The 115343-nt window shown below is 60.7% G+C and carries 107 protein-coding genes, 1 tRNA gene and 2 pseudogenes (1 of these 110 running past the window's edge); 42 read left to right on the plus strand and 68 right to left on the minus strand.

Translation table 11 applies throughout. The features are described 5' to 3' along the window. Positions 1-157 precede the first annotated feature (157 nt). From dctM to IFT99_RS19100, 8 genes are all read right to left on the minus strand, one after another. The gene (gene dctM / locus IFT99_RS19065; protein ID WP_065989499.1) at positions 158-1441 is read right to left on the minus strand and encodes a C4-dicarboxylate TRAP transporter large permease protein DctM; all 1284 of its coding nucleotides are present in this window, start codon (positions 1439-1441) and stop codon (positions 158-160) included. Further along, complete coding sequence (locus IFT99_RS19070; protein WP_192134340.1) at positions 1441-2073, minus strand: TRAP transporter small permease; 633 nt, start codon at positions 2071-2073, stop codon at positions 1441-1443. The genes dctM and IFT99_RS19070 overlap by 1 nt, the downstream gene beginning before the upstream one ends. Before the next feature lie 120 nt (positions 2074-2193). Next, the gene (locus IFT99_RS19075; protein WP_065989489.1) at positions 2194-3192 is read right to left on the minus strand and encodes a TRAP transporter substrate-binding protein; all 999 of its coding nucleotides are present in this window, start codon (positions 3190-3192) and stop codon (positions 2194-2196) included. Between the two features lie 182 nt (positions 3193-3374). Next, complete coding sequence (locus IFT99_RS19080; protein WP_192134342.1) at positions 3375-4199, minus strand: HpcH/HpaI aldolase/citrate lyase family protein; 825 nt, start codon at positions 4197-4199, stop codon at positions 3375-3377. Positions 4200-4267: 68 nt separating this feature from the next. Then, positions 4268-5467: a CaiB/BaiF CoA transferase family protein gene (locus IFT99_RS19085; RefSeq protein WP_192134344.1), complete on the minus strand. Its 1200-nt coding sequence runs from the start codon at positions 5465-5467 to the stop codon at positions 4268-4270. 44 nt (positions 5468-5511) lie between these two features. Further along, on the minus strand, positions 5512-6861 hold the full coding sequence (locus tag IFT99_RS19090) for an MmgE/PrpD family protein (RefSeq protein WP_192134346.1): 1350 nt from the start codon (positions 6859-6861) through the stop codon (positions 5512-5514). A gap of 10 nt (positions 6862-6871) precedes the next feature. Then, complete coding sequence (locus IFT99_RS19095; protein WP_192134348.1) at positions 6872-8035, minus strand: acyl-CoA dehydrogenase family protein; 1164 nt, start codon at positions 8033-8035, stop codon at positions 6872-6874. 64 nt (positions 8036-8099) lie between these two features. Then, positions 8100-8939 carry an FAS1-like dehydratase domain-containing protein gene (locus tag IFT99_RS19100; protein ID WP_192134350.1) on the minus strand — a complete coding sequence of 280 codons (840 nt, stop codon included), beginning with the start codon at positions 8937-8939 and terminating at the stop codon, positions 8100-8102. Positions 8940-9067: 128 nt separating this feature from the next. Between IFT99_RS19100 and IFT99_RS19105 the strand changes: the two genes are divergently transcribed. Next, complete coding sequence (locus IFT99_RS19105; protein WP_192134352.1) at positions 9068-9976, plus strand: LysR family transcriptional regulator; 909 nt, start codon at positions 9068-9070, stop codon at positions 9974-9976. Positions 9977-10094: 118 nt separating this feature from the next. On the opposite strand, the gene IFT99_RS19110 is transcribed toward IFT99_RS19105, so the two are convergent. From IFT99_RS19110 to deoC, 7 genes and pseudogenes are all read right to left on the minus strand, one after another. Further along, positions 10095-11177: an Ig-like domain repeat protein gene (locus tag IFT99_RS19110; protein ID WP_192134355.1), complete on the minus strand. Its 1083-nt coding sequence runs from the start codon at positions 11175-11177 to the stop codon at positions 10095-10097. Between the two features lie 471 nt (positions 11178-11648). Further along, positions 11649-11759, minus strand: a pseudogene (locus IFT99_RS26925) (cupin domain-containing protein); the annotation flags it as partial. A gap of 105 nt (positions 11760-11864) precedes the next feature. Continuing rightward, entirely contained in the window at positions 11865-12941 is a 1077-nt protein-coding gene (locus tag IFT99_RS19115) for a hypothetical protein (protein ID WP_192134357.1), read from the minus strand. A gap of 630 nt (positions 12942-13571) precedes the next feature. Beyond that, positions 13572-13952: a cupin domain-containing protein gene (locus IFT99_RS19120; protein ID WP_342214634.1), complete on the minus strand. Its 381-nt coding sequence runs from the start codon at positions 13950-13952 to the stop codon at positions 13572-13574. A 666-nt stretch (positions 13953-14618) separates the two neighbouring features. Next, the gene (locus tag IFT99_RS19125; RefSeq protein WP_192134359.1) at positions 14619-15458 is read right to left on the minus strand and encodes an AraC family transcriptional regulator; all 840 of its coding nucleotides are present in this window, start codon (positions 15456-15458) and stop codon (positions 14619-14621) included. A 67-nt stretch (positions 15459-15525) separates the two neighbouring features. After that, positions 15526-16479 carry an alpha/beta hydrolase gene (locus IFT99_RS19130; protein WP_244657024.1) on the minus strand — a complete coding sequence of 318 codons (954 nt, stop codon included), beginning with the start codon at positions 16477-16479 and terminating at the stop codon, positions 15526-15528. A gap of 173 nt (positions 16480-16652) precedes the next feature. Further along, entirely contained in the window at positions 16653-17333 is a 681-nt protein-coding gene (gene deoC / locus IFT99_RS19135; protein WP_192134362.1) for a deoxyribose-phosphate aldolase, read from the minus strand. Between the two features lie 130 nt (positions 17334-17463). On the opposite strand from deoC, the gene deoR reads away from it, so the two are divergent. Continuing rightward, positions 17464-18234, plus strand: coding sequence for a DNA-binding transcriptional repressor DeoR (gene deoR / locus IFT99_RS19140; RefSeq protein ID WP_065989462.1), 771 nt, complete (start codon positions 17464-17466; stop codon positions 18232-18234). A 217-nt stretch (positions 18235-18451) separates the two neighbouring features. Here the strand turns inward: deoR and IFT99_RS19145 are convergent, their stop codons facing one another. From IFT99_RS19145 to IFT99_RS19165, 5 genes are all read right to left on the minus strand, one after another. Further along, the gene (locus IFT99_RS19145; RefSeq protein WP_192134364.1) at positions 18452-19537 is read right to left on the minus strand and encodes an aldose 1-epimerase family protein; all 1086 of its coding nucleotides are present in this window, start codon (positions 19535-19537) and stop codon (positions 18452-18454) included. Next, complete coding sequence (gene fucP, locus IFT99_RS19150; RefSeq protein WP_192134366.1) at positions 19534-20865, minus strand: L-fucose:H+ symporter permease; 1332 nt, start codon at positions 20863-20865, stop codon at positions 19534-19536. Before fucP ends, IFT99_RS19145 begins: the two co-directional genes overlap by 4 nt. 67 nt (positions 20866-20932) lie before the next feature. Continuing rightward, complete coding sequence (rbsK, locus tag IFT99_RS19155; RefSeq protein WP_192134368.1) at positions 20933-21853, minus strand: ribokinase; 921 nt, start codon at positions 21851-21853, stop codon at positions 20933-20935. Positions 21854-22190: 337 nt separating this feature from the next. Further along, positions 22191-23141, minus strand: a complete 951-nt coding sequence (locus IFT99_RS19160; protein WP_192134369.1) for a DUF979 domain-containing protein — start codon at positions 23139-23141, stop codon at positions 22191-22193. Then, entirely contained in the window at positions 23138-23866 is a 729-nt protein-coding gene (locus IFT99_RS19165) for a DUF969 domain-containing protein (RefSeq protein WP_192134371.1), read from the minus strand. Before IFT99_RS19165 ends, IFT99_RS19160 begins: the two co-directional genes overlap by 4 nt. Positions 23867-24193: 327 nt before the next feature. Between IFT99_RS19165 and IFT99_RS19170 the strand changes: the two genes are divergently transcribed. Beyond that, positions 24194-25120: a LysR family transcriptional regulator gene (locus IFT99_RS19170; RefSeq protein ID WP_192134374.1), complete on the plus strand. Its 927-nt coding sequence runs from the start codon at positions 24194-24196 to the stop codon at positions 25118-25120. A 6-nt stretch (positions 25121-25126) separates the two neighbouring features. Here IFT99_RS19170 and IFT99_RS19175 read toward each other — a convergent pair whose 3' ends face one another. Then, positions 25127-26014, minus strand: coding sequence for a LysR family transcriptional regulator (locus IFT99_RS19175; RefSeq protein WP_192134376.1), 888 nt, complete (start codon positions 26012-26014; stop codon positions 25127-25129). 118 nt (positions 26015-26132) lie between these two features. Between IFT99_RS19175 and IFT99_RS19180 the strand changes: the two genes are divergently transcribed. Then, entirely contained in the window at positions 26133-26618 is a 486-nt protein-coding gene (locus tag IFT99_RS19180; RefSeq protein ID WP_065989700.1) for a multidrug/biocide efflux PACE transporter, read from the plus strand. Between the two features lie 100 nt (positions 26619-26718). After that, positions 26719-27156, plus strand: a complete 438-nt coding sequence (locus tag IFT99_RS19185; protein WP_192134378.1) for a carboxymuconolactone decarboxylase family protein — start codon at positions 26719-26721, stop codon at positions 27154-27156. Positions 27157-27171: 15 nt separating this feature from the next. Here the strand turns inward: IFT99_RS19185 and IFT99_RS19190 are convergent, their stop codons facing one another. Then, entirely contained in the window at positions 27172-28323 is a 1152-nt protein-coding gene (locus IFT99_RS19190; protein ID WP_065989436.1) for an MFS transporter, read from the minus strand. 785 nt (positions 28324-29108) lie between these two features. On the opposite strand from IFT99_RS19190, the gene rarD reads away from it, so the two are divergent. After that, positions 29109-29993, plus strand: coding sequence for an EamA family transporter RarD (gene rarD, locus IFT99_RS19195; protein WP_192134380.1), 885 nt, complete (start codon positions 29109-29111; stop codon positions 29991-29993). A gap of 24 nt (positions 29994-30017) precedes the next feature. Here rarD and zapE read toward each other — a convergent pair whose 3' ends face one another. Both zapE and IFT99_RS19205 read right to left on the minus strand, forming a co-directional pair. Then, positions 30018-31139 carry a cell division protein ZapE gene (gene zapE, locus IFT99_RS19200; protein ID WP_192134382.1) on the minus strand — a complete coding sequence of 374 codons (1122 nt, stop codon included), beginning with the start codon at positions 31137-31139 and terminating at the stop codon, positions 30018-30020. A gap of 9 nt (positions 31140-31148) precedes the next feature. Then, complete coding sequence (locus tag IFT99_RS19205; RefSeq protein ID WP_192134383.1) at positions 31149-32357, minus strand: MFS transporter; 1209 nt, start codon at positions 32355-32357, stop codon at positions 31149-31151. A 204-nt stretch (positions 32358-32561) separates the two neighbouring features. Between IFT99_RS19205 and IFT99_RS19210 the strand changes: the two genes are divergently transcribed. Then, entirely contained in the window at positions 32562-34007 is a 1446-nt protein-coding gene (locus tag IFT99_RS19210; protein ID WP_192134385.1) for a SulP family inorganic anion transporter, read from the plus strand. Between the two features lie 27 nt (positions 34008-34034). Here IFT99_RS19210 and IFT99_RS19215 read toward each other — a convergent pair whose 3' ends face one another. Next, on the minus strand, positions 34035-34595 hold the full coding sequence (locus tag IFT99_RS19215; protein WP_192134387.1) for a cysteine hydrolase family protein: 561 nt from the start codon (positions 34593-34595) through the stop codon (positions 34035-34037). A gap of 185 nt (positions 34596-34780) precedes the next feature. Between IFT99_RS19215 and IFT99_RS19220 the strand changes: the two genes are divergently transcribed. From IFT99_RS19220 to IFT99_RS19265, 10 genes are all read left to right on the plus strand, one after another. After that, the gene (locus IFT99_RS19220) at positions 34781-35530 is read left to right on the plus strand and encodes a 3-oxoacyl-ACP reductase family protein (protein ID WP_192134389.1); all 750 of its coding nucleotides are present in this window, start codon (positions 34781-34783) and stop codon (positions 35528-35530) included. Positions 35531-35695: 165 nt separating this feature from the next. Beyond that, positions 35696-35785 (plus strand) — tRNA-Ser (locus IFT99_RS19225). Between the two features lie 470 nt (positions 35786-36255). Beyond that, positions 36256-36750, plus strand: a complete 495-nt coding sequence (locus tag IFT99_RS19230) for a helix-turn-helix domain-containing protein (protein WP_065989425.1) — start codon at positions 36256-36258, stop codon at positions 36748-36750. A gap of 67 nt (positions 36751-36817) precedes the next feature. Then, on the plus strand, positions 36818-37252 hold the full coding sequence (locus tag IFT99_RS19235; protein WP_065989424.1) for a DUF4124 domain-containing protein: 435 nt from the start codon (positions 36818-36820) through the stop codon (positions 37250-37252). A gap of 165 nt (positions 37253-37417) precedes the next feature. After that, positions 37418-37828 (plus strand): YybH family protein, encoded by a 411-nt coding sequence (locus IFT99_RS19240; RefSeq protein ID WP_192134391.1) that lies wholly within the window; start codon positions 37418-37420, stop codon positions 37826-37828. Between the two features lie 183 nt (positions 37829-38011). Further along, a complete protein-coding gene (locus tag IFT99_RS19245; RefSeq protein WP_192134392.1) occupies positions 38012-39514 on the plus strand; it encodes a purine-cytosine permease family protein in 1503 nt (500 codons plus the stop codon). A 227-nt stretch (positions 39515-39741) separates the two neighbouring features. Beyond that, positions 39742-40035 (plus strand): DUF6388 family protein, encoded by a 294-nt coding sequence (locus IFT99_RS19250; protein ID WP_065989420.1) that lies wholly within the window; start codon positions 39742-39744, stop codon positions 40033-40035. 132 nt (positions 40036-40167) lie between these two features. Next, positions 40168-40857, plus strand: a complete 690-nt coding sequence (locus tag IFT99_RS19255; RefSeq protein ID WP_192134394.1) for a crotonase/enoyl-CoA hydratase family protein — start codon at positions 40168-40170, stop codon at positions 40855-40857. A 150-nt stretch (positions 40858-41007) separates the two neighbouring features. Beyond that, a complete protein-coding gene (locus IFT99_RS19260; RefSeq protein ID WP_192134396.1) occupies positions 41008-41763 on the plus strand; it encodes a lysophospholipid acyltransferase family protein in 756 nt (251 codons plus the stop codon). 92 nt (positions 41764-41855) lie between these two features. Beyond that, a complete protein-coding gene (locus IFT99_RS19265; protein ID WP_065989417.1) occupies positions 41856-42827 on the plus strand; it encodes a magnesium and cobalt transport protein CorA in 972 nt (323 codons plus the stop codon). An 880-nt stretch (positions 42828-43707) separates the two neighbouring features. Here IFT99_RS19265 and IFT99_RS19270 read toward each other — a convergent pair. From IFT99_RS19270 to IFT99_RS19340, 15 genes are all read right to left on the minus strand, one after another. After that, positions 43708-44430 (minus strand): amidotransferase, encoded by a 723-nt coding sequence (locus tag IFT99_RS19270; RefSeq protein WP_192134398.1) that lies wholly within the window; start codon positions 44428-44430, stop codon positions 43708-43710. A gap of 149 nt (positions 44431-44579) precedes the next feature. Then, the gene (locus IFT99_RS19275; protein WP_192134400.1) at positions 44580-46721 is read right to left on the minus strand and encodes a 3-hydroxyacyl-CoA dehydrogenase NAD-binding domain-containing protein; all 2142 of its coding nucleotides are present in this window, start codon (positions 46719-46721) and stop codon (positions 44580-44582) included. Positions 46722-46788: 67 nt separating this feature from the next. Then, entirely contained in the window at positions 46789-47994 is a 1206-nt protein-coding gene (locus IFT99_RS19280) for an acetyl-CoA C-acetyltransferase (protein WP_192134402.1), read from the minus strand. A gap of 857 nt (positions 47995-48851) precedes the next feature. Continuing rightward, positions 48852-49703, minus strand: a complete 852-nt coding sequence (locus IFT99_RS19285; protein ID WP_065989410.1) for a transglutaminase family protein — start codon at positions 49701-49703, stop codon at positions 48852-48854. Next, positions 49700-50659 carry an alpha-E domain-containing protein gene (locus IFT99_RS19290; RefSeq protein ID WP_065989404.1) on the minus strand — a complete coding sequence of 320 codons (960 nt, stop codon included), beginning with the start codon at positions 50657-50659 and terminating at the stop codon, positions 49700-49702. The genes IFT99_RS19285 and IFT99_RS19290 overlap by 4 nt, the downstream gene beginning before the upstream one ends. Positions 50660-50671: 12 nt before the next feature. After that, positions 50672-52081, minus strand: a complete 1410-nt coding sequence (locus tag IFT99_RS19295; RefSeq protein WP_065989403.1) for a circularly permuted type 2 ATP-grasp protein — start codon at positions 52079-52081, stop codon at positions 50672-50674. A gap of 460 nt (positions 52082-52541) precedes the next feature. Then, complete coding sequence (locus IFT99_RS19300) at positions 52542-52880, minus strand: ribonuclease E inhibitor RraB (protein ID WP_065989401.1); 339 nt, start codon at positions 52878-52880, stop codon at positions 52542-52544. 249 nt (positions 52881-53129) lie between these two features. Next, positions 53130-53366, minus strand: a complete 237-nt coding sequence (locus IFT99_RS19305; RefSeq protein WP_065989399.1) for a hypothetical protein — start codon at positions 53364-53366, stop codon at positions 53130-53132. Positions 53367-53535: 169 nt separating this feature from the next. Then, positions 53536-55608 (minus strand): LTA synthase family protein, encoded by a 2073-nt coding sequence (locus tag IFT99_RS19310; protein ID WP_192134404.1) that lies wholly within the window; start codon positions 55606-55608, stop codon positions 53536-53538. A 270-nt stretch (positions 55609-55878) separates the two neighbouring features. Further along, positions 55879-57090 (minus strand): type II toxin-antitoxin system HipA family toxin, encoded by a 1212-nt coding sequence (locus tag IFT99_RS19315; protein ID WP_446731144.1) that lies wholly within the window; start codon positions 57088-57090, stop codon positions 55879-55881. Continuing rightward, a complete protein-coding gene (locus IFT99_RS19320) occupies positions 57087-57338 on the minus strand; it encodes a helix-turn-helix domain-containing protein (protein ID WP_192134406.1) in 252 nt (83 codons plus the stop codon). Before IFT99_RS19320 ends, IFT99_RS19315 begins: the two co-directional genes overlap by 4 nt. A 127-nt stretch (positions 57339-57465) precedes the next feature. Then, positions 57466-58326: a polyamine aminopropyltransferase gene (gene speE / locus IFT99_RS19325; protein WP_192134408.1), complete on the minus strand. Its 861-nt coding sequence runs from the start codon at positions 58324-58326 to the stop codon at positions 57466-57468. 200 nt (positions 58327-58526) lie between these two features. After that, positions 58527-58718: a PLDc N-terminal domain-containing protein gene (locus IFT99_RS19330; protein WP_037009073.1), complete on the minus strand. Its 192-nt coding sequence runs from the start codon at positions 58716-58718 to the stop codon at positions 58527-58529. 109 nt (positions 58719-58827) lie between these two features. Continuing rightward, positions 58828-59352 (minus strand): hypothetical protein, encoded by a 525-nt coding sequence (locus IFT99_RS19335; RefSeq protein WP_192134410.1) that lies wholly within the window; start codon positions 59350-59352, stop codon positions 58828-58830. A gap of 67 nt (positions 59353-59419) precedes the next feature. Continuing rightward, positions 59420-59956 carry an ankyrin repeat domain-containing protein gene (locus IFT99_RS19340; RefSeq protein WP_244657025.1) on the minus strand — a complete coding sequence of 179 codons (537 nt, stop codon included), beginning with the start codon at positions 59954-59956 and terminating at the stop codon, positions 59420-59422. Between the two features lie 511 nt (positions 59957-60467). Between IFT99_RS19340 and IFT99_RS19345 the strand changes: the two genes are divergently transcribed. Continuing rightward, positions 60468-60746 (plus strand): DUF3509 domain-containing protein, encoded by a 279-nt coding sequence (locus IFT99_RS19345; RefSeq protein WP_065989389.1) that lies wholly within the window; start codon positions 60468-60470, stop codon positions 60744-60746. Positions 60747-60914: 168 nt separating this feature from the next. On the opposite strand, the gene IFT99_RS19350 is transcribed toward IFT99_RS19345, so the two are convergent. The 6 genes from IFT99_RS19350 to aroC form a co-directional block, all read right to left on the minus strand. Next, entirely contained in the window at positions 60915-61631 is a 717-nt protein-coding gene (locus tag IFT99_RS19350; protein WP_065989388.1) for a helix-turn-helix transcriptional regulator, read from the minus strand. 322 nt (positions 61632-61953) lie between these two features. Continuing rightward, positions 61954-62637, minus strand: a complete 684-nt coding sequence (gene mtnC, locus IFT99_RS19355; RefSeq protein ID WP_192134412.1) for an acireductone synthase — start codon at positions 62635-62637, stop codon at positions 61954-61956. Positions 62638-62643: 6 nt separating this feature from the next. Continuing rightward, entirely contained in the window at positions 62644-63189 is a 546-nt protein-coding gene (locus IFT99_RS19360; protein ID WP_065989385.1) for a 1,2-dihydroxy-3-keto-5-methylthiopentene dioxygenase, read from the minus strand. Positions 63190-63299: 110 nt separating this feature from the next. After that, a complete protein-coding gene (locus IFT99_RS19365) occupies positions 63300-63914 on the minus strand; it encodes a methylthioribulose 1-phosphate dehydratase (protein WP_192134414.1) in 615 nt (204 codons plus the stop codon). After that, a complete protein-coding gene (locus IFT99_RS19370) occupies positions 63911-65065 on the minus strand; it encodes an MFS transporter (RefSeq protein ID WP_192134598.1) in 1155 nt (384 codons plus the stop codon). Before IFT99_RS19370 ends, IFT99_RS19365 begins: the two co-directional genes overlap by 4 nt. A 31-nt stretch (positions 65066-65096) precedes the next feature. Next, positions 65097-66188, minus strand: a complete 1092-nt coding sequence (gene aroC / locus IFT99_RS19375) for a chorismate synthase (protein ID WP_065989382.1) — start codon at positions 66186-66188, stop codon at positions 65097-65099. 127 nt (positions 66189-66315) lie between these two features. On the opposite strand from aroC, the gene IFT99_RS19380 reads away from it, so the two are divergent. Both IFT99_RS19380 and IFT99_RS19385 read left to right on the plus strand, forming a co-directional pair. Further along, positions 66316-67311: an alpha/beta hydrolase gene (locus tag IFT99_RS19380; protein WP_192134417.1), complete on the plus strand. Its 996-nt coding sequence runs from the start codon at positions 66316-66318 to the stop codon at positions 67309-67311. A 128-nt stretch (positions 67312-67439) separates the two neighbouring features. Further along, complete coding sequence (locus IFT99_RS19385) at positions 67440-68240, plus strand: hypothetical protein (RefSeq protein ID WP_065989380.1); 801 nt, start codon at positions 67440-67442, stop codon at positions 68238-68240. Positions 68241-69746: 1506 nt separating this feature from the next. Here IFT99_RS19385 and prmB read toward each other — a convergent pair. Continuing rightward, on the minus strand, positions 69747-70655 hold the full coding sequence (gene prmB / locus IFT99_RS19390; protein WP_065989379.1) for a 50S ribosomal protein L3 N(5)-glutamine methyltransferase: 909 nt from the start codon (positions 70653-70655) through the stop codon (positions 69747-69749). 253 nt (positions 70656-70908) lie between these two features. On the opposite strand from prmB, the gene IFT99_RS19395 reads away from it, so the two are divergent. The 3 genes from IFT99_RS19395 (at position 70909) to IFT99_RS19405 (ending at position 72754) form a co-directional block, all read left to right on the plus strand. Next, a complete protein-coding gene (locus IFT99_RS19395) occupies positions 70909-71532 on the plus strand; it encodes a cysteine hydrolase family protein (protein WP_065989378.1) in 624 nt (207 codons plus the stop codon). 234 nt (positions 71533-71766) lie between these two features. Further along, on the plus strand, positions 71767-72087 hold the full coding sequence (locus IFT99_RS19400; RefSeq protein ID WP_192134419.1) for a hypothetical protein: 321 nt from the start codon (positions 71767-71769) through the stop codon (positions 72085-72087). Positions 72088-72193: 106 nt separating this feature from the next. Then, positions 72194-72754, plus strand: coding sequence for a Smr/MutS family protein (locus IFT99_RS19405; protein ID WP_065989376.1), 561 nt, complete (start codon positions 72194-72196; stop codon positions 72752-72754). A gap of 470 nt (positions 72755-73224) precedes the next feature. Here the strand turns inward: IFT99_RS19405 and IFT99_RS19410 are convergent, their stop codons facing one another. Further along, entirely contained in the window at positions 73225-73425 is a 201-nt protein-coding gene (locus tag IFT99_RS19410; RefSeq protein WP_244160372.1) for a hypothetical protein, read from the minus strand. Positions 73426-73660: 235 nt separating this feature from the next. Between IFT99_RS19410 and folE the strand changes: the two genes are divergently transcribed. Both folE and IFT99_RS19420 read left to right on the plus strand, forming a co-directional pair. Continuing rightward, the gene (folE, locus tag IFT99_RS19415) at positions 73661-74206 is read left to right on the plus strand and encodes a GTP cyclohydrolase I FolE (protein ID WP_065989346.1); all 546 of its coding nucleotides are present in this window, start codon (positions 73661-73663) and stop codon (positions 74204-74206) included. Between the two features lie 79 nt (positions 74207-74285). Continuing rightward, positions 74286-74651, plus strand: a complete 366-nt coding sequence (locus IFT99_RS19420) for a glutathione S-transferase N-terminal domain-containing protein (RefSeq protein ID WP_192134421.1) — start codon at positions 74286-74288, stop codon at positions 74649-74651. Between the two features lie 265 nt (positions 74652-74916). Here the strand turns inward: IFT99_RS19420 and IFT99_RS19425 are convergent, their stop codons facing one another. From IFT99_RS19425 to IFT99_RS19435, 3 genes are read right to left on the minus strand one after another with little or no spacing between them, the layout of a single operon-like run. After that, positions 74917-75303, minus strand: coding sequence for a lysozyme inhibitor LprI family protein (locus IFT99_RS19425; protein ID WP_192134423.1), 387 nt, complete (start codon positions 75301-75303; stop codon positions 74917-74919). Between the two features lie 33 nt (positions 75304-75336). Continuing rightward, positions 75337-75939, minus strand: coding sequence for a glutathione S-transferase family protein (locus IFT99_RS19430; protein ID WP_192134425.1), 603 nt, complete (start codon positions 75937-75939; stop codon positions 75337-75339). Between the two features lie 60 nt (positions 75940-75999). Further along, positions 76000-77166 carry an aminotransferase-like domain-containing protein gene (locus IFT99_RS19435; protein WP_192134427.1) on the minus strand — a complete coding sequence of 389 codons (1167 nt, stop codon included), beginning with the start codon at positions 77164-77166 and terminating at the stop codon, positions 76000-76002. An 81-nt stretch (positions 77167-77247) separates the two neighbouring features. Between IFT99_RS19435 and IFT99_RS19440 the strand changes: the two genes are divergently transcribed. Continuing rightward, complete coding sequence (locus IFT99_RS19440; protein WP_192134429.1) at positions 77248-77691, plus strand: MarR family transcriptional regulator; 444 nt, start codon at positions 77248-77250, stop codon at positions 77689-77691. 128 nt (positions 77692-77819) lie between these two features. Then, the gene (locus IFT99_RS19445) at positions 77820-79010 is read left to right on the plus strand and encodes a benzoate/H(+) symporter BenE family transporter (RefSeq protein ID WP_192134431.1); all 1191 of its coding nucleotides are present in this window, start codon (positions 77820-77822) and stop codon (positions 79008-79010) included. Positions 79011-79046: 36 nt separating this feature from the next. On the opposite strand, the gene IFT99_RS26930 is transcribed toward IFT99_RS19445, so the two are convergent. The 3 genes and pseudogenes from IFT99_RS26930 to IFT99_RS19455 form a co-directional block, all read right to left on the minus strand. Beyond that, a complete protein-coding gene (locus IFT99_RS26930) occupies positions 79047-79928 on the minus strand; it encodes a methyl-accepting chemotaxis protein (protein ID WP_446731145.1) in 882 nt (293 codons plus the stop codon). Continuing rightward, positions 79908-81017: pseudogene (locus IFT99_RS26935) on the minus strand (HAMP domain-containing protein); the annotation flags it as partial. The pseudogene IFT99_RS26935 and the gene IFT99_RS26930, both read right to left, overlap by 21 nt. Positions 81018-81182: 165 nt before the next feature. Beyond that, positions 81183-82112 carry a S66 peptidase family protein gene (locus tag IFT99_RS19455; protein ID WP_192134435.1) on the minus strand — a complete coding sequence of 310 codons (930 nt, stop codon included), beginning with the start codon at positions 82110-82112 and terminating at the stop codon, positions 81183-81185. Between the two features lie 727 nt (positions 82113-82839). Here IFT99_RS19455 and IFT99_RS19460 point away from each other — a divergent pair. The 3 genes from IFT99_RS19460 to IFT99_RS19470 all read left to right on the plus strand — a co-directional run bounded on the left by IFT99_RS19460 (position 82840) and on the right by IFT99_RS19470 (position 84889). Beyond that, on the plus strand, positions 82840-83154 hold the full coding sequence (locus IFT99_RS19460; RefSeq protein ID WP_192134437.1) for a hypothetical protein: 315 nt from the start codon (positions 82840-82842) through the stop codon (positions 83152-83154). An 88-nt stretch (positions 83155-83242) separates the two neighbouring features. Beyond that, a complete protein-coding gene (locus tag IFT99_RS26600) occupies positions 83243-84013 on the plus strand; it encodes a TIR domain-containing protein (RefSeq protein ID WP_192134439.1) in 771 nt (256 codons plus the stop codon). A 45-nt stretch (positions 84014-84058) separates the two neighbouring features. Beyond that, the gene (locus IFT99_RS19470) at positions 84059-84889 is read left to right on the plus strand and encodes a TIR domain-containing protein (protein WP_192134441.1); all 831 of its coding nucleotides are present in this window, start codon (positions 84059-84061) and stop codon (positions 84887-84889) included. A gap of 274 nt (positions 84890-85163) precedes the next feature. Here IFT99_RS19470 and IFT99_RS19475 read toward each other — a convergent pair whose 3' ends face one another. The 5 genes from IFT99_RS19475 to IFT99_RS19495 form a co-directional block, all read right to left on the minus strand. After that, entirely contained in the window at positions 85164-85610 is a 447-nt protein-coding gene (locus IFT99_RS19475; protein WP_192134443.1) for a GNAT family N-acetyltransferase, read from the minus strand. A gap of 121 nt (positions 85611-85731) precedes the next feature. Next, the gene (locus IFT99_RS19480) at positions 85732-86205 is read right to left on the minus strand and encodes a T6SS immunity protein Tdi1 domain-containing protein (RefSeq protein ID WP_197986047.1); all 474 of its coding nucleotides are present in this window, start codon (positions 86203-86205) and stop codon (positions 85732-85734) included. A gap of 151 nt (positions 86206-86356) precedes the next feature. Then, positions 86357-87148 (minus strand): enhanced serine sensitivity protein SseB, encoded by a 792-nt coding sequence (gene sseB, locus IFT99_RS19485; protein WP_244657026.1) that lies wholly within the window; start codon positions 87146-87148, stop codon positions 86357-86359. Positions 87149-87342: 194 nt separating this feature from the next. Then, positions 87343-88815 (minus strand): mechanosensitive ion channel domain-containing protein, encoded by a 1473-nt coding sequence (locus tag IFT99_RS19490; protein WP_192134447.1) that lies wholly within the window; start codon positions 88813-88815, stop codon positions 87343-87345. 92 nt (positions 88816-88907) lie between these two features. Continuing rightward, positions 88908-89669 carry an SDR family oxidoreductase gene (locus IFT99_RS19495; protein ID WP_065989312.1) on the minus strand — a complete coding sequence of 254 codons (762 nt, stop codon included), beginning with the start codon at positions 89667-89669 and terminating at the stop codon, positions 88908-88910. Between the two features lie 251 nt (positions 89670-89920). Between IFT99_RS19495 and IFT99_RS19500 the strand changes: the two genes are divergently transcribed. The 3 genes from IFT99_RS19500 to IFT99_RS19510 all read left to right on the plus strand — a co-directional run bounded on the left by IFT99_RS19500 (position 89921) and on the right by IFT99_RS19510 (position 93066). Then, entirely contained in the window at positions 89921-90925 is a 1005-nt protein-coding gene (locus IFT99_RS19500) for an NADP-dependent oxidoreductase (RefSeq protein WP_192134449.1), read from the plus strand. Positions 90926-91061: 136 nt separating this feature from the next. Further along, a complete protein-coding gene (pssA, locus tag IFT99_RS19505; protein WP_192134451.1) occupies positions 91062-92405 on the plus strand; it encodes a CDP-diacylglycerol--serine O-phosphatidyltransferase in 1344 nt (447 codons plus the stop codon). A gap of 4 nt (positions 92406-92409) precedes the next feature. Next, positions 92410-93066: a TetR/AcrR family transcriptional regulator gene (locus tag IFT99_RS19510; RefSeq protein WP_192134453.1), complete on the plus strand. Its 657-nt coding sequence runs from the start codon at positions 92410-92412 to the stop codon at positions 93064-93066. Between the two features lie 433 nt (positions 93067-93499). Here the strand turns inward: IFT99_RS19510 and IFT99_RS19515 are convergent, their stop codons facing one another. The 4 genes from IFT99_RS19515 to IFT99_RS19530 form a co-directional block, all read right to left on the minus strand. After that, complete coding sequence (locus IFT99_RS19515; RefSeq protein ID WP_192134455.1) at positions 93500-97081, minus strand: molybdopterin cofactor-binding domain-containing protein; 3582 nt, start codon at positions 97079-97081, stop codon at positions 93500-93502. Continuing rightward, positions 97078-97596 (minus strand): (2Fe-2S)-binding protein, encoded by a 519-nt coding sequence (locus IFT99_RS19520; RefSeq protein WP_192134456.1) that lies wholly within the window; start codon positions 97594-97596, stop codon positions 97078-97080. The genes IFT99_RS19515 and IFT99_RS19520 overlap by 4 nt, the downstream gene beginning before the upstream one ends. A 260-nt stretch (positions 97597-97856) precedes the next feature. Next, on the minus strand, positions 97857-98315 hold the full coding sequence (locus IFT99_RS19525; RefSeq protein WP_065989299.1) for a MarR family winged helix-turn-helix transcriptional regulator: 459 nt from the start codon (positions 98313-98315) through the stop codon (positions 97857-97859). Positions 98316-98602: 287 nt separating this feature from the next. Next, positions 98603-99652 carry a 2,5-dihydroxypyridine 5,6-dioxygenase gene (locus IFT99_RS19530; RefSeq protein ID WP_192134458.1) on the minus strand — a complete coding sequence of 350 codons (1050 nt, stop codon included), beginning with the start codon at positions 99650-99652 and terminating at the stop codon, positions 98603-98605. A 359-nt stretch (positions 99653-100011) separates the two neighbouring features. Here IFT99_RS19530 and IFT99_RS19535 point away from each other — a divergent pair, with 359 nt between their 5' ends. The 5 genes from IFT99_RS19535 to IFT99_RS19555 all read left to right on the plus strand — a co-directional run bounded on the left by IFT99_RS19535 (position 100012) and on the right by IFT99_RS19555 (position 105410). Next, on the plus strand, positions 100012-101160 hold the full coding sequence (locus IFT99_RS19535) for an FAD-dependent monooxygenase (RefSeq protein WP_192134460.1): 1149 nt from the start codon (positions 100012-100014) through the stop codon (positions 101158-101160). Then, on the plus strand, positions 101157-101975 hold the full coding sequence (locus tag IFT99_RS19540; protein ID WP_192134462.1) for an alpha/beta fold hydrolase: 819 nt from the start codon (positions 101157-101159) through the stop codon (positions 101973-101975). Before IFT99_RS19535 ends, IFT99_RS19540 begins: the two co-directional genes overlap by 4 nt. A gap of 35 nt (positions 101976-102010) precedes the next feature. Further along, positions 102011-102658: an N-carbamoylsarcosine amidohydrolase gene (locus tag IFT99_RS19545; RefSeq protein WP_192134464.1), complete on the plus strand. Its 648-nt coding sequence runs from the start codon at positions 102011-102013 to the stop codon at positions 102656-102658. Positions 102659-102829: 171 nt separating this feature from the next. After that, positions 102830-104143, plus strand: coding sequence for an MFS transporter (locus IFT99_RS19550; RefSeq protein ID WP_192134466.1), 1314 nt, complete (start codon positions 102830-102832; stop codon positions 104141-104143). A gap of 190 nt (positions 104144-104333) precedes the next feature. Then, positions 104334-105410: a nucleoside hydrolase gene (locus tag IFT99_RS19555; RefSeq protein ID WP_192134468.1), complete on the plus strand. Its 1077-nt coding sequence runs from the start codon at positions 104334-104336 to the stop codon at positions 105408-105410. 53 nt (positions 105411-105463) lie between these two features. Here IFT99_RS19555 and IFT99_RS19560 read toward each other — a convergent pair whose 3' ends face one another. Continuing rightward, complete coding sequence (locus IFT99_RS19560) at positions 105464-106441, minus strand: aldo/keto reductase (protein ID WP_192134470.1); 978 nt, start codon at positions 106439-106441, stop codon at positions 105464-105466. Positions 106442-106781: 340 nt separating this feature from the next. On the opposite strand from IFT99_RS19560, the gene IFT99_RS19565 reads away from it, so the two are divergent. Further along, positions 106782-107117 (plus strand): hypothetical protein, encoded by a 336-nt coding sequence (locus tag IFT99_RS19565; RefSeq protein WP_192134472.1) that lies wholly within the window; start codon positions 106782-106784, stop codon positions 107115-107117. 65 nt (positions 107118-107182) lie between these two features. On the opposite strand, the gene ligD is transcribed toward IFT99_RS19565, so the two are convergent. Together ligD and ku are read right to left on the minus strand one after the other, a co-directional pair. Then, complete coding sequence (ligD, locus tag IFT99_RS19570) at positions 107183-109858, minus strand: DNA ligase D (protein WP_192134474.1); 2676 nt, start codon at positions 109856-109858, stop codon at positions 107183-107185. A gap of 60 nt (positions 109859-109918) precedes the next feature. Beyond that, positions 109919-110836 (minus strand): non-homologous end joining protein Ku, encoded by a 918-nt coding sequence (gene ku / locus IFT99_RS19575; protein ID WP_065989284.1) that lies wholly within the window; start codon positions 110834-110836, stop codon positions 109919-109921. Between the two features lie 279 nt (positions 110837-111115). Between ku and IFT99_RS19580 the strand changes: the two genes are divergently transcribed. Then, positions 111116-112300 carry an MFS transporter gene (locus IFT99_RS19580; protein ID WP_192134476.1) on the plus strand — a complete coding sequence of 395 codons (1185 nt, stop codon included), beginning with the start codon at positions 111116-111118 and terminating at the stop codon, positions 112298-112300. 101 nt (positions 112301-112401) lie between these two features. Here the strand turns inward: IFT99_RS19580 and IFT99_RS19585 are convergent, their stop codons facing one another. Both IFT99_RS19585 and IFT99_RS19590 read right to left on the minus strand, forming a co-directional pair. Continuing rightward, on the minus strand, positions 112402-112572 hold the full coding sequence (locus IFT99_RS19585; RefSeq protein WP_192134477.1) for a hypothetical protein: 171 nt from the start codon (positions 112570-112572) through the stop codon (positions 112402-112404). 146 nt (positions 112573-112718) lie between these two features. Further along, on the minus strand, positions 112719-113453 hold the full coding sequence (locus IFT99_RS19590) for an alpha/beta hydrolase (RefSeq protein WP_192134479.1): 735 nt from the start codon (positions 113451-113453) through the stop codon (positions 112719-112721). 228 nt (positions 113454-113681) lie between these two features. Between IFT99_RS19590 and IFT99_RS19595 the strand changes: the two genes are divergently transcribed. Together IFT99_RS19595 and IFT99_RS19600 are read left to right on the plus strand one after the other, a co-directional pair. Further along, positions 113682-114125: a hemerythrin domain-containing protein gene (locus IFT99_RS19595; protein WP_065989270.1), complete on the plus strand. Its 444-nt coding sequence runs from the start codon at positions 113682-113684 to the stop codon at positions 114123-114125. 618 nt (positions 114126-114743) lie between these two features. Further along, positions 114744-115343, plus strand: partial view of an RHS repeat-associated core domain-containing protein gene (locus IFT99_RS19600; protein ID WP_244657027.1) — the 5' portion only. 3924 nt of this gene lie beyond the right edge of the window; only the first 600 of its 4524 coding nucleotides appear in the window; the start codon lies at positions 114744-114746; its stop codon lies off the right edge, out of view.

Genomic DNA, 115343 nt, shown 5'->3' on the forward strand with positions numbered 1-115343 from the left:
GACAAGCTGCTTAAGATCTAAAGCGACAACTACGTTGACACACACCGCTTTTTAAAAGTAACTCGCCGAAGGCGAAACAGTCTGCCCTTAGGCAGACCGCCGTAGACCTTGATCTTGATCTTGATCTTGATGTAGCTCTAAGGACGAGTCCCCTCTCTCATGGCATCCCCAGCCAGTTAGGCAGCGCCAGCGAGATATAAGGCACGTAAGTCACCAGCAGCAGGAACACCAGCAGGATCGACAACCACGGCAGCGCCGCTCGGATGGTCTCGCCCAGTGTCAGCCCCGTCACCGCAGACGTCACGAACAGGTTCAGCCCCACCGGTGGGTGGACCAACCCGATCTCCATATTGACCACCATGACGATCCCCAAATGAATCGGGTCGATGCCGAGTTTCATCGCGATTGGAAAGAAGATCGGCGCCAGGATCAGGATGATTGCCGAAGGCTCCATGAAGCTACCTGCGACCAGCAGCACGATGTTCACCATGATCAGGAAGCCGATCGGTGTCAGGCCTTCGGAAATGACCCAAGCGGTGATCTGCTGCGGAATCTGCTCCGTGGTCAGGACGTGGGCGAACAGCATGGCGTTGGCGATGATGAACATCAGCATGATCGACAGCCGGCCCGACTCCAGCAACACCTTCGGGCAGTCCTTGAAGCTCATGTCCTTGTAAACGAACAGCGCGATGAACGCCGAATAGACCGCCGCCACTGCCGCCGCTTCGGTCGGCGTGAACATACCGCTGTAGATGCCGCCGAGGATAATGACCAGCAGCATCAGGCCCCAAAACGCCCGTTGCGCCGTGTGCAGCCACTGGCGGAAGGTCACCCGTGGCTGGGCCGGGAGTTTCTTGACCCGGGCGACGATGTAGATCACCACCATCAGGATCACGCCGAGCAGGATCCCGGGCACCACACCGGCAATGAACAGCTTGCCGACCGACGTTTCCGTCGCGGCGGCGTAGACCACCATCACGATGGACGGCGGAATCAGAATGCCCAGCGTACCGGCGTTGCAGATGATGCCCGCGCCGAATGCCTTCGGGTAACCGGAACGCACCATGCCGGCGACCGCAATCGACCCCACGGCCGCCACGGTGGCGGGCGATGAACCGGACAACGCCGCGAACAGCATGCACGCCAGCACCGCCGCAATCGCCAGGCCGCCGCGAATGTGGCCGACGCAGGCGTTGGCGAAGTCGATCAGCCGTTGCGCCACCCCGCCGGTGGTCATGAAGGCCCCGGACAAGAGGAAGAACGGAATCGCCAGAAAGGTGTAGCTGTCGGAGGTTTCGAACAGTTTGATCGCCAGCGAACTCAACGAGTCCGGGCTGAACAGCAGGATCGAAACGGCGCCGGACAATCCCAGGGAAATAGCGATAGGCACGCCCAGGAACATGAAAACGAATAGCAGCAGGAACAGGCAGATAACGGTCATCAGTGCTGCTCCTCGGCAGGGTTGGCGAGTTTGCTCGCTTCAGCCGCTTCGTCGGCCAGACCCAGACCGGTCTGCCGGTGCGTCCAGATGCGGTAAAGGATTTCCAGGTAGCGCGCGATCACCAGAGCAAAGCCGATGGGCACGATGACGGCGATGTAGGCGACCTTGATGCCGAACCGATCAAGGTCCTCGGCACCGATGCCGGCCATGAACAGCGCTGCGACCCACTTGTAGCTGGCGACGAGGAACAAGCCGGCGTACGCCAGGCAACAGGCGCAGGCCAGCATCGCCAGAATCCGCTGGACCGGCTTGCTGGTTTTCTTGACCAGCGCGTCGACACCCAGGTGGCCCGCCGTGCGCACGCCGTAGGAAATCCCGAAGAAGATCAGCCAGCCAAACAGGGCTTTGGTCAGCGCCACGCTCCAGGTCATGCCCTGGGCGTAACCCATCAGGTGGTCGCCGATGCCGGCGAAGAAATCGCTGCTGACGGCCCATTGATCGCTGAGGGAATAAAACAGGGTGTAGATGTTGTTCAACGCCACGTAGACGAACGTCACGAGGGTCATGGCAGCCAGCAGGAAGGCGATGATACCCTCCTCCAGATGCTCCCAGAATCGCGTCAGCGGGTGCATAAGCATTCTCCGAACGAAGCCGAATGTAGCCGGGCATGGCGACGGCCGTGGAGGCGGATCACCCGCGAAACGGGTGGCCGCCGGGCCGTCACGGTCTGTATCGAGAAGCGAAGGAAGGGCTCAAGGCGCCTTGTTCGAATCGTCGGCAGCCTTGATCAGGTCGGCACCGATTTCTTCGGAGAACTTGTCCCAGACCGGCTTCATGGCTTCACGCCATTTCGCGCGCTGCTCAGGGGTGAGCGTCACGATTTCGCTGGTCTTGGCGTCGATGATTTTCTGCTTGGCCGTCTGGTTCAGCGCTTCGGCCTGCTTGTTCACCTCGACCGTCACCTGATCCATAATGGTTTGCAGTTCGCCACGCACGTCCGCCGGCAAGCCGTTCCAGAACTTGGAGTTGGTGATCACCATGTAGTCGATCAGGCCGTGGTTGGACTCGGTGAAGAACGGCTGCACCTCGTTGACCTTCTGGCTTTCGTAGTTCGACCAGGTGTTTTCGGTGCCGTTGACGGTGCCGGTCTGCAGGCCTTGATAGACCTCGGCGAAGCTCATCTTGCGCGGGTTGGCGTGCAGGGCGACAAATTGGGCTTCGAGCACGCTGGAGGCCTGAACGCGGAATTTCAAGCCACGGGCATCTTTCGGTTCAACGAGCTTCTTGTTGGCGGAGAGTTGCTTGAGGCCGTTGTGCCAATACGCCAGACCGTGAATGCCTTTGTCGTCCATCGCGGTCAGCAACGCCTTACCCTGGGGACCCTGCTGAAAGCGGTCAACGGCAGCGAGGTCGTTGAACAGAAACGGCAGATCGAAGATCTGCACTTTCTTGGTGTACTGCTCGAATTTCGCCAGTGACGGCGCCAGCATCTGCACGTCGCCGAGCAGCAGGGCTTCCATTTCCTTGCCGTCGCCGAACAGCGAGGAGTTGGGGTACACCTCGACTTTGACTTTGTCTTTCAAGGCCGGGTCGGCGGCGACCATCTTCTGGAAGAGCAACGCGCCCTGCCCCTTCGGCGTGTTTTCCGCCACCACGTGGGCGAACTTGATCGTGATCGGATCAGCGGCCTGTGCAAGGCTGGCCACAGACACTGCGGCCGCGCAGAAAAGCGCTTTGGTCAGCTTCAACATCGATATCACCTTTTTATTTTTGTATGAACTTATGTTGGCAGGAGCAGGTGGAGCCCATGAGCATAGTGCAACTCCACCATGACGAAGCTCCGGTGTTTAGAGAATCTGCTTTTGTGAAAGCCGGCGTTCGGGGTTGCTGAACGCGATCCAGCTTTCCACCGGCGCCCCGGCGGCGACTGCGTTCACCCCGCCGCCAGCGCCAGCAAACGTTGGGCCCTCAGCAACACCGGCGCGTCGACCATGTGCCCGTCCAGCTGAAAGGCTCCCGCCCCCTTGGCCGCCGCGCTGGCGTTGATCACCTTTTGCGCCCAGTTCAAGTCATCAGCGCTGGGGGCCAACGCGGCGTGGATCACCGGCACTTGCGCCGGATGGATGCACAACGCGCCGCCGTACCCCATGTCGTAGGCGTGGCGAATGGCGCGGTGCAAACCTTTCGGGTCGCCGATGGCCGGGTGCACGCCGTCCAGCGGTGGCAGCAGGTCCGCGCCCCTTGAATGCAGTTGCACCGACATCCGCGCCTGGTCGAGAAACATCTGTGCAGCGTGGGTGCCGCTATTGAGGTTCAGGTCCAGGGCCAGGTCGAGCCCGCCGAACGACAAACGCTCGACCCCCTTGGCATGGGCGATCTGCTCCAGGGCCAGCAGGCCCTTGGCGCTTTCGATGATCGGCAGAACCGGTTTGCCTGTCTGCCAGACCGCCGCGACGTGAGCAGCAGTCTCGACTTTCGGCAGCAGCACCCCGGCCACGCCCGCGTGCTGCCGGCAAAACGCCAAGTCATCGGCATGTTCGGCATGAGTCGGCGCATTGACCCGCACCCACACAGAGGCTTGGGGGTTGTCGTTCAGGAAGGCCGCGAGATTGTCCCGCGCCTGGCGCTTGAGAGGTTCTTCGACGGCGTCTTCGAAATCAACGATGACGGCATCGGCGCCGGCCGCCAGCGCTTTGGCAAAACGATCGGGGCGACTGCCGGGGACGAACAGTGCGGAGCGGATGTTGGTGTGGGCCATGTGGGTGTCCTGAGAGTGTCCTGTGGGAAGGGATGCGCTGCGCAAAAGAGCCTTTTGCAGATCGGGCGCTAGACCACCCCGCCCGCCGCCATCCGCGCCTGGTCTTCAGCCGAAAACCCCAGCTCGCCGAGGATGCTGCCGGTGTGCTGCCCCAGGCCCGGCACGCCGTCCATGCGCGGCGTGAACGCGGTGTTGTGGCCCGGCGGCAGCAGCGACGGCAGCGGGCCGGACGGGCTGTCGACTTCGCACCAGCGGTCACGGGCCTTGAGCTGCGGATGGTCCCAGACGCCCTGCATATCGTTGACCCGGGCGTTGGCGATCTGCGCGTCTTCCAGACGAGCAACCACGTCATCGACGCTCAAAGACGCGAAGCCGTCGACGATGATCTGCCGCAGCGCCTCGCGGTTTTCCGAGCGCTTGAAATTCGCGGAAAAGCGCTCGTCGGTGGCCAGCGCCGGATCGAGCAGGACCTTCTCGCAGAACACCGCCCATTCGCGCTCGTTCTGCAGGCCCAGCATGATCGTGCCGCCCCCGCCGGTGGGAAACGGCCCGTAAGGATAGATCGTCGAGTGGGACGCGCCGGCCCGTGGCGGTGGGGGCGCGCCGTGGTAGGCGTAATACATCGGGTAACCCATCCACTCCACCAGGCTTTCCAGCATGCTGACGTCGATGCGGCTGCCCTGCCCGGTTTTGTCCCGCAGCATCAGCGCCGACAGAATCCCGGTGTAGGCGTACATCCCGGCGGCGATGTCGGCGATGGAGCAACCGGCCTTGGCCATCTCGTTTTCCCCGGGACCACCGGTGACCGACAAAAAGCCGCCCTCGCTCTGGATCAACAGGTCGTAGGCCTTCTTCTTCTCGTAGGGCCCGCCTTCGCCGTAACCCGAAATGTCACAGACGATCAGGCGCGGGAAACGTTCGTGCAGGGCTTCGAACGACAGGCCCATACGGGCAGCGGCGCCCGGCGCCAGGTTTTGCACCAGCACGTCGGCCTTGCCGAGCAACGACTCAAGAATGTCGCCGGCCTGGTCCTGCTTGAGGTCCAGGGTGAGGCTTTCCTTGGAGCGGTTGGTCCAGACGAAATGCGAGGCCAGGCCGTCGACGCGCTGGTCGTAGCCACGGGCGAAATCGCCGACGCCGGGGCGCTCGATCTTGATCACGCGGGCGCCCAGATCCGCCAGTTGGCGTGTGCAGAACGGCGCCGCGATGGCGTGTTCAAGGCTGACGACGGTGATGCCGTCCAAAGGACGCGGGGGTTGTTGAGTCATGTTCGAAAACCTCTTCGTGCCCACCTGCAGGAGCGCGCTTGCGTTTAGATCAGATCGTTCAAATCCTGCGCATCGCGCAGCTGCCACACCCGCCGGATCAACGCCGTGCCCTGCTCCGCCGTGCGTGCGCCGGAGAACGCCAGCAGGCGCTGAACCTTGTCCTCCAGCTCAGGCCGCGACAGGGTGTTGCCCGGATCGCCCTTCGGCTCATCGATGCCAGCGCTCAACACCCGGCCATCGGTGGTGGTCACGATCACCCGCCCCAGCCAGCGCGCTGGATAAGCGCCGTCGACCTCCGGGTCCAGTTCCATCGTCACTTTTTCGCGGAAGGCCGCAACGTCGGCATCGCTCAGGGCCAGGTCGCGGAATTCGATCAACTGCGCGCTGCCGTGAACCGCAATCAACCCGAGCACTGCGCCCATGGAAAACTTCGCCTGATGCACGGTCTGCGGCACATCGACCCGGCCGAGCACATCGATGGCGCCCTGATGAACCCGGGTGACGACCTTGGCGATCTGCCCATGGCGCAGGCCTTCGCGCTGCATCAGGTGCAGCAGGGCATCGGCCGCCGGATGGGTGTGGCGGCACGAGGCGTGAAACTTGAATGAGGTCTCCACCAGCGCCCACCGGCTGCCGAGGCGGTCGGACAGCCTGGCGGGATCACTGTCGCTGGACATCCCCGCCGCCATGCCCTGATCGCCTTCGAGAATATTCCGTGCGCCGGTCAGGCCGTCTTCGGTGAGGTACGCCGCCAGCAGGCCATCGGCCGCCGCCTTGGCGGTGTGCAGCTGCTTGGAATCGGCTGCGTCACGGAGAAATTCCCACAGCCCGGCGGCCTGGGTGCCCGCCGTGCCCAGCAGATTGATGAACTGCTCTTTGTCGAAATTCAGCAGCTTGCCGACGCCCACCGCAGCGGCCAGGGTGCCGACCGTCGCGGTGGTGTGGAAGATGCGGTAGTGGGAGCGGCCCATGAATTCGCCGATGCGGATGCCGGCTTCATAACCGGCGACCGACGCCAGCAGTAAATCCTGGCCGGTTTTGTCGAGGTCCTGAGCCGCTGCGAGCACGGCCGAGAACACCACCGTCGCCGGGTGCAGCACTGAGCTGTTGTGCAGGTCGTCCTGCTCGACCAGGTGCGAAGACGCACCGTTCACCAGCGCGGCGAAGTACGCCGAAGTGCCGCGACCGCTCACCAGAATCTTCGCCTTGCCCTGTTGCGGGCCCATGCGTTCGGCGTAGCGCTCGAACAACGGAATCGGCCGTGCGCCCTGGCTGGCCAGCGCCGAGCCGATCCAGTCGAGGAACAGGTCTTCGGTTCGGTCCAGCACGACGCCGGGAATTTGCTCGTAGGTCAGCTCGGCGAGGAAACCCGCCAATGCCTGGGTATGGCTCATTTCGGCGTCCTCAAAAGCTGCGCGGCAGGTCGAGCAGGTGCTCGGCAACGTAGGAAAGAATCAGGTTGGTGGAGATCGGCGCGACCTGATACAGACGGGTTTCGCGGAATTTGCGCTCCACGTCGTACTCGCAGGCGAACCCGAATCCGCCATGGGTTTGCAGGCACGCATTGGCCGCTTCCCACGACGCTTTTGCCGCAAGGTATTTGGCCATGTTGGCGCTGGCACCGGCGTTCTTGCCGTTGTCGTATTCCTCGCAGGCACGCCAGCGCATCAGGTCCGCCGCTTCGATTTCGATGTGCGCTTCGGCGATGGGAAACTGCACGCCCTGGTTCTGCCCGATCGGGCGGCCAAACACCACGCGATCACGGGCGTAGGCGGCGGACTTCTCGATAAACCACCGGCCGTCGCCGATGCATTCGGCGGCGATCAGCGTGCGTTCGGCATTCAGGCCGTCGAGGATGTAGCGGAAGCCCTTGCCTTCCTCGCCGATCAGGCTCTCGGCGGGGAGTTCGAGATTGTCGAAGAACAGCTCGTTGGTCTCGTGGTTGACCATGTTGGCGATGGGCTGAACGGTCAGGCCGTTGCCGATGGCGTCGCGCAGGTCAACGATGAAGATCGACATGCCTTCGGACTTTTTCGTCACCTCGGCCAGCGGCGTGGTGCGCGCCAGCAGGATCATCAGGTCGGAATGCTGCACGCGGGAGATCCAGACCTTCTGGCCGTTGATCACGTACTTGTCGCCCTGCTTCACCGCCGTGGTCTTGATCTTGGTGGTGTCGGTGCCGGTGCTCGGTTCGGTCACGCCCATGGATTGCAGGCGCAGTTCGCCGCTGGCGAGCTTGGGCAGGTAGTAGCTTTTCTGTGCGTCGCTGCCGTGACGCAGCAGGGTAAACATGTTGTACATCTGGCCGTGCACGGTGCCGGAATTGCCGCCGCAGGCGTTCACTTCTTCAAGGATCACCGAAGCTTCCGCCAGGCCCAGCCCGGAGCCGCCGTACTCTTCGGGAATCATCGCCGACAGCCAGCCTTCGTCGGTCAGCGCCTTGACGAAGGTGTCCGGGAAGCCTTTCTGTTCATCGATCTTGCGCCAGTATTCGGCCGGAAACTGGGCACACAGCGCGCGCACGCCGTCACGTATGGCATTGAGGTCTTCGTTTTCGTAAGGGTTCATGGTGTCCACTCGCATCGGCCGGCGGCCACGGAATCGGCGCGCCTGGCTGTATAGAAAGAAGGGTTCAGTCAAAAACGACTTCGGCGCTCTGGGCGACGCCGGCGTCATTGCCAGCCCACAGCTGCGCCTTGCCCGGCTCGACGATTCGCCCGCCAACGCGAAACGCCGCAGGCACGTTGAGCGGGCGTACGCCGCGATAGGCGAAATGCCGCACGCGCTTGTCGGGATGGGCGCGAATGAAGGCGCGCAGGTTGAACGTGGCGATCATCGGCCCGTGCACGACCAGGCCGGAATAGCCTTCGGTGCCGGTGACGTAGGGATAGTCGTAGTGAATGCGATGGCCGTTGAAGGTCACGGCCGAATAGCGGAACAGCAGCGTCGGCGTCGGCTCGATGACCTCGCTCCACTCGCCCTGCTCTGGCGCGTCACCGCTGTTGAGCTTTGGCGGATTGGGCTCGCGGTAAACGATGTCCTGCTCCTCACGCACGCACAACTCGCCGTCTTGCGAGTAGTCGTGGCGCACGGTCACGAACAGCAGCGACCCGGTGCGGCCGTGCTTTTCCTCAATGTGCAGAATGGTCGACAGGCGATGGGCGTCAGCACCCACCTTCAGCGGCTGAATGAACTCGACGCGGCCACCGGCCCACATGCGGTTGCGATTGTCCGCCGGGGGCAGAAAGCCGCCACGGGCCGGGTGGCCGTCACCGCCGAGTTGCGCTTCGAACAGCGGCTCCTGGAAAAAACACCATTGCCACAGCGGCGGCAGTGGGTCGCCCACACCGGGCGTGGGCTCCCCAAAGGTGGCGGCGATGCGCTTGATCAGGTTGACGCTCAGATGATCCTGGGCTTCTTCGGTGCGGCCAATCCAGGCCGTGAAATCCACGGGTGACGCTGCAGCGCTCATGGGCGGGAACCCTCCGGGTTTGTTGTTATGGCCCGATCATGGAAGTGCGCCGGCATTCTGTGAATTTGCATTTGCGTATAGCGGCGTTCGGGTATGCTGAACGCCTCCTGCAACGTCCGGACACGCCCATGCATTTCGACCTGGCTGACTTGCGCCTCTTCATTCACATCGGCGAATCACCGAGCCTGACCCAGGGCGCGCGCCGGGCGTTTCTCTCCCCTGCCGCCGCCAGCGCACGGATCAAGGCGCTGGAAGGCCAACTCGGCACACGCCTGCTGTACCGCGACAGCCGCGGCGTGGAACTGACCCCCGCCGGTCAGCGCCTGCTCAAACACGCGCGGCTGATCATGAGCCAGGTGGACTACCTGAAGAGTGAGTTCACCAGTTACGGGACTGATTCGGCCGGGCACATTCGCATCTTCGCCAACACCACTGCCGTCACCGAGTTTCTGCCTGAAGTGCTGGCAGGGTTTCTGGCGAAACGGCCTGGCGTCACGGTGGACCTGCAGGAGCGCCTGTCCCGGGACATCGTGCGCGGCGTGCTCGATGGCAGCACCGACATGGGCATCATCGCCGGGCCGGTGGAAGCGGCGGGTTTGCAGGTCATCCACTTCAGCACCGACCGCCTGGTGCTGACCGTGCCGGTGGGCCATGAGCTGGCGGCCGAGAAAAAGATCACGTTCAAGCAAACCCTGGCGTTTCAGCACATCGGGCTGCACGAAGGCAGCACATTGCTGAGTTTTCTGCGCGATCACGTGGAGCGGCTGGGGCAGAATTTGTCGTTGCGGATTCAGGTGTCGAGCTTCGAGGCCATTTGCCGGATGGTCGAAGCCGGGGTGGGCATCGGGGTGATCCCGGAGTCGGCGGCGTTGCGGCACAGCAGGACGATGAAGCTGGTGACCATCGAGCTCGACGAGCCCTGGGCCGTGCGCGAACGAAGCATTCTGGTCCGCGAACTGGACGCCCTGCCGGGGGTGGTCAGGGCGTTGATTGCGGTGTTGTTGCCCGATGCAAGTCCGCCGACGCCGATGCCGTAGCAGCACGACTTACCTGCCGTGGCGATTCCGCAACGCCACCGGCAACCTGGCTTCCACTAGCGACGCTTTACCCAATGCTCAGCCGGTATTCATTTGATGTTTCAACGACAAGTACACTTTAAACAACCACTATTTTTATGTCGTGAGTGATCGTGAACCCCATGTATTTCAGACGAGCAGCGCCAAATGTCCAATTCACCCATTCACCCGACAGCAGTGTGCCGGACTTCACAAACCCTATTTTATAGAACTCAATTCTCATCGTCGTACCGCCATTGCTGTAGGTCGCAACGGGAAGTATGACAGGACCCGGTTTACCCAGTTCGCCGGTGTGATAAATGAGCTTGAATCCGATGCCCTCAACGTTCGTTGGCCAGGTCTCCGACAGCGCCCAGGGTTGGGGGCCTCGTTTATTCACGAGTAAACTTGAGCCCGGATCATCAAAGCGGACTCTCGTCTCTGCGGTGGCTGCGACTGTTGAGGTCGTGCCTAAAAGGGTGCCATTGCTCAGCGTGTTACTCACAACGATCTCGCCGGCCGAATATGAGAATGTGTAGTACGAAGTCGTATACCCTTCGACAAAGTCGGGATGCCCCTCTAGAGAGTTATACGTCACCTTAAAAACCAACTCTGGTGAGCTCACCCTACTGATGTCACCCACTGGAGTAACCGTGTAGGAAACGCTGACACGCAGATCTATGTTGTCATCACTGTAGGTTCCAGGCACGACGAAGATCAAACCTGTGGCACTTTCAACCAACTTTGTTTGAGACGTAGAAGAGGCCGCCCCATTCCAGTTCATCGTGACACTGTCTCCCGCCTGCATATCAGCATATTCGACGACAACCGTTGCAGAGTTGGTGACCTTGGCCAAGTTCAGCGAGTTGCCGAAGCCGGTCCCACTGTCCATGAAAACTTCAACGACCCTCGGCGCTGAGAGTTGCAACGCTTCGCGCACCGTCAGGTGCCATGGGTTACTTTGAAGTGCGTTCGATCTGGCGGTAAAGCGATGCTCGCCCGTGGTCAGCGCGGAAGCAGTGAACTGCCATACGCCATTTACAACCGGCGCTGTTCCAACTTTTGTATCACCATCATATATATCGACTGTGTCCACCAGGATTTGCGCCCCCCTGCCAGCAAGGTACGTCCAGGCTGACCCCGGATCATTTGCTACTTTGCAGGCATCGCTGTTATCTACCATTTTTCACCTCAACACGGTAATCAGGATCAATCATTGATGTTCCTGTCGTCCACGCAATGACCAAAGCCGGTACGTATTTAACATCAGGAACCGATCTTTTCTCGAATCATGCTTTCGAGGTAGCTGCTTCACGCTGCTATCCTCCCATCAACAAATATTTAACGACCTTCGCGATTAACCTAACTTTTTACCGGCACTACGACTACTGTCATAATTGACAGTCGCAAAGTCATGCACACCGGATGCGTAGCAAAACCAGCGAAAATCAACAGCTTAGCTGAGTATAAGTGCCATCAAACTAACCCCTAGTCCGAAAAGATCTTAAGGATTGCCATGTCCAATAGAGCCAAGTGCAGCTGGTTTGGAAAAATAATGGCTGGTCAACTGAGCTGGAGAGAGGCGGCCGGTGGCGCTGCGCGCCAACCATCTCAGACGTCTATATAAGGTCGGCCGAAGTTTCTGCAAAGCTCTTCATATCCAAACGTCGTTCTGCGCCGTGCGCTCGTTGGTATCGTCGCCGGTGTTGATCACCCCGCTTGGCTCGATCAGCATCAGCTTCACCTCTTGGGCAGCGAAAGGCTTGTCGGCGGCGGCCCTGACGACACGGGCGCCCGCAAGCCGGACGGCTGCAACGCGACGCGCTACGTAATTGCGGTATGCCGTGGATATCTCACCGATGAGTACGATTCAAGTCACGACAATTTTAATAGCGTTAGTTAAGTAAACTGACATGTAATGAAGCCGATTAGCGCCAAATCTCCAGTCCACTACGTCACCTGCGGGTATCGTGCCGGGTTCCACGAACCCTGTCTTAAAAAACTCGACCCTCATCGTAGTACCGGGATTACCGTAGAGGCCAGCCCCATTGCGATTACCAGGTCCAGCCTCGAGAATTGTGCCACGGTCATCAATTAGTTTGAAACCGATACCGGGTACGTTAGTTGGATATATTGCTGAATAGCGCCACGGCTGAGCGCCGATTTTATTCTCCATAAAAGTGGAGGTTGTCTCGGTGGCTGTGAATCGCGTTTCCGCGCTCGGACCTGCATTCGGAGTCGAGCCTAAACGGGTACCTGGACTCGTACTGTTACTTACTACTATTTCACCCGAACTAAAAGTGCAGCGGTACCGCGATGTTCTAAATCCTTCAACAAAATAGGGGTTACCAACCAACGAACTGTTAGTAATTTCAAACACCATCTCGGGCGAATTCACCGTGTTCGTCGCACCCACTGGCACGACCGTATACGACACCCGAACACGCTGATTAGTGTTGCTAGTTATATATGTTTTCGGAACGATAAAGCTTACATCTCCTGAACTTCCAGCCAGCTTGGTTTCAGAGGTTGAGCCTCCTGCTCCATTCCAGCTCGTTGTCACCTGGTCTCCCGTTTCCATCCCGGGATATTTAACAATCACGGTCGCAGAATTGATGCTTTTCAAGAGATTTAACGAGTTGCCAAAGCCAGTCCCACTGTCCATGAAAACCTCAACGACACCCGGCGCGGTCAGTTGCAGCGCGTCGCGTATCGTCAGGTCCCACGAATTACTGCGCAGGGCATCGAGTCTCGCCGTGAAATGATGATCGCCTTTGGCGAGGGAGGAGGCGGTATATTGCCATGCTCCATCGACGACCGGCGCTGTCCCCACTTTTACATCACCGTCATATATATCCACTGTTGTTGAAGCCATCCCGGTGGTGCGAGAGGCCAAGCCTGCTGCCGGATTTTTGACAACCTCGCATAGAGTGTTTTCGTCTGTCATCGTATTCACCTAAACGTTTGGATGATTGCTGTTATTGAAAGTTAACCCTGTCATATTAGGCAGCTGCGTACAGACGACTCAAAGCACGGATATCCAGTTGGCGCCGGACAAGTTGATGGACATGTTATGCGGGCAATTACCACCGAAGTATTCGTGAAAAATATCACCCGCTGAAATGAAGCCAGCTTTCACTGGCCCGATCTTTGTAGAACTCAATCCTCAGGGACCCATCCACATTGTCAGCCATCTGTTTTCTCCAGAATCAGACAGTTCAACGCGTTGACCCACACTCCCGAAAACCTACATCGACACAACTGCTACGACCTTTCCGTCCAAGGTAATTTCATAAGCTAGGTGTGGCTACTGTCAAATATGACAGTAGCCACAGAATTGCCAAGCCCGAGCGATTGCGAATGAACCGAATAATCAGGGGGTTAATCCACAACGGGCGCTTTCGAAATAACCACTATTTCGAAACGGTCTGAGGCCCTACGCTTTCCACGACAATTACGTGCAGGTGGGAGGTCCAGGGGGATGAGTGGTGAGCCCTGCAAAAGGCGCCAGGTATCGACCACACCTAAAACCCTGGGCGCCTCGGGCAATAATCGGCGGAAGGTTGAATTACATTGTTCAAATCCACCTATCATTCGGCGCCGTGCGCTCGTTGGTATCGTCGCCGGTGTTGATCACCCCGCTTGGCTCGATCAGCATCAGCTTCACCTCTTGGGCAGCGGACGGCTTGTGCTCGACGCCCTTGGGCACGACATACAACTCGCCCGCATTGAGCTCGACGAAACCGTCACGAAAATCGATGCGCAAACACCCTTCGATCACGATGAAGGTTTCGTCGGTGTCAGCGTGGCGGTGCCAAAGAAACTCCCCTTCCAGCCTTGCAAGCTTGAACTGGTAGTCGTTCATCTGCGCGATGACTTTTGGCTGCCACTGCTCGCTGAACAGGCTGTATTTCTGGGCGAAATTGATGGGGGTGTATTGAGTGTTGGACGTGGACACTAGGGCGGCTCCGACAGGGTTTGATGTGACGCCAATCTAGAGCGTGGCGGTGGGTGGGGTCTTGTACGTTATTGCAGGGTGGTGGGTGCATCCGGTTTTGCGGTGTTGCGACTGACGCTTTCCCGGCTAAAGCCAGTCCTACAAAAGCGGGCAGTGTTTCAGGGGGGTATGCGGTGTATTCGTAGGACCGGCTTTAGCCGGGAAGAGGCCCTTGCGTACACCATCAGTTTTGCGGTGTGACGCATGATGCATTCCCGGCTAAAGCCAGTCCCACAGGATGACCGCGTTCAAATAGTGGGACCGGCTTCAGCCGGGAAGAGGCCGGTGGGTACGCCATCCATTTTGCGGTGTGACGCCTGACGCTTTCCCGGCTAAAGCCAGTCCCACAGGATGACCGCGTCCAAATAGTAGGACCGGCTTCAGCCGGGAAGAGGCCAGTGCGTACGCCATCCATTTTGCGGTGTGACGCATGATGCATCCCCGGCTAAAGCCAGTCCTACAGGATGACCGCGTCCAAATAGTAGGACCGGCTTCAGCCGGGAAGAGGCCGGTGGGTACGCCATCCATTCTGCGGCGTGACGCTTGGCGCCTTCCCGGCTGAAGCCGGTCCCACAAGGTGTACAGCCTTCCCAGCCAAGGCCAGTCCCACCAAGGGCGTTCGATCCGCTATGCGCCTGCCCTCAACATCTTCAACCACCGCCCCGGCGGGTAGCCGAAGGTCTTCACGAAATGCCGCGTCATGTGGCTCTGGTCGGAGAATCCTGCCATCACCGACGCATCGCTCAACGACACGCCCAACGCTATCGAATGGCGCACCAAGTCCAGCCGGCGCAGGGTCAGGTAGCGGTAGGGCGTGGTGCCGAACAGCACGCGGAAATCCCGAGACAGGCGCCAGCGATCGGTGTCGCTGGCCTGTTCCAGATCGGTGAGGCTCACGCCCTGTTCCAGACTGGCCATGAGCATTTCCCGCGCACGTTGCGCGCCGGTGTAATTGACGGTCTGCCGGCCCTTGCGCACACCGGCGGCCGCTTGCAGGGCGATGGCGAGGTCGTAGATCGCGTCGTCCAGTTCCAGAGGATCCAGCGCGTTATTCAGGTCGGACAGCAGCGCCTGAGTCGCCCTGAACAGGCACGGATCACTGGACGCCCCGCCCCTGATGAACGGCAGCGGCTTGCCACCGAGCACCTGCTGAATCATCGCCGGCTCCAGATAGAACATCCGGTAGCGAAAGCCGTCTTCGGTCCCGGCGTGGCCGTCATGGGCTTCGTCGGGATGCAGCACCATCGTCTGCCCCGGCAGGTTGTTGACCTGTTCCTTGCCGTACTGAAAGCTCTGCACTCCGGACATCGTGTGGCCGATCGCGTAGGTGTCGTGGCGGTGCATCTCGAAACCGTGGCCGTGAAAATACGCCTCGATCCGCTCGATCTGCGGCAGCGGCGCGGCACGCAGCACCCAGTCCCGGGCGGAGTGGGTCAGATGGGTGTCTTCGTCTGCGTGTGTGTCCATTGGCAGCGCTCGCGGCAGTGGACGGCAGGTGCTTTGAGAGGACACCGGCCGCGTTCATGAAAAGGGGCTAACCGGGTTGCTTGAGCAACGCCGCCGATGCGTTGGACGCATGCACTGCCGGAGGCTTCTCCCTGAGCAGGTTCTGGATCGCCTGGCTGTAGGCCTCGCGCCCAAGGTTCATGCTGTTGTTGTGGTTACCACCCGGCACCATCAGCAGGTTCTTCGGCTCCTGTGCCGCGTTGAACAACGCTTCACTGAAACGCGGCGCGACGAACGGGTCCGCCGTGCCATGGACGATCAGCACCGGCATGTGCACATCGGCGATCTTGTCGATGGAGTCGAATTTCTGCGAGACCAGCCAACGCACCGGCAACGAGGTGCGTTTGCTGGCGACGGAGGACGCGACGTCGGCGAGGTTGGTGAAGGTCGATTCGATGATCAGACCCCGCGCCTGAATTGGCCCGTCGCCTTTCTGCGTGTCCCGGCCCAGTTCGGCGGCGAGGTCAACGGCCACGGCGCCACCCAGCGAATGACCGTAGATGAGGCGTTTTTGCGGGTCGGGTTGAATCTGCTTGAGACGTTCCCAGGCGATGCGCGCGTCTTCATAGACCGACGCTTCCGACGGCAACTGGCCCTTGCTCTGACCGAAACCGCGGTAGTCGATGGCGAGGATTGAAAAGCCCAGGGCGCGCAGTTGTTCGATGCGGAACAGCTGACCGGTGAGGTTCCAGCGCGAGCCGTGCAGATACAGAATGGCGGGAGCGTCTTTTTTGTCCGAAGCCCACCACCAGGCATGGATGTTCTGCCCGAGGCCAAACGATGGCCCCTTGAGTTCCAGCTCTTGCACATCGGACGGCAGGCCGCGGTACCAGCTCGCCGTGCCGGGCTCGATCATGAAGACCAGTTCACGCTCCTTGTGCTGCAGCGCTGCGCAACCGACCGGCAGACCGACGACGATCAGCAGCATGCACAGCCAGAAGAACCAGCGAGCCTTGAGCCGCGCCAGGGAGAATGTTCGCATTGAGAAAGGTGTCCGGTGCAGAAGTGAGTGCATCGGCAGTTTGCCACTCATTGGCGGGGTGGGTCCTGCTCTTTTCGGCGAAAGGCTTCTGTCGAAAGGCCTTCTGTCGAAAGGCCAGCCCACACCAGTGACGGTGCCCTGCGAGGGTCAGCGCCAGACACCTTCCGCCAGAATCAGTAACCCGAGCCCGAAGCCGCCGCCCCACTGACGATCGCGATCCCGGAACTGGTCCCCAGTCGCGTCGCACCCGCTTCGATCATCGCCACCGCTGTTGCATAGTCACGCACGCCGCCGGACGCTTTCACGCCAACGCCCTGCCCCACGACCTTGCGCATCAGGGCGACGTCTTCCAGGGTCGCGCCGCTGCGGCTGAAACCGGTGGAGGTCTTGACGAAGGCGACGTTGAGGTCACGGCAGATCTCGGCGGCGCGGGTTTTCTGCGCGTCATCCAGCAGGCAGGTTTCGAAGATGACCTTCAGCGGGACCGCACCACAGGCGTCTTTGACGGCAGCGATGTCGTCGCTCACTTCATCAAACAGACCGTCCTTCAGCCAGCCGATGTTCAGGACCATGTCGATCTCGCCCGCGCCGGCCGCGATAGCCTGCTTCGCCTCGAAAGCCTTGGTGTCGCTCAGCCCGGCGCCCAGTGGGAAGCCGACCACAGCGCAGACTTTGACGGCCTGGCCTTCCAGCAACGAGGCGGCGTAAGGCACCTGGCCAGAATTCACGCACACCGAATAGAATCCGTGCGCCTGGGCTTCGCGGCACAGGGTGGCGATCTGCTCGCGACTGGCGTCGGCGGCCAGCAAGGTGTGGTCGATGTACTGGGCGAGTGCTGCGGGTTCGATCTTCATGGCCAATCGTTTCCTGATAGTGAGGCGGTAACCAGCGACACGCTTTAAGCTTCATGCCTGAGCGCATCATTTTATGTTGTAAATATAACAATGAATGTTATTTTTTTACCATATCCATTCGACAATCGGAATGCCCGTGGACAGTAAAAAATCCGACCGGATCAAATTGATCCAGCAAGCCCTGCACGATCAGAAGGCTATTCACCTGAAGGAAATGGCCGCCCTGCTGGACGTTTCGGAGATGACCCTGCGTCGTGACCTGACCCGCCACCCCGACAAATTCCACTTGTTGGGCGGGCACATCACCCTGGCATTTGATCCGTCCGAGGCCAGTGATTACAAGGTCACTGAGCAAGGCACCCGTCACGTCGAGGAAAAGCGCCGGGTCGGCAAGCTCGCGGCAGCGTTCATCCAACCCGGCGATACGGTGTTTTTCGATTGCGGCACCACGATCCCTTTCGTCATCGACTTCATTCCGGACGAGCTGGAATTCACCGCCGTGTGCAATTCCCTTAACGTCCTGCTCAAGCTGCAGCAGAAGCCCAACTGCTCCATCGTGTTGTGCGGGGGGACCTTTCATCGCAAGAATCAGGTGTTCGAGCACCACAGCGAAGCGACGATTCTGGATGGCATCCGCCTGACCTGGGCCTTCGTTTCAGCAGCCGGGGTCAGCGACGAGCTGGGCGTGACCTGCTTCAACTTCAATGAAGTGGAGGTCAAGCAAAAGGTCCTGCGCCAGGCCCGGCACTGCATGTTGCTGGCCGATCATTCCAAGTTCGATGCCGTGCGCACGGCGCATTTCGCGACGTTGCAGGACTTTCATGTGGTGGTGAGCGACAAGAAGCTGCCGAAGGTTTATCGGGATTTGATTGAGGGGTATGGGGCGCGTTGGGTGGTGTGATCGGCCCTGAATTTGTGTTGCCTGCGCCACTGCATTCGTGAGCAAGCTCACTCCCACAAGTATGATGTGGTTTCAAGATCCGAGGATGGAAACTGATCACTGTGAGAGTAAGCAAGCTCACTCTCAGCGAATCAGAAGTCACCGGACATCTGTTGACGGAAACCGGTCACGGTGGGAGCGACCGGGGTGGCGCTCCACCTTGATCGCGAAGGCGCCTTCAGCGTTTCAGATCGCTTTCCAGCTGCCGCACCTCTTCAGCCCCCAGATACCCCGTCGTCACGCTGAACGACGCGCTCTCCCCCGCACCCAACAAACGCACATTACCTTTGGCCTTTTCCGCCAGATACCCCTCGGGCTCGCAAGTCGCAGGCAGCACAAACGCAGCCACCTGCTGATCAGCGTTGTGCAGGATCCACCGCGCCGCATGGTCGAACTGCGCCGGTTGATAACGCGTGTAAAACGCCGGGCCTTCAGGGTGCTTGAGCAGGAAATGCGCATTGCCCTGGGCGTCCGCGTGGACGCCGTCGAAGAAGCAAACGATCTCCGGGTCGTACAAATCAGGCGTGCTCAGGCTTTCCAGCCGCGAAGGGTCTTCGGTGAGTTCGGCCATGTACGCCGACCATGCCGGCGTCGGCTTGACGTGGGCCGGCACGCTGCTGCGCACCCGTGTACGCGCCATGCCCAATGGCTCGACCAAACGTCCGCCGTCGACGTAGGCATAGTTCATGTGCGCCATGTACATCAGCTCCATCGGCTTGCCGGCCAGGTTGCGCACGTCCATGCCGATGTCGAACAGCGCCGAACCCGGGCGCAAGGTCACGCTGGGCCTGGCGCGGTAGTGGTCGCCAAAGCCCATCACGTATTCATACTCGCCGCCGATGCGCAAAAACCCGCCGCCAGCATCCTCGCCGATCTCCAGCCAGGCGCTGTCCATCGGCGCGCAGGGCATTTCGCCGTGCAACGGATGATCGTCTTCCGGTGTCGGGCAGCCGTTGCGCAAGATCCCACTGTGGAACATGAAGCAGCCGTAGGTGCCGATCACCGTTGGGCTCGGGCGCGGCTGCTCGAACATGTTGCGCATGGTCAGGTCGCAGCCATCGAACACCGCTGACCAGACCATCTGCCCCTGATAAGGCAGCACCACGACCCGGCCGCGGTCATTCTCCAGCGCCAGGGCTTTCACGCCGCTGGGATAGGTCCAGGCCAGCACACGAAAGTCAGCGGATTCCAGCAGCGTCTTTTCATCGCCACTGAACAGCTCCGGGTACAGCGAAATCGTGGTGCGCGTTTCGGTGCCCCTCATGATGCCGTCACCGCGCCAACCGGCGCCTGGGCCGGCAGCGGATCACGCATGCATTTAATGGCGTAGGCGACGATCGCCACAAAGCACAGCAGTGGCACGGTGTAGGCGATCTGCATATTGCCGCCGGTGGCGTCGGAGAGCAGGCCCTGGAAGATCGGCATCACGCCGCCGCCGACAATACTCATCACCAGCAGCGAACCGCCGACGCCAGTGTCCTCACCCAGACCGTCGATGGTCAGGCCATAAATGGTCGGCCAGCAAGGGCCCAGGAAAATACTCACACCCACCGCCGCATACACCGCGCTGATGTTCGGCACCAGAATCGTGTAGGCCAGCAGCACGATGGCCAGCACGCCGTAGATCGCCAGCACCTTGGCCGGGGACATTTTGCGCATCAGCAGGTTGGCGACCATCTTGCCGACGAAGTACGCCGCGAAAGTGGTCAGCAGGAACCACGAAGCGCTGCGCTCGTTCATCCCGCCCATCTGCATCGCCAGGCGAATGGTGAAACTCCACACGCCCACTTGCGCGCCGACATACAGAAACTGCGCCAGCACGCCGAAGGTAAAGCGCGGGTTGCGCCACAGACGCGACAGGCTCTGGCCGATGCTGCTGGATTTGACGTTGGCCTTGACGATGCCCTTGCACGCCGGAAACTTGGTGAACGCGATCAGCACGAACATCAGGACCAGCACCGCGATCATCCATTTATACGGCAGCAGCGTGGACTGAATCATCTGCAGTTGCTGGACGGCGGCTTCCGAGGCGCTCATTTGCGTCAACTGCTCGCGGGTGGCGTCGGTGTCCTTGAACATCACGAAACTGCCCACGTACACGCCGGTCATCGCGCCGAACGGGTGGAAGGTCTGGGAAATGTTCAGGCGACGGGTGCCGGTTTCACGCGGCCCCATCAGCGTCGAGTAGGTGTTGCAGGCGGTTTCAAGGAAAGCCAGGCCGGCCGCGATGACGAACAGCGCCATCAGGAACATGCCGTATTTGGCCATCGACGCTGCGGGGAAGAACAGCGAGCAGCCCGCCATGTACAGCACCAGGCCGATGAGGATAGTGGTCTTGTAGCTGAAACGTCTGACGACCATCGCCGCCGGAATCGCCACGAAGAAGTAACCGAGGTAGAACGCCGATTGCACGAAAGAGGTCTGCACATCGCTGAGCAGGAAGGCTTTCTTGAAGTGCGCGATGAGCACGTCGTTCATGCTCGCGGCCGCCGCCCACAGCGCGAAACAGCAGCACAGCAGCAGGAAGGCGAACCACGGCGTGCGGTTCAGGTAGAACCCGTCCGGTGATTGTTGGAGCGCGGGCTTTGTCATTGTTGTTCTCCGGGAAGTACAGGAAATACCCGCCCCACCGATCAGGCGATCGGCAAGGCGCGGCGGCTCAAAGAGTGTCGAGAAAGTGGCCGAACGCGGCAGCGTCCGGGTAGGAACTCTGGGTGCCGAGGCCGGTGACCGAGCACGCGGAATAGGCCACCGCGCGGGTCATGGCGTTGCGCATGTCACCGTCTTCGCTCCAGTGGCGGGCGAAGCAACCAATGAACGCGTCGCCGGCGCCGGTGGTGTCGCGGGCATCGACCTTGATGCCTTCAACGCGAAATTCGCCTTCTTCGCCGACGTACAGCGCGCCCTTCTCACCGAGGGTGACGATGACGTGACGAATGCCGTCCTGCACCAGTTGCCGGGCGGCCGCGCGGGCCGATTCCACCGAGTCGATGACACGCCCGGTGACCAGCGCCAGTTCGGTTTCGTTGGGAATGAAAAAGTCCAGCTGCGACAGGTGCTCGCGGCTCAAGCCCTTCACGGCAGGCGCAGGATTGAGCAGCACCGGAATGCCGTTGGCCTTGGCGAATTCAATGGCGTAGTAAACGGTTTCCAGCTCGATTTCCAGTTGCAGCACGATGAGCGTGCAGTCGCGCAACGCGGCCTGGGCAGCGTCGATGTCCGCAGGTTTCAGGTGCGCATTGGCGCCTTTGACGATGAGGATGCTGTTGTGGGAATCGCTTTGCACGAAGATCGGCGCGACGCCGCTGGATACGCCGGGAACGCGCTGGACAAATTGGGTATCGATGCCGTAGCGCTTGAAATTGGCCAGGGTGTTGTCGGCAAACATGTCGTCGCCGACCTTGCTCAGCATCAGCACGTCAGCGCCCAGCTTGGCCGCTGCAACGGCCTGATTGGCGCCCTTGCCGCCGCAGCCCATGGCGAAACTCGGTGCTTCGAGGGTCTCACCCTGCGCCGGCATCCGGTCGATGTAGGTGATCAAATCCACCATATTGCTGCCGATGACCGCGATCTTATTCATGTGTGTGAGTACCTTGTTCACGCGCTGGGCCCGAAGAATGAGCCACCGTCGCGGTTTTATTTTTGTTATTTAAATAACATTTTGTGTGACTATTCAACCTATTTCTTCACGGGGAGACATGCGGCCTGGTATCGGGTGCACACGGTGTTCATGGAAAGCGGGCTGTAAGCCCTGAGGCAGAGGGTTTGCAGCCACTGGTCGTACAGACCACGAATTCGCGCAAACGTTTGCGGTGAGGGGCAGACAACGCCGAATTTGAATGGTGGAAGCGAGCCGAGGGAGGAGGTCTGCCCGCAAAAACCTGCGGGCCGGGCGCTGAAACCAGATCAGGAAATGACTACATCAGGAAATACAGCAGGAGAATATTCGCCACCAGCATCGCCAGCGCGGTGGGGATTTGCGCTTTGATCACGGCATATTTGTCAGGCAGTTCCAGCAACGCTGCAGGTATCAGGTTGTAGTTGGCCGCCATGGGCGTCATCAGCGTGCCGCAGTAGCCCGAGAACATGCCGATGGCGGCCATCACCGCCGGGTTGGCGCCGTACATGCCTACCAGCACCGGCACGCCGATGCCGCCGGTCATCACCGGAAACGCAGCAAAGCCGTTGCCCATGACGATGGTGAACAGCGCCATGCCCAGCACATACACCATCACCGCGACGAGACGAAAATCCAGGTTGATGTAGGCCGTGGCCAGGTGAGCCACCGCTTTGCCGACGCCCGCATCGTTGAACACCAGGCCGAGCATTGCCAGCATCTGCGGCAGCACCAATGCCCAACCCAGCGCTTCGGTCAGGCGCCGCGATTCGCGCATGGCCTGCACCGGCGTGTCGCGGGTCAGCCAGCAGGCCAGGGCCAGCGCCACCAGACTGCCAATGCCCAGCGACACGAACGTGCTGTTGGCCGGGTCCAGCAGAAAGACGTCGCCAAACTTGATGTTCTTCAGCAGCACCGCGCCAATCACGGTCACCAGAGGAATCGCCAGCGCCGGAATGAACAGCTTGTTCTTCAAGCGCCCTGCACTCTCCCGCCGCGCCCGGTCGTTGAGGTTCTCATGCTGGCCGAAACCCACGCCGCCGAACCCGGCGATCACCGCCATGACGATCACCCCGACGCCCACCCACACCGGTGGCAGCTTCTCGCCGACCAGAAACGCTATGGCGAACAGACCCCAGAACAGCCCCGTGGTCCAGCGCTTGGGGTTGCTCCGATCAGTCGCGGTCATGAACGCGGTGATCGCCAGAATCACGCCCGCCAGCCAGTACAGGTATTGAATGGAAATGATCATCGCGCCAGCTCCTTGTCGACGGCGGAAGCCGGCGGCAGCGCCGTCAGCTCACGGTTCAGGCGCTGATCAAAACGGTGCAGGCGGATGGCGTGGATGACGAACGCACAGATCGCTGTCGGAATCCCCCAGAAGGCGATGTGCATCGGGTTGACATCAATGCCGGAGCCGAGCAGGAAGGTGTGCATCAGCGCAATCGCACCAAACGCGACGAAGATGTCTTCACCAAAGAACAGCCCGACATTGTCGGTCGCTGCGCACAACGCCAGCAGCTTGATGCGCAACCCCTCGGGCAGCTTGCCGAAACGCGATTCAGCGGCGCCCTCGGCCATGGGCGCGAGCAACGGCCGCACCATCTGCGGGTGGCCGCCGAGGCTGGTCAGCCCCAAGGCTGCAGTGGTTTCCCGCACGAACAGGTAGGCGATCAGCAAACGTCCGGCCGTCGCGCCGGTGAACCGGGCGATCCAGTTCTGCGCGTGCAGACGCAGGCCGTGGCGTTCCAGCAAACCGATCACCGCCAGGGGCAAGAGGATGATCAGCGGCAGCGTGCGGGTTTTGATGAAGCCGGTGCCGATGGTCGCCAGAATGGTTTCCAGCGGCATGCTGGCGGCAAGGCCGGTGGCCAGAGCGGCAAGCGCCACGACCAGCATCGGGTTGAAACGCAGGACGAAGCCCAGAACGATGACCAGCACGCCAAGCAGCGGCCAGAGGTTGATAGCGGTTTGCATGATGGGGTTCTCGTTGGCAGTGGCGGTACCTTGCTGGGGCACGAATGAGGAACAGGGTCGAGAAACGAGCGATGACAGCACTTATGCTCAGCACAGGCTAAGCCCAGGCTCAACGGAGTCACAGCGCCGCTGCCCCATGGCACCGCAGTCCCGCCGGGGCGTCCAACGGGAAAAACCCGCTATGGTCCATAAGATTTTCTGTTGCCGGGATGGCATGCAACCTGCTGTTCCAGTGCTCGGTTTGCACAGGCCGTGCCGGTCACGATGTGTCGATCGCAGGTCATGCTGAATGTCAGCCGGCGCTCAATTGCTCAAGGAAATCCCTCGGTGAATCTCAAGTTTCTGGAAACCTTCGTCTGGGTCGCGCGGCTGAAAAGCTTTCGTCTGACGGCGGAAAAACTGTTCAGCACCCAGGCCTCTATCTCCAGCCGCATCGCTGCGCTGGAGGACGAAATGGGGGTGCGCCTGTTCGTCCGGGATTCCAGGGGCGTGTCGCTGACCCAAGAGGGCGTGCGCGTGCTCGAATACGCCGAGCACATCATGGACACCATGCAAAGCATGAAGGCGGCGATCAAGGACCCGAGCCAGGTGCGCGGCCGCATCCGCATCGGCGCCATGGATACGGTGATACACACCTGGCTCAGCCCCCTGGTAACACGCCTGATGAAGTGTTACCCGAACCTGGAAATCGAGCTCACCGCCGAGACCGCCAGCAACCTCTGCTCGCAGCTGGAAAAGGGGTATCAGGACATCATTTTCCAGACCGACGTGCTGCGTTTTGACAGCGTGCGCAACGCGGTGCTGGCGCGCTATCCCCTGCGCTGGGTAGTGCCGACCGGCTCGGCGTTCGACCGCCCGGACGTGACCCTCGAAGAGATCGCCGAAGCGCGCATCGTCACGTTCTCGCGCAACTCGCGGCCGCACCAGGACATCCTCAACATGCTGCACACCGCCAACATCGTCACGCCACGGATCAACTGCGTGAACTCGGCGTCGGCGATCACCCGCCTGGTGCGCGACGGCTTCGGCATCGGCGCGCTGCCGGTGACGCTGGTCCATGGCGAACTGGCCCAGGGCGCGTTGACGCTGATCGAGAACGTGCCGCTGCCGCCGCTGATGGACATCGTCGCCAGCTGGCGCACCGGCGCGGGCATGGAGTTGGTGGAAGACATCGTCAGCCTGACCCGCGAGGTGGTAAACGCGTTCGCTCAGGAGATGCCGGAAGGGTTTGTACTGGAGGGCGGACCCGAGTAAGCCCGATCAATAGCCCCCCCGCCCCTCCAGCAGCGTGTCCAGCAGCCACGTCCCCGCCGGGCCCAGGCTTTTTTGCCGGGACCAGATCACGTCGACCGCCGAGCTGCGCGGCCAACCCGGCACCGTGAGTTCCTTCAACCGGCCCTGACCGCAGGTGCTGACCAGCCAGCGCGGCAGTGCCGACCAGCCGAATCCGAAGATCGCCATGTCCATCAGCAGCAGGTAATTGGGCGCTGACCAGCTGCGTCGCGCGCCGCTGGGCAGGTCGTCGGTGGGCACGCTCTCGTCAACGATGGTGTTCAGGCGCAACGCCCGATGCTGCGCGAGATGGCGATAATCGACGGCCTTTTCAGTGGCCAGCGGGTGGTTATGGGAAACGAAGATGCCGAAGTCGGCGCGCTCGACGATGGTCGCGTAGCCCACTTCCGGCGGATACGAGGCCTGGGCCGACAGCAAACCCAGGGACGCACGACCCGTCTGGATCAGGTTGATCGCGTCGCCGTGCTCGGCAAACACACACTCCAGTTCCAGCTCCGGAAAGCGCTGATCGAGTTCGGTCATGCGTGCCTGAAATTCAGCGAACTGGTTGGCGTCGGACAGCACCAGCGTCAGGCGCGGCTCCATCCCTTCAACCAGACGCCCTGCCGCACGACGCAAAGTGTCGGACGCTGCGAGCACGTCTTCGATGCGCCCTTCCAGCGCCCTGCCCGCTTCGGTAAGCGCCGGATGGCGGGTTGACCGATCAAACAGTTCGACCCCCAGATCAATCTCCAGCCGCGAAATGGCCTCGCTGATGGTCGATTGACTCTTGCCCAGCCGTCGCGCAGCGGCACTGAACGAGCCCAGCGCGATGGTCTGCGCGAACGCTTCAAGGGCTTCGGGGGAATAACTCACGGGGTGGCACCTCTGCACAGCGCTCAATTCCCCATCGGTTTTTCCGATGGGACCGATTTTCACTCTAGCCCATCGCACCACGACAATGCACACCTGCCCCGAAAAAGTGATCGCCCCCATGCCTCTGCATACCCTGACCTCCCACACGACCGCGAAGCCGGTCGTTTCGCGAAAGTCCCTCAAAGAGCGCGTCCTGCATGCGCTGCTGTTCGAACTGATCGGCGTGCTGATGTTTGCGCCAGGGCTGGCCTGGGTGCTCGGCCAGTCCATTGGCAAGATGGGCGCGATGACCGTGATGATCTCCACGATCGCCATGCTCTGGAACATGGTCTTCAACGCCGGGTTCGACCGCCTGCGGGCGCGGTTGGGTTTCGCCCTGAATCTCAAGGCGCGTGCGCTGCATGCCATCGGCTTTGAAGCGGGACTGATTTTCATGGTGGTGCCGATGGTGGCGTGGTGGTTGTCGGTCACATTGCTGGAAGCCTTCCTGCTGGACATCGGCCTGGTGCTTTTGTATCTGCCGTACACAATGCTGTTCAACCTGGCCTACGACGGGATTCGCGAGCGACTGATTGCCCGGCCCCAGTCATGCGCCGCTGATTGATAACCGCGTAATTGGTCTCCCCTAAACCTCCTTCATTGGCTATTCGGCGTGCCCCAGCGCCGACGTAAGATCGCCGGCAACCTTTGAAGAGAGCACTGACATGAACAACCGAATCGCCTGGGCCCAGAAATCGCCGGAGGCCTACAAAGCCATGGTCGGGCTGGAGACGGCGCTGAGCAAATCGGGGCTGGATCATTCGCTCTCGGAGCTTATACGTCTGCGTGCTTCGCAGCTCAACGGCTGTGCGTACTGCGTCAACCTGCACGCCAATGACGCACGCAAGGCCGGCGAAACCGAGGCCCGACTGCAGACCCTTAGCGTGTGGGAAGACACCGAATTCTTCACCGAGAAGGAAAAGGTCGTACTTGCCTGGGTGGAAAGCCTCACGCTGCTGCCCGTGCACCGCGCGCCGCAGCATCAGTACGAGGCGCTGCTCAAGCACTACAGCGACGCCGAGGTGGTCAACATCACGCTCGCCGTCGCCACCATCAACGCCTGGAACCGCTTCGGCGTGGGCTTTGCGATGATGCCGAGCTGATTCCCGTTATTGGCTTCAGACCCGCAAGAACCGCCCGCTGATCGCCACGCCCAGCAGCATCACGGCGATGATCATGAACGCCGCGCCGAGGCTGCTGAGGTGAGCGACAAAACCGATGCCGGCCGGCCCCATCAAAATGCCGATGTAGCCCAATGTGGTGATCGCCGGCACTGCCACGTTCTCCGGCATGGTTTTCTGCCGGCCGACCGCGCTGTAAAACACCGGCACGATGTTGGAACAGCCAATGCCCACCAGCGCGTACCCGCACAGCGCCGCCTGCCAAACCGGAATCAGCGTCGCGACGGTCATCCCGGCGGCCGCGCACAGCCCGCCAAACAGGATGATCTTGTGCACACCGAGGCGCCGGACGATCGGATCGCCGCACAGGCGCCCAATTGCCATGAACAGCGCGAACACCGCATAACCGAACCCTGCGTAAGACGGCTCGACCCCGCGCTGGGCGCTGAGGAACACCGCGCTCCAGTCGAGCATCGCGCCTTCGGTGAGGAACACCGTGAAGCACATCAACCCGATGAACAGCACCACGCCCCGCGGAATCGCAAACGCCGGCCCGCCCGGTTCGCTGCCATAGGGCAACAAGTGCGGCGCGGCTTTATACAGCGCGAGGGCAATGAACAACGCGACGAAGGCCATCGCCAGCCACGGCCAGACGCCAACGCTCAACAACGCCGACACCCCCGCCGCCCCCAGAATCCCACCGCAGCTGAACAGCCCGTGAAACCCGGACATCATGGTCTTGCCGCTCGCCCGTTCGACGATGATCGCCTGGATATTGGTGACGCAACCCAGCGCGCCCATGCTCGCGCCATAGACAAACAGCGTGGCGACCATCAGCGGCACCGAGCTGAGCGTCGCCAATAAAGGCAGGCACACACAGGCGATGCCGCCCGTTATCACGATCAACCGCCGACAGCCATAACGCACCGTCATCGCTCCGGCCAGTGGCATGGACACGATCGAGCCAATGCCCAGGCACAACAGCAACAACCCGAGGCCGGCGTCATCCAGGCCCAGACGGCTTTTCGCATAAGGCACCAGCGGCGCCCAGGCCGACATACTGAACCCGGTGACAAAAAACGCGATACGCGTCGAAAACTGCTCCAGCCGCCCCGGTACCACGGGCGCTGCGGTGCTGATGGAAGTCATTGCCGCTCCCTTGAAATGCTTGGACGGGGACTCTTGGACGGGGACAGATTCATTTACGGTGAAGCGCTGTAAATAAATCAGTCCCCTCGAAATAGTCCCCTCGAAATAGGGACCAGCCTAACAAAGCTTGAAACAATGCCGAAGAAGGGATGTTGAAGGGAGTGGCCTCAAGAACGCCTCAATCGATCTCGACGACACGGACGCGGAGCGTGGGAACGATCAATTGCTTCAGTGGGACCGGCTTCAGCCGGGAAGCCGTTGCTGTTGCTGTCGCTGTCGCTGTTGATCTTCTACGCGGTAGTTCAAACACCGCCAATCGCGACTTTGGTGCAGGCCGAACGCAGACGACGCGGAGTGGGCCGAGCGGCATGGATGCCGCGAGAGCGCCGCCAGGACATGGATGTCCGTTCGGCGCGGGCCCACGGAGCGTCGTCGGAGTGAGGGAACCCGACGAAGTCGGGCCAAACCGAGAGCAGGCACTTTTGGTTACTTTTAGTGCTTTTTAAAAGTAACTCGCCGAAGGCGAAACCCGAGGCCCCTAGGCCGACCGCTGTAGATCTTGATCTTGATCTTGATCCCGAACGAGCATCGTTTACTGCCAGCCCACCTGCGGTTTACCAGATTGCTGCGGACCGACGGCACGACCTCAGATAAACTCTGCGCCGTTGCAGTGCGCTATGCCTCAAAAAGCGCCTCAACAAGTGCCATCAAAGCGCGCCATCAGAGCCCGCCGATAAAAGCATCCCTGCACCCCAATCCTGAAGCATCGAAAACAAGGAGCCCCTGTGTACAAGGGCGTTGCGTTATCGGTCATGGCCTCCTGCCTGTTCGCGGTCATGTACTACTACACCTCACTGCTCACGCCATTGAGCGGTGAAGAAATCTTCGGTTGGCGCATGCTGCTGACCCTGCCCTGCGTGACGGTATTCATGCTCTCCACCGGAGACTGGAAACTCGCCCGCGCCCTCGCCGCCCGTGTGCGTCAGACGCCTGCCCTGCTGGCGGCGATGGCGCTGTCAGCGACCTTGATGGGCGCGCAATTGTGGCTGTTCATGTGGGCGCCGCTGCACGGCCGCAGCCTGGAAGTATCACTGGGTTATTTTCTGCTGCCGCTGACGATGATCCTCACCGGACGCGTGGTGTACGGCGAACACCTGTCCCACCTGCAAAAAATCGCCGCCTGCTGCGCCCTCGTCGGCGTCGGCAACGAACTGCTGCGCCTGGGCAGTTTTTCCTGGGAAACCCTGCTCGTCTGCCTGGGTTATCCGCTGTACTTCGTGCTGCGGCGCAAGCTCAAGACCGACAACCTCGGCGGCCTGTGGTGGGACATGCTGCTGATCCTGCCCGTCGCGGTGCTGTTCATCTGCCAAGGCAACCCGTCGGTGGTGGAACAATTCCCGCGGTTCTATGTGCTGATTCCGGTATTGGGGGCGATCAGTGCGTCGGCGCTGGTCAGCTACATTCGCGCCAGCCGCCTGCTGGCGTTCAGCGTGTTCGGCCTGCTGAGCTACGTCGAGCCGGTGCTGCTGGTCGGCGTCGCCCTGCTGCTGGGCGAATCCATCGGCCGCGATGAATGGATGACCTACCTGCCCATCTGGCTGGCGGTCATGGTCCTGGTGGGAGAAGGCGCCAAACATGTGTTGGCCCAGCGGCGACGCAACAGCGTGTGAATTGACGTTTGCTCGTTGGCAGCGTTAATGACCGAAGCGCGCCAGCTGCATTTCCTGCAACCGGCTCAGCGTGCGCCGGAACGCGAACGCCAGGTAGCCTTCGGTGTACAGCTCGGCCATCGGCATCGCGGCTTCTATGTACAGCGGCACCTTGCGGTCGTAGCACTCGTCGACCAGGGCGATGAAACGCCGAACGCCGTCGTCGTAAGGCGACAGCTGGGGCAGCTCGCGGTCCCCCGCCGTCACCTGTTCAACGCCATCCTCGGTACCACGGGCAATGCGCCCTTCGCGCTGGGGCGCGCTCAACGCCGGCACTTCACTCAACAAGACCGCTTTATAGCGATCGCACAGCTCGATGAAATCCATCGCCGCCAGCGGTTGCTCGCACAAGTCGGCATACCGGCACCAAATCACCGTTCGACTGCTGCGCACCCCCGGCACATGGCGACGACCCAGCGGAACCGGCTGAGTCGACACCGACTCACCGCTGCTCAGCGCTTCGAATACCTCCACCAACGCGCTCGGCCCCTGCTCCGCCTTCACCCAGTAACGCTGCTGAGCCTGACCGGGGTGCAACCGGTGGTCCTCGCCGCCGTCAACCGACACCACTTCCATGAAGTGGTTGATCGCCGTAATAGCGGGCACGAAACGCTCGCGGTTATGCCCCGTGGCGTACAGCTGCTCGGGCAACTGATTTGAGGTGCAGACCAGCACCACGCCCTCGTCGAACATCGCGCGCAACAGGCCGCCGAGAATCACCGCATCGCCGATGTCATTGACGAACAATTCGTCGAAGCACAGCACGCGCACGTCCTGGGCCAGTTCCCGGGCCAGCACCTGCAGGGGTTTGGCCACGCCAGTCAGCTGGAACAGCCGCTGATGCACCCACCGCATGAAGTGATGAAAATGCTGGCGCCGGGCCGGGACCTGCAGGCCTTCGTAAAAACGGTCCATGAGCCAGGTCTTGCCACGCCCCACCGGGCCCCACAGATAAACGCCCTTGACCGCGTGGCCGCGCTTGCCGTCGTTCAGCCCCTGCCAGCACGCCTGCAAGTGCAACGCGGCAGTGCGCTGGGCCTCGTCCGGCTGAAAACCCTGGGCATCAACGGCCTGCTGCCAGGCCTCAAGTGGAGACAGAACGGTCATCGAAACGCTTCACTGCGCAGTGGAATTTTGGTCGTGGCGTCTGGAATACGAGGCGCCCAACAGATAGAAGCAGCCGCCGGCAATGATAAACGCCGCCAGCATGTAGAACATGAAATGCGCCGACTGGGTCGCCAGTGCGAAGCCGCACAGCACCGGCCCCAGCGCGCCGCCGAGGTTGGAGAGGTTTTGCGCGCCGTAATACATGCCGCGCAAATGAGTGGGCGCGATGCGGTCGATGAACATGTACTCGGCGGGAAACACGATGATCTCGCCGAGGGTAAACACCGCCACCGCCAGCGACCAGTGCAGCACCGTCGTCGACAGGGCGAACCCCACCACGCCCATCAGGAACAGGCTGAAACCCGCGGTCAGCCACTGATTCAGGTACTCATGGCTGATGCGTTTGCCGACCAGGTACTGCAAGCAGATCACCACGGCGGCGTTCACCGCGACCACCGAGCTGATCACCTGATAGGTAAATTCCGGCGTACTGGTGGTCACCAGGTATTGCGAGAGGTACGCCGTGAACTGCCCGAACACCACCGCGCTGAGCACGCCGCCGACGGTGAAGCACACCAGTCGGTAGTCCTTGAGCAGGATGCGTCCGACGGCGATGAAGGAAATCGGCGCATTGGCCGGGTCCGCCGAGCTCAGCTTGCGGTCCCCGTACATCGCGTAAACCAGCAAGAAGCCCAGGCCCAGCGCGGCCGACATCACGAACGGCAGCTTCATGTTCCAGTGCGCCAGCCCTGCGCCAATGAACGGCCCGACCGCATAACCGATGTTGATCAGCGTGTAGCGCACCGAGAACACCTTGCTCTGCTCGGCCACCGGCAGCAGCTTGCCGAATGCCGCCTTGACCACGATGTCAATGACCGAATACGCGAAATTGAACGACACCAGAAACAGGAAGAACAGCCACAGCTTGCTGGTCACGCACATGCCGATGAAGCCGGCGACGAAGAACCCGGTGAAGCACAGAATCAGCCGGTAGCTGGACAGTTTGTCGGTGAGGTAGCCGCCGTACAGACTCAGCAATGAGCCGGCAATCAGCGCTCCGCCGACGACCATGCCGATGTCGCTCATGCCCAGGACGAAATTCGAAGAAAGGTAAATCACCAGGTACGGCAGGGTGATCGCCCTGCCCAGCGTCAGAAACAACGACGACGAAAGCAGGAGATTGACCGAAGCCGGGTAGTGTCTGAGCGCAGCGAGCATCCGTGTTCTGTCCTTGATGACGTGCCGAGCCTGGGCGACAGGAATCGGCGAGCTGTTTGAGTCAAACATCGTTACATAATCGGCCGCGACAGGACACATGAAGAATGAGTGAAAGGCAGCAGGGTGCGGCATTCCTGCGACTGGCCGTCGCCGCTTACATTCCGTAACATCCCCTCCTTTTGCCCACCGCCCTTCAGGAATGTCATGAAACCCGCCCGTCTTCGCGCCGATGTCCTCGCCGGACTCACCACCTCTTTTGCCCTGGTGCCCGAGTGCATCGCCTTCGCGCTGGTCGCGCACCTCAACCCGCTGATGGGCCTGTATGGGGCCTTTATCATCTGTACGCTGACCGCGCTGTTCGGCGGGCGTCCCGGCATGGTCTCCGGCGCGGCGGGTTCGATGGCCGTGGTCATCGTGGCGCTGGTGGTGCAACACGGCGTGCAGTACCTGCTGGCGACGGTGTTGCTGGGCGGGTTGGTGATGATCGCGTTCGGACTGCTGCGCCTGGGCAAACTGGTGCGAATGGTGCCGTATCCGGTCATGCTCGGGTTCGTCAACGGCCTTGCCATCGTTATCGCCATGGCGCAGCTGGAGCATTTCAAAAGCGGCGAATCCTGGCTCAGCGGCACGCCGCTGTACCTGATGATCGGCCTGGTGGCGCTGACCATGGCGGTGGTGTACCTGCTGCCTCGCCTGACCCGCTCGGTGCCGCCGGCGCTGGTCGCCATCCTCGGCGTCGGCCTGCTGGTGTACCTGTTCGACCTGCCGACGCGCACCCTCGGCGACATGGCGCACATAGCCGGCGGTCTGCCGAGCCTGTCGCTGCCGGACGTGCCGTGGAATCTGGAGACCCTGCAGATCATCGCGCCCTACGCGATTCTCATGGCGCTGGTCGGTCTGCTGGAAACCCTCCTGACCCTGAACCTCACCGACGAAATCACCGAGAGCCGCGGCTACCCCGACCGCGAGTGCGTTGCCCTCGGCGTCGCCAATCTGGCTTCGGGCCTGTGCGGCGGCATGGGCGGCTGCGCGATGATCGGCCAGACTGTCATCAACCTGAGTTCCGGCGGCCGCGGTCGTCTGTCCGGCATCGTCGCCGGTGTAATGATTCTGATGTTCGTGCTGTTCCTGTCACCCCTCATCGAGCGCATTCCCCTGGCGGCGCTGGTCGGCGTGATGTTCGTGGTGGCCCAGCAGACGTTCGCCTGGGCGTCCTTGCGCGTGCTGCGCAAAGTCCCGCTGAACGATGTCTTCGCAATCATTGCCGTGACCATCGTCACCGTCCTCACCGACCTGGCCACCGCCGTGCTGTTCGGCATCCTGGTGGCGGCGCTGAATTTCGCCTGGCAACAGGCGCGCGAGCTGTACGCCGACAGCCACACCGAGCCGGACGGCAGCAAGATGTATCACCTGCACGGCACGCTGTTCTTCGCCTCCACCACACCCTTCCTGGATCAGTTCGATCACGTCAACGATCCGCAACAGGTCACCCTGGACTGCCGTCATCTTATCTTCGTGGACTATTCCGCCATCGCGGCACTGAAAACCCTGCGCGAGCGCTACCAGAAGGCGGGGAAACACCTGCGCGTGGTGCACCTGTCGGAACGCTGCAAAAAGCTGCTCAAGCGCGCGGGTGTACAGCACGCCTGAGCCGCGCGTTGAGCCTCGACATGCGGGTTAATTGAGCGCTCGCAGAACCGCCTCGGTCGCCATCACCTGCGCGTACTCACCGTGCAGGTTGGCCAGCGACATGGCGTGGATGTCTTCGGCACTGCGCGATTGCCCGAAGAAGTCCACGCCGTCGAAGGTGAAGCAGGCGTCGTGGGGCACGATGACCTCGAAGCCGAGATTGCCGCCAGCGCGCGCGGTGGACTCCACGGAATTGTTGGTCACCACACCAACGATCACCACCTGATTGATCCCGTCCGCACGCAGCCAACCTTCCAGCGCCGAATGGCAGAACGCGTCGGGCACCTGTTTGTGCAGCTCGCCCTCGTCATCCCACGGCATAAACGCCGGTTGAAACTCGACACCGGACTGCTGCGGCCAGAACACCGAGTCCGGTGAGCGGGAGAAATGCCGCACGTGAATCACCGTGCGCCCGCTGTCGCGCCACGCGCTCAGCAGATCAAGCATGCGATGCTCGGCGTCAGGGTTGTTGCGCCGCCCCAGCTTCGGGTGGTTGATGCCCTGCTGCATGTCGATGAGGACCAGGGCGGCTTTCGGTTGGATGTGCATGTTGTCCCCTTTGATGACGTCAGTGCCGTGATGACCAAGGCGCGTTGAAAGTATTTCATCGCCTTCACTCACGACCTCCGGTTTACCCAGACTATCTCGACCACCGGTTACCGCGCGAGCCATGGAGGGCAGATACTGTTGCTCATCCACCCACGACTGAGCACTCAGGCCTAAAGGAGATCGACATGACTCATCCCACCAATCTGATTGGTAAAACAGCACTGGTACAAGGCGGCTCGCGCGGTATCGGCGCTGCGATCGTCAGGCGTCTGGTCGAACAAGGCGCAGCGGTGGCGTTCACCTTCGTCAGCTCCGAAGCCAAAGCCCGGGAACTGCAAGACAGCATCACCGCAGCCGGCGGCAAAGCTCTGGCGATCCAGGCCGACAGCGCCAACGCCGAAGACATCCGCGACGCCGTCGCCGAGACCGTGAAGACCTTCGGCGGCCTCGACATCCTCGTCAACAACGCCGGCGTGCTGGCCATCGCCCCGCTGGACGAATTCACCCTCGAAGACTTCGACCGAACCTTGGCGATCAACGTACGCAGCGTGTTCATCGCCAGTCAGGAAGCGGCGCGTCACATGAAAGAAGGCGGTCGCATCATCAACATCGGCAGCACCAACGCCGACCGCATGCCCTTCGCCGGAGGCGGCGTTTACGCCATGAGCAAATCGGCGCTGGTCGGCCTGACCAAGGGCCTGGCCCGCGACCTCGGTCCGCGCGGCATCACCATCAACAACGTCCAGCCCGGCCCGGTCGACACCGACATGAACCCGGCCGACGGCGAGTTCGCCGAAACACTGATGGGCCTGATGGCCATCCCGCGCTACGGCAAGTCCGAAGAAATCGCCGCGATGGTCGCCTACCTCGCCGGCCCCGAAGCGGGCTATGTCACCGGCGCCAGCCTGACCATCGACGGCGGCTTCGGCGCCTGATCCCCGCGCACTCGCCACCGACACGAAGCCCCGGACCTCGTTCAGGAGCCGGGGCCTCGGACTTTTTTGCTTAAGCGCATGAAAATTCTGAAAAAAAGTTTTGCCTTCGCCAAAGCTTTCGACTACATTAGCGCGCCTCGACAGACTGAACGTCTGAAGAGATACGGTGAAGTGTCCGAGTGGCTTAAGGAGCACGCCTGGAAAGTGTGTATACAAGAAATTGTATCGAGAGTTCGAATCTCTCCTTCACCGCCACATTAAAAAGATCCCCGCAACGCTTCTGGCGTGCGGGGATTTTTGTTTGTGGTGCGTGGCAACCACTGTCTATGCGCGAGTGACCCTGCCCACGAAGACGGCATTTCAACCGTTGACTACTCTGCAGATTAAACACGATCTTCGCGAGCAAGCTCGCTCCCACAGTTCTTTCATCGACTGAAACAACTGTGAGGTATCTCGCCATGCCCCCGCCATCCCGCCATGTCACCAACACGTGACCCGACCCAATAGAATAACTAGAATCGCCCCGCGTTTATTTTTCCACGCAAAGCGTCGGAAAAATCGCCATTTGGGTGTCTTAGCAGCTAAGGTCTACCCGTTGTACGTGTGAATGACTCCAATTCCCGTTAACGGCTAGCGCTACACCAAAAGAAAACAGTCCGTATTCCGGCCCCCATTGCGCACCCGCGAGAGACATCTGCAGGGTGCGAATTCGCAGGAGAAGGTAGATGAATGGCATCGGCAAACGTTTGCGCCAAGAACGAAAACGTCTGAAATTGACACAAAGCGCGCTGGGCGCTATCGGTGGTGTGGAAGCCAACGCTCAGGGGCATTACGAGAGCGGGCAGCGATTGCCCAGGGCGGATTATCTGTTCAAGATCGCCGCCGCCGGAGTGGACATTAACCGCGTTGTCACTGGGGTCGACCCCTCGGCCCGCGCTGAAATGCCCACCTTTTCGACGGTGCAGACAGACCAGGACATGGAGGGTGCAGCCGATCTCGACAGCTCGGAAAGCATGGTGAAAATCATCAGCCAGCTGCGCCAGAGCCTGTGGATCACGGCCAATGCATTGTGCGAAGTGACCCGTTTGGTGAATTCCGAAGAACCGCGCGCAAGCGCTGATCATGTCGAAGACCACCTGAGGGTGTTGCAAAGCGACGCCGACATGTTCGCGGCACTCGCCCTGGCGAAAGTCCAGAAAGCCGCCCACGAAACCCACTAATCCCGATCAGCGTGACTGACAGCCGAACCTCTCAGATGGTAGCCTTGCGCCATCCAGGGAGGTTTCGATGATCAGATTTCCAGCGCTGTGCCTGACGGCCATAATGTTGCCCTTGTCCGGTATGGCAAACGCCGACGTGTTCAAATGCGTCGCCGCCAACGGCGCCATCAGTTTCGCCCAAAGCCCTTGCCCGACTTACGTGGGCGAATCCACGGTACAGCGCCCGCCTCCGTCCCGGCTTTCCAGCGAGTGGGAAGAGACTGATTTTCCCTATCGCCTGAACAAAAACGCCACTGAAATTCTGCAAGTCAGCCGACGCCGGAAGCTCATCATCACCAACGAGCGGGAGATCGCCGATCGCCTGCAAAGCATTCGCCCCCCTCCCCCTGGCCTCCCCTCGACCTGCGTCGCCCCTCGTTACGACAGTGCCTGCTTCGACCCCTCCGGCGGCCGGGTTCGTCAGCCGGTCAAAAGCGGCCTGATGAAATCCTCAGGAAACTGACAGCGTTGCCTGCTTATTGCTTAGTTACGGCTTGCCGCTTAAGGCTTGCCGCTCACCGTTACTTCTCGATTTTCTGAACTAAGTTTTTACCGGCGCCGATGTGACGCCCCGTGACAGCTGCTTACAGTCGGGCCCCATCGCCAGAATCACAAAAACGAGCCGGCCATGACCTCCACCGACACCCGCCACGACACCCGCCACGACGCCGTTCAACACGCGGCACAAGCGCTCATTGACGCGTTCGCCAGCAACAACACGGACGCCTACTTCGCCGCATTCGCCGAAGACGCCACTTTCCTCTTTCACACGCTGCCTGCGCCCCTGCTGTCACGCGCCGCTTACCGCGATGTGTGGGCCGGCTGGCAGGCCGACGGCTTTGCGGTGCTGGGTTGCCAATCGCGCAACGCGCACATCTGCCTGCAGGGTGAGACCGCGATTTTCATGCACGACGTCGACACCCACGTCCGCTTCGGCGATCAGGAAAGCCATTCCAGCGAACGTGAAACCATTGTCTTTCGGCAATATGGCGCGCGCTGGCTGGCGTGCCACGAACACCTGTCCGTGAAAACCGACTAGCGCGACGCGCAATCAATGGCGAGTTGCCCTCAGAGGCTGCCGTGCGCACCACCCATTGCCTCACCTGATTCAGGGTCGCAATGCCGACCACTGCCAATGCCACGATCGGGTTCACCGGTCGAGATAACGGGCCAGCGCTTTTCGCCGGCCCCATAACAACACGACAGCGCGCAGGAACCTCCCATGGCTCACCCCACCACCACGATCGAAACCTTCGGGGTCGAACAAATCCCCGATCATCAGCGCGACGCCGCACCCCTCGACCTGTTTCGTCTGACCTTCGGCGGCGCCAACACGTTCGCCACGGCAGTGTTGGGCAGCTTTCCGGTGCTGTTCGGCCTGTCGTTCCACGCCGGCGTCTGGGCCATCCTGTTGGGCGTCGTGCTCGGGTCGATCATCCTTGCGCCGATGGGTCTGTTTGGCGCCCTCAACGGCACCAACAACGCGGTTTCATCCGGCGCGCATTTTGGCGTTCACGGACGCATCGTCGGCTCGTTCCTGTCGCTGCTCACGGCGGTCGCGTTCTTCTCGCTGTCGGTCTGGAGCTCGGGGGATGCGTTGATCGGCGGCGCCAAACGCATGGTCGGCCTGCCGGAAAACGACGTCACCCTGGCGTTGGCCTACGGCGTCTTTGCCGTACTGGTGTTGGCGGTGTGCATCTACGGTTTCCGCTTCATGCTGTGGGTCAACAAGATCGCGGTCTTCGCTTCCAGCCTGTTGTTCCTGCTCGGCCTCTTTGCCTTCGGCGGCAGCTTCGATGCGGGCTTCGCCGGCACGGTCAATCGGGGCAGCGAAGGGTTCTGGGCAGCGTTCATCGGGGCGGCGCTTCTGGCGATGAGCAATCCGGTGTCGTTCGGTGCATTTCTCGGTGACTGGTCGCGCTATATCCCACGCCAGACGTCGAAAAAACGCATCATGGCGTCGGTGTTCCTGGCGCAGATCTGCACGCTGATTCCGTTCCTGTTCGGGCTGTGCACGGCGACCATCGTGGCCACCCAGGCGCCGCAATACATCACGGACAACAACTACGTTGGCGGCCTGCTGGCGGTCTCGCCCAGTTGGTTCTTTCTGCCGGTGTGCCTGATTGCGATCATCGGCGGGATGTCGACCGGCACGACGTCGCTTTATGGCACCGGGCTGGACATGTCGAGCATGTTTCCGCGCCTGCTCAACCGCGCCCAGGCGACGATTCTGATCGGCATCGCTGCGATTGCCTTCATCTTCATCGGCCGTTTCGCCTTCAATCTGGTGCAAAGCGTGTCGACCTTCGCTGTGCTGATCGTGACATGCACCTCGCCGTGGATCGTCATCATGGTCCTGGGCCTGATCGTACGCCGTGGCTTCTATCATCCGGCGGACCTGCAAGTGTTCACCCGTGGCCAGAGCGGTGGACACTACTGGTTCGAGCATGGCTGGAACTGGCGCGGGCTGGGCGCGTGGCTGCCAAGCGCGGCAGTGGGCCTGTGCTTCGTCAACTTGCCGGGGCAGTTTGTCGGTCCACTGGGCAATCTGGCGGGCGGTATCGACATCAGCCTGCCGATCACCCTTGGCCTGGCGACGCTGTTGTACATCACCCTGTTGCGCACCTTCCCGGAACCGGTCGGCGTGTATGGTGCTCAGGGTCCGCACCCGCTGCTCGGCAATAACGCGCGCCGTAATATGAAGAAGCCGATGGCGATCGGTTGACAGTCCGACGCCGTCGCCCGCGGGCTCGCTGCAAGGCGGGCCCTTTTTACGTGTCCGCGGCGGCGCTATTCGTTCAGCGATCCAAGCCCCGGGCTACACCGACCGACGGGTCGCCTGTGACTGGCGCCAGTGATGCACATCACGCACAATCGCCGCTTGGCTCATGACCTCAGCAGCATCCCACCCACCGCAACACGTCAGCTCGACCCACAGGAGATCACCCCCGCATGAACGCAAACGACTGGACCGAAGCTGCCTTGGCGAAGTACATCGTGACCAATCCGATGTTGCAGGCTGAAATCCAGGATTTGAGCCCGAAAGAACAGCAGCAGCAAACCCTCTGGGCTTTCGAAGACGAAGCCGAAGCCCAGGGCATCCCGACCTGGGAGCTGGCGCTGACCTTCATTGCCGAAACCCCCGAGCAATTGAAGGAACTGCGTCTGGCTACGCACAAGGAAGCGGCCGAGGCACTGGACATGGACTGGGATGAGTACTGCGAACTGAATGAAGTCGAGGTTTAACCGCTCCGTTCCCTCTCAGGGTCGCCAGACCTGGCGGCCCGCCCCTGACTTGCCAGTCATCCTTTACGCTTTACCTTGCCCTGCCGGGTGAGTAACGTCTGCGCCACTTCAAAACAAAAAAGGACTCGCGCCATGAGTGATTTGGTCGCCTATCAACTGGATGACGGCGTTGCGACGCTGACCCTGACCAACGGCAAGGTCAACGCCATCAGCAACGACGTGGTCGCCGCGTTCAATGCCGCACTGGACCGCGCCGAGCAGGACCGTGCCGTGGTGATCATCACCGGTCAGCCGGGGATTCTCTCCGGCGGGTATGACCTGAAAATCATGACCTCGTCGCCGGAAGCCGCCATGGCCCTGGTCGCCCAAGGCTCAACCCTGGCGCGGCGAATGCTGTCGTTTCCGTTCCCGGTCGTGGTCGCGTGCGGCGGTCATGCTGTAGCGAAAGGCGCGTTCCTGCTGCTGTCGGCGGATTACCGCATCGGCGTCGAAGGCCCTTTCAGCATCGGTCTGAACGAGGTGCAGATCGGCATGACCATGCACCATGCCGGCATCGAACTGGCCCGTGATCGCCTGCGCAAAAGTGCCTTCGGTCGCTCGGTGATCTGCGGCGAGATGTTCGATCCCCAGGGCGCGCTGCAAGCCGGGTTCTTCGACAAGGTGGTCGCATCGGAACAACTCACCGAGGCCGCGCGCGCCGTGGCGCTGCAGATGAAGAAGATCAACATGCGCGCCCACAAGCAGACCAAACTAAAAGTGCGCAAGGCATTTCTCGAGACCCTCGACCGGGCTATCGAGCTGGATCGTCAGATCCCGCTCTGAGGTAGCCCTGACAACGCGCTGCATTCCCGGCAGCGCGTTGCCCATGAAACATCCCGTTAAATTCCTGATCCTCTCCCCGGCCTGTGGGCGATTGCCGATTCCAGTGCACATCCGTACACTGCGCGGCTTTTCGCCTACCGGGTGGTTTGCATGCTGTTCTTACTGCGTATGTTGTTGATGGGCCTGCACTTTCTCATCGCAGGCGCACTGGGGCTTTTACTTGGCCTGTGCCGCCCGTTCAACCCTGACAACAGCCGTCTGTGTGCTCGCCTCTACGCCCTCCCCGCCATCGGCATTCTCGGGCTGCGCCTGAACACCCAGCTCAGCCCGCAGTTCGAGCAGACCAGGCCCTGCGTGATCATCTGTAACCATCAGTCCAACTACGATTTGTTTGTCCTCGGCAACATCGTGCCGCCGCGCACGGTCTGCATCGGCAAAAAAAGTCTCAAGTGGGTGCCGTTTTTTGGCCAGCTGTTCTGGCTGGCGGGCAACGTGCTGATCGACCGAGGCAATCCGCAGAAGGCACGCCGCGCCATTCTCCAGACCACCGACACCCTGCAGCACAAGGACACGTCCATCTGGGTGTTCCCTGAAGGCACGCGCAACAAGGGCGAAGGGCTGATGCCGTTCAAGCGCGGGGCGTTTCAGATGGCGATCGAAGCCGGTGTGCCCATTGTGCCTGTGTGCGTGAGCACCTACGTGCGCAGCATGGAGTTGAACCGATGGAACAGCGGCGAGGTGATCATCCGCACGCTGCCCGCGATCCCGACCGCAAACCTCACCGGCGACGATATCCCTCAACTCATCGCGCTGTGCCACGGCCAGATGCAAGCCTGCATCGCCAGCATGGACGCGCAAGTCCGAGGCTGCGCGGCTACCCTTCCAACAGACGCTGAACCGCACTGAAAAAACCTGCGAACTCGTTTAAATCCGCCGACTCTGATCAGGGAGCGCGCTAAGCTGCGCGTGAGTTTTCCCTAAAAGAAGAAGCAGACATTATGGGTCGAGTGGTTGCCGCTGCGGTTTACAGTGCGGGAAAGAAAGTCACCAATATTGCCCTCGACGAAGGCGCAGCCTGGGCGGCGAAACCCGGGCATTTCGTCTGGATCGGCCTGGAGCATCCGGGCCTCGAAGAACTGACCACGCTGCAACGGCAGTTCAATCTGCACGAGCTGGCCATCGAAGACGCGCTGGAAGTCCACAGCCGGCCGAAGCTGGAGACTTTTGGTGACGCGCTGTTCATCGTGACCTACGCGCCGATTCGCGAGAACGGCAAGCTGATCTTCATCGAAACCCATATTTTCGCCGGCAAGGGCTACGTCATCACCTCGCGCAACGGTGACTCGAAATCCTATGGCCTGGTGCGCCAGCGCTGCGAAGCCCGGCCGTTACTGCTGGAACATGGGGAAGACTTCGTCCTGTACGCACTGCTGGATTTCGTTACCGAGAACTACCAGCCGGTCACCGAATCGATTCACTGCGAGCTTGAAGAGCTTGAGCACAACGTGCTGCGCAAGGACCTCAACGAAGCCGACATCCACCGGATCCACTCGCTGCGTCGTGACCTGCTGCGCCTGCGCCGTTACGTGGCGCCCATGGTCGAGATTGGCGAGGAGCTGCAGAAGCTCAGCTTCCCCTTCATCGACAAGAACATGCGCCCTTACTTCCGCGACGTGGAAATCCACGTCAAGCGGCAGATGGAAGACCTTTCCAACCTTCGCGACATCGCCAGCCAAACCATCGAAATCAGCCTGCTGCTGGAGTCTTCGCGACAGAGCCTGACCCAGCGCAAATTTGCCGCCTGGGCCGCGATCCTGGCCTTCCCCACCGCCATCGCCGGGATCTATGGGATGAACTTCGAGAACATGCCCGAGCTGACCTGGCACTACGGGTATTACATGGTGTTGGGGGTGATCGTCGGCGGGTGCGGGATCTTGTTTGCCAGCTTCAAGCGGTCGGGTTGGCTTTGAGGCTTTTGAATGTGCTTACGGCTGTGGCACCGGCTTCGAAGACGCCTACGACTGTGGGACCGGCTTTAGCCGGAAAATGGCCGGTGTGACCATCATGAATCTTGCAGTATGGCGACTGACGCCTTCCCGGCTGAAGCCGGTCCCACAGGTGGAATACGCGCTGTCAGTAGGACCGGCCTTAGCCGGGAAAGTGGCCGGTGTGAACGCCATCCATTTTGCAGCGTGGCAACTGACGCCTTCCCGGCTGAAGCCGGTCCCACATGTGGAATACGTGCTGTCAGTAGGACCGGCTTTAGCCGGGAAATGGCCGGTGTGAGCGCCATCAAATTTGCAGCGTGGCAACTGACGCCTTCCCCGCTGAAGCCGGTCCCACAGGTGGAATACGTGCTGTCAGTCGGACCGGCTTTAGCCGGGAAATGGCCGGTGTGAGCGCCATCAAATTTGCAGCGTGGCAACTGACGCCTTCCCGGCTGAAGCCGGTCCCACAGGTGGAATACGTGCTGTCAGTAGGACCGGCTTTAGCCGGGAAGAGGCCGGTGTGAGCACCATCCATTCTGCAGCGTGGCAACTGAGCCTTCCCCGCTGAAGCCGGTCCCACAGGTGGAATACGTGCTGTCAGTAGGACCGGCTTTAGCCGGGAAGAGGCCCGCGTGAGCACCATCAATTTTGCAGCGTGGCGACTGACGCCTTCCCGGCTGAAGCCGGTCCCGCAGGTGGAATACGCGCTGTCAGTAGGACCGGCTTTAGCCGGGAAGAGGCCGGTTTGAGCAGCATCAATTTTGCAGCGTGGCAACTGACCCCTTCCCGGCTAAAGCCGGTCCTACGCGCAATCCAGCTGAAGCCGGTCCTGCCTGGTTATTGCACCCGGCAAAACAGCGCTTTAGCTCACCGGCCGCTTGTTCGCCACAAACCGCATCATCCATTCCGCCACCGCCGTGCCGTGGTGGTCTTCTTCCAGGCTGGCGATGCCTTTGCCGTAGACCTGTTCGCCCAGGGCGTCCTGGCGGATGTCGAGCAGCGTGCGCGAGTAGTCGTGGATGAATTCCGGATGCCCCTGGAAGCACAGCACCTGGTCGTTGATGTGATAAGCAGCAAACGGGCAGAACTCGCTGGTGGCAATGACCGTCGCGCCTTCGGGCAGCGCAGTGACCTGATCCTGATGGCTGATCAGCAGCGTGAGCTTGTCCAGCGCCGGCGTCATCCACGGTTGGGTGGGTGCGAGGTTGTAATGATGAATGCCGACACCCCACCCCTGTGGCGCGCGCTCGGTCTTGCCGCCCAGTAGCAGTGCCAGCAACTGATGACCGAAACACACACCCAGCAACTTGTCGCCGCGCTTGTAGCGGTCGAGCAGGTAGGTTTTCAGGGTTTCGATCCACGGATCGGTGCCGAAGGAATCAGCCTTGGAGCCGGTGATCAGATACGCGTCGAACGGCTCGTCATCTGGCGGGTAATCGCCCTGCATGACGTTGTAGACGACAAATTCCGCTGGCACCGGCTGGCGCGCGAAGAGTTTCTCGAACATCCGCCCGTAACCCTGGTATTGATCGACCAGTTCCGGGCGAAGTACGTCGGTTTCCAGAATGCAGATGCGTAACGACATAAAAATCCCTGAAGCGACAAAAGCGAAAATGCGTGGGCCAAGCCTGCCTTGAAGGCCAGGGCAAGGCAAGGCCCAGTTGAAGCAGTGCGCCGTGTTCAGTTGAACCCACGCTGTCCCAACACTTGATACGGCACAGCGAGGAGTCTTCGCTAGAACAGCGTCCCTTCCTCGGCTTTCTGCAACAGCAGCGCAGGCGGTTTAAAGCGCTCGCCGTAGCGCTCAGCCAAGGCGCGGGCGCGGTTAATGAACGGCTTCAGCCCGTATTGATTGATGAACTGCAAAGACCCGCCGGTCCAGGCCGGAAAGCCGATCCCGAGCATCGAACCAACATTGGCGTCCGCTGTTGAGCGCAGCACGCCCTCCTCCATGCAGCGCACCGTTTCGAGGGCCTGGATGAACAGCAAGCGGTCGCGAATATCCTGACCACTGATCTGTGCGTCGGGCTTCTCGAACCGGATTTTCAGCTCTGGCCACAAGTGCTTGGGCGCGCCGTCGGGGTAGTCGTAAAAACCGCCACCGGAGGTTTTCCCTGCGCGATCAAATTCATGCAGCAGCTGCTCGATCACCGCGTCGGCCGGATGCCCGGCCCGCTCAACGCCCTGCTCGGCCAGGTCCTTGCGCGCCTGCTGGCGAATCTGAATCATCAGCCTCAACGACACCTCGTCGGACACCGCCAGCGGCCCCACGGGCATACCGGCCTTGCGCGCCTCGGTCTCGATCATCGGCGCACTGACGCCCTCGCCGAGCATGGCAATGCCTTCATCGGCATAGGTGGCGAACACCCGTGAGGAGAAGAAGCCACGTGTGTCGTTGACCAGAATCGCGGTCTTGCCGATCTGCTGAACGAAATCGAAGGCCCGCGCCAGGGTCATGTCGTTGGTGCGTGCGCCCTTGATGATTTCCACCAGGCGCATCTTCTCCACCGGGCTGAAAAAATGCAGGCCGATGAAGCGCTCTTGCCGGCTGATGGCGCTGGCCAGCCCGGTAATGGGCAGCGTCGAGGTGTTGGACGCAATCACCGCATTGGGCACCACCACCTGCTCGGCGGCGGCGCTGACCTGCGCTTTCAGCTCGCGATTCTCGAATACCGCCTCGATGATCAGGTCGCAACCTTCGAGATCGCTGTCGCGGCCGGTCGGCTTGATTCGGCTCAGCACGGCGTCGCGCTGAGCCTCGGTGAGGCGACCGCTGGCAACCTGCTTGTTCAGCAACCGCGCCGAGTAATCCTTGCCCTTCTGCGCCGCCGCCAGGTTGACGTCCTTGAGGATCACGCTGACGCCCGCCACCGCCGTGACATAGGCAATGCCGCCACCCATTAACCCCGCCCCGAGAATGCCGACCTTGCGCATGTTGAACACCGGCGGCGCCTTGGGCCGCGCCTCTGCGGCCTTGACCCGGTTGAGCTGAAACCAGCTGCCGATCATGTTCTTGGCGATGGGGCCGGTGGCGAGCTCGGTGAAGTAACGCGCCTCGATTTTCTCCGCCGTATGGAAATCCACCTGCGCGCCTTCCACGGCGGCGGCCAGGATCTTCTCCGGCGCCGGGTAACAACCCCAGGTTTTGCTGCGCAGGATCGACGGCGCGATGGCCAGCATCTGCGCCACTTTCGGGTGCGCAGGCGTGCCGCCGGGCAATTCAAACCCCGGTTGATCCCAGGCTTTGATCGGCGCCGGATTGGCCATAATCCATTCACGCGCCTTGGCCATCAGGTCATCGGCGTCGCTGGCCAACTGATCGATCACACCGAGTTTCAACCCGTGATCGACGCCCAGGGTCCGGCCTTCCATCAGCAACGGCAGGGCTTTCTCCAGCCCCAACATGCGCACCAGCCGCACGGTGCCGCCGCCACCCGGAAGCAAACCGAGGGTGACTTCCGGCAAGCCCAATCTGACCTGGCCACCATTGATTGCGATGCGATAGTGACAGGCCAGGCACAGCTCCAGGCCACCGCCCAATGCAGAACCCTCGATGGCGGCCACCACCGGTTTGCCGAATGTTTCCAGCGCGCGAAGCTGGGCCTTGACGTCCATGGTCATCTGGTAGAAAGCGGCGGCGCGGGCGGCGTCAACCTGGCTCAGCTCGTTGAGGTCTCCGCCGGCAAAGAACGTTTTCTTCGCCGAACGGATGATCACACCGGCGATGGCCTCTTTGTCCGCCAGCAGGCGCTCAAGGGTCTCCGCCATGGCATGGCGATACGCCGCATTCATGGTATTGGCCTGCTGGCCGGGCATGTCGACGGTCAGCGTGATGATCTGATCCGGCCCGGTTTCGTAGCGGATGGCATCGCTCATGCGGTCTTTCTTCCTGAAACAGTTATCGGATAAAGGCGGTGAGCGAAGCGCTTATCGTGCTCCACGTTCATACCCGTTCGATGATCGTCGCGATGCCCATACCGCCGCCGACGCACAGGGTCGCCAGGCCGTAACGCAGCTGCCGGGCTTCCAGCTCGTCGAGCAGCGTGCCGAGAATGATGCAACCCGTGGCACCCAGTGGGTGGCCGAGGGCAATCGAGCCGCCGTTGACGTTGACCTTGTCGGGGTCGACGCCCATGTCCTTGATGAACTTGAGCACCACCGAGGCGAAGGCCTCGTTGACCTCGAACAGGTCGATGTCATCAATGGTCAGCCCGGCTCGCGCCAAGGCTTTGCGCGTAGCGGGCGCAGGACCGGTGAGCATGATGGTCGGATCGGTGCTGGTCACCGCCGTCACCACAATGCGGGCCCGTGGTCGCAGCCCCAGCGCCTGGCCTTTTTGCGCGGTGCCGAGCAGCATCAAGGCGGCGCCATCGACGATGCCGGAGCTGTTGCCCGGCGTGTGCACGTGTTCGATCCGTTCAACATGGCTGTAGACCCGCAGCGCCGTGGCGTCATAGCCCATTTTGCCGATTGCTTCGAAACTCGGGCGCAGCTTGCCCAGGGCCTCGGACGTGGTGTCGGGACGAATGAACTCGTCATGGTCGAGCAAGAGCAGGCCGTTCTGGTCTTTAACCGGCACCAGCGAACGGCGAAACGCACCCCGCTCGCGCGCCAGTGACGCCTTGTGCTGGGACTGCACGGCGAACAGGTCGACATCGTCGCGGCTGAAGCCTTCGAGGGTGGCGATCAGATCGGCGCCGATCCCCTGGGGCGTAAAGTGGGTGTGCAGATTGGTGTGCGGGTCCAGCATCCAGGCGCCGCCGTCAGTGCCCATCGGCACGCGCGACATCGACTCCACGCCGCCCACCACCACCAAGTCCTCGAACCCGGAGCGGATCTTCATCGCCCCCAGATTCACCGCTTCAAGCCCCGAGGCGCAGAACCGGTTGACCTGAACCCCGCCCACGCTCACGGCCCAATTGGCGACCAGCGCTGCGGTTTTGGCGATGTCGGCGCCTTGATCGCCAATGGGCGTGACGCAGCCCAGCACAATGTCATCGACGTGGTGGGTGTCGAGGTGATTGCGCACTTGCAGTTCTTTCAACAGCCCTGCCACCAGCTCCACCGGTTTGACGCTGTACAACGCGCCGTCCGACTTGCCCCTGCCCCGCGGCGTGCGCAAGGCATCGTAAATAAACGCTTCGGTCATCCTGTCCTCGCTAACCCGATGAACTGTCTTTTTATCTGTGCGATCGACAGTCGAACTGTCATGGGGGCACTGTCTATCACGAAGCGACACACAGGGCGCGCTGTTTCGCCGGATCAAGTGACAGGGTAGCGGGTTGTGCGAAGTTTCGGACTCGGACGAACGGTAGCGAGCTATTGAGCGTGGACCGTTTTGGACGCAGGCGTCTAGCAGGCGAATATTTGAGCGATGGCCATTCGCCAAAAGTGCTAAAGTTATAAAGGCGCAACTGGTTAGTCCTCAATGATCTAAACCGCGCGGCACGTGGCTTCTAAGGTTTAGTCAGTAGCAGTGGCGCCATAACAAAATCGTTTCACCCAGCGCCTGCCGCCCGCGATTTGCTGATCGGGGCACCTGCTCTTTTGCCTCACCTTTGCCAACCCTCGTCTTGGTCACGCCCAAGGTCCATGGGTTTCTGTTGCTCAGGAATAACAAGAAAAGGCATTTACCATGTTCAAGTTCAGGTTCAAACGCTCGAAAATACGTCAGGCCGGATTAATCGTTTTCGCGACCACACTGCTGCTGATCCTGCCGAACATGACGCGACTGTTCGGCTGAGCATGCTTCGCTCTGCTACCTGCAGACCCCCACACGCACTCGGCGGGCTGCCTGTTTCAAACAGGCGGCCGTTGGCCGTGCGGGTATCGCGTGGTTGCGTCTTGGAGGGCGTGGCGGCGGATGGTCTGGCAGCGGATCGTAAGGGGGCTGATTGTATGAGATCAGCGCGTTGGGCGAAATGAACGCAGGGCTGTCTGTCGCACTGAGTGGCGCGCAGACCGTGGGAACGCGGCCGAGCTGAGCGCTCGACCGCGACGGGCTGATCAGCCCTGGCGTTGCACCTGGATCATCGGCGCGGGAACAGGCTTTTTCTTCGCCGCCGGAACCGCAATCGGCGCTGAGGGCGACACCACGACCTTGGCGTGCATCTGCTCACAACCGCCGCCGCGGCGCATGCCACGTACCGGACAGGCATCCAGATAATCCAGGCCCACCGCCAGCTTCAGATGCCGCTCCGGGATCGCCAACTGATTGGTCACGTCGAAGCTGTACCAGGCGTCGTCGATCCAGGCCTCTGCCCACGCATGGCTGGACAGATGTTCGCTGCTGTCACTGTAGAGGTAACCCGACACATAGCGCGCCGGCACCCCAAGGCTGCGGGCGCAGGCCAGAAATGCGTGGGTGTGATCCTGACAGACGCCCGCGCGGTTGGCGAATGCCTGGGCAGCGCAGGTATCCACCGCTGTCGCGCCCGGCGTGTAAGTGATGTGTTCGTTGAGCGCGTGCATCATATCGATCAGCGCAGTGCGGTCGGTGCGCTTCTGGGTCTGCGCGACGGCGAAGGCGCGAATCGCTTCGTCAGCTTCGGTCAGGCGGGTGAAACGCAGGAACGGCAGCGACGACTGGCTCTCATGTTCCGACTCGCGCTTCTCGTCGATCTCGACCTGGCCACGTGCGCCAATCACGATCGCTTCGTGGGGCTCGTCCAGGGTCAGCACGTGGAGAATATTGCCGAAAGGATCGATCTGCGCGCGCACCGGACGGGGTAACGCCAACTGCCAGCTCAGCACTTGCTGACGCTCGCTGTCGTGGGGGGTCAGACGCAAATACTGGATGCTGGCGCGGACCTGATCGTCGTAGTGATAAGTGGTCTCGTGGCTAATTGAGAGTCTCATGCAGCCTCCAGGTAAGAAGTGTGAATGACGCTACCCAGTTGGGCCAGAAGTGGAATGAATTCGTTCAACCACTCATGCAGGCCTTCATCGAGAATCTCGTCGATGCCGGTGTAGCGCAGGCGAGCGTCCAGCTCGGCGGCCAGACGCTGAGCGGGACGGCCATTGGCCCCGGGCAGACTGGCGAGAATGATGTCCAGCTCCTCCAGACACGCACGCAATGAGCGCGGAATATCCGCACGCAACAGCAGCAATTCAGCGACCTGACGAGCACCCGGTGCGTCGCGATAGACTTCCGTGTACGCCTCGAATGACGACAAGGCGCGCAACAGCGCACTCCATTGGTAGTAGCCGGCGGCGGAACTGTCTGCCGCCGCGTTGGCGGACGGGCCGCGCAATTCGAGCATTTCATAACGCGCATCGAGCATGCGCAGGGTGTTGTCGGCGCGCTCGATGAACGTCCCCAGACGGATGAACCGGAAGGCGTCGTTGCGCATGATGGTGCCGTAGGTCGCGCCGCGGAACAGGTGCGAACGCTCCTTGACCCACTCGCAGAAACGGCTCATGCCGTAGCGGCTCAATCCCTGCTCGGCGATGCCGCGAATTTCCAGGTAAGTGGCGTTGATGTTTTCCCACATGTCCGCAGTAATACGCCCGCGTACCGCATGGGCACTGGCCCGCGCCGCGCCCAGGCAGCTGAAGATGCTGGCCGGGTTTTCGGCGTCCAGCGCGAAAAAGTGCAGCAAGCGCTCGGCGTGCAGGTCGCCGTGGCGCTCCAGGTAATCGTCCAGGGTTCCGGTGATCAGCAGTGGCATGGCGATTTCATTGAGGCCATCCCCGCGTCCGTCCTGTGGCATCAGCGACAGCGAGTAACTGACGTCGAGCATCCGCGCGAGGTTTTCGGCCCGCTCCAGGTACCGCGACATCCAATATAAATCCGAGGCAGTTCTACTTAGCATTGGCAGGCATCCTTAATCCTCGACCACCCAGGTGTCCTTGGTTCCGCCACCCTGCGACGAGTTCACCACCAGCGACCCTTCGCGCAAGGCAACGCGCGTGAGACCACCGGGCACTACACGGGTTTCACGGCCAGCCAGGACGAACGGGCGAAGGTCGATGTGGCGCGGGGCGATGCCGTTCTCGACGAAGGTCGGACAGGTCGACAAACACAAGGTCGGTTGCGCGATATACGCGTGGGGCTTGGCTTTGAGCCGCGCCCGGAACGACTCGATTTCCGCGGCGGTGGCGGCGGGGCCCACGAGCATGCCGTAACCGCCGGAGCCCTGGGTTTCCTTGACCACCAGATCGCCCAGATTGGCGAGCACGTGGGACAGCTCTTCGGGCTTGCGGCACTGCCAGGTCGGCACGTTCTTCAGGATCGGCTCTTCGTCGAGGTAGAAACGGATCATGTCGGTCACAAAGGGGTAAACCGACTTGTCGTCCGCCACGCCGGTGCCGATGGCATTGGCCAGCACCACATTGCCCGAACGGTACGCGGACAGCAGGCCCGGCACGCCGAGCATTGAATCCGGGTTGAATGCCAGCGGATCGAGGAACGCGTCGTCGAGCCTGCGGTAAATCACGTCGACCGCTTTCGGGCCGTCGGTGGTTCGCATGAACACGCGGTCATCGCGCACGAAAAGGTCAGCGCCCTCCACCAGTTCGACGCCCATTTCCCGAGCCAGAAACGCGTGCTCGAAAAACGCGCTGTTAAAGCGCCCGGGCGTCAGCACCACGACGCTCGGATTATCCAGCGGGCTGGAGCTTTTCAGGGTGTCCAGCAGCAGGTTCGGGTAGTGATCGATCGGCGCGATGCGTTGCGCGGCGAACAGCTCGGGGAACAGCCGCATCATCATCTTGCGGTCTTCGAGCATGTAGCTCACGCCGCTGGGCGTGCGCAGGTTGTCTTCGAGCACGTAATACGTGCCGTCGCCATCACGCACCAGATCGACGCCTGAGATGTGCGAATACAGGTCACGATGAAGATTCAGGCCCTGCATCGCCAACTGGTATTGCTCGTTGGCGAGGACCTGTTCGGCGGGAATGATCCCGGCCTTGATGATGCGCTGATCGTGATAGAGGTCAGCGAGAAACATGTTCAGCGCCTTGACGCGCTGTATGCAGCCGCGCTCGACCACCCGCCATTCGCTGGCCGGAATGCTGCGCGGAATCGTGTCGAAAGGGATGAGCCGCTCGGTGCCCTGCTCGTCGCCGTACAGCGTGAACGTGATCCCGGCGCGATGAAACAAAAGATCGGCCTCACGCCGGCGCTGAGCGAGCAACTCAGGCGGCGCTTCGCCCAACCAGCGGGCGAATTCCCGATAATGCGGACGAACTATGCCGCCCGCATCGTACATCTCGTCATAAAAGGTGCGGATCATGCCGTACTCCTTGTCACCATGGACACCAGAGCCTTCGCAAGGCCCGTGCCATCGGCATAAACGCTTTAATATCAATGGGTTGAATTAAACAGCCGGAGCGTCCGCACCATTCCTGTGCACGATGCGCCCTAACCCGTTCCCCGGCGCTTCATGGCGAAGCGTCGTTCCGTTTGAAAATCTATCGCAGGCATAGCCACAGTTCATTTCCGCGCGTTACGCGCACTGAGCATAATCGCCTCATACCGCAGACCAACCCGCTGGATTCCACAAGGCGATTGGCTCAAAACCTGATTGGCAACGCCACCCGATATTCCCTTTCCGCCGCTCCCATGAGAGCGGCTTTTTTTTGCCTGCGATTCGGCTCGGTGCCTCTCCCGCTCCACTGATTTGCCGTGGAGCCGAGAGACGGCGTTCAACCGTGCATGCCCTGTTTTCGGGCCTGACTGTCAATTAAGCCCGATCAATGAAGGCGCTTGAGCTCCTGCTTGACGCCCCAGCCTTCAACCTCCCCGTCCAGACCGAAAATCGCGGTCTGGAAATCCTGCTCGAAGTCGCCTATCCCGTCGTAGGTCGCGTACATCAACTTGCTCAGTTCCAGGTGCCACGCACCGTCTTCCAGAGCATTGAGCTGAACATTGACTGACTCGCCACGAAATTTTTCCGCTGCCTGACGCGCCCGGTCCTCATCCGGAAAGGTGGCATAGAACTCGATGGGGTGAATGCGTGCGAAGTCGAAACCGCCTTCTTTCATGCAGCGCAGAACATGGCTGCTGACGTCTTCTTGATAGGCTGTGCTCATGAAACGTCCTCCTATGCAACGATAGATAGAGTTTCAACTATCCCGAAACACTCCCCGATGGCGAGGCGTGTAGCGGCAGGTCATCTGCCGCCCGGGACTCAAGCATGTCGCTGACAAGGCCGGTGCGTTTTACAAAACGGGCATACGTACGCGAGCTGACTCGGGTAGATGCTTCACCGACCTCACTGGCAGAGTACGCGCATTGATAGTGCGTTGCCAATTGGCAGGTTGGCGGGAAACCCAGGCTTTTTAGGGGGCTTCTACGATGGAGATGATCTGTACCGCGTTCTGCTCTTTGAGTGTCTTCACGGTGGGCTCGGCGGTGCGACCGTCGAGGTCGATCAGATCAAGATCACTGGCGACCGGAAACAGGATCGGACGGATTCGCTGCGCAGCCTCTTCATCACTGGGACGGTGATCGGATTCAAGATCGAGGGTTTGCTGCACACCGTCTTTGTCCAGAAACGAAATAGTCCACACTTTCATCAATGTCTCCTCAGTAAGGGCCGGACAACGGCCTAGTGATCTTGACCCTTGCAGCGCAACGACGTTCAACCCGAATCGTCAGCGCCCGGCTGACGTTAGCAGCGTGATGCCAACGATCCGCAGGCAAAAAAAACGCCCCGGTCTCGGGGCGTTCTTCATCAGGCTGCGGTCATTGCGGCTTGGCGTCTTTGACCCCTGCCGTGTTGTCCAGCAGGCTCTTGGTCGCGGTCTGCAGGAAGCTGTCGAGCTTCTTGCGCAACTCGGTGACGTCCGGCGCATTCGGCATCAGCTCGGCGTGGGGCTTGGTGCCCAACTCGTAGCTGTACACTTTCGGCTCCATTTCCTTGGGTTCGATCAGGATCCGGTTGCCGGTGACCAGCGCCACGGTCTGCTCGCTGCCCGATGGCTTGATCACACCGAAGCCTTCGTCGCCTGCCGGCAGATTGAGCAGGTCGCGGCCCCAGCACTGGTGCACGGTGTCGCCACCCAGGCGGCCCATGATGGTCGGGACGATGTCGATCTGCGTGCCGACGATGCTGCTGCGCTTGCCGAACTTGTCCTGAAGGCCCGGGGCGATCATCAGCATCGGCACGTTGAAGCGGCCCAGGTCCATCTCGGTGATCTGCTCGTTGTTGCCGAAGCCGTGGTCACCGACGACCACAAACAGCGTGTCCTTGTAGTACGGCTCTTTCTTGGCCTTCTCGAAGAACTGACCCAGCGCCCAATCCGAATAACGCATGGCGGTGAGGTGTTCATCCAGCGTGCCATGGCCGGTCACGCGCTCGACCGGCAGGTTTGCCGGCAGTGCGTACGGCGTGTGGTTGGACAGGGTCTGCAGCAACGCATAGAACGGCTTGCCCTTGGCTTCGCGGGCTTTCAGCTCTTCGGCGCCACGGTCGAACATGTCCTGGTCGGAGACGCCCCAGGTCGGGTCCGAGAACACCGGGTTGACGAAGTCATTGCGGCCAATGAAGTTGGTCATGCCCTGGTTGCTGAAGAAGCCCGACTGGTTATCCCAGGCGAAGTCACCGTTGTAGACATACACGTCGTCGTACTTGCGCGCGCTGAGCAGCTGCGGCAGACCGGACAGCTTGTGGCTGCCTTCCGGCGTCTGCATCAGGTACTCGAAGCCCGGCAGGTTCGGGAAGCAGGCCATGGTCGCAAACATGCCCTGGTGGGTGTGTGTGCCGTTGGAGAAGAAGCGATCAAACAGCAGACCTTCCTGGGACAGTTTGTCGAAGTAAGGCGTGATGTTCGACTCGTCGCCCAGCGCACCCACCGAATGGCCGGCGAAGCTTTCCATCAGGATCACGACGACGTTCTTGATCGGCAGCGTGTTGGCCGGCGGCGGCGTGAAATCGCGACGCACAGCGGCTTTTTCTGGATCGATCAGCTTGTCGTTGGCGGTCAGCAGCATGTCACGAACGACCTGCTGGGCTTCGGCCTGAGGCAAGGTCGCCTTCCAGATGTTGTCGCGGTCTTCGGACATCCGGCTCTTGGCCGCCGCGATCAGCGTCAGCGTGCCGTTTAGCCCGAGGGTGTTGGCGAAGTTGGAGTCAGTCGTGTACGCATCGCCCCAACGCAGTGGCGGGCCCTGGCGCAGGGTGCCGCGAGCGGCGATGACGGCCACCACCAGGCACAGCAGGAACACCACGGCGCGCTTGTACAGCGGCGCCACCACACGGTTGTCAGCGCTGGTAACGTTGAACCCGCCACGGGGCCGGGTCAGGCGATCGACGCCTTTGAAGACCAGGCTCAGCAGCCAGGTCACCAGCGCCCACGCCAGCAGATAGCGAACCACCGGATAGCCGTACCAGATCATGCTCAGGACGGTTTTCGGGTCTTCTTTGACGTACTGGAACACCAAGCCATTCAGGCGCTGGTGGAATTCACGGTAGAAATCCATCTCCATCAGGCCGAAGAACGCGGTCAGGCTCGCGACCAGCGTCAGCCAGAAGCGGAAGACCCCACGGGCCGCCATCATGCGCGCGCTGAACAGGGACAGCAGAAGGGGAATCAGGATGTACACGACCAGACGCAAATCGAACCGCAGGCCATTGGCGAACGCCTCGACGAAGGTCGAAGCTGGCGTCGCACCGATGCCTTCGCGGTTATAGACCAGCAGCGCTACGCGCAGAAGGGTGTACAGAACCATCAGCACCAGGCCGCTCAGGAGCGTATAGGCCAGGTGCGATTTGACGGTAGGTTGCGGCGCGCGCGCCGGGGCGTCCGTTTTGGCCATGGGTTGTGGGATCCGTTGGATTCAGGTTTAAGTTCAAAAAGCTGTGCGCCCGACCCCATCGAAATGCCGGTCCGGGCTGCGGGGGCCAAATATTACGTGAACCTCCGCGGTTTACCACCGATGCCGCGCATTCTTCATGACGGATCGGCACAAACGGTTATCACAATCAGGGAGCAGTCTCGGAACGGCGCGAATCTTCCCGAAGAAACGGTGAAAATTCCGTTGATTAGTCCCCCCTCACATATTTTCTTACAAAGCCTCGAATCAGGATTAAACCTTGAACGTCTGGGCATAGCGCTCGACGGCGTGCTCGATGGCTTCAAAGACAAGGGGCGCGTGGGGGTGGAGCGAGGCGTTTTCCTGCAGGGACGCCTGCACGGCCGCGATCAGTCGCGCAATGCGCACGTTCGGTTTGCGGATGTCACAGGTCGACGCCAGGCTCAGAATGCCGAGCCGCGATCCGAACAGGCTCTTTGAGCCATCCAGACGCAGGGCAAGCGCGTCGTCCTTTATGTACGCGGTGGTGTTGACGATGTCGTAGGCCGGCGCCAGTTGCGCGTCCGCCCCCAGCGGGTCGCGATACAACACCCCGAAGTTCTTCAGATGGGCGTCGCCGTTGCCGACCATGCAACTGAGCGCGACGATGTCGAAGAATTGATCCAGCGATTCACGCACATGCTCAGGCGCGCAAAACAGGCGAATGGCCTTGGCGATGTTTTCGTAGCTGGAGTCGTATTTCTGCTCGGTGCCCCGGCCCATCAGCACAGCCATGTCCTCGAAGCCGATGGCCCGCTGCTCAGCATCACGATCAAAACGGCGCATGACGAACAGCTGGCGGTTATCCGACAGATGAAATTCCGGCACCGGCATGCCGGCCCTGCGCGCAGCGTCCATGCATACGTACTCGTTAACGGCCAACCCGGGGAAGTCCGCCCTCCCCGATTTGACGATCAGTTCCGGCATCAACAGCGTGGCTTTCGGGTGCGTCACGAAATCCGAATCGGGCACGATGACTTTGGGCTGAACACCTGAAATCCCGGTGCGCAAAATGTACTGATCGACCAGTTCGGCAAACAGATCCTGCGTCCCGTCCCAACTGAGTATCTGCCCCAGGCTTCTGCCTGGGACGGGGCCCGCGCCACCCAGCAACTCGTCGATCATGGGAGACGCCACCGCCACGCGGCCGACCGGCGAACCGCTGCCGGTCAATGCCATGAGCAGCATCGGGTTGATGGGTGTGGTTTTAGCGAGGCGATTGCGCAGCTGTTCCAGCACGAAGCCTTCGGGGAGGTTCATCTGGAAGACCGGGTGCAGGCTGCGCGATACGTAGGCCGCATCGCGAACCCCCATGGTCAGGCTGATCTGCGACGCCGGGCTGGCGTCCAGGCCGTAGCGAAACAGGTAGTCGCCGGACGCCGATGCCGACAGCTCACCACTCTCACCCTCCGGGGTAAAAATGCGTACACGATCCAGGGGTTTCACTGGAACACCTCGCGCAGCTCTTCAAACGTCGGACGTCGTGCGGAGACGACTTTTATCTCGGCATTCAACGCGGCCAGGACCTTGGCGTAGAAATTCACCGCCACGGTCGGGCTGCCTTTTTCGACTTCGGCAAGCTTTTGCCGTGTCATGCCCGACTGGTAGGCCAACTGAACCTGAGTCAGCCCGCGGGACCTACGCATTTCTTCGATCTGGCTACCCAGCCGCTCAAGCAACAACGTCGCGTCCATTTGTCACGCCTGCATAACATTCAACGATGAATGGAATGTATACGTGACATGCAGGGCGATCAAGGAGAAGTTACGTTTACCTGACATCAGCCCATGGATGTCAGGTTTACGTAACCTTGCAGCGGGGTCAGGCGTTGCTTGGCTTGCTGATCGCCTGAAGCACGTACTGCGGCAATGCGAAGGCGCCGATGTGGACCTCAGGGTTGTAGTAACGGGTGACGATGCCGCTGCCGGCGAACCGCTGATGCAAAGTGTCCAGCGAAATCTTGCGGTGCTGGGAATCCGTAGAGCCCCAGGCAAAGGTCATCGCGCCGCCAATGTAGGTGGGCACCGCTGCCTGATAGAAATGCCAGTCGGCGAACAGTCCATTCATGCGCCCTGCCGTGGTTTGCACTTCGCTCAGCTGCATGAATGGCGTGCCGTTCTGCGTGACCAGAATGCCGCCTTCGTTGAGGCAGCGATGGCAGGCCTGGTAGAAATTCTCCGAGAACAGCACTTCGCCCGGCCCGATCGGGTCGGTGGAATCGGAAATGATGACGTCGAATTTTTCCTGGGTGTTGGCAACGAAGCGCATGCCGTCGTCGATGACCAGGTTCAGACGCGAATCATCGAAAGCGCCTTTGGAGTGATTCGGCAGGTATTCCTTGCACATCTCGACCACGGTGCCGTCGATCTCGACCATGGTGATGTGCTCGACCGTCGCGTGCTTGGCGACTTCGCGCAGCATGCCGCCGTCGCCACCGCCGATGATCAGGACGCGTTTGGCGCGGCCGTGGGCCAGAATCGGCACGTGGGTGAGCATCTCGTGATAAATGAACTCGTCGGCTTCAGTGGTCTGAATCACGCCGTCCAGCGCCATGACGCGACCCATGCGCGGGTTCTGGAAGATCACCAGATGCTGATGCTCGGTGCGCACTTCATGCAGCATTTTTTCCATGCGAAAGCGCTGGCCATAGCCTTCGTACAACGTTTCTTGATAATCGCTCATGGATGGAGTCCCCGATAACTACTGATGACAGGACGGCGCGCCGCCCACAATAAGGCGCGCATTCTACGTCGCGGCGCATGACAGGTCGAATGTCGCGGCGGCGCAAGGGTGATCCGCCCCCAACAAAAACGCCCGACTGGCCAGGCCAGTCGGGCGTGATGTGTTCTGAAGCCTTGCTGCGCTTCTAGAGATGCACGCTACTAGATACGCACGTTGCCGCGCGGACCAGCGATTGCCCAGATGATCAGGCCCAGCACCGGCAGGATGACGATCAACAAAATCCAGAGAATTTTCTTCCCGGTTTCCGCGCCGCTTTTCAGCACGTTGATGATGGCCCAGATATCCAGCGCCAGAATGATCAGGCCGATCAGACCGTTGAAAGTAGAACCCATGGTGTTGCTCCTTATTGAAGGCTTGCCCACTTGAGAGTAGTGGCCTGCAACGAGGGTTCCGTTGGTCGGCAGGGATATTTGTCTGCGCAGCAAAACGCGTCGAAGGCGATCAAATCTGCGCCTTGAGCGCCTCCAGCGCGGGCTCGATCAATAGGCCGAGTTCAACGCCGAGTGCCATGACTCTCTCAACGTCGGCGCCGTAGACCAGCACCGTTTGCAGCACGTGGTCCAGCGGCTCGCTGACGTCCATCAACACGTACCCGCCCATGTCCTTGTTCATGCTGGACAGCTGAATCTGTATACGGTTAAGCGCGGCCAGCGGTTCGGCCTTGGTCAGCTGTTTGGGCTTGATGTTGAACATTACGTTCGGGCCAAACGACGCCATAATCTCGGTGAGCAGGTCGGGATAGGTATCGGCCTGAAACAACACGGTGTCGGGAAGGCTGCCGATCACCACCCACTCCCCCAGCGGGATCGGGAAGGTGTCGTCGAAATTGATGTCAGGGTTGGCGGTCAGGAACGCATCGGGATCGCCGTAAGCCTGGGTGGCCTCATCGGCGATTTTTTCGATTTCTTCATCGCTCATGCAGCCGGAGCTGATCTTGCTGATGAATTCGATGAGTGAAGCTTTCATGGCAGATCGTCCGAGGGCTGGAAAACAGGCGCGCAGAATAGCTGGAAATGCGGCGCGCCTCTATCGCTTACGCCCCCAGACGGGTGAGCTGCTCGGCGGTCTCGGTCGCACCCATGGTCTGCGCGGCCATCAGCGGAGTGACGCCCTTGGCATCCTGAATATGAGGGTTGGCACCCTTGGAGATCAGGTAATCGACGATCGCGGTACGGTTGAACATCGCCGCCATCATCAATGCCGTGCGGCCGTCGGCGGAAGCGCCTTCAACCTCTGCGCCGGCTTCCACGAGGATCTTCACGGTTTCCAGATCGCCTTTGAAAGCAGCGCCGGCGATGGGGCTCTGGCCGTTGTCGTTGCGCAGTTCAGGATCAGCCTTGTGCTTGAGCAGCACCCGCACGGCGTCTTGATGACCGTGATAGCTGGCCAGCATCAACAGCGTGTCGCCTTTGTGGTTGCGAAGATTGGGGGTCAAGCCGTTTTCCAGCAGCCGGTCGAGCATCGGGGCGTCGCCAGCACGGGCCCGGTCGAATACCTGCTCGGCAAATTCCAGTGCTTCTTCGTCTGTCATGCGCGTGGCAGAACCGGTCGTGTTGGGGACTTCGGACATAGGTAACTCCAGTAGCGCAATGCATTGCGCGGTATGAATCAAGGGATGCGGCGATCTACGGGCCAGGCAATCTATGAACCATGGACAAAGCGTGTAGTTCCACTCACAGCAACAACTCCAGGCGCGCAGCGCAGAGGGCGCCGTCGCACATGACGCCAACCCTGCCAGCACCAATGATCGGCGCCCAACCATCGGTTTCAATGGAGGTGATAGTGGCGCCTGAACGCTCACCGAGAAAATTTCGCAACAACGTGAAATAAATCCCCTATACCGCTGTCTCAGTTATGTCACGCAATGCGTGCACCCCTCCCCGCGTCGCCCACTACTCACTCCCAACTCCGGTAAATTGCAGGATGCACGAGAGGCATTCATGCAAATTGCACGAGGCAGCATTTTTTAAAAAACCGTAAGCCGCTGATTTCATTGATATTTATTTAACCTCAAAAACTGGCACAGTCACTGCACTAGTCATTCCAAGCTTGTTATCCCATGAGCAATGGAGCCTCTAGACATGACTTTCATCCAAGAAAAATTCGCATCCGTATTTTCCGATTTCGAAGTCACCACTCAACCGCGTCCGGACGGTGGGGTTCTGTTGACTCTGCGTAACGATCAAGGCACCAACATCCGTCGCTGCGTGTCCTACGCTCAACTGCACACCCCAGTGCAACTGGAATGGGTGATCAGCGCGATTCGTCGCGACCTGGCCGCACAAGCCAGCGAGCTGCCCGCCATCTCGATGTTGCAAAGCCAGCACCGTTTTGATTTGCCTACTTATCACACCCGATAGGTATCAGGCCGGAACATTGCGTTCCGGCAGCAGCACGTTTCACTCTCATCGAAGCATCCCTTGTAGATTCCCGCGATAGTTGATGCTATCGCGGTTTTTTTTGAGCTTTTTTCGGGTCACTCTCTTCACGCAATGACAGTCATTGCGGCGCTGTCTGTCAGAGCGGGCCTATTGAATAATCCCTCGGCACAACGCCTCGCCCACCGCCTGCGCGCGATTGGTCACCCCGAGCTTGGCGTAGATGCTCTTGAAGTGATGTTTGACGGTTGCTTCCGAGACTTCCTTTATCAGCCCGATCTCCCACGCCGTCTTGCCTTCCCGCGCCCACTTGAGAATTTCCAGCTCTTTGGGCGACAGCGCCCGGGTCTGCAGTTGACGCCCTTTCCCCGCCACATGAAGCATCGGCACCAGACTCGTCAGCAGGTAACGATCGTTGTGGGTCAGCGGGCGCTCCATGCCGTTGAGCGTGCAAATGGTGATGACACCCTGATTGGCCCGCGTCTGGCTGCTGTAGCCGTAGGAGAAGGCCGGCAGCAGGTCGCAATCCTCCACCGCCGCCATGTAGGCGGGTGATGGCGGGTAGGTCTTGAAGGCCTCTTCCCAATTCAGAAAGCCCATGGTGTGTCGGTAGCAGCGGATAACCGGGTCCTCGATCATCAGGCGTCCCTGGCAATAAAGGTCCTTCCAGTAGCTGTCGACGTTCGACGTGATGCAACTGAGGAGCACGCCGTTTCGGTACTGATAGAGCATGGCCCGTTCGCTGCGGCATTCAGCTCTCAGCCAGTCAAGTGCGTTGGCGATGGCCGCATCGCCATCCTGTTCAGTGATGCTGGTGACCATTTGTTGTATCAACGGACTCAGCGTCCCTGTCTGCGCGTTTTTCATGTTCCCCTCCCGTTTAAAACCATCAAATGCGCGGCCCTGATGCCCCTTGGATTTTTTATGCATGGCAGCTGAAAACGGCGTCAGGTGCTGTCGTCAACACGACCGCACGAGGCGCACTCAAAAGCTGTCAGGGTCCGGCAGGCGAAGGGTTACACAGTCGAGGAGGGTTAAACACAGCGTCAAAAACAAACAGGCATGCCTGACCGTAAAACAAGCAACTTCCCACAAACGAACAAAAACCAACTTACATTTTTCCGCATTTGGATACAAAAACGGCCAATGTCAAAGACATCGGCCGTCGGTTTTCAGCACGCTTGAATCGTCAGAAAGCGCAGGGCTCTATCCCCGTAAAACTGCTGACGTTGATGTGCCCATCCAGTTCTCCGCCATCGCGCACCAGTGCGCAGGTGACCATGCCGGCCCCTTGCGCCGCATCGAGCTCTTCCACGATGTCAGACAGAAACAGAATGGCGTCCGCCGGCTGACCGATGCTCGACGCAATCGATCGATAGGACGCCTCCTCCCGCTTGGGCCCGGAGGTGGTGTCAAAGTAGCCGCTGAACAGTCCGGACAGATCGCCCGCCTCGGAGTAACCAAAGATCAGCTTCTGCGCCTGGATCGAGCCCGAGGAGTAGACGTAAAGCGCGTACCCCGCCTGATGCCAGCGTTTCAGCGCCTCCACGGCGTCCGGGTAGACATGCCCCTTGAGCTGGCCGGCCTGATAACCCTGCTGCCAGACCATGCCTTGCAAGGCTTTCAGCGGCGTGGCTTTGCGATCTTCGGCGATCCATTGCAGCAGGATCTCGATCACCCGATCGACGCTCGCATCGGGTTCGGCACTGTCGTTGCGCACGGCCTGCAACTGCGCGGCCACCTCGGGGTCGGCGGCATGCTCGCGAACGAACGCGGGCAGATGCTGTTTGGCATACGGAAAGAGCACGTCGAAGACGAAGCTCACCGCGCTGGTGGTGCCTTCGATATCGGTCAGGATCGCTTTAATGGTCATGGGTAATCAGTCTTCCAGACGCGGGAACTGGCCGGCGATGCTTTCGCCGGTGAATTTGGCCACCCAGCCCTCCGGGTTATTGAACAGGCGGATGGCGACGAAATGCGGATTCTCGCCCATGTCGAACCAGTGGCGGGTGCCGGCCGGCACCGAGATCAGGTCGTTTTTTTCGCACAGCACGGCGTAGACAAAGTCGTCGATGTGCAGGGTAAACAGCCCACGGCCGGCAACGAAGAAACGCACTTCATCTTCGCCATGCTGGTGCTCCTCGAGGAACTTGGCGCGCAGTTCGGCCTTCTGCGGGTGATCGCTGTTGAGGCTGATCACGTCGACGGTCACGTAACCGCGCTCGGTCATCAGCCTGTCAATCTGGGTGCGGTAGGCCGCGACGACCTCCTCCTGGCTGGCGCCGGGGGTGATGGGCGCTGCCGCCTGCCAGCGGTCGAACGCCACACCGTGCTCGGCCAGGGTCGAGGCAATGTCTTCCAGGTGCGTCAGGACCTTGTTGGGCAGCTCGGGGGATGACACGTGATAAACGGACAGACTGCTCATTTCGGGGCTTCCTCGGTTCGGTCCGCATCGGTCGGCTCTGGGGCCGATCCGACACGTTGATTCAGGCAGTGGGAACGCTGCGGTGCGTTGATCGTTGCGTACGTCAGGGATCAGCGGTTGAGCACGGACAGCGTCTTGAGCTCGCATTCGAACAAGAATTCGAAGGCTTCGATCTGGCGCAAGGCATCGCTCATTTTCGCGCCCCAGGTGTACAAACCATGACCGCGAATCAGGTAACCGGCGCAGTCAGGGTGTTGATCCAGCCAGGGCTGGACCTTGTCGGCGAGCCGGGCGATGTCCTGATCGTTGTCGAAAATCGGTACCAGCACTTTTGATTCGTGGGTGGAAACGCCGCTGAAGGCCTTTTGCAGCTCGTAGTCCTCGAACACCAGATGATCACCGGCCGTGAGCCGGGACAGCACGGTGGCGTTGACCGAATGGGTGTGCAGTACCGCGCCCACCGCCGGCTTGCAGCTATAAAGCTGCGTGTGCAGCAGGGTTTCAGCCGACGGCTTTTTGCCGGGCTCCAGGCTGTTGCCGGCAAGGTCGGTGGCCAGCACGTCGTCCATGCCCAACTGGCCCTTGTGCTTGCCGGAGACGGTCAGCAGCGCTTCGGTCGGCGACAGGCGCACGGAATAATTGCTGCTGGTGGCGGGCGACCAGCCCCGGGCGTACAAAAACTGCCCCGCTTCGATGATTTCCCGCACCAGTGCTTCGCGACTCATACGCGCTCCTCTTTCATACATGTGGCGGTCAGAACAGCAGCGGCCACGGCCGCCAGACTCGCAATGGCAAAGGTCCAACTGGCGCCCAGCGCATTCCAGCTGTACCCGGCATACAAAGCGCCCATCGCCCCGCCGGTGCCGGAAAGGGCGGCGTACAGCGCCTGACCCTGACCCTGCTGGCGCGGGCCGAAGCTGCGTTGCACGTAGTGCACGGCCGAGGCATGAAAACTGCCGAAGGTGGCCGCGTGCATCAGTTGGGCGACGATCAGAATCGCCAGATGATCGGCCAGATTACCCAGTAAAAGCCAGCGCAAGGCGGCGATCACGAAGCTGGTCATCAGCACCTGGCGGACACTGAATCGCTGCAGCACACGGCTCATCAGCATGAACATCAACACTTCGGCAATCACCCCCAGCGCCCAGAGCAGGCCAATGATGCCGCGGGTGTAACCGAGGTGTTCCAGGTGCAGCGTAAGAAAAGTGTTATACGGCCCGTGGCTGAGTTGTATCAGGGCGACGCTGACGTAAAACGCCAGCACGCCCGGCCTCATCAACTGCCTGAGAAACCCCTCCCCCGCGACCCGCGCGCCCGAGACCACCGGTTGTGCATTCGGCACCCACCAACTGCTGGCGACAATGCCGACCAGAATGAGCAGCAAGAGTTGCGGGTAGTAATCCAGGCTGAACCACTCGAGCATCCGGCCCAGCACGACCACCGAGAGGATGAAGCCGATCGATCCCCACAGCCGGATCTGGCTGTAGCGGGAAGTCTGGCCCTGCAAATGCGTCAGCGTGATGACTTCGAACTGCGGCAGCACCGCGTGCCAGAAAAACGCATAGAGCGCCATGACCATTGCCAGCCAGGCGTAGGACGTGTCGACGAGAATCAGGCTGAAACAGGCCAGCCCGCAGAGAGCGCCAAAGCGCACGATGGCCAGACGTCGCCCGGTGTGATCGCCGAGCCAGCCCCAGACATTGGGCGCGACACAGCGCATCAGCATCGGGATCGCTACCAACTCGCCGATGCGCGCAGCGGAAAAACCCAGGTGGCTGAAATACAGCGCCATGTAAGGCGCCGTAGCCCCAAGCAGGGCGAAGTAGAAGAGATAGAAGCTGGCGAGGCGCCAGTAAGGAAGCGCCGCCACGCTCAGATGACCGCGGCGGCAACGCGCGGCTCAGGCATTACAGCTGACCCAGAATCGGCGTCGTGACACGCACGTCAGCGTTTTGGCCGCGATGGCGCAGCAGGTGGTCGACCAGCACGATGGCCATCATCGCTTCGGCAATGGGCGTGGCGCGGATGCCGACGCACGGGTCGTGGCGGCCTTTGGTGATGACTTCAACGGAGTTGCCATCGACGTCGATCGAGTGCCCCGGCGTGGTGATGCTGGACGTCGCCTTCAGTGCCAGGTGCGCAATGATCGGCTGGCCGGACGAAATCCCGCCGAGGATGCCGCCGGCGTTGTTCGACAGAAAACCCTCGGGGCTCATCTCATCGCGATGCTCGGTGCCGCGCTGGGCAACGCAGGCAAAGCCGGCGCCGATCTCGACGCCCTTGACCGCGTTGATGCTCATCAGCGCGTGGGCCAGTTCGGCGTCGAGACGGTCGAAAATCGGCTCGCCCAGGCCCGGCATCACGCCTTCGGCCACAACCGTGATCTTCGCGCCCACCGAATCCTGATCGCGACGCAGCTGATCCATGTAGGCTTCCAGCTCCGGCACCTTGCTCGGGTCGGGGCTGAAGAACGCGTTGTCTTCCACCGAATCCCAGGTCTTGAACGGGATTTCGATCGGGCCGAGCTGGCTCATGTAGCCGCGAACGGTAATGCCCTGGGTGGCGAGAAACTTCTTGGCGATGGCCCCGGCGGCGACGCGCATGGCGGTCTCCCGCGCCGAGCTGCGACCGCCGCCACGGTAGTCGCGGAGTCCGTATTTATGGTGGTAGGTGTAATCGGCGTGGGCGGGCCGGAACAGGTCCTTGATCGCTGAATAGTCCTTGGACTTCTGATCGGTGTTGCGGATCAGCAGGCCGATGGACGCGCCGGTGGTCTTGCCTTCGAAGACGCCGGAGAGGATTTCGACCTCGTCGGGCTCCTGACGCTGGGTGGTGTGGCGGCTGGTCCCCGGCTTGCGGCGGTCGAGGTCACGCTGCAGGTCTTCCAGCGACAGCTCGATGCCCGGCGGGCAGCCGTCAACGATGGCAACCAGTGCCGGACCGTGGCTTTCGCCGGCAGTGGTGACAGTGAACAGCTTGCCGTAGGTATTGCCGGACATGCGGGAGGCTCCGAGGACGTTCAAAAACTCAAGCGCGCCAGTATACGCAGGCTTATGGCGCAGTTCATCCTCGAACCTTATTCATTTGCCCGCGTCCAATTGACACTTTATTGATGACGGTCCTGCAATGCTAAGCGCCTTACCCCTGATTCGCGGCTTCTGGCCGCTGCGAGCGATCATCTTGAGCCTGACCCTGCTGTCCTCCATCGCCCACGCCGGAACGCCCGTCGTACTGCAGCGCCCCATCAGCCTGGACACCGGGACCGGCGAGCTGTTCGGCACGCTGCTGCTGCCCAAATCGACCAAACCCGTGCCAGTGGTGTTGATCATCGCCGGTTCGGGGCCGACCGACCGTGACGGCAACAACTCCGACGGCGGGCGCAACGACAGCATGAAGCGTCTCGCGCTGATCCTCGCCAAGCACAACATCGCCAGCGTGCGTTACGACAAGCGCGGCGTCGCGGCCAGTCGCCCTGCCACCCCGGACGAGCGCGATCTGAGCATCGAAAAGTACGTCGACGACGCGGTCGCCTGGGCCGCCAAGCTCAAGACCGACTCGCGCCTGGGCCCTCTGGTTCTGATGGGCCACAGCGAGGGCGCGCTGGTCGCCACCCTGGCGGCGGAACGTGCGGGCGCCGTGGCGTTGATCTCGGTAGCCGGCACCGGTCGCCCGGTGGATCAAGTGGTCCGCGAGCAATTGCAGGATCGCCTCCCTCCTCCGCTGCTGGCGCGCAGTGAGCAACTGATCGAAGAGATCAAAGCCGGCAAGACCGACAACGACGTGCCCGAGCCCCTTCAGGTGGTGTTCCGGCCGAGTGTGCAGCCTTATCTGATTTCATTGTTCCGGCAGAACCCGACGGCGGCGTTCGGGCAGTTGAAGATCCCGACGCTGATCATTCAGGGGCGCAACGACATGCAAGTAGGCGTGGGCGATGCCGAGCTGCTGCACAAGGCCAAACCCGACTCGCAACTGGCGATTATCGACGGCATGAACCACGTGCTGCGCATCGTGCCGATGGACATCAAGCGGCAGTTGGCGTCCTACAAGGATCCACAGCTGCCGCTGGCCAGCGAAGTCACCGATCGCATCCTGAAATTCCTCGACTCGATACCGGCCGCCTGAGGCCGGCTCTCTTCGATTCGAGCTCGACGCAGGATCCCTTCAGCTTCGTCAGAAACGGCCGATAGCAGTCTGCTGGCATCGTGTGCCGGTGCCATGTGCCAGGCAATGTCGATAACAGGATCGCCGTGATGACAGAAGCAACCATGCAAACCGACGCGGTCGATCCGACCGATGCCAAAGAAGGCGAAGTCGCCGCGCCTGTGCTGTGGGAAGAAGTCCACGCCGAGCACTTCTCGATGCTGCGTCTGGCGCCTCTGCCCACCGACCGCGCCACCGGCGCACGCCCGCTGCGCTTCGTCGAGTTCGGCAAGGCCGAGCGCCACAACAAGGAATTCAGCCTGCTGCGCATGAGCTATCAGTTGCCGGGGCAGAAGGTCCGTAAAGAGCAGAATCGACTGGATATCTGGGTGGACCACGCCAATCGCAGCGTCCGCGTCGGCCCGGAATCCGGTTTGCAGATCGACCCGTGGAACCGCGGTCTGGGGCGCTTCATGCTGGCTCAGGGCATCACCTGGGCACAGAAACGTTGCGCCGCGTACAAGATCGAAGGCGTTGCGCTGGCCAACAAGGATGCGCTCAACGAGGACACGCGCCTGCGTCGTGATCACTTCCTCAAAACCCAGGGTTTCGAAGTCGTCTACGCCGATGCGCAACACCTGAAAGGCACCATCAAGGACGCCAAGGTCGGCAACCTGAATAACACCTGGAACGCCGACAAAATCCAGATCGTGCAGATCCTCGACGCCGCGCAGATGCTGCAACAGGCCGAACAGAGGATTCAGGAACAGGACGTTACGATCAAGAAGACCGAAGACAAGGTCAACAAATACCGCCGGGACGACGCCGGCTTGCGCTTCACCATCGCCTGCCTGGTGACCTTTGCCGTGTTTCAGGCCGGCCTCCTGATCTGGATTGCAACGCACCGGTGACTCGGCGTTAAGCCAGGCCCGTGCGCTCGCCATCAGATGTGTGGCGTGACAACCGACGCCTTCCCGGCTGAAGCCGGTCCTACATCAGCATGCGCGGTGAATCTGGATGGATGCCGTGTCCTCGTGGGACCGGCTTTAGCCGGGAAGAGGCCCGTGTGCTCGCCCTCAGATTTGCGGCGTGACAACCGACGCCTTCCCGGCTGAAGCCGGTCCTACATCCAGGATACACGGTGAATCTGGATGGATGCGGTGTCCTCGTGGGACCGGCTTTAGCCGGGAAGAGGCCAGTGTGCTCGCCATCAGATGTGTGGCGTGACAACCGACGCCTTCCCGGCGGAAGCCGGTCCTACATCCAGCATGCGCGGTGAATCTGGATGGATGCGATGTCCTCGTGGGACCGGCTTTAGCCGGGAAGAGGCCCGTGTGCTCGCCATCAGATTTGCGGCGTGACGACCGACGCCTTCCCGGCTGAAGCCGGTCCTACATCCAGCATGCGCGGTGAATCTGGATGGATGCCGTGTCCTCGTGGGACCGGCTTTAGCCGGGAAGAGGCCCGTGTGCTCGCCATCAGATTTGCGGCGTGACGACCGACGCCTTCCCGGCTGAAGCCGGTCCTACATCCAGCATGCGCGGTGAATCTGGATGGATGCCGTGTCCTCGTGGGACCGGCTTTAGCCGGGAAGAGGCCCGTGTGCTCGCCATCAGATTTGCGGCGTGACGACCGACGCCTTCCCGGCTGAAGCCGGTCCTACATCCAGCATGCGCGGTGAATCTGGATGGATGCCGTGTCCTCGTGGGACCGGCTTTAGCCGGGAAGAGGCCCGTGTGCTCGCCATCAGATTTGCGGCGTGACGACCGACGCCTTCCCGGCTGAAGCCGGTCCTACATCCAGCATGCGCGGTGAATCTGGATGGATGCCGTGTCCTCGTGGGACCGGCTTTAGCCGGGAAGAGGCCCGTGTGCTCGCCATCAGATTTGCGGCGTGACGACCGACGCCTTCCCGGCTGAAGCCGGTCCTACATCCAGCATGCGCGGTGAATCTGGATGGATGCCGTGTCCTCGTGGGACCGGCTTTAGCCGGGAAGAGGCCCGTGTGCTCGCCATCAGATTTGCGGCGTGACGACCGACGCCTTCCCGGCTGAAGCCGGTCCTACATCCAGCATGCGCGGTGAATCTGGATGGATGCCGTGTCCTCGTGGGACCGGCTTTAGCCGGGAAGAGGCCCGTGTGCTCGCCATCAGATTTGCGGCGTGACAACCGACGCCTTCCCGGCTGAAGCCGGTCCTACATCCAGGATACACGGTGAATCTGGATGGATGCGGTGTCCTCGTGGGACCGGCTTTAGCCGGGAAGAGGCCAGTGTGCTCGCCATCAGATGTGTGGCGTGACAACCGACGCCTTCCCGGCTGAAGCCGGTCCTACATCCAGCATACGCGGTGAATCTGGATGGATGCCCTGTCCTCGTGGGACTGGCTTTAGCCGGGAAGAGGCCCGCGGATGGCCTGACTAGATCCGCGCCGCGAAGAGGTCTTGATGATTGCGGCACTGCTCGGCCGTCAGCATGAACACGCCGTGGCCGCCGCGCTCGAATTCCAGCCAGGCGAAATCCACTTCCGGGTACAGCGCTTCGACGTGAACCTGGCTGTTGCCGACTTCCACGATCAACAAGCCCTTTTCCTCCAGGTGGTCCGCTGCCTGGGCCAGCATGCGCCGCACCAGGTTCAAGCCGTCGTCACCGCAGGCCAGCGCCAGCTCGGGTTCGTGCTGGTATTCGTCGGGCATGTCGGCGAAATCTTCGGCATCGACGTACGGCGGGTTGGACACGATCAGGTCAAAACGCTGGCCCGGCAGGCCGTCGAAACCATCGCCCTGCACGGTGTACACGCGCTGATCCACACCATGGCGCTCGATGTTCTGATTCGCCACTTCCAGCGCCTCGAACGACAGATCCGCCAACACCACTTCAGCGTCGGGGAACACGTCGGCGCAGGCGATGCCAATGCAGCCGGAGCCGGTGCAAAGGTCGAGAATGCGGGCCGGATCGCTGGCCAGCCAGGGTGCGAACCGCTGCTCGATCAGTTCACCGATGGGCGAGCGCGGAATCAGCACGCGCTCATCCACGATAAATGACATCCCGCAGAACCACGCTTCACCCAGCAGATACGCCGTGGGCACGCGCTCTTCGATGCGTCGCTTGATCAGGTGTTGAACCGCCACCAGCTCTTCGTCTTCCAGGTTGCAATCCAGGTAACTGTCGGCAATTTCCCACGGCAGGTGCAGGGCGCCGAGCACCAGCTGGCGAGCTTCGTCCCACGCGTTGTCGGTGCCATGACCGAAAAACAGGTCTTCCCCGTGGAATCGGCTGACAGCCCAACGGATATGATCGCGCAGGGTGCGCAGGCGGGAAGTGATCACGGCAGACTCCTTGAAAAAACGACGGGCGATTCTATCAGCCATCCACGCAACAAACGATCCCGCACCGGGCGCGACGGCCCCGCGCAAAATTTTCCGCAGTCTTTGCCTCGTTTTGCAGGCACTATGACAGCAACCGCGACCTGCTCGACGGCTTGAAGCCCGGCAAAATAGCGAGGTCTGTGCGCACGGCGATTCACAGAATCGCTCTGCCAGTGGACAATGTGGCAAAAGCCCCACTCGAAGGAGCCCCCCGATGTCTGTTTCAAACACTGGTCCAAAGACCATGTTTCAACTCAGTGGCCGTGAATACGCAGCGGCGACATTGAGTAATGCCACGCTGATCATCATCGATGCGCAGAAGGAATACCTCAGCGGCCCCCTGGCCCTGACCGGCGTTCAGGACGCCATCAACAACATCGTCAAACTGGTCGCCGCAGCCCGTGCTGCGAAGTCGCCGATCATTCACGTGCGCCATCTCGGCACCGTCGGCGGCATGTTCGATCCCCAGGGCGAGCGCGGGCAATTTGTCCCCGAACTGCAGCCACAGGGTGATGAAGTCATCATCGAAAAACGCCTGCCCAACGCGCTGAATGGCACGGTCTCCACCGACGACCGCACCACCCTGCACAGCTTGCTGGAAAGCCGTGGCCGTCTGGACCTGGTGGTCTGCGGTTTCATGAGCCACTCCAGCGTCAGCACCACCGTGCGCGCGGCCAAGGATTACGGGTTTCGCTGCACGCTGGTTGAAGACGCCTGCGCCACCCGCGACCTGCCGACCCCGAGCGGTGTCATCAAAGCCGAGCTGGTGCAGCAGGCGGAGATGGCAATCATGAACGACAACTTCGCCAAACTGGCGCTGACCAAAGACCTGATCTGATTCCTCCCTCGACAGGAGCTGTTGCAACCGAGCTGACTGCGCAGGCCCCTCGCGCGGATCATTTTCCGGCAGTTCCTGAAGAAAAGGCGTACAAATGCAGTCGTCAGGCAGGGTAATCCTGTTCACCTGACCGCCTATCCGTAATCAATGCGCGATGCCCCTGAAACCTGGCCAGGCGGGAACCACCCCCACACTGCGCTGGTCAGAGCGCCGATACCCATAGAGGAAATCGGAATGAAAATATCCGATGGTTTTGATGCCCGTCGCCTGCGCCCCAAGGGCCAGGGCAGCTGGCGGATGCGCATAATCGCTGCGATTTCGGCCGTTCTGGCCACCGCTGGCGTGCTGTTGGCCATGGCCGGCATTGCCAGTCTGATCGGCAACCCTGTTGCGCTGGGCGAACTCAACGCCAGTCCCGCGGGCGCCGTGGTGACGGTGATTATCGGTTTGCTGATGCTGTACGTCGGTATCTGGTTCTGGCGCCGCAGTCGCCGCCGCCGTCGTCGTGCCGGTGAACTCAACATGTCTCCCCATCTGATGAAGAAACACGACTGACCTTCGCGTCATCCGCTGCCGTTTAATCATCGAGAGTCTAAATCATCGATAGTCGCGCCGATTATGGCGTGACGCGGTTAAACTGGCCCCCTTCGCGGAGACCACCATGCAAGACGACGATTTTTCCCTGTTCAGAAGTGAGATTCGCGGCGTAAAGCCCATCAAGACTGAACATGCGGACGTAGGAAAACCCAAAACCGACCGTAAGAACCTGGCCAAGCTTCGTCAGGCGGCCACCGTGCGTTCCGATGCGACGATTACCGTTGATGGCCTGTCAGACCAATTCGTGATCGATGTCGGCCCAGAAGACACGTTGTACTGGGCCCGTGACGGGGTGCAGGAAGGCCAGATGCGCAAGCTCAAGCTTGGGCAGATCAGCTTCGAAGGCAGCCTGGACCTGCACGGCATGAGCGTCGAAATGGCGCGCGAGACGATGTGGGAATTCCTGGCCGAGGCGGCCAAGCTTGAAGTGCGTTGCGTGCGCATTACCCACGGCAAGGCCGTGCGGCTGGACGGCAAGCGGCCGATGATCAAGAGCCACGTCAACACGTGGTTGCGCCAGCATCAGCAGGTATTGGGATTCGCATCGTGCATCGCCAAGCATGGCGGCGCCGGTGCGGTGTACGTGATCCTCAAGCGGACCATGATGGAAGGGCGTGACGAGTAACGCGGGGACTTGCTGACCAGTCCCTGTGGGAGCGCCAACCCGCCCGCTCCCACCGCTCATTGGGCGTTTATCCGATCAGCGCGGACCTGGACCAGGACCGCCGCCACCGCCGCCACCACCCGGGCCGCCACCTTCATAGTGACCGCCGCCGCCACCGCCTCCGTGACCACCGTGGCCTCCCCCGCCCGGGCCCCAGAATGGCCAGCATCCGGACATGGCTGACATCACCGCGATGACCATCGCGACTTTCGCTATACGACTCAACATTTCGTTTTCTCTCTCAAAACGGGCTTGATCTCAGGCATTCATCACCTGCTGCTTCTGACAGCGCACGCCCGTGAATCCGCGTCGTGGTTTGGTAGCGATCAGGTATCGAAACAGGTACGAAGCAGCTGCCGACAAAAAAGGCCGCGAGGCATGGGCAATCCCGTCGCAGCCTTTGCTTTACGCGTTCAAATGATCAGTGACAATCAGCGGCGGTAGTAACCCGGCCCAGGTCCAGGTCCGGGCCCATAACCGCCCCGCCCGCCATCGTAGGGGCCGCCGTCGTAATAACGGTGTTCGTGCCAGCCACCGCCGTGGCGGCCCCAACCCGGTCCGAAAAAACACCCCGAAACCGACGACGCCAGGGCAATCACCAGTGCGATTTTCGCGATTCGGCTAACCATCATGAGCACTCTCTTCATCCGGGCATCTGTCACCCGTTACGTCAGACATCACGCCGACATATTCCGACATATCCCCTCGGTAAAGGTTGGGTAAAGGTCAGCTGACACTGCCCCGGCGGCGCCATGCCGCAGGGGTCCGGGCCGCCTGCCGTACCCCTGCGCGTCCAGCTACGCTACTATGTGCGCCTTTGCAGGCCTGCAACCCTGCGTTTTTTGAACCCACACGGAACACACCCCTGTGACTCTGGAACAGAACTACACCGCCATCCTCGGTCAACTCGGCGAAGACGTCTCCCGCGAAGGCCTGCGCGACACCCCGAAACGCGCAGCCAAAGCCATGCAGTACCTTTGCCGCGGCTATGAGCAAACCCTCGAAGAAGTCACCAACGGTGCGCTGTTCAGCTCCGACAACAGCGAAATGGTGGTCGTCAAGGACATCGAGCTGTATTCGCTCTGCGAACACCATCTGCTGCCCTTCATCGGCAAGGCCCACGTCGCCTATATCCCGAGCGGCAAAGTGCTGGGCCTGTCGAAGGTCGCGCGCATCGTCGACATGTACGCCCGTCGTCTGCAGATCCAGGAAAACCTCAGCCGCCAGATCGCCGAAGCCATTCAGCAGGTCACCGGCGCTCTGGGTGTGGCGGTGGTCATTGAAGCCAAGCACATGTGCATGATGATGCGCGGCGTCGAAAAGCAGAATTCGTCGATGATCACGTCGGTGATGCTGGGTGAATTCCGCGAAAACGCCGCGACCCGCACCGAGTTTCTCAGCCTGATCAAATGATCCCGGCGTCCTGAAGGCCGCAGCATCAGGCTGCGGCTGTCTGGCGGTTCGTGCCGCCGAGTGAGGTTTTAGCGTGTTGATGAAAGCAGTGAGAGTCGGGCTCGGACAGCTCGTGATCGCGGGCGATTTTCTGACCCGGCCGAGCAAAAAGAAGCGTTCTCCCGAAGCGCAGGCTGCCGTCGATGCGTCGGCGAAAGCGTTGACGCTGTATCAGTTCCACGCCTGCCCGTTCTGCGTGAAAACCCGCCGGGCGCTGCGCCGTTTGAACGTGCCCGTGGCCCTTCGTGACGCGAAGAACAACGAGCCGGATCGCCAGGCATTGCTGAGTGGCGGCGGCCGGATCAAAGTGCCTTGCCTGCGGATCGAGGAAGAAGGTCAGACAGTGTGGATGTATGAATCGAAGGTGATCGTTGATTACCTGGAGAAGCGATTCTCCGCGATTTGACGGTGCTGCTTACATAGCCGATGGGTCAACGCCGCTCCAACGTGATCGGCGATCGACTCACCCTCTCAGCCATTGTGCAAAACCTGTGGGAGCGAGCTTGCTCGCGAAGGCGGCGTGCCTGCCGGTAGAGATCCAGTGTAATGACTGGCCTCTTCCCGGCTAAAGCCGGTCCCACTGACACACCCCATGCGCTGAGTAGGACCGGCTTTAGCCGGGAAGGGGCAGTTTCAGCCGCTGATGATTTAGCGCCTGGCCTCTTCCGCTATTACTTCGGGCAACCTTCCTGGCGACACGCCGTATACGCCTTCAATTGCCCAACCCGCACTTTGGTCTGCGCTGACAGGCATTGCGCCTGAACCAGCGGCCACATGCTCCCGCCATCTTCTCGCTTGCCGGCCTGATACTGGCAATCGGCGTCACGAAACGCGATCCACTTCTTCTGCGCATCCTGCAGCGCTTTCTTGCGCGCCGGCGTCTTCAGGTAGCCCATCTGCGCGTTGTATTGGGTGTTCAATTCGGCGTCCAGCGCCTTGTACTCCTGGCTTGCGCACTGATTCATCGACGCCTGATTGGCGTCGCAGTCCTGAGCCTGGGCCGAGCAGCCGATGCCCAACGCCATCATCATTCCCACCGCAATCATCCTGTACTGCATGTCTCATCTCCTTTTAGTGAACAGTGCCACCCATCAGTCCAGCATGCCGACATAACCCGGTTGCTGCTTGACCCGGGCGAGCCACCCTTGAATCGCCGGGAACTGCGCCAGATCGAAGCCGCCCTGATCGGCAACATGGGTGTAAGCGTACAGCGCGATGTCGGCGATGGAGAAACTGTCGCCCACCAGAAACGGCGTGCGCAGCAACTGCTGCTCCATGACTTTCAGGGCTTTGTTACCGCGCCGGTGCAGCGAGTGGTATTCCTCCATCCGCTCCTCTGGCATCCCCAGATAAAACTGAATGAAGCGCGCCACCGCCAGGGTCGGCTCGTGGCTGTACTGCTCGAAGAATTGCCACTGCAGCATTTGCGTGCGCAGCCGCGGTTCGGTCAGCAGGTAAGGCGTGCCTTCGGCGAGGAAGTTGAGAATCGCGTTGGACTCCCACAGGCAGGTGCCGTCTTCAAGCTCAAGGACCGGAATCTTGCCGTTCGGGTTCTTCGCCAGAAACGCCTCGGTTTCGGTCTCGCCCTTGAGAATGTCCACCGGCACCCACTCGTATTCCGCGCCGAGCAGGTTGAGCATCAGCTTGATCTTGTAGCAGTTGCCCGAGTTGTAATCGCCGTAAACTTTGTACATCAACCCTCTCCCCTCAATCGTGTGCCGTCAGTCGTGCCGGTCGTGCGTGTGCGTAATGTATCAGGCCGCCTGTGAAAGCTGTGTTTGCCGAATGACGTCGGCCAGCCGCTTCAAACCTTCGTCCAGGCGCTCGGGGTCGATGTGACTGAAGTTCAGCCGCAGATACCCCGGGTTGGCGTCCGGGTCGGCAAAAAACGGCTCGCCCGGCATGAACGCCACATTCTGCGCCAGCGCGCTGTCGAGCAAGGTGCGGGTGTCGAGCTTGTGCTTGAGGGTCAGCCAGAAGAACAGTCCACCTTGAGGGCTGTTCCACTCAGCGAGATCCGCGAAGTGCCGCTGCAGCGCGGCTTCGAATGCATCGCGACGGGTCCGATAGAAGGTGCGCAGCTCCAGCAGATGCTGCTCGTAGTGCTCGCTGCCGATCCACTGCAACGCCTGCCATTGCCCCACGCGATTGGTGTGCAGATCCGCCGATTGCTTGAGCTTGAGCAGATGCGGAAACAGGTCCGGCGTGGCGATCAGGTAGCCGACGCGCAACCCCGGCATCAGGGTTTTCGACACGGTGCCGGTGTAGATCCAGCTGGCTGTTTTCAGGCGGCTGACGATGGGCCGCGCGCTGCCGCCGTCGAACGTCAGCTCGCGGTAAGGCTCATCTTCGATCAGGGTGACGCCGAATTCGTCGAGCAACGCCGCCACCGCATCCCGCGCGGTTTCGCTGTAACGCACCGCCGACGGATTCTGGAACGTGGGAATCAGGTAGGCGAACGAGGGCGAGTGCTGCTCCAGTCGCTGGCGCAGCGCTGCAAGGTCCGGGCCTTCGGCGAGCAGCGGCACGGTCAGGCAGTCGGCGCCGAACAGCTGGAAGATCTGCAGCGCGGCCAGATAGGTCGGCGCTTCGAGCAGGATCTCGGTGCCCTTATCGATGTACAGCTTGGCGGCCAGATCCAGCGTCTGCTGGGAACCGCTGACGATCATCACCTGACTCGCGTCGCAGTCGATGCCCAACGCGCGCGCCTGGGCGGCCAGCGCTTCACGCAGCTGCGGCTCGCCTTCGCTCATGCCGTACTGGCCGATGCTGCGCGGCATGTCAGACCATTCACTCTTCGGCAACATGGCCTCGGCCGGCAATCCGCCCGCGAACGACATCATCTCCTGGCGCTGGGCGGCGGCGAGGATTTCGCGAATCAGTGAACTCTTCAAACGGGTAACGCGTTCGGAAAATGGCATCGGATCACCGCTGGCGGAAAGAAAGGGGAATAAGTCAAACTGCTTGACCGAAATTACGATGCCGCGCACGGATACGTCAATATGCTTGACCTTAAAAATTCATCGACCCAGCAAATTGCCATGGAAGCGTTTTTCTTCGGCTACCAGGCGTTCACTGCCAAAGCCGATGAAATGCTCGACCGCCGTGGCCTGAGTCGGGTGCACCAGCGCATTGTGTTTTTCATTGCCCGCTATCCCGGCCTGAGCGTCAAGGAACTGCTCGGCAAACTGGGGGTGAGCAAGCAGGCGCTGAACACACCGCTGCGGCAGTTGATCGAGATGGAACTGGTGCTCAGCGTCGCGCCCGAGGACGACAAACGTAAGCGCCTGCTGCAGCTGACCACCGAGGGCCGCACGTTTGAAGAGTCGTTGCGCCGCGAGCAGGTCAAGCTGTTGCAGCGGGTGTTCGCCGAAGCCGGGCGTGAAGCGGTGGATGGCTGGATGGCGGTGAATCAGGCGCTAGGCAACACGATGACCCGCGGCTGATCGGCCGCGTTACAGGGCACTGCCGAAACTGTGCCGACCATTGCGCCGACGGCTGTATTGCAACGGGACATGACCACTGCGTATAGGCTGGCTGCTCTGTTCAACCGTTGCGCCAAGGATAGACCCGCATGACTGACGTGCCCCTCGCGCCATTGCGACCGCTGACCGACTCTTCGCCCTCCGCCATCGTCGCCGGCTTCATCGCCATGATGACCGGCGTCACCAGTTCGCTGGTGTTGATGTTTCAGGCCGGTCAGGCCGCCGGGCTGACCTCGGCGCAGATTTCCTCGTGGATCTGGGCGCTGTTCATGGGCATGGCGGTGTGCAGCATCGGCCTGTCGCTGCGTTATCGCTCGCCCATCACCGTGGCATGGTCGACGCCGGGCGCGGCATTGCTGATCACCAGCCTGGGCGGCGTCGCCTACCCTGAAGCGATCGGCGCGTTCATCACCTGCGCGGTATTGGTGATCATCTGCGGCATCACCGGCAGCTTCGAACGGCTGGTCAAGCGTCTGCCGACGTCACTGGCGGCGGCACTGCTGGCGGGCATTCTGTTCAAGATCGGCAGCGAAATCTTCGTCGCCGCGCAACACCGCACCGGCCTGGTGCTGGGCATGTTCTTCACCTACCTGATCGTCAAGCGCTACTCGCCGCGCTACGCCGTGCTGGTGACCTTGCTGGTCGGTGTCGCGCTGTCCGGCATGCTCGGCCTGCTGAACTTCAGCGGCTTCGCTCTGGAAGTGGCGATGCCGGTGTGGACCACGCCTTCATTCTCCATCGCTGCGACCGTCAGCATCGGCATCCCGCTGTTCGTCGTCGCCATGACCTCGCAGAACATGCCGGGCGTCGCAGTGCTGCGCGCAGACGGTTATCAGGTCCCCGCCTCGCCCCTGATCACGGCCACCGGCATCCTCTCGCTGATCACAGCGCCCTTTGGCGCCCACGGCATCAACCTCGCGGCCATCAGCGCCGCCATCTGCACCGGCCCCCACGCCCACGAAGACCGTGACAAACGCTACACGGCAGCGATCTGGTGCGGGATTTTCTACGCCATCGCGGGGGTATTCGGCGCGACGCTGGCGGCATTGTTCGCGGCATTTCCCAAGGAACTGGTGTTGTCGATTGCCGCATTGGCCCTGTTCGGCTCGATCATCAACGGCCTGACCGTGGCCATGAACGAGCCCAAGGAACGCGAAGCCGCGCTGATCACCTTCATGGTCACCGCGTCGGGGCTGACGCTGTTTTCCATCGGTTCGGCGTTTTGGGGGATTGTCGCGGGGGTGTTGACGCTGGTGATATTGAACGGCCGCAAGGCCTGAGGATGATGGCGCGGCCCAAAGAACGGGCCGCCGGATTCACAGCTTGAAGTGCCCGACCATGCCTTTCAGCTCCAACCCCAGCGAGGCCAATTCGATGCTGGAAGCCGCGTTGCCCTGCATCGCCAGCGCGGAGTGATCGGCACTGGCTCGGATGCTGGTGACGCTGCGGTTGATCTCTTCCGCCACCGAACTCTGCTCTTCCGCCGCCGCAGCAATCTGCTGGTTCATCTGCTGGATCATCGACACGGCCGCGGCAATGCTGCCCAGCGCGCTCTCGGTTTGGAGGGCGTCGCTCACCGCCAGTTTGACCAGCTCGCCACTGCTCTGAATCTGCGCCACTGACGCCTGGGCGCCGCTTTGCAGGCGGGTAACCAGCCGCTCGATTTCTTCCGTGGACTGCTGCGTGCGCTTGGCCAACGCGCGAACTTCATCGGCCACCACCGCAAAGCCCCTGCCCTGCTCCCCCGCCCGCGCCGCTTCGATGGCCGCGTTCAGTGCCAGCAGGTTGGTCTGCTCGGCGACACTTTTGATCACGCCGAGCACTGTGCCGATGTTCTGGATTTCCGCGCTGAGGTTCTCGATCGAATCGCTGGCGGAACGGGAAGACGACGCCAACTGTTCAATCCGCTGCATGCTCTGGCGCACCACGGCCTGGCCGGAATCGACCTTGGTGTCGGCAGTCTGCGCCGCGAGCGCGGCCTCCTCGGCGTTGCGTGCGACGTCGTGAACGGTGGCGGTCATCTGGTTCATCGCCGTCGCCACCTGCTCGGTTTCTTCCTTCTGGCTGCTGACTTCCAGATTGGTCTGCTCGGTCACCGCCGACAGGGAATGGGCGGACGTCGCCAACTGCTCGATGCCCGCCTGCAGGCCGCTGACGATGGTGCTCAAGCCTGCGCCCATCTGCTGCATCGCTTGCATCAACTGGCCGATTTCATCTTTGCGGGTGACGTTCACGGTGCGGCTCAGGTCCCCGGCCGCAATCCGCTGGGCCGTGGTAATCACGCTGCGCAGCGGCGCGACGATCAGGCGCGTTATCACCAACGCCGCGATCAGCCCGACCAGCAGCGCCAACAAGGACGAGCCGATGATCATCATCGCGTTGGCCTGCAACTCCCTCTGCATCGACTGGCCTTCCGCGTCATAGGCCTGATTGACCTGCTGCACCACGGCTTTGGCGTTGCTCGCCAGTTGTTGCGAGACCTTCGCTTCCGACTCCAGCAGCCCGGTGTATTCGTTGAGCTTGTCGCTGAAATTGCTGATGTGCCCGCCCACTTCGGTCAGCACCGTGAGGTAACCGGCGTCCTTGATCACGCCCTTGAGCTGCTCGGCCAGTTCTTGGGCCTGCACCGCCTGCTCGATCTTGCCGGTCTTGACCTCCTCGCCCGAGCCCGTCTTACGGCTCTTGTCGAGGCGCACCCGGGCTTCATCCATGGCCTGCATCATCAGTTTCGACACCTGGCTGACCTGACCGGCCTGCTCAATGAATTCCGCGCCCTGCTGGCCCTGGGAATCCTTCAGCGTGTAGGCACCGTCGTCGGCCAGCCCCGCCTGCAACACGTCGAGGTTATTGGCGACGCTGGACACCGACCAACTGGCCATTTCCAGCGCCAGGTCCTTGCTCTGACTGATACTGACGAACTCGTCGAACGACGCACGATAGGCCGCCAGCGCTTGCTGCACCTCGCCCATCACCTGCGCGTTGATCGGCGCGCCCGCCTTGAGCTGCTCCGCCTGGGCATTCAAGCCATCGAGCCCGGTGTGAACCTGATCGACCACCTTCGGATCGCCGTGCAAGGCGTAATCCTGCTCCAGCAACCGCACGCGATTCGCGTCGCCGTTGAGTGCCGTCATCGCCTTCAGGCTGTCGAAATGCGCGCTGATGGACCGCAACGACCAGACCCCGATGGCCGCGACCAGCGCCGTCAACAGCAGCACCAGCACGAACCCGATGCCCAGCTTCTTGGCCATCCCCAGATTGGCGAAACGCGTCTTCACGGCCGACATCATCAGTTTCCGCTCCACAGCTTGAGGGCGCACATGGCAAGGCCACCCGCGCACGGCCAATCAATATCCGTGGAGATTCGCAATGCCCAACGGGCAAAACAAGGTCTTGACGGCAGAATGATGGCAAAAAGCTAGATCGAAGTCGCTTCCAGAACGGTGATCGTCGTACTAGCGCGTGGCCGCAGCCACCGTCAGCGTGCCCGCCTCGGTGTCCAGCACCGCGCGACTGCCCAACGCCACCGCCAAATTGGGGTCGCCATGGCCGATGGACAGACCGCCCAGCACCGGAATGCCCAGATCACCCAGACGCTCGATCAAGACATCGGGCGGCCGGATCGGATTATTGCCGTGACCCGGCTCGCTGAACTGACCTAACGCGATGCCGCCGAGCCGTTGCAGAATCCCGCAATTGAGCAGGTGAGTGATATTGCGGTCAACCCGATACGCCAGCTCGCCAACGTCTTCGAGCAGCAGGATCGCGCCCTCCAAGTCGGGCATGAACGGCGTGCCGATGCAGGTGCTCAGCATGCTCAAGTTGCCACCAAGCAAGACGCCCTCCACCGTCCCCGACGTACGCACAGTGAAAGTGGGTTCGGCCGGGTCGGCATGAATGATGGAAGGCTCGGTGCTCATCAATGCGTGCTTGAGCGTGCTGGCAAAGATGCCGCCTTTTTCCAGCTGCGCGGCGATTGGGCCGTGAACTGTGGCGAGGCCTGTGTGGGTCCAGAGTGCGGCGTGCAAGGCGGTGATGTCCGAGAAACCGACTACCAGTTTCGGGTCGCGGCGGACGGCGTCGTAGTCGAGTTGCCCGAGGATGCGTTGAACGCCGTAGCCGCCACGGTTGCAGAGGACGGCGCGGATTTCGGTGTCGGCCAGGGCGTCGTTCAGGTCGGAGATGCGGTTGGCGTCGGTGCCTGCGAGAAAGCCGATGTTGTCCAGCGCGTGGGGGTAGACGCGGGGGCTTAGTCCCCAGGAGGTGAGTTCCCGCACGGCTGCTTCCACCCGGGCTTCGGCGACCGGGCCGGCTGGGGACACCAGCGCCACGGCGTCGCCAGCGCGAAGGACTTGAGGGTGGAGGGTTGGGCGGGAGGCAGGCATTTTTGAAGGCTCGGCGGGTGTTTGGTGATGGGTGCAATGTAGAGCAGTGGGGGGAGTGAATCTAGTGGGGGATTGAGCGTATTGTGCGAGATCCGCGGAAGAAGTAATCGTAAATTGGCGTGTGAATTGTGATGGATTTTGATAATCAAAGCCTTCGCAGCGTGAAATGAAGAGTCACGGCAGCGCTCTATCGCGGGATATGCGGTGGAGTGACGGATTTCTTCAAACGCGTCTGCCTGTCAGACGACTAACGTACAACGGTGCCTTATAAATGCTAGCTGACGCATGGGCGTGGCAGCTTCGTGATCATGTGAGTGGCAGCTCCCTGCCTGTAGTTGCCACTGGACAGACCACTACTAGCCAAGAGCTATTGCCGTGAAACGCCGAATACGCCCCAGTGCCGTTGAACTCGAGATAACGTTCAGTCCGAATAAAGTGACGCGTCTTAACCACTTCCCGAAATGCTTTCAAGATGCCACTATCTCGGCCCTGCATCCAGCATCGGTGGTCGTGATGGAGCAGTCTTCATTACCATTGAACGGAGTCAGTGATATGAGCGACCTGACCAATTCGCACCCCGCAACGCCGTCTGAAGCTACGGCGTTGATTGCAATCCCAAAATGGTCTCTAGCATACCGTACTCAGCAGATTAACGAGATTCACCAGACTAATAAGGTAAGTTCCACCTCACTGGTATTTTAATCACGGATTCAATTAGGAACTATTCATGCCAACAATAAAAATCCAGCTTAAGACTAAGAATTATTCACATATTGGCGATCCATATTCATTCAACACCGACTATGTTCCGAGGGTAGGAGAACTGCTTGACATGACCCATGTCTTAGGCACCAAGATGAACTCGATCTTTATCGTCCGCAGCGTGATCAGCGTCCTAAAGGAGAATGAAGGTCTAGTTCCACATCTAGTTGCTACTGAATGGTACAAAGGTCTTCGCTCCGAGGTGCTGGAAGAGTTTGGTTGGCTCCCTCAATCACCAGACACTATTAAATCATATGATGAAGATCAAATATTCTGGTGACACCTTATACCAACTTATTAGGCCTATTCAAAACGGCTAAAACCATTGGGTTCATGCGCAAAATATTTTAAATCAACGAGGGCTAGCGGTGAACAATAACACCCAGATCATTTTATGCCCTAACTTTGAGCCAAACTGTGCGCCCGGAGAAAGTTTTAGTCTAGGTAATCTCATAGTGATCGAAACTCCCGTCATTAATGGGGATTTTCTTGTGCACGGAGATACTTACATTACACTGGAGTGCGACAAGGCGTCGATAGATTTGCCGTCACCTGTCTCAGGCCGAGTTATGCGGATGTACGCAAAAATTGGCGACGAGGTCACACAAAACTCGCCAATTATAGAAATCGAGGTTTTGAAAAATGTCGTTCGCGACGACCTGTCCATAGGGCAGCCATCAACGCAAGTGGACGGTCCGAACACAGTGTTCTTGGTTCACGGACACAACGAGGCTATCCGCGAGATGTCGGCCAGGTTGCTCGAAAAGCTCGGCCTGACCGTCATAATTTTGAATGAGCAAGCTGGCGCTAGCGACACTCTCATAGAAAAGTTAGAGCGATACGCCAATGTTCACTTTGCTGTAGTGCTCATGACGGCTGATGACCTAGGGGGCCAAAAAAATGCAGCAGATCGAACGCTTCGAGATCGTGCGAGACAGAATGTTGTCCTAGAACTAGGATACTTCATGGGTAAAATCAACCGCAGACGCGTCTGCGTGATCTACGAAAGAGGAGTTGAGTTACCTTCGGACTACTACGGGGTCGCTTACATTGAGCTAGACAATGGCGGAGCCTGGCGCTATTCGCTTGCCAAAGAGCTTAAAGGCGCAGGGCTCGGTGTAGACCTAAACAAGCTTTAATCACGACAATTTTCGCCAGCGTTCCATTATGAGGAAATCAATAGAATGTATTATCACGTGATTATCCAGCCAAAATCCGACAAAGGCTATGGCGAGTATAAAACCGATCTAACTAGAGAGCAGTTGATATCGAGATTCGTGGAGCCATACGAGCAAGGTCTGCCAATTATAATTAATGGCAAGACAGTACAACCCGAGGATCTCGACAGAATTAAAATCTCCGAAAGTGAAAAGACAATTGAATCCTTTGTAGCGCAGATAAAATACGAACATGATCGATCATCTGTAGCATTCATAGGCGGCCCCTCTTACTCTTACCTTGCAATAGGTCGCGCAAAAGACGTGACAGATGATTACATTGAAGGTCCAGTCGGATATAAGAAATCTAAACAAACGCTAAAAACCCAGAAAGCAGCGAAGAGCGTCACTGCGTCCGCGAAGGTTTTCATTGTTCATGGTCATGATGAAACAGCCCAGAATAAGGCTGCAAGATTTATTGAAAAACTGGGACTCGAAGCCGTAATACTTCATGAAAAGGCCAGCTCAGGCCGAACTATTATCGAAAAGATAGAACACTATTCAGATGTGGGATACGCCGTCGTGCTTTACACCCCAGATGATATTGGCACACAAAAATCATCACCTGAAGATTTGAATTTACGCGCTCGCCAGAACGTGGTATTTGAACACGGTTTTCTTATTGGAAAACTAGGGAGAAAAAATGTAGCCGCTCTTGTGGACGGAAAGCTTGAGCTGCCTAATGATATAAGTGGCGTTGTATATATTCGGATGGATGAGGGTTCGACTTGGCAGCTTGAGCTTGCCAAGGAAATGAAACAATCGGGCTATAGCATTGACATGAATAAATTAATTTAATGCAAGCCCAAAGTTGCGGACAGTGCTTAGCGGCCTGTCCTCAACACCAGAAAACTCCTAATGTAGATATACTCCTTGCGTAACTTCCAGTCTTGTTGGATCGGTAAATTTACGTCAGTTAGGATAGTCAGTCGGACTAGTGAAATCTACGCAGGCATCTTCATGTCCGCAACTATACCCCCAAGCGCATGAGCCTAGAGATAAGGGTAGAGATAAGGGGACTGATTTATTTTGCTTGAAAAATCAACCCGTCACCTTTTTTTGCTGGTCTGAGTTAGATGTCGTTTAAGAACATTACGTGGGTGGCATGATCATCATCTATCCGCATGAAGCCACACCGTAGATAAAACGCGTCGCCTTCAGCGGTATCCGTGAAAAGGCACACGCTCTGAAAGCGCATAGCGGCATCTGCAACAAGCGCCGTTACCAGCATTCTTCCAACGTGATGCCCTCTCGATGAGGCGCTGACATAGACCCGTCTCAGCCTGGCCATGTTCTCTCTGGTATAGGGATCAACTGAAAGGCCTCCGATGCCTATCAGCTGCTGGTTTCGATACGCAGCCATCAGGCACTCGCCGGGGGCATCGAAGCGGTTTGCTCCTGAGTTCCATTCGTCAATCAGGCGGGTAAGGAACCTGAAGCCCTCGCGCACCGCCTTTTTTTCCAGCGCCCGAATCTGTGTGGGCAGATGGGTGACCAGTTGAATGTCGACTTGGCTCATGTGTCTTCCTTGATGGAGTGCAGAACTATCTAGCTCACAAGGCGTCTTCCGACCAGTCACACAGGATGGGATGCCCTGCTGTATGTGATTCCACCGTCGTTCGGCGTCAATGGGCGGCCGTTCAGGCGCCGCCGTCGAGGTTGTGCATTTGGGCCACGATGTTCATAAAGACCCAGGCATCCCCCTTGTCGTACGTCTCCAGGGCTTCGCTACCGCCGAGAAACGGGTACGGCTGCGGGATGTAGACCTGATCTTCGGCAAGGGGGCCCAGATGTCGGAATAGATCGGCAACGTGGTCCGAATCCAACACATACAGCTCGAACCCCGGCTCTTTTAGTACCTCCGCTTCAAAGTCTTCGACTGACGGGTGGCTTCCGTACGACTTTGCCGCGCACTTGAAAGGGTGCAGCACGAGGTACTCTGAGTCGTGAGGGTTGCGAAGAAAGACATGGCCGAGGCTTGAGTAACCCACAACCTCTGTGTGGTTCGGAAAGCTGGCGGCCCACGCGCCCAGATCGCTTGAGGGGCGAACCGAAAACAGAGTGTAGAGAACAGGTCCGGATGGCTTTCCGAATATTTTGGAGAACAGTCCCAAGGTTAAACCTCAAGTTGAGCGCCTTGTAGCAAGAACGCGCTGGTAAATTTGTGTGGTCGAAAACGACAGGCCGCTACATTCGATTTGGCGAACTGATTCGGATCTCACATCTGGTAGAAAAGACTGTGACATTGTCTTGGTTCGATCTCTTTCACGCTTCAACAAAGCCAAGCAATGATCGCAGCCACCCTGCCGACTTCCTTTCATAGAAAGGCGTTGTTTCCTTGAGGAAGTAATCGCTAAGGCCTTCCCCCCCTTCGGTCACGCGATAGAGGTCAACGGGTTCGCCATCCGGGGCGGTATCTCCGGCAACACTACCGGCTTCGCGCATGACCCGTTCAATGTCTCCGTCCGCTTCAATACCAATGATCAGATGAGGCTTTTGATCAACCGATGCGTCATGCATCAACGCCAGAAATGCACGTTTTACGTTGCGATGTTTGGCGAGTAACTGCGTGAGCGAATTGACCATCCTTGACGGGTATTGCGACGGCTGTCCGAGCAGTACGTTCGTGTTTTTTTCGACCGTGCGCTGCGCCGGCTTCTGGCCGATCCCGTCGGAGAGCAAATGGCGCACTTCCTCCGGCAAGAACTCTTTACCGTAAGGAGACTTTGGATTGAGGAAAAGCGGCGCGCCCAGTGTGATTTCAAACAGCGATCTTGCCGGGATCTCTACGTAGGACTCTTCGCTCTCTATGGATGCCTGGAGTGTTTGCAATGAAGAGAAAAACGGGATGACCGGGGAGCCGTCAGCTTTGTGCCAATTCGCGATGCTGATGTCGCTACCCGCTTCGAGCGTGACATGACCTTTGCCGGTCCCGGCAGTGCCAAGCACGTAGACGGTGGAATTCAACAGCGTCGTGAAAAAGTCAGGTCGATGGGCCGGTTCATCCGCCGCCATCCTGAGTGATTGTTCGAGGGTGTTTTCTTGCTGGGTATCCATGATGTCCATCCGTGGTTCAATCAAAAATGACAAACATTCAGCGCAAACAGCGCGTAGTTTTTCACGCGACTGTGAAAACAGGAAGAACAGGATGCTAATGAATTTCAAGCAAACGAAAAGTTACGGTGAACGGACTTCCAGGGACAGCTCCTGCTGGCAGTGATGGACGAAGAGCCAAATACGGCTGGTCTTTGTCAGCGCTTTTTATCATCAGCCCCCTGCCCCCGCGTCACCTCAAACCGCCTGACATTCTTGCGCAACCAACCCAGAAACCCATTGGCATCAGCCACCAGCGGCTTAGCCTCCAACATCGCCGCCCGCGCCTTCGCTCGAAACTTCGCCAACCCCGCCAACGCCCCAATCAACTCCGGATGCTCCGCGAACCACGGCTCCAGATCCGCTTTGTCGATCCGGTAAATCATGCAGTCGGTGTACGCGCAAAAACGCGCCACCGTCGGGGTCGCGTCCAGGAAACCCGTCTCACCCAACAGTTCACCCGGCCCCATGCGCCCTACTTCCAGCCAGCCATCCGGCCGTTGCAGCGAAGCCGACACTACCCCGGACTCAATAATGAACAGCGCATCAGGCACCACCCCCTCCGCAAGCACGATGTCTTTCGCCGGATAGGCGCCCAGGCGCATGTGCTGTTCCAGTTGCGCGCGGTCGGCGTCGCTGAGCATGCGCAGCGCATTGACGGTGTTGAGCACGGCAGACTGTCGCGTTGCGGGGCGTTGCTGGTCCTGGCGGGTTTCGGTGGACGCGAGCTGCCGGTGAATGAGGTCGAACAGTTGATTGCGCACCGCTGAACGCCGGTCCCGGGACTTCACGTAGCCGGTGACTTCATATTCGACGATGCGCAGGCCGGACTTGACCACCACCGCCGACGGCGCGGGCTGGGCCAGTAACTCGCGGCAGCCGAGCAGCGCTTTCTCCAGGGAGTCCAGCACCAGGCTGGGCCGCAGACGGATGGACTGCTCGATGGACAGGGTGACGGAGTGGAAATGGTCCGGTCGGCTGAAGTTGACGATGCGGGTCTTGGCGGCCATGGCGTTGGGGATCACGGCCATGCTGCCTTCGGCGGTCAGCAGGTGGGTGGAGCGCCAATCGATTTCGATGACCTTGCCTTCGATGTCATCGACGCGAATCCAGTCGTCCACCCGAAACGGTTTGGTCGCGTTGAGGACGATGCCGGAGAACACATCACCCAGGGTGCTTTGCACAGCGAGGCCGAAGATGATCGCCACGGCGCCGGAGGTGGCCAGCAGGCCTTTGACCGGCAGGTCGAGCACGTAGCCGGCCGCCGCCACTGATGCGACGAGAAAGATGATCGCGCCCATGACGTCTTGCAGCAGATGACCCTTGCCGCCGATCCGTGGCTCCATGACCACGACCGCGAGCACGGTCAGGGTCCGCGCGCCAAACAGCCACCAGGCGATGGTCAGAATGGTGGCCAGCACATGCCGGGGAACGGACCAGTCTGCGGGCACCGGATACAGCGGGCTGAGCCCGCCATCCAGCAACGCCATGCTGAACAGCACGAACAGCACCAGCCGGCATGCCAGCTTGCGCCGCAGCCAGCGCGGGTGCAGCCATTGCCAGAGCGTGAGGTCGATGACCAGCAGCACAGCGGCGCTGATCAGCGGATAGGCGAACCACAAATGATCCATCGACGTTCCCTGAGGGTGGACAGCCCGTGGAGCTTAGCTGAATACCTCGCAGGGAGCGCCAGTGTGCTTTTTTGCTGAAAGGGTCTGATCGATCAGAACGCCGTGACGCCTCCGTCCACTGCCAGCGAGTGACCGGTGGTGAACGCGGCGCCGTCGCTGCACAGGTAGAGCACGGCAGCGGCGATTTCTTCGACTTTGCCGATGCGGCCGACCGGGTGCATGGTCGCGGCGAATTCGGCTTTGCGCGGGTCGGCTTCGTGGGCGCGGCGGAACATGTCGGTGTCGATCACCGCCGGGCACACGGCGTTGACTCGGATGTGTTTCTTGGCGTATTCGATGGCCGCCGATTTGGTCAGGCCGATCACCGCGTGCTTGGACGCGCTGTAGATGCTCATCTTCGGCGCCGCGCCCAGTCCGGCGACCGATGCGGTGTTGACGATCGCCCCGCCGCCCTGAGCCAGCATCAGCGGCAACTGGTGTTTCATGCACAGCCAGACGCCTTTGACGTTGACGCCCATGATCGCGTCGAACTCGGCTTCACTGCCTTCGGCGAGGCGGCCCTTCTCGATTTCGATGCCGGCGTTGTTGAAGGCGTAATCGACACGGCCGTAAGCGTCCACGGCCTGGGCCATCATCTGCTGCACCTGGGCGTCCTTGGTCACGTCACACGGCAGAAACAGCGCTTCGCCTCCCGCCTGCCGAATCAACTGGGCCGTGCCCTCGCCGCCCGCGCTATCCAGATCCACCACCAGCACTTTCAGGCCGTGTTCGGCGAACGCCAGTGCGGTCGCTCGGCCAATGCCTGCAGCGGCGCCGGTGACCAACGCAACCTGGCCGGAAAACGTCATGCTCATGGGGTCGTCCTTTTTTGTACGTATTAATAGGAGGCTCGGCACATGCCGTGGTGGGCCGCAGCTTAGGGGTCGCGACACAATCGGCGTCAGCACTATCAGGAGGCCGGTTGCCGGGCCATTGGTGGCGATGATGATCCGCGAAGTGCGCCATCAGCAGCATGGATCGGCGGGCATTCGGTACAGTGGCATTCCTTGCTGTCCGGACCGTTACGGTCTATCACTGCCGCTTCGCCGATAATCGAGAGCCTGCCATGACTGCCTTGAACAACCGCCAATTCCTCCTCGCACGCCGCCCGGTGGGTGCTGCCAGCCGGGAGGATTTCACCTTCCAGACCGTGCCCGTTGCGGAGCTCGCCCTGGGACAGATCATGGTGAAAAGTGAATACCTGTCCCTGGACCCGGCCATGCGCGGCTGGATGAACGAGGGCAAGTCGTACATCGCACCGGTCGAGCTGGGCGCGGTGATGCGCGCGTTGGGTGCAGGCAAGGTGATCGAGTCGCAGCACCCGAAATTCGCGGTGGGCGATTATGTTCAGGGCGTGCTGGGAGTGCAGGATTATTTCGTCGGCGAGCCCAAGGGCTTCAACAAGGTCGACCCCAAGCTCGTGCCGTTGCCGGTGTACCTGGCGGCGCTGGGCATGACCGGCATGTCGGCGTATTTCGCCCTGCTCGAAGTCGGCCAGCCCAAGGCCGGTGACACCGTGGTGATTTCCGGCGCGGCCGGTGCGGTGGGCAGCATTGCCGGTCAGATCGCCAAAATCAAAGGCTGCCGGGTCATCGGCATCGCCGGCGGCAAGGAAAAGTGCCAAACGCTGATGGATGAGTTCGGCTTCGACGGCGCCATCGATTATAAGAACGAGGACATCCACGCCGCCCTGAAACGCGAATGCCCCAAGGGCGTGGACGTGTATTTCGACAACGTCGGCGGCGACATCCTCGATGCGGTCCTGACCCGCCTGGCGTTGAAGGCGCGGGTGGTGATCTGCGGCGCCATCAGCCAGTACAACAACAAAGAAGCCGTCAAAGGCCCGGCCAACTACCTGTCGCTGCTGGTCAACCGCGCACGCATGGAAGGTTTCGTGGTCATGGACCATGCGGAACACTTCGCCAAAGCCGGGATGGAAATGGCCGGCTGGCTGGCCCAGGGCAAGCTGAAGAGCAAAGAGCACATCGTCGAAGGCCTGGAAACTTTCCCCGAAACCCTGCAGATGCTGTTCAAGGGCGAAAACAGCGGCAAGCTGGTCCTGAAGGTATGAGGTGAAGGCGAGACCGCAAGGGGTGAGCCGTCGCTGATAATCCGCTGAACAACTCACGGATAACGCTGCCAAAACCACCAGAGGGCGCACTCTGGTGTAAGCTCGTGCGCTGTTGATCCGACCCATCGAGAGGCTTATGCGGGCTCCCTTCCGACGTTCTACCCTTGCAGCGCTGCGCGGTTTTGAATCCTCCGGCACGGCGATCACGATTCTGCCGAGTGCCGCCGATTACCGGCAGACGCTGCTGGCAAAGATTGCCGCCGCCACCCGGCGGATTTACATCGTTGCCCTGTACTTGCAGCAAGATGAAGCCGGCCAGGAAATTCTCGATGCGTTATACGCCGCCAAGGCTGCCCGGCCGGCGCTGGACGTCGTGGTGCTGGTCGACTGGTTCCGCGCCCAACGCGGCCTGATCGGCGCCGGCAAGCAGGCCGGGAACTCGGCGTGGTATCAGGCGCAGAACCTGGAACACGACCAGGAAGTGCCGGTGTATGGCGTGCCGGTGCAAACCCGCGAGCTGTTCGGCGTGCTGCACCTTAAGGGCTGCGTCATCGACGACTGCGTGATTTACAGCGGCGCCAGCATCAATAACGTCTATCTGCACAAGCTCGGCAAATACCGGCTCGATCGCTATCACCTGATCGACAGCAGAGGCCTGGCGGACTCGTTCCAGCGCCTGGTGCAGCAGGATATTCTGCCGTCTGACGCCGTGCATCGCCTCGACCTGCCCTCGCCGCCCAGCTCGCGCAGCTTGCGCGGGGAGATTCGTCAGTTCCGCCAGCACCTCAAGCGCGCCAGCTACGACGTCAACGATGGCGTGCGGGACAACGGTGGGTTCCGCGTCATTCCGCTGCTGGGCATCGGCAACAAGAACCCGCTGAGCAAAACCCTCTGCGACCTGATTGCCGCGACGAACGAGCAACTGACGCTGTGCACGCCGTACTTCAACATGCCGCTGGTGGTGAAGCGCGAGATCAACCGCGCGCTGAAGCGAGGTGTGAAGGTCGACATCATCATCGGCGACAAGACTGCCAACGACTTTTTCATTTCGCCGGAGGAGCCGTTCAAGGTGATCTCCGCGCTGCCGTATCTGTACGAGATCAGCCTGCGTCGTTTCATGCAGAAGCATCAGACGGCGATCGCCAAGCACCAGTTGAATATTCATTTGTGGAAAGACGGCGACAACACCTATCACCTCAAGGGCCTGTGGTCGGACGACCGCTACACCCTGCTGACCGGCAACAACCTGAACCCGCGGGCCTTTCAGCTGGACCTGGAAAACGCCGTGCTGATCGATGACCCCAAGGGCGAATGGCTGAAGCCACGCGCGCAAGAGATCGCGCTGCTGATGCGCGATACCCATCGGGTCGGCAAGTTCGACGAGCTCGACACCCTGAGCGAATACCCGGTCGGCGTGCGCACCTTCCTGCGCCGTGTCAGCCGGGTCCGCGTCGAGCGCCTGCTCTACCGGATTCTGTAAGCCCATGGGCAAAAGCACCGGCGTGCGCGCGCAACAGGCCGATCAGACCCGGGCGCGCATTCTCCAGGCGGCGATCACGGTGTTCACCCGCGACGGCTATTCCGGCGGGCGCATCGAGAAGATCTCCGCCGAAGCCGAGTCCAACGACCGGATGATTTATTACTATTTCGGCAGCAAGGAGAAGCTGTTCGTCAAAGTGCTTGAGCACACCTACGAGCAGTTCAACCGCGCCGAAAGCCTGCTGTCACTGGATCCGTCGACGCCGGTGGACACGCTGCGCCAGTTGGTGGCGTTCGTCTGGGACTATTACGTCAGCCACCCGGAATTCGTTGCCATCCTCAGCATCGAAAACCTGCACAAGGGCAAGCACGCGCGCCAGTCCGGTGAGCTGCGACGCCTGTCAGGCGAAGCCGTCGGCGTGCTCAGACCAATCATTGATGCCGGTCAGGCGCAGGGTCTGTTTCGGCAGGACCTCGACATCAAGCACGTGTATTTGATGATCGCGTCGCTGTGCTACTTCTATAACTCCAACCTGCACACCCTCAGCTCGTTCCTGGGTCAGGACATGGCGGCTGATGGGGAGCGCACGGACTGGTTGGCCTTTATTCAGGACTTGGTGATGCGCGGGGTGGCAAAGACCGCTCAGACGCCACACATCTAAACTGTGGGAGCGAGCTTGCTCGCGAAGAGGCCAGTACATCCGCTGATTATTCTGTGGTTGAGATACCGTCTTCGTGAGCAAGCTCACTCCCACAAAAGCCAGTACACCCGCTAGATATTTAGCGGTTGAAATGCAGTCTGTGGGAGCGAGCTTGCTCGCGAAGGCGCCGGTACATCCGCTGAATATTCTGTGGCTGAGATACCGCTTTCGTGAGCAAGCTCACTCCCACAGAGGCCAGTACACCCGCTAGATATTTAGCGGTTGAAATGCAGTCTGTGGGAGCGAGCTTGCTCGCGAAGAGGCCAGTACATCCGCTGATTATTCTGTGGTTGAGATACCGTCTTCGTGAGCAAGCTCACTCCCACACGGACTTTATTCAGCACAGGTCCAGCGCAGTCCCTGAAGAGTAAGTAAATCCCTCAGGCTTACCCAATCAGTGCGTTCCGGGATTGGCTTTCAAATGCGCCACCTTCTCTGACAACCCCGTCCACTGCGGTTCATTCGGCGCAAATCGGCTGCGCAGGTACGCCGCCAGGTCGCTGATCTGGGTGTCTGACAGGCTGTCCTTGAAGCCCGGCATGTAACCCAGATCTGCCGTCGCCGGCCTGTCTATTCCCTGCTGAATCACTTTGATCAGATTGTCCGGCAACGCGCTGTGGACATTGGTGTTGGTTGCCAGCGAAGGGCTCACGCCAAACAGCTTCGGCCCCAGACCGTCGGCATGACACCCCTGGCACGAGCCTTCGAACACCCGCTGGCCATTGCTCAACGACTGGGGCGAAACGCTGGGCATCTCTGCCAGACGAGTCGCCGTCGCCGGACGGGCATCAGCGCTGCCGGACGCCGGCTCATTCAACGCCGCCAGATACACCGCAATCGCCCGCACATCGCTCTTCGGCAGTTTCGCCAGTTCCGAGACCACCGGCCCCATCGGTCCTGCGGCCACACCGTGGGCATCGGAATACCCGCTGCTCAGGTAGTTGAACAACTGATCCTCGGTCCACGGCGTTGGCGCCTTCGACAGGCTGTTGAGCGCCGGCGCTTCCCAGCCGTCCACCGTGCCGCCCGCAAGAAACGACGTGCCGCCCTTCTCCGCCCCCAGCAGATCCCGGGGTGAATGACACGCTGCGCAATGCCCCAATCCATTGACCAGATACTGACCGCGATTCCACTGCGCGCTTTGCTGCGGCTGCGTCTGCACCTCGCCTTTGCGCAGGTACAAGGCATTCCAACCGGCCATCAACGGTCGCACATTGAAGGGGAAGCGCATGTCATTGGCGGGCTGTACCTGTTTTACCGGCGTCTGCGACATCAGGTACGCGTACAGCGCCTGCATGTCGGCGTCTTCGATATTTCTGAAGGCGGTGTAGGGAAACGCCGGATAAAGGTGTTTGCCATCGCGACTGATGCCGTCACGCATCGCCCTTTCGAACGCCGGATAGGACCAGTTGCCGATGCCGGTCTCCGGGTCCGGGGTGATGTTGCTGCTGTATAAAGTGCCGAATGGCGTCTGCATCGCCAGCCCGCCGGCATTGCTGGCGCCATTCGGGGCGGTGTGGCAGACCGCGCAATCGCCGACCGCTGCCAGCAAACGCCCGCGCTCCAGGGTCGCCGACGACCAGGTGCCCGATGAAGGCGGCGTGATCGGCGCGATTTCCCCACGCCAGGGTAATGCGGTCGCGGCCATGCCCAGCAGCGCACCGAACGCTGCGAACAACGAACCGAACAGCCATTTCGAACGTTTGGCTTTCGGCGATTGCGGGGGTTGGCTATTGGCCTGCGTGCCTGCGCTGTTCAGCGCGGCAAGAATGCGTTCCGCCGTGATCGGCAGCTCGCGAAAGCGAATCCCGGTAGCGTCATACACGGCATTGGCAATGGCCGCCGCGCTCGGCACCGACGCCGACTCACCGGCGCCCATGGGCGGCTCGGCCTGGCGCGGCATCATCATGACGTCGACTTTCGGCACTTCCGGGAACGTCAGAATCGGGTAGCCGCCCCACTCCTTGCTCGCCACCGTGGACTCCTCGAACGTCACCCGTTCCTTGAGCACGCGGCTGGTGGACTGAATGACGTTGCCGTGAATCTGATGCTGCACGCCCGCGGGGTTGACCATCATGCCGGCGTCGTGGCCGATCACCACCCGGGTCACCGAGACATCGCCGGTGTGCTTGTCGATCGCCACGTCCGCGACCCATGCCGCCCAGGCCGCGCCGAAGCCGGGAAACTTGCTGTGGATGTAGCGCGCGTAAGCAAAACCGCGCCCGCGCAAGACGCCGTCTTCTTGCGGGATCTGCATCGGTTGGGTGCGCGGCGCCCAGTCGGCCCGGGCGGCGGTGGCACGAACCAGTTCAGCAGCGCGCTCGTCGTGCAGATACCGAAGCCGGTACTCGACGGGGTCGACGCCGGCCGCGAAAGCCAACTCGTCGATGTAGGACTCGTGTGCAAAGGTATTGGGAAGCGCCGACACGCCGCGCATCCACGACGCCCGCACAATCGGCGCCATGTCGTGAATGGTGACGCGCATGTGCTCGATGTCGTAGGGCGGGATCGAGGTGCGATCGCCCATTTCGAACATCGTCGCCACCGGCTCCACGCGCCCGGTCAGCAGCAAGGCCAGGGTCGGCGAGTTGTTCGACGGGTAGCAGGTGCTGAAGTCATAACCGGCGATGCCGCCATCGGCATTAATCCCGCCGTCGACTTCCATCAATTGAGCGGTGCCTTTCGGCTCCCAGGCATGTTCCTGCTCACGGGTCAGTTGCACGCGCACCGGCCGGCCCACGGCGCGGGACAGCAGCACCGCGTCGGCGCAAACGTCGTCAGCGCAGTTGCGCCCGTAACAGCCCGCCGCTTCCATGCGGATGATGTCGATGCGCTCTTCCGGGTATTCCAGCAGCCAGGCCAGATCGGCGCGCAGCATGTGAGGGTTCTGCGTGCCGGACCAGACCCGAATGCCATCTTCGCTGTAGTCCGCCAGCCCGCACGAAGGTCCGATCGAGCCGTGAATCTGGTAGGGCCACAGATAGGTTCGCGTCATCCGCTCGCTGGCCTGAGCCAACGCCTCTTCGACATTGCCCTGATCGAGCACCACGCGCTCAATGCTCGGGTTGTCGCGAATCGCCTGCTCGATGTTGCTCATGTCCGGCAACTGATGCTGCCACGGCTTCCAGGTGACCTTGAGCTCGCGCGCAGCCTTGGCCGCCTGCTCTTCACGCATCGCCACTATGCCGACGAAGTCGCGAATGACCACCACGCGGACGATGCCGGGAATGTGCGCGATCGAAGATTCGTCGACGTCCAGCAGGCTGGTGCCGACGAATTCGCCGGTGTCGTAACCGGCGTAGGGCGGACGTACGACGCGGCCATGGAGCATGTCCGGCAAACGCATGTCGTGCACGTAGGTCAATTCGCCAGTGGCCTTGCCCGGAATGTCCACACGGGCGGCGCCCTGCCCCACCAGTTTGTAGTCCTCCAGCCGCTTGAGTGGCGCATTGCCGGAGATGCGCAACTCGACGCGCTGATCGACCAGCAGTTGGCCAAAGGTCAGTTCGCGCCCGTCCTGCGCCTTGATCGCCCCGCTTTCAATCACCAACGATTCCACAGCGACCGCCCAGCGCTGTGCGGCCTGCTGCAGCAGGTACCGCCGGGCCTCGGCGGCGGCATTGCGCAGCGGAATGGCGGAAATCTGCAGCGTGGCGCTGGCGATGGTCGCACCTTGATTCGGCGCACGCTCGGTGTCCCCCAGAATCATCGTCACCTGATCCATCTGCAGGTCCAGCTCTTCGGCGACGATCTGTGTCAGCGAGGTGCGGATGCCGGTGCCGAGGTCGACGTGGCCGTTGAAAGCGTAGACGCGGCTGTTCTGATCGATGGCGATGAACAGCCCCAGCTCCATGGGCCGGACCGTGGGCATGCCGCCTTTGGCCACCGGACCGGACGGCGGCAGGATGTCGTCGACGATCAACAGCACGCCGTTTTGGGCGAGCAATTCATCGCGCGTGGGCAAAGTCTGGGTCATTGGACGGGATCCGGGCTGGGCTGATGACGCGCGGCACGCATGACCGCACTCAGGATTTCCAGGTGCGTGCCGCAGCGGCACAGGTTGGCCGACAGTTCGTTGCGGATCTGCGCTTCGGTGGGGTGCGGGTTGCGGTCGAGCAAGGCTTTGGCGGTCATGATCATGCCGTTCATGCAGTAGCCGCATTGCGCGGCCTGTTCGTCGATGAAGGCTTGCTGCACCGGGTGGGGGCGGTTTCGCGAGCCGATGCCTTCCAGCGTGGTGATCTCACGCCCTTGCGCGCCCGCCAGCGGAAACACACAGGAACGTGCGGCGACGCCGTCGATGATCACCGTGCAGGCGCCGCACTCGCCCAGGCCGCAGCCGTATTTGGGCCCATTGAGGTGCAGGTCGTTGCGCAGGATCAGTAACAGCGGCGTGTCAGGCATTGCCGTGACGCGTGTGGCCCGACCGTTGACGTTCAGGGTCACGGTCTTCTCCGCCGCCCACTGTGGCTCGCTCGTGTCAGCCTTCATGTGTTACCCGCTGTAGCTTGCATTTGATGAAGTGATTACTTCATGAAACGAGAGCAGGAAGCATGCCAGCGAAGAAAAGGCTGTAGGACGTTGGAGTTTTGGCGGTGGGTTCAGTCGTTTCGACGTCGCGATTTGGCCGACTGAACATCGTCCATGTGGGAGTGAGCTTGCTCGCGAATGCAGTGGATCAGGCACATAAATGTCGCGGGCAGATCGTGTTCGCGGGCACGGGCGCTCCTAAAAGGGTGCGTCAGCCGGCGTTATTCATCACCCTCGTCGATCAGTTTGCGCAGCAGAAACAGCACAGCCACACGCTCGGCAGGATTGAGTTTGCTCAGGGTCAGTTCACTGATCTGCGCGGCGCGGGGCACGGTTTCCTGCACTAGATGCAGGCCACTGTCGGTCAGGCTGCAGATGACTTTGCGGCGATCCTGCGGGTCCGGCTCAAGGCTGATCAGGTCCCGGGCTTTCAGGCGATCGACGATGCCGCGAATGGTGGCCTGGTCCACGGCGGTGGCCTTGACCAGCTCAGTCTGGGAGCTGGGGCCGTGATCGCGCAGCGCACACAACGTCACGAATTGCACTGCCGTGAGCTGCGAATCACCGACGTTCTGCTGGAAGATCGCCAGATGCCGCTGATAGGCCTTGCGCAGCAAATGGCCCACTTGCTCGGAGAAGGTGTAGGACGAGTTATTGTTGGAAGGGTTGTCAGTGGACACGGATGGCTCGTTCGGCAGGATCTGGGAAGTGGTGGCTACAGTAACGTTTGCGGGGGTTGAGGGGAATCTTCGGAACGAGCGTGTTTTATCGCGCCAGAGATGCGCGTATGGATAAGGCGATATCGACTGTAGGAGCGTGGCTTGTCCCGCGATCTGGCGCGCAGCGGCAGTGATATTGCCAACGCGGTGCGTCAGTAAGAGCGCGATTGTCGGGTTTACGGCTGCTGCGCAGCCGATCGCGGGACAAGCCACGCTCCTACAGGTCCGCGGTGGGATGTATATCTGCCTCAGGCCTTTGAAGCCTCTGGGGCCACCACTTCGCCTGCCAGCACCACGGCCTGGTCGTCCAGATATATGTCACAACGGCGAAGCGGGATATCCAGGTGACACGGCGTTTTGCGTGTGCCGCCGACCTCGGTGTTCGGCCCCGTGGAGAACAGGAAATTGCCGTAGAACGCCCGGGCGTCCATGCACATGCCGTCGTTCTTGTCGTGCAGGCCCATGGCCGTCCATTGGGCGCGGGGTTGCAGGCCCCAGCCGATGTGGGAAATGCCGTAGACCTCCGGATCATTGAAGTACTTCAGGTACTCGCGCAGGTACTCCGCCTCGAATCCACCGTGAATCCCGGTGATAAAACCCTTGTCGATTTCCAGCGTGATTTGCTCGCGGGAATAGGTTTTGAACGGCAGCACGATATCGCCGACATCAATGACCAGCGTGCCCTCGGCGGTCTCTTCGTTGGGCCAGGAAAACAGGAAGCCGCTGGGCCAGTGATCCCAACGGCCCGGCTCGTCGGCGAAACCGTATTCGGTGACGGAAGGGTATTGCCCCAGTTGCGCACGGAAATCGCTGCCGGCGCGGGACTTCACCTGAATCGAGCGCGCCGCTTTCAACACCTGTTCGGCGGCCTGCACCCGCTCCTTGTCGGCCACTGTCGGCAGCATCCGCGCCAGCACTTCAGGGGGCTCGACCGCCAGCAGGATCCGCGTGCCGGTCTTGAGGATCTGCTCCTGCTCCGGCGAATGCAGCAGCATCATCGTGTCGACGATCAGGTCAGCCGCCTCCAGGGCACGTTGCGCCGCGATGTTGCCGGTCAGCGCGGTGTCGCCGCAGTAGGCGGTCATGTCATTGCCCATGGCTTTGGGGTGATTAAACGACGGCAGCTCGACCGCATACACCTTCGCGCCAAGGCGTTGGGCGGCGTCCATGGCCGCGCGCACCGTGCGCCCATCGGAGTAGTGGCTCTTGAGCACCGCCACGCTCTGGGTCGCGTCCACTTTCGACAGTTTCAGCACGTGTTCGAACATCTGGGTCAATTCGCAATCGCTAACCGGCATCTCTTCTCTCCTCTCGGGGGATGACCGGTCGGATGCACCATTGCAAGGCGTCGCGCATCAGACCAGTGCATTTTTTAAAGCGTACACACTTATTTAAAGCGATAAGACATCAATCCGGACGCCGCTGCAATAGGCACGCCACTATGTTACCTAACCACACAGATACCCGTATATATGGGTTACAGCGAGTGACATGTCTGTTTGCGACACCTCCGGCCGTTTCTGGAAATATCGGTTCACTTTTAAAAATATCAGCGTATACACTTTAAAAACCCAGCGACGCGACAGCCCTTCTTCGCCTCGCCGTCATCCAGAGCTCCTGTCATTCAGAGCTCATGAAACACAAAGGAATGCGCGCCATGCCAACCACGCAAAAAATCGCCATCGTCGGATCCGGTCTGGGGGGCGCTGCGGCTGCAACGCTGTTGCAGAAAGCCGGTTTCCACGTCGACATCTACGAGCAGGCCCCCGCGTTTTCACGCATCGGTGCCGGGATCCACATGGGCCCGAACATCATGAAAATCTTCCGGCGCATGGGCATCGAGCAACAGCTGAGCGACATGGGTTCGCACCCGGATTTCTGGTTTAGCCGCGACGGTGCGACCGGCGACTACCTGTCGCGCATCGCCCTGGGCGAGTTCTCCCTCAAAGAGTACGGCGCGGCCTACATCACCGTGCACCGCGGGGACTTGCATGCGCTGCAAATGTCGACGCTGGCGCCCGGCAGCGTGCATTTCAGCAAATGCCTGACCACGCTGGAGGAACGCGACAACGGCGTGCGCCTGAACTTTGCCGACGGCACCCACGCCGACGCGGACATCGTGATCGGCGCCGACGGCATCAATTCGAAGATCCGCGAAGAGCTGCTGGGCCATGAGAAACCGCTGTACAGCGGCTGGGTCGCCCACCGTGCGCTGATCCCCAGCGAGTTACTCACCAAGTACAACCTGGAGTTCGAGAACTGCGTGAAATGGTGGAGCGAGGACCGTCACATGATGGTTTATCACACCACCGGCAAGCGCGATGAGTACTACTACGTCACCGGCGTGCCCCATGCGGCGTGGGATTTCGAGGGCAACTGGGTCGACAGCAGCCGGGACGAAATGTACGAAGCCTTCGCCGGCTACCACCCCACCGTGCAGGCCCTGATCGAGTCCACCGACAGCGTGACCAAGTGGCCGCTGCTCAACCGGAACCCGCTGCCCCTGTGGAGTCGCGGCCGCCTCGTTTTGCTCGGCGATGCCTGCCACCCGATGAAGCCGCACATGGCCCAGGGCGCCGGCATGGCCATTGAAGACGCCGCGATGCTCACCCGCTGCCTGCAGGAAACCGGCCTCAGCGACTACCGCACCGCGTTCCAGCTCTACGAAACCAATCGCAAGGAACGCGCCTCTCGCGTGCAAGCGGTTTCCAACGCCAACACCTGGCTGCGCACCCAGGAAGATCCGGCCTGGGTCTACGGCTATGACTTGTACGGCCAGGCGCTGAAATCGGGGGTGGCGGCGTGAGCACATTCATTCATGGCGGCAACGTCCAGGCCAACGGTATCCGTCAGCATTACCTGCGCTACGGCGGCGACACACATTCGGGCAAACCGGCGCTGATCCTGATTCCGGGCATCACCAGCCCGGCGATCACCTGGGGGTTCGTTGCCGAGCACCTGGGCCAGTTCTTCGACACCTACGTGCTGGACGCCAGGGGTCGCGGGCTTTCTTCCACGGGGCCGGATCTGGATTACAGCGTCGACACCTGCGCCGATGACATCGGTGCGTTCGCCGCCGCCATGGGCATCGATAGCTACCACCTGGCCGGTCACTCGATGGGCGCACGTTTCGCCGTACGGGCGTCGATTCGTTGTTCCCAAGGACTGAAAAGCCTGGTGCTGATCGATCCACCGGTGTCCGGTCCGGGGCGTCGAGAATACCCGGCGAAGTTGCCGTGGTACGTCGACTCCATCCGCCAGTCGCAACAGGGCATGAGCGCCGAGGACATGCGCACGTTCTGCCCGACCTGGACCGAGGAGCAGTTGCAGTTGCGTGCCGAGTGGCTGCACACCTGCTACGAACCGGCAATCGTCCGCGCCTTCAATGACTTCCATGACGTGGATTTCCATCAGGACCTGCCGAATCTTCCGGTCCCTGCCCTGCTCATCGTCGCTGAGCGTGGGGGTGTGATTCAGGCGGAAGATGAGGCCGAGATCCGACAGCTGCAACCGAACATTCTGATCGCGCGAGTGGAAAACGCCGGGCACATGATTCCGTGGGACAACCTGCCGGGGTTCTTTGCCGCGTTCGGCGATTTCCTGGGCACGCCGCTGACCTGACGGTCCTTGCTTATAACGATGAACAGGAGAACCCAATGACCGATTCACAAAGCGCGGACGCCAACTATCAGGGCGTCTGGGGCAATCGCATCGGTTTTGGTGCGAAACCGGCCTTGCTGATGATCGACTTCATGCAGGGCTACACCCAACCCGGTGCACCTTTATATGCGCCGGGTGTGGTCAGCGCCGTGGCCGAAAGCGTCGAGCTGCTGGCCTGCGCACGGGAACACGGCATCCCGGTGGTGCACACCAATATCCGCTACCACCCCACGCATTTCGCGGACGGCGGCATGTGGGTGAGAAAAGCGCCGGTGATGAAGGACATGGTCGAAGGCAATCCGCTGGCCGCGTTCTGCGAGGCCGTGCAGCCATTGCCCGAAGAGGTCGTCATCAGTAAGCAGTACGCCAGTTCGTTCTTCGGCACCTCACTGGCATCAATGCTGCACGCCCAAGGCATCGATACCGTCGTGCTGGCCGGTTGCTCCACCAGCGGCTGTATCCGGGCAACCGCGGTGGATGCCGTGCAGCACGGTTTCCGGACCATCGTCGTGCGCGAGTGCGTGGGCGACCGTCACCCCGATCCCCACGAAGCGAACCTGTTCGACATCGACAGCAAGTACGGGGATGTGGTTGGTAAGCAGGAAGCCATAGAGCAGTTGCGGGCCGTGAGCTCCAAACGTTAAGCCGCAAGCTGCAAGCTGCAAGTGAAGCGCACGCGTTCCCCTCTTGCAGCTTGAAGCTTGTGGCTTGCCGCTGAAGTTCGCAGCCTGCCTCACCCATATCAGAACACCGCAAACACAGGCAAAATCAGCCGCCGCCGCGCTCACCGGTCGAAGAACCGCCAGGAGACACCCATGCCCTCTGCGAATGTAGAAACCTCCGCGAACTTAACCGCGGACCCGATCAAAGCGCTGTACACCAAGATCACCTGGAAGCTCATCCCCTTCCTGTGTTTCTGCTACCTGGCCGCGTACCTGGACCGCATCAACATCGGCTTCGCCAAGCTGCAGATGCTCGACCAGTTGCACTTCAGCGAGACCGCGTTCGGGCTCGGCGCCGGGCTGTTTTTCGTCGGTTATATCCTGTTCGAAGTGCCGAGCAACCTGGTGCTGGAAAAGGTCGGCGCGAAAATCTGGATCGCGCGGATCATGATCACCTGGGGCTTGCTGTCGTCCTGCACGCTGTTCGTCAGCACGCCGACGCAGTTCTACGTGCTGCGCTTTTTGCTCGGCGCCGCTGAAGCGGGCTTTCTGCCGGGGGTGCTGTTTTACCTGACCACCTGGTTCCCGACCTATCGCCGGGGTCGCATCATCGCGCTGTTCATGATCGGCCTGCCGCTTTCCAGCGTCATCGGCGGCCCGCTGTCGGGCTGGATCATGGGCCATTTCGACCAGACGGCCGGGCTGCGCGGCTGGCAGTGGCTGTTCTTGATCGAGGGCATTCCCAGCGTGCTGCTGGGGGTGATGACGTTCTGGGCGCTGCCGAATAACCCGAAAGAAGCCAAATGGCTGAACGGCGCCGAGCGAACCTTGCTGGAAGGCGAACTGCGCCTGGACGATGCCGAGGGCAAGGACAGTAAGCACAGCTTTCGCGACGGGTTTTTCAATCTGAAAGTGTGGATGCTGGGCGGCATCGATTTCTCGATCTTGCTCAGCGCCTACGCCATGGGCTTCTGGATGCCGACGTTCATCAAGAACGCCGGGGTCACCGACACCTTCCACATCGGTGTGTTGACGGCATTGCCCAGCGTGGCGGCGCTGATCGGCATGCTGATGATCGGCGCCAGCTCCGACCGTCGTCGTGAACGTCGCTGGCACATCATCGTGCCGTTCTGGATCGGCGCCGTGGCCATGGCCGCCAGCCCGTTCTTCACCCATAACCTGGTCGCGACCGTCGCGCTGTTCGCCGTGGCGTCGGCCGCGATCATTGGCGCCGTGCCGGTGTTCTTCAGCCTGCCGGCCACATTCCTCAAAGGCCGGGCGGCAGCGACAGGGTTTGCGTTGGCCTGCTCGCTGGCGAACGTTGCGGGATTGGTGAGCAACTCGATGATGGGCATCGCCATCGATGTCACCGGCAGCAGCGCCGGGGCGTTGTGGTTCTTTGCCGGGTGCCTGATTCTGAGCAGTTTTCTGGTGGTGGCGTTGCCGGCGAAGCTGGTGAACAGATAATCAGATCTAAATCCTGTAGGCGCGTGGCTTGTCCCGCGATCGGCGACGCAGTCGTCGTGTATCCGGTAGATGCGGTGTATCAGGTGCAAAGGGCGTCTGACTTTACGACTGCTGCGCAGCCGATCGCGGGACAAGCCACGCTCCTACACTGCTAATCGCATTCATCCAATAACAACGGTGGAAACCGCTCATGCAGGCGTTTGTGAAAAGCTGTGCCCTGGCCCTGACGCTGGGACTGTCCGCGACCTCCTTGCAGGCCGCGGAAAAGGTCATCTTCGACACCGATTTCAACGTGCTCAACGACGACGGCCAGGCCTTCATCATGCTGGCGCAACTGCACGCGCAACAGCGCATCGATCTGCTGGGCATGACCCTTGTCAGTGGCAACGCGTGGGTCGATCAGGAGCAGGTCGATGCGCTGAAGGCGGTCGAGCGCATGGGCGTGGAAAAGGACATCGGCGTGTACTCCGGCGCGGCCTACCCGCTGCTGCACGACTTCGCCACCTATGAACAGGAAAAAGCCCTGTTCGGCGCAGGCTGGCCGGGGGCGTTCAAGACCCCGCGCCCGACCTCGGCCTCACAATTGGTTTCGCCGCCGGACGGGCTGGCTACGCACACTGCATTGCGCAGTAAATCCGCCGCGCAGTTCATCGTCGACAGCGTGAAGGAAAACCCTCACGAAGTGACCCTCCTGGCCGTTGGCCCGTTGACCAACATCGCGCTGGCGATTCGCAGCGCGCCGGAAATCGTGCCGCTGATCAAACGCATCGTGTACATGGGCGGCGCCATCGAGATCCCCGGCAACACGACGCCAGCGGCGGAATTCAACTGGTGGTTCGACCCCGAGGCGGCAAAAATCGTCCTGCGCTCGCCCATCGAGCACGTGATTTTCCCCAATGATGTCTGCGAAAAGGTCATCTTCGACGCCTCGGTCTACACAAGCATCGTCGCCAGCAAAGGCGTGATTCCCGACCTGTACAAAGCGGTGCTTGGGCCTGAGTTCGACAAGGACCCGAACCATCACAGCTTCACCTGGGACAGCCTGCCCGCGCTGTACCTGGTGCATCCGGAACTGGTCACTGAGTCGAAAGACCTGTGGGTCGACGTCGACGCCCACTTCGGACCGGATTACGGCCGCTCCATGGGCTACAAGAAGGGCGCGCCCGTCGGCACGCAGAAGGCGAAAGTGGTGTACGCCGTGGACCAGAAAAAGTTCTGGGACGCCTACGTAGATCTGGTCACTTTGCCTGCGCCGGTCAAACGCTGATCGCCTCATTTCGCGCCGATGATATGAAACGGCCCAACCGGCGGTAGGCAGCGTCAGCCGATCAGGGTCATCAGCTGCTGGCGCTGGGCATCGGTGAGCAAAGGCCCTCTGGCGGCTTCGGCGTTTTCCTTCATGTATTTCGGATTGCCCGTACCGGGGATCGCGCACGTCACCGCCGGGTGTGAAATCAGAAACTTCAGCGCCAGTTGCGCCCAGCTCCTGGCATGCACTTCCCCCGCCCAGCCCGGCAGGGGTTTGTTGCGCAAGCGGCCGAGCAGACTGCCGCCACCAAAAGGCCGATTGCAGATCACCGCCACCCCGCGCTCACGACACAGCGGCAACAACCGCGCTTCGACAGCGCGATCGTCCAGGGCGTAATTGATCTGCAGGAAATCGAAAGCGTCGGCCTTCAGCGCGGCTTCCACCTCGGCGTAGGCCGACGGGGTGTAGTGCGTCAGGCCGATGTAGCGAATGCGCCCTTGTTCTTTCCACTGACGCAGCGTCGGCAAGTGGGTTTTCCAGTCCAGCAGGTTGTGAATCTGCATGAGGTCGATGCGCTGGGTCTGCAGCAGCCGGAACGAGGCTTCCATCTGGGCAATGCCTTCATCGCGTCCCCGGGTCCAGACCTTGGTCGCCAGAAAAGCCGGCGACGACGGCTGATGGATCGCCAGCGACTCGCCGGTGGTTTCCTCGGCGCGGCCGTACATCGGCGAACTGTCGATCACCCTGCCGCCGGCGTGGAACAGCTGGTCCACCACGGCGGGCAGCAGTTTGTACGCGTCGCTGCCGGGCTCGACATCGAACCCGCGATACGTGCCGAGACCGATCATCGGCAATGCTTCGCCGCTGGATGGAATGTCTCGCGTGAGCATGTTCCGTTCTCCAGATTGGCCGGGCGAAGGACCGGGTTGCGGCGCTTCGGATGCCTGCGCATGGCGACTGACGGCGTCAAACACCAGCGCCGCCGAGGCACCGGCTGCCAGGGTGAGCAGTCTTCTGCGGGTGAGCGGGTGTGGGTCGGTCACGGGCATCTCTCCGGGTCGGGCTGACGTGAACGCACAGTGATTGATCGACCCCACGCGGCCGGCCTCGGTTCAAATCCGCAGGACCATCAGCGCCTGCACTGGCCTCTTCCCGGCTAAAGCCGGTCCCACTAAAAAGCAGCGCGTGCATCCAGAGGCACCCCGGCGGCGGCGTAGGACCGGCTTCAGCCGGGAAGCTCTTGATCTGCGCAGCGCTTTTGGTCTTCACAGTCTGCCTCCGGGCAGACGCTCTTGATCTCTGCAGATACTGCGACCATCTGCGCAGATCGCGGGAACGCTGGGCAGCCCCATGCGTCACAACTGCATCTTGAACACTGGAGCACACGAAATGAAAACCGTCATCACCCTGAACGAACTCGCCAACGCCGACCTTCGCCCCTACACCGAAATCTGGCTCACCTCGCCAACCGCCGTGCGCGAACCCCACCACACCAATGACGAACTGTGCCTGTGGCGCGCCAATCAAGTCTTCTCCCACGACATGCTCAGCGAAGGCACCCATGGCCAGAACGTGATGCCCGTCTGGCTCGTCGTCGACAACATTGATAACCCCGACCAAGTCCTGGAGGTCGAAACCCAAGTGCGTGAACGCCTGCTGACCGCCGGGCTTGAGGGAGAGTTTTATCCCGCTGAAGTGGGCGAAAGGATCGACGGGGTCAAGTGATTTAACGTCGCGGTGGCGACTTGCGCCGCAGCCTGACCCACCATATCGACGCCTGATCCGATGCCTCAAGCTGGCGGCGTTGCGCCCAGGCGTTTCCACATCGGTTTGGTCAGGCGCTGGGTGTGCTTGTAACCGGCCCACGGATCCGCCTTCAGCTTGCGCAACCGCTGCTGCAGATTGGCGATGTTCCACTGCGCCGAGGACTTCACCTCCGTCAGCTCATCACGGCTGATGGGCACCGACACTGGCAACCCTGGCCGCGCCCTTGCCGAATAGGCCACCACGGTGCTGGCGCCGCGGCTGTTGCGCAGGTAATCGATGAAAATCTTTCCGACGCGGTTCTTCGGCCCGGACGTCGCAGTGAATCGGTCCGGCAACTCCCGCGACATGAATTGCGCCAGCGCCTTGGCGAAGGCTTTGACCGACTCCCAATCGGCCCGACGCGCCAGTGGCACGACGATGTGCATACCCTTGCCGCCACTGGTCTTGACGTACGCGTCCAGGCCCAGCTCATCAAGGGTCGACAGCGTCAGTTGCGTGGCTTCGATCATGCTGCGCCAAGGCAACTGGTCGTCCGGGTCGAGGTCGAGAACGAAGTGGTCCGGCAGCTCGATCTGATCATAGGTCGCGCCCCAGGTGTGCAGCTCGATGGTGCCCATCTGCGCCGCGCCGACCAGTGCCTTGACGCTGTCGATCTCCATCAACCGCGCGTGGCCGGGGTCGAGCTTGGGGTCTAGCTGCTTGATATTGGGGATCGCCATGCGCTCGGAATGCTTCTGGAAAAACTGCTCGCCTTCCACGCCCTCGGGGCAACGCAGCAGCGCCACGGGACGGTGGTCGAGGTGCGGCAGAATCCAGTCGGCCACTGACTCGTAATACTGCGCCAGCTCGATCTTGTGCAAACCGCTCTGCGCATCAATCACCCGTTCGGGATGGCTGACCATCACGCCGGCCACTTCGATGCGGTCTTTGCCAGCGCGCTTACGGGTCGGGCTGGATTTCTCGGCGCCAGCATTGTCACCGGCCCCGGACTTCTTCGCGGGCGCTGAGGCCTTGGCGGCACGGGGCTTGAACGGCGCTTTGATGTCCTTCGGCGGTATCGGGTGCTCGTGGACCACTTCGCTGGCCGGCTTGTCTCTGCGCAACGAGACAAACGCCGAATGACGGATGATGCCGTCGCGGGTCCATTCGCCGAACTCGACTTCCGCCACCAATGTCGGCTTTATCCAGTGCACGCCCCGGGCCTGGGCGCTCGTCACTTTTTTCTCCAGGGGCGATGTGTCCTGTTCCAGCGGCTTCATCTGCTCGAGCAAGTCGCCGAGCATTTGCTGGTTGAACCCGGTGCCGACCCGGCCGGCATACACCAGGCCGGCGCCCTCCTCGTTCACCGCCAACAGCAGCGCGCCAAAACCGTTGCGCGCGCCCTGGGGTTTAGTGAAGCCGACAACGACGAACTCCTGCCGCAACTTGCACTTGAGCTTGATCCAGTCGGCATTGCGACTGGACTGATACACGCTACCGGCACGCTTGCCAATGACGCCTTCGAGGGACATCAGACTGGCGCTCTCGATGATGTCGCGATGGCCTGCCGAGAAGGCTTCGGAGAACCGCAGCAGGCCTTTTTTCTGTCGCCCAAGGACTTTCTTCAGCGCCGCGCGACGGTCTTCGACGGGCGTATCGCGCAAGTCTTCCCCGTTCAGAAAAGGCACGTCAAACAGGTAATAAATGATGTCCATGCTGCGGTCGATGTCGAACGCATTCTGCAACGCCTGAAAATCCGGCAACCCGGCGTCATTGAGGACCACGACTTCGCCGTCCAGCCAGGTGTTGTCCAGCTTCAGACCGCCAATGGCCTTGGCCTGCAGCGGCAGGCGCTCGGTCCAGTCGTTGCCGTTGCGGGTGAGGAACTTCACCTCGCCGTCGATGATCCGCGTCAGTATCCGGTAGCCGTCGTACTTGATCTCGTAGAACCATTTGCCTTCGGGCGGCGCGTCCATCAGCGTCGCCAACTGCGGCGAGAGCTTGGCCGGCACGCCTTTCTGTTTGGGCGACGGTGCTCTGGCTTTCTTTTCCACTGGCTTTTTTGCGGGCTTCGTACTGGCCGAAGTTTTACTGGCGGGTTCAGGCGCCGCCGATTGACGTTTGGCGTTCTTGGCCGGGTTACGTCCCTCGCCCACCGTTGCGCCACTGACCACGCTCTCAGGTTTGTCGACGACGATGTCGTAGTCTTCGCCCGCGCGCACGGCGTCGTCCTTTTCCTTGATCAACAGCCACTGCTCCTTGTCGCTGTTGCCCGGCAAACGGGTCCGTACCAGCGCCCAGTCACCGGTGAGTTTTTCGCCGATCAGGGTGAATTTGAGCTTGCCCGCCTTGTAGGTTTCCTGCGGGTCGCCGTGGGGCTGCCAGATGCCCCGATCCCAGACGATCACGTCGCCGGCGCCGTATTCGCCCTCGGGAATGCTGCCCTCAAAGCTGCCGTAGTCCAGCGGGTGGTCTTCAACGTGCACCGCCAGGCGCTTGTTTTTCGGGTCCAGACTCGGCCCCTTCGGCACCGCCCAGCTTTTCAGCGTGCCCTCCAGCTCAAGGCGAAAGTCGTAGTGCAGATTGCGCGCATCGTGCTTGTGAATGACGAAACTCAGCGCCTTGCCTTTCTTGCTTCGCGTCTTGCCCTCGCCTTCGGCCGGCTCGGACGTGACATCGAAGTTGCGCTTGCGGGTGTATTCACTCACAGGTTTTGCCATGACGATGAACCTCTGCGCATTGGAACGCTGCATCTTTTAACGCTACAACACGACTCGCGTTCAAGAGGCCTTGGTGGTCTTCTTCCGGGGCGGTGCACGGCGCTTTGCCGGCGCATCGTCCTTGGACTCGGCTTTGCTTTTGCTGGCCGGTTTGGCTTTTGCAGGTGCCTTGGCTGCGCCGCTGCGACCTCCCAGACTGCGCTTGAGCAGCTCGGTCAGGTCGATGACATCAGCCGACTTGCGCTCGGTGTCGCCGGCGTCAGTCTCGACGTTCTCGATCTTGCCTTCGCGGGCCTTGGTTTCCACCAGCGACATGATCTGATCCTGGAAGGTGTCGCGGTACTCGTCGGCGTCCGGCGTCCACTCGGTGCTCATGTCCTTGATCAGGCGCTTGGCCATGTCCAGTTCGCTCTTGCTGAGCTTGACGTCGGTGGCTTCCTTGGGGAGTTCGAGGCTGTCCAGCCCGCGCACTTCCGAAGGCCAGCGCAGCAGCACGAGCACGATTGCCGATTCCAGCGGCATCACCGCCGCCAGGTGCTGACTGGTGCGAATCACCACATGGGCCAGCGCCACCTTGCCGGTGTCGACCAGCGACTGGCGCAACAGCGCGTAAACCTTTTCGCCGCGCTTGTCGGGGGCCAGGAAATAAGGCGTGTCGATGTGCTGGAGCGGAATCTGATCGCTGTCGACGAAACCGAAAATGTCGATGGTCTGGGTCGATTTCGGGTGCGCCGAGCGAATCTCGTCCTCGCTGATCACGACGTATCGCCCCTTCTCGTACTGCACGCCCTTGACGATGTTTTCTTTATTGATCTCCTTGCCGGAGACCTTGTTGATGCGCTTGTAACCGACCGGGTCCATGCTGCGCTTGTCCAGCCAGTCGAAATCGACACCTTGCCGGGACGTCGCCGACACCAGCGCCACAGGAATATGCACCAGCCCAAAACTGATCGCGCCTTTCCAGATTGCCCGAGGCATAGTTTGTATTTCCGATGGGGTGTGAGGGGGTATGTGTAAGCAGTGACCGGAGCGCACGCGGAAAAGTTTCGGCCGAACGACCGGAGCGTCACTCTTATCAGGGGCTGCCCGGCTTATGGGCAGTCATGGTCTCGGGCCGCAAGCCGCGCTGATCAACGCTGCGCGATTGCCCAGCGGCCCCTTCTTAACGCAATGAAAAAGCGTTAACCTCGCGCCACTCTATTCTGCACGCCGTACCAGAGCCGTCTCTGTCAGGCCTGCGACCTCACCGGTATCCCCATGACCTCCAGTTCCCCCGCAATCCACGGCGCCACGATGACCAAGGGCCTGGCGATGCTGTTCGCCTTCTGCTGCGGCGCGATCGTCGCCAACCTGTATTACGCCCAGCCCATCATTGGCCTGATTGCGCCGGACATCGGGCTGTCCGGCACCCTGGCCAGCTTCATCGTGTCGCTCACCCAGATCGGCTACGCCCTTGGCCTGTTCTTCCTCGTGCCGCTGGGCGACTTGCTGGAAAACCGTCGCCTGATGATCGTCACCACCGGCGTCGCCATTCTCAGTCTGCTCAGCGCCGCGTTCGCGCAAACGCCCAATCTGTTCCTGATCGCCTCGCTGCTGGTGGGTTTCAGCTCGGTGGCGGTGCAGATTCTGGTGCCACTGGCCGCCAACCTGGCGCCGGAAGAAACACGCGGGCGGGTGGTCGGCAGCATCATGGGCGGCCTGCTGCTGGGGATTCTGCTGGCCAGGCCCGCTGCCAGTCTGATCGCCGACCACTTCGGCTGGCGCGCGGTGTTCGGCACGGCGGCCGCGGTGATGCTGCTGATCAGCGTGGTGCTGGCGACCACCATTCCCAAACATCAGCCGACGCACACTGCCACCTATGGCCAGTTGCTCAAATCATTATGGACCCTGCTGCGCAAACAGCCGGTCCTGCGCCAGCGCGCGTTCTATCAGGCCTGCATGTTTGCCACCTTCAGCCTGTTCTGGACCGCCGCGCCGCTGGAACTGGCAGGCAATCACGGCCTGTCGCAAAGCCAGATCGCCCTCTTCGCCCTGGTCGGCGCCATTGGCGCTATCGCCGCCCCCATCGCCGGCCGCCTGGCCGATGCCGGACACACCCGGGTCGCCAGCCTGTGCGCGATGCTATTCGCCGCATTGAGCTTTCTGCCGAGCCTGATCGAACCGGCATACGCCGTGATTGGCATGGCAGTGACCGGGGTCATCCTCGATTTCTGCGTGCAGATGAACATGGTCCTCGGCCAGCGTGCGGTTTACGCCCTCGACGCCAAAAGCCGCAGCCGGCTCAATGCGCTGTATATGACCAGCATCTTTATCGGCGGCGCGATTGGTTCGGTGGTGGCGAGCGCGCTGTATGACCATGGTGGCTGGGTCTGGATTGTGATCGTGGGGAGCGTGTTTGCGGTGTTGGCGTTGTTGGGTTTTTTGAAGAACTCACGGCCATGAAGAACGGAGCACGGCACGCGGAGGATGCTTAGACCAAAGGCGTGAGGCGCTGCTCGCCGCCCAAGAAAAAACCGCCAATTCGGCGGTTTTTTTGTGAAGAGTCAGCCCCTGAAACCAGCCATGGGGCCAGTGGGTTCAAGGTCTCTTTCAATCTCGAGCGCTCCGCGCAGAAAGTGCATCTGCGAGGGGATTATTTCAACAGCGCGCTTGCGCGCTTCGGCACTGAATTCCGTCATTTCCCGAATCTTGGCCTTGCGTTTTTTGATGTTCATAACGTGCCCTCTCGCCATACATCCATAGCGCAGATTATGGCGGTAGCGCCGCGCCTCTGTGCGGTAACTATTTATAGCGAATGCATTTTTCGCGACCACATCACACATCAACCGCAACGCGGCTCTCTGCACGCTTGGCTCCCCGGCTAATCAGCCCCCTTGACCCTCAACTCGCGTTCCAGCCAGCGTTTCAAATCCGCCACCTCAGCCGTTGTAATCGTATGCCCTGCCCCGGCGTAGGAATGAAATTCCGGAACGATCAGCAGATTCTCCAGCACGGCTTTGGCATCCGTCGCGCCAGAGTAAGCCACGCGGGTGTCGGCCGAGCCGTGGCCGATAAACACTTTCAGCGATTTCAGGCGCTCATCAGGTTTCAAACGTGAATGGAGGGACGCGAGAATCTTGCCGCTCAAGGGTGCGATGCCGTGAACCAGTTCCGGGTATTGCAGGCCGATCTGATAGCTCATCATCGCGCCCTGGCTGAAGCCGACCAGGATCACTTTATCGGGCTGGGTCTGGTATTTCTCGGTGGCCTGCTGGATGAAGGTCCGCAGCAAGTCGGTGCTTTTGTCGACGTCGCTGGTCACGCCCTCGTATTCGGCCTGATCGGTGTCTTGGGTGAACCACTTGTAGCCGCCGCCGTCGACTTCCTGCGGCGCACGCACGGAGAGGTAGGTGTAGCTCGAGGAGAGATCGTTTTTGATATCGAGCAAGTCGCGCTCGTCGCTGCCGTAGCCGTGCAGGAAAATGATCAGGGGTTTGTCTTTCGATTCAGCGGGCGCCGCTGCCACGTACGGCAGCGCCAGATCGGTGAGCAGCGCAGGTTCTGCGTGGGCCATGCCAGTGAACATGCACAGCAGCGCGGCGAAAAATTTCATCATGGGGGTGAGCCTTTTTTGCGAAAAACGTCGGGCTCATCATACGCAGCATGTCGCGAATGTCAGCCCGTGAGTGTTCGATCAGAGCTGTCGGCGGGCTGTATGGGAGCGGGTTTTCATCTTGGCCGGGGATGGGCAATACGTTCAGGCTCGAAGTACAACGGAACGGCCGAATACCCGTTGCGGTCTAGGGATAAGCACATCAGCCCGTCGCCGAACCAAGGAGCACCCGTGAATATTTTTGAAGCCCTGAGAGAAAGTCATGACCGGCAACGCGGCTATGCCGATGCCTTGATCCAAACCCATGGCGACAGCAAGGAACGCGTCGAAGCCTACAAACAGCTGAAAGCGGAGCTGCAGGCCCATGAAACCGCCGAAGAGCGCTTCTTTTATATCCCGTTGATGCAGTTCGACAACGGCATCGACCTCAGCCGCCATGCCATTTCCGAGCACCATGAAATGGACGAAATGATGGAAGAACTCGACGAGACCGATATGTCCAGCCCCTCATGGCTGGCGACGGCCAAGAAGCTGTCGGAGAAAGTCCACCACCACCTCAAGGAAGAAGAGCAAAAGTTCTTCCAGTCGGCGGGTAAGCTGCTGGACGACAAGCAGAAAGAGTCGCTGGCCAGTGAGTATCAGAAGGAGTACGAGGAGCAACTGGCTGAAGCCTGAGCCGCTCTGAATGCTGAAAGCCCCGATTCTTCGGGGCTTTTTTTTGGCTGCGTTTTCTGCCGTGTGTTCTTGTTCGCGATGCAGTGTTTCTGGTGAAGACCCGCTGGGTGCTGTCTTGGCGGTGTGCGCAGGAAGTTGCGCACCCGTTTGTTGGAAATGGGGCGATTGACCGGCGGGAGGCCACGTAGTTTGTGGCGTGCAGGCGAGTGAGCAAGAAGTTGCCCAGGGGTGCGCAACTTCTTGCGCACTATTTCTTTGTCTTTAGGTGCGGCGTTCACTAATACCTGCTTTTTCCTCTCTTAAGTCATTGATTTTAATTGGCTAATTCGTGGCTGGCACAGCCCTTGATATCTCCGTGGCCCCCGGCTCGGCAAACACGCCCGCCGGGTGGTTTTTTGAGCACGGAGAGCATCCTTGGCGACCCCCTTAAATCTGCCCGTTGGTGGTGAGAAACGCGAACCCCAAGTGGCGATCGTTCCGCTTGATCAGATTCAGCTAGAAGACGTTGGCGCCGGTGCGGCCAACGTTGACGCCTGGCTGCAGGAGATCAGTGGCGGGGTTGTCACGCTCGAGCGAATCAAAAACGCGGCCGGGTTTCTGCCGGTGGTGGGCAACGTCATGGCGCTGGTTGATGCGCTGAATGACATCGCCACCCTCTCGAAAAGTCCGGAGCGTGAGCTTCTGGATTGGGTAAGCCTCGGCATTAATCTGATCGGGATGATGCCAATCCCGCCCACCATGGCAGCAGCGCGGATGAGCCTTCGTCCGATGCTGTTTCTGGTGCGTCAGGAAATGCGTCGGTCGGGCAAGGTTGTGTTGGGCGATGCGCTGATCGAGATTCTGATCGGGCACCTCAATGCCACCATTGTCGGGACCCTTGATGACTTTGTGCGTCAGGCGCAGGGCAAGCTTCCCGGGATTCTCGATGGCGCCGTGGCACTGGGCGAAAGCGTGTTTATCGAGATCGCCGATGGCCTTGAGAAGGTGGCCAAGGTTGCCCACGGCGCGAGGAAGGTCGTCGGCAAGCTTGACGCCGAAAGCAACCTAAATGAAGCGGTACACCTGATCAGCGTCTCCCGCGATCAGTGGGCGTACGACCACAAAGCTTCGATTGGCAACATGTTCGCTGCGGTTGCCGAACTCTACATCGCCGCAGGCAAAGACAAGGTCAATGACGTTGTCGAGACTCTGCTGCCCGAGGCGCTGGAAACCAAAGTC

The organism is Pseudomonas sp. CFBP 8772 (assembly GCF_014841665.1).
Classification (GTDB): domain Bacteria; phylum Pseudomonadota; class Gammaproteobacteria; order Pseudomonadales; family Pseudomonadaceae; genus Aquipseudomonas; species Aquipseudomonas graminis_B.

Bases quoted from the DNA above. Each gene is read 5' to 3' on its own strand.
- speE (WP_192134408.1), bottom strand. From the start codon at position 58,326: ATGAGCGATTATCAAGAAACGTTGTACGAAGGCTATGGCCAGCGCTTT.
- IFT99_RS19510 (WP_192134453.1), top strand. From the start codon at position 92,410: ATGGGCAAAAGCACCGGCGTGCGCGCGCAACAGGCCGATCAGACCCGG.
- IFT99_RS19500 (WP_192134449.1), top strand. From the start codon at position 89,921: ATGACTGCCTTGAACAACCGCCAATTCCTCCTCGCACGCCGCCCGGTG.
- IFT99_RS19115 (WP_192134357.1), bottom strand. From the start codon at position 12,941: ATGACAGACGAAAACACTCTATGCGAGGTTGTCAAAAATCCGGCAGCA.
- IFT99_RS19300 (WP_065989401.1), bottom strand. From the start codon at position 52,880: ATGAGCACAGCCTATCAAGAAGACGTCAGCAGCCATGTTCTGCGCTGC.
- IFT99_RS19085 (WP_192134344.1), bottom strand. From the start codon at position 5,467: ATGACTCAACAACCCCCGCGTCCTTTGGACGGCATCACCGTCGTCAGC.
- IFT99_RS19345 (WP_065989389.1), top strand. From the start codon at position 60,468: ATGACTTTCATCCAAGAAAAATTCGCATCCGTATTTTCCGATTTCGAA.
- IFT99_RS26930 (WP_446731145.1), bottom strand. From the start codon at position 79,928: ATGCAAGCGATGCAGCAGATGGGCGCAGGCTTGAGCACCATCGTCAGC.
- IFT99_RS19265 (WP_065989417.1), top strand. From the start codon at position 41,856: ATGGGTCGAGTGGTTGCCGCTGCGGTTTACAGTGCGGGAAAGAAAGTC.
- IFT99_RS19420 (WP_192134421.1), top strand. From the start codon at position 74,286: ATGAAAGCAGTGAGAGTCGGGCTCGGACAGCTCGTGATCGCGGGCGAT.
- IFT99_RS19100 (WP_192134350.1), bottom strand. From the start codon at position 8,939: ATGAGCGCTGCAGCGTCACCCGTGGATTTCACGGCCTGGATTGGCCGC.
- IFT99_RS19130 (WP_244657024.1), bottom strand. From the start codon at position 16,479: ATGCGAACATTCTCCCTGGCGCGGCTCAAGGCTCGCTGGTTCTTCTGG.
- IFT99_RS19255 (WP_192134394.1), top strand. From the start codon at position 40,168: ATGAGTGATTTGGTCGCCTATCAACTGGATGACGGCGTTGCGACGCTG.
- IFT99_RS19410 (WP_244160372.1), bottom strand. From the start codon at position 73,425: ATGATGGTTAGCCGAATCGCGAAAATCGCACTGGTGATTGCCCTGGCG.
- IFT99_RS19185 (WP_192134378.1), top strand. From the start codon at position 26,719: ATGAACAACCGAATCGCCTGGGCCCAGAAATCGCCGGAGGCCTACAAA.
- IFT99_RS19190 (WP_065989436.1), bottom strand. From the start codon at position 28,323: ATGACTTCCATCAGCACCGCAGCGCCCGTGGTACCGGGGCGGCTGGAG.
- IFT99_RS19400 (WP_192134419.1), top strand. From the start codon at position 71,767: ATGAAAATATCCGATGGTTTTGATGCCCGTCGCCTGCGCCCCAAGGGC.
- dctM (WP_065989499.1), bottom strand. From the start codon at position 1,441: ATGACCGTTATCTGCCTGTTCCTGCTGCTATTCGTTTTCATGTTCCTG.
- IFT99_RS19590 (WP_192134479.1), bottom strand. From the start codon at position 113,453: ATGATGAAATTTTTCGCCGCGCTGCTGTGCATGTTCACTGGCATGGCC.
- IFT99_RS19290 (WP_065989404.1), bottom strand. From the start codon at position 50,659: ATGCTAAGTAGAACTGCCTCGGATTTATATTGGATGTCGCGGTACCTG.
- IFT99_RS19245 (WP_192134392.1), top strand. From the start codon at position 38,012: ATGGCTCACCCCACCACCACGATCGAAACCTTCGGGGTCGAACAAATC.
- IFT99_RS19430 (WP_192134425.1), bottom strand. From the start codon at position 75,939: ATGTACAAAGTTTACGGCGATTACAACTCGGGCAACTGCTACAAGATC.
- IFT99_RS19470 (WP_192134441.1), top strand. From the start codon at position 84,059: ATGTATTATCACGTGATTATCCAGCCAAAATCCGACAAAGGCTATGGC.
- IFT99_RS19285 (WP_065989410.1), bottom strand. From the start codon at position 49,703: ATGAGACTCTCAATTAGCCACGAGACCACTTATCACTACGACGATCAG.
- IFT99_RS19295 (WP_065989403.1), bottom strand. From the start codon at position 52,081: ATGATCCGCACCTTTTATGACGAGATGTACGATGCGGGCGGCATAGTT.
- IFT99_RS19095 (WP_192134348.1), bottom strand. From the start codon at position 8,035: ATGAACCCTTACGAAAACGAAGACCTCAATGCCATACGTGACGGCGTG.
- IFT99_RS19165 (WP_192134371.1), bottom strand. From the start codon at position 23,866: ATGCAAACCGCTATCAACCTCTGGCCGCTGCTTGGCGTGCTGGTCATC.
- mtnC (WP_192134412.1), bottom strand. From the start codon at position 62,637: ATGACCATTAAAGCGATCCTGACCGATATCGAAGGCACCACCAGCGCG.
- pssA (WP_192134451.1), top strand. From the start codon at position 91,062: ATGCGGGCTCCCTTCCGACGTTCTACCCTTGCAGCGCTGCGCGGTTTT.
- IFT99_RS19460 (WP_192134437.1), top strand. From the start codon at position 82,840: ATGCCAACAATAAAAATCCAGCTTAAGACTAAGAATTATTCACATATT.
- IFT99_RS19385 (WP_065989380.1), top strand. From the start codon at position 67,440: ATGACAGAAGCAACCATGCAAACCGACGCGGTCGATCCGACCGATGCC.
- IFT99_RS19405 (WP_065989376.1), top strand. From the start codon at position 72,194: ATGCAAGACGACGATTTTTCCCTGTTCAGAAGTGAGATTCGCGGCGTA.
- IFT99_RS19475 (WP_192134443.1), bottom strand. From the start codon at position 85,610: ATGAGCCAAGTCGACATTCAACTGGTCACCCATCTGCCCACACAGATT.
- IFT99_RS19320 (WP_192134406.1), bottom strand. From the start codon at position 57,338: ATGGACGCGACGTTGTTGCTTGAGCGGCTGGGTAGCCAGATCGAAGAA.
- IFT99_RS19360 (WP_065989385.1), bottom strand. From the start codon at position 63,189: ATGAGCAGTCTGTCCGTTTATCACGTGTCATCCCCCGAGCTGCCCAAC.
- IFT99_RS19310 (WP_192134404.1), bottom strand. From the start codon at position 55,608: ATGGCCAAAACGGACGCCCCGGCGCGCGCGCCGCAACCTACCGTCAAA.
- IFT99_RS19425 (WP_192134423.1), bottom strand. From the start codon at position 75,303: ATGCAGTACAGGATGATTGCGGTGGGAATGATGATGGCGTTGGGCATC.
- IFT99_RS19210 (WP_192134385.1), top strand. From the start codon at position 32,562: ATGAAACCCGCCCGTCTTCGCGCCGATGTCCTCGCCGGACTCACCACC.
- IFT99_RS19270 (WP_192134398.1), bottom strand. From the start codon at position 44,430: ATGTCGTTACGCATCTGCATTCTGGAAACCGACGTACTTCGCCCGGAA.
- IFT99_RS19395 (WP_065989378.1), top strand. From the start codon at position 70,909: ATGTCTGTTTCAAACACTGGTCCAAAGACCATGTTTCAACTCAGTGGC.
- ligD (WP_192134474.1), bottom strand. From the start codon at position 109,858: ATGGCAAAACCTGTGAGTGAATACACCCGCAAGCGCAACTTCGATGTC.
- IFT99_RS19580 (WP_192134476.1), top strand. From the start codon at position 111,116: ATGACCTCCAGTTCCCCCGCAATCCACGGCGCCACGATGACCAAGGGC.
- IFT99_RS19350 (WP_065989388.1), bottom strand. From the start codon at position 61,631: ATGAAAAACGCGCAGACAGGGACGCTGAGTCCGTTGATACAACAAATG.
- IFT99_RS19215 (WP_192134387.1), bottom strand. From the start codon at position 34,595: ATGCACATCCAACCGAAAGCCGCCCTGGTCCTCATCGACATGCAGCAG.
- IFT99_RS19160 (WP_192134369.1), bottom strand. From the start codon at position 23,141: ATGATCATTTCCATTCAATACCTGTACTGGCTGGCGGGCGTGATTCTG.
- IFT99_RS19335 (WP_192134410.1), bottom strand. From the start codon at position 59,352: ATGAAAGCTTCACTCATCGAATTCATCAGCAAGATCAGCTCCGGCTGC.
- IFT99_RS19125 (WP_192134359.1), bottom strand. From the start codon at position 15,458: ATGGACACACACGCAGACGAAGACACCCATCTGACCCACTCCGCCCGG.
- IFT99_RS19435 (WP_192134427.1), bottom strand. From the start codon at position 77,166: ATGCCATTTTCCGAACGCGTTACCCGTTTGAAGAGTTCACTGATTCGC.
- IFT99_RS19305 (WP_065989399.1), bottom strand. From the start codon at position 53,366: ATGAAAGTGTGGACTATTTCGTTTCTGGACAAAGACGGTGTGCAGCAA.
- IFT99_RS19260 (WP_192134396.1), top strand. From the start codon at position 41,008: ATGCTGTTCTTACTGCGTATGTTGTTGATGGGCCTGCACTTTCTCATC.
- IFT99_RS19535 (WP_192134460.1), top strand. From the start codon at position 100,012: ATGCCAACCACGCAAAAAATCGCCATCGTCGGATCCGGTCTGGGGGGC.
- rbsK (WP_192134368.1), bottom strand. From the start codon at position 21,853: ATGAATAAGATCGCGGTCATCGGCAGCAATATGGTGGATTTGATCACC.
- IFT99_RS19520 (WP_192134456.1), bottom strand. From the start codon at position 97,596: ATGAAGGCTGACACGAGCGAGCCACAGTGGGCGGCGGAGAAGACCGTG.
- IFT99_RS19070 (WP_192134340.1), bottom strand. From the start codon at position 2,073: ATGCACCCGCTGACGCGATTCTGGGAGCATCTGGAGGAGGGTATCATC.
- IFT99_RS19105 (WP_192134352.1), top strand. From the start codon at position 9,068: ATGCATTTCGACCTGGCTGACTTGCGCCTCTTCATTCACATCGGCGAA.
- IFT99_RS19330 (WP_037009073.1), bottom strand. From the start codon at position 58,718: ATGGGTTCTACTTTCAACGGTCTGATCGGCCTGATCATTCTGGCGCTG.
- IFT99_RS19220 (WP_192134389.1), top strand. From the start codon at position 34,781: ATGACTCATCCCACCAATCTGATTGGTAAAACAGCACTGGTACAAGGC.
- zapE (WP_192134382.1), bottom strand. From the start codon at position 31,139: ATGACCGTTCTGTCTCCACTTGAGGCCTGGCAGCAGGCCGTTGATGCC.
- ku (WP_065989284.1), bottom strand. From the start codon at position 110,836: ATGCCTCGGGCAATCTGGAAAGGCGCGATCAGTTTTGGGCTGGTGCAT.
- IFT99_RS19455 (WP_192134435.1), bottom strand. From the start codon at position 82,112: ATGCCTGCCTCCCGCCCAACCCTCCACCCTCAAGTCCTTCGCGCTGGC.
- IFT99_RS19585 (WP_192134477.1), bottom strand. From the start codon at position 112,572: ATGAACATCAAAAAACGCAAGGCCAAGATTCGGGAAATGACGGAATTC.
- IFT99_RS19230 (WP_065989425.1), top strand. From the start codon at position 36,256: ATGAATGGCATCGGCAAACGTTTGCGCCAAGAACGAAAACGTCTGAAA.
- aroC (WP_065989382.1), bottom strand. From the start codon at position 66,188: ATGTCCGGCAATACCTACGGCAAGCTGTTCACTGTCACCACTGCCGGC.
- IFT99_RS19440 (WP_192134429.1), top strand. From the start codon at position 77,248: ATGCTTGACCTTAAAAATTCATCGACCCAGCAAATTGCCATGGAAGCG.
- IFT99_RS19515 (WP_192134455.1), bottom strand. From the start codon at position 97,081: ATGACCCAGACTTTGCCCACGCGCGATGAATTGCTCGCCCAAAACGGC.
- IFT99_RS19080 (WP_192134342.1), bottom strand. From the start codon at position 4,199: ATGGCCCACACCAACATCCGCTCCGCACTGTTCGTCCCCGGCAGTCGC.
- IFT99_RS19235 (WP_065989424.1), top strand. From the start codon at position 36,818: ATGATCAGATTTCCAGCGCTGTGCCTGACGGCCATAATGTTGCCCTTG.
- IFT99_RS19380 (WP_192134417.1), top strand. From the start codon at position 66,316: ATGCTAAGCGCCTTACCCCTGATTCGCGGCTTCTGGCCGCTGCGAGCG.
- fucP (WP_192134366.1), bottom strand. From the start codon at position 20,865: ATGACAAAGCCCGCGCTCCAACAATCACCGGACGGGTTCTACCTGAAC.
- IFT99_RS19555 (WP_192134468.1), top strand. From the start codon at position 104,334: ATGCAGGCGTTTGTGAAAAGCTGTGCCCTGGCCCTGACGCTGGGACTG.
- IFT99_RS19240 (WP_192134391.1), top strand. From the start codon at position 37,418: ATGACCTCCACCGACACCCGCCACGACACCCGCCACGACGCCGTTCAA.
- IFT99_RS19560 (WP_192134470.1), bottom strand. From the start codon at position 106,441: ATGCCCGTGACCGACCCACACCCGCTCACCCGCAGAAGACTGCTCACC.
- IFT99_RS19340 (WP_244657025.1), bottom strand. From the start codon at position 59,956: ATGTCCGAAGTCCCCAACACGACCGGTTCTGCCACGCGCATGACAGAC.
- IFT99_RS19445 (WP_192134431.1), top strand. From the start codon at position 77,820: ATGACTGACGTGCCCCTCGCGCCATTGCGACCGCTGACCGACTCTTCG.
- deoC (WP_192134362.1), bottom strand. From the start codon at position 17,333: ATGAAGATCGAACCCGCAGCACTCGCCCAGTACATCGACCACACCTTG.
- IFT99_RS19145 (WP_192134364.1), bottom strand. From the start codon at position 19,537: ATGAGGGGCACCGAAACGCGCACCACGATTTCGCTGTACCCGGAGCTG.
- IFT99_RS19075 (WP_065989489.1), bottom strand. From the start codon at position 3,192: ATGTTGAAGCTGACCAAAGCGCTTTTCTGCGCGGCCGCAGTGTCTGTG.
- IFT99_RS19250 (WP_065989420.1), top strand. From the start codon at position 39,742: ATGAACGCAAACGACTGGACCGAAGCTGCCTTGGCGAAGTACATCGTG.
- IFT99_RS19280 (WP_192134402.1), bottom strand. From the start codon at position 47,994: ATGACCGAAGCGTTTATTTACGATGCCTTGCGCACGCCGCGGGGCAGG.
- IFT99_RS19205 (WP_192134383.1), bottom strand. From the start codon at position 32,357: ATGCTCGCTGCGCTCAGACACTACCCGGCTTCGGTCAATCTCCTGCTT.
- IFT99_RS19090 (WP_192134346.1), bottom strand. From the start codon at position 6,861: ATGAGCCATACCCAGGCATTGGCGGGTTTCCTCGCCGAGCTGACCTAC.
- IFT99_RS19110 (WP_192134355.1), bottom strand. From the start codon at position 11,177: ATGGTAGATAACAGCGATGCCTGCAAAGTAGCAAATGATCCGGGGTCA.
- IFT99_RS19530 (WP_192134458.1), bottom strand. From the start codon at position 99,652: ATGCCGGTTAGCGATTGCGAATTGACCCAGATGTTCGAACACGTGCTG.
- IFT99_RS19545 (WP_192134464.1), top strand. From the start codon at position 102,011: ATGACCGATTCACAAAGCGCGGACGCCAACTATCAGGGCGTCTGGGGC.
- IFT99_RS19275 (WP_192134400.1), bottom strand. From the start codon at position 46,721: ATGAGCGATGCCATCCGCTACGAAACCGGGCCGGATCAGATCATCACG.
- IFT99_RS19365 (WP_192134414.1), bottom strand. From the start codon at position 63,914: ATGAGTCGCGAAGCACTGGTGCGGGAAATCATCGAAGCGGGGCAGTTT.
- deoR (WP_065989462.1), top strand. From the start codon at position 17,464: ATGCCCGTGGACAGTAAAAAATCCGACCGGATCAAATTGATCCAGCAA.
- IFT99_RS19490 (WP_192134447.1), bottom strand. From the start codon at position 88,815: ATGGATCATTTGTGGTTCGCCTATCCGCTGATCAGCGCCGCTGTGCTG.
- IFT99_RS19565 (WP_192134472.1), top strand. From the start codon at position 106,782: ATGAAAACCGTCATCACCCTGAACGAACTCGCCAACGCCGACCTTCGC.
- IFT99_RS19495 (WP_065989312.1), bottom strand. From the start codon at position 89,669: ATGAGCATGACGTTTTCCGGCCAGGTTGCGTTGGTCACCGGCGCCGCT.
- sseB (WP_244657026.1), bottom strand. From the start codon at position 87,148: ATGGATACCCAGCAAGAAAACACCCTCGAACAATCACTCAGGATGGCG.
- IFT99_RS19180 (WP_065989700.1), top strand. From the start codon at position 26,133: ATGCCTCTGCATACCCTGACCTCCCACACGACCGCGAAGCCGGTCGTT.
- IFT99_RS19550 (WP_192134466.1), top strand. From the start codon at position 102,830: ATGCCCTCTGCGAATGTAGAAACCTCCGCGAACTTAACCGCGGACCCG.